We start from the raw sequence: 115,343 nt of genomic DNA, 5'->3' as shown, positions 1-115,343 counted from the left end.
AAAGATTTTGCGGCCGGCGTTATTTGTAACGCTGGGACACTTGGTATCCTGATCCCGCCAAGCATCGTGATGGTTGTTTATGCCTCTGCCACGGATGTGTCCGTTGGTCGGATGTTCCTTGCCGGTGTAATCCCAGGTCTTCTGGCTGGTTTCATGCTTATGGTGACGATCTATGTCATCGCGCGCATCAAGAACCTGCCAAAGGGTGAATGGCTTGGTTGGTCCGAGATTTTCTCAACCATCCTGACCGCGTCTTGGGGCTTGTTCCTGATGGTTGTCATCTTGGGCGGCATCTACGGAGGTGTGTTCACACCAACCGAAGCTGCGGCGATTGCATCTATCTATGCGTTCATCGTGTCGATCTTCATCTACCGTGACATGGGTCCACTTAAAGGGCGTCCTTGGCTGCAAAAAGACGAGGAAGATTCTGGCCTGTTGGGTATGCGAATTTGGGGTTTCACGCTGGTGACGCTGATCCTTTATGGCGTTGGCTGTTTCGTCATGGACCTCCCGATGTCGATCGCGCTTTGGGCGGCTGGGATTTTCCTTGTGGTTGCCCTGATCCTTGGTGCGTTGATGGCGCAGGCGGTGAAAGAGGGCTGGGAGATGCTTTTGGCCGTTGGCGCAGTGGCCGTGTTTGGTATTTTGCCGATGCTTGTCGCGCTCTGGAACGTATGGACATCCGACATTGGCGTGATCTTCCAGATCATTCAAAGTGTGATGGCCGTGATGTTGCTGTTGTTGCCACCTGCCGTGTTTGTTTTCGCGATGCTTCGGGCTGCGGAACGTCTGAACGTTTCGGGTGAAAGCTATGAACAGTCTGTCATGATCGGCGCAACTGCCATTCTGCGGTCCAACTTTGAGAACATCGTGATGGCCATTCCAGCACTTGTTCACAAAGACACCAAGCAGACCCTGCTTGAGGCCGGTAAGCTGACGATCATGTTGATGTTCATCATCGCCAACGCTTTGATCCTGAAGCATGTTCTGACGGATGAGCAAATCCCGCAGCACATCACAGAAGCCATGCTGGCCGCTGGATTGGGACCGATCACGTTCTTGATTATCGTCAACATCATCCTGTTGATCGGTGGCCAGTTTATGGAACCATCCGGCTTGATCGTGATTGTCGCACCATTGGTGTTCCCGATTGCCATTCAGCTTGGGATTGATCCGATCCATTTGGGCATCATCATGGTGGTAAACATGGAGATCGGGATGATCACACCTCCTGTTGGCCTCAACCTGTTTGTGACGTCCGGCGTGGCAAACATGTCGATGATGCGGGTCGTACGCGCTGCGCTGCCGTTCCTTGCGGTGTTGTTCGTGTTCCTAATCATGGTCACCTATATCCCGTGGCTGTCGACGGTCTTGCCAACGGCCTACATGGGACCAGAGATCATCACGAACTAAGCACATCGATCGAAACAGACTGGCGGCGCCCACCATGGTGCCGCCATTTCTTTTTGGATGTCTAAGGAACGCGTTTATTGGTTCTCGGTCTCGGTCTCGTGGTTAGGCAGAGCACTTCTTCGGCCGACAAACCATACACGTCGTTTGGACGCGTATCCCGCACTTTGGGGGTCCGTAGTATTGATCAATATGGGCTCTTTGCAGTCCTTCTCTGCACCTCGTTCAGATTTTTACGCTGAAGGTCCGCTTCTTCCTGAATTGACATCAAGTTTCTCACCTGCGGCGAAAGTCCGGTTACCGCCCATGCCGCGTTTCGCTGCGTAAGAAGCATAGGATAAGCAGCCATTGGGTAAAAAAGTCTCGAAAGTCCGTTTTGTCCGCTTAGCGGACCTCTAGCCTATCAAAATGCTGCGCACCTGCTCCAATGTCCGCTTTGGGGAAGCTGCGCCGCAGCGTCGAGAGCTTGCGCGAAAGGCAGCTATGGGCCGGTATTGCCGGAGCTAGGGAATGAATTCGGGGTCAGCAGAATGACAAGCTGCATCACATCTCGTATCAGAATATGGTTGATGTTAGTGGGATTGAAGCCGGATTATTCTATGACGATGTCAAACGACGATGAACTGCGCACACTTCAGCAAGACGTTCAGCGCTTGCTGGGGAGGTGCATGTTCCGGCTACAACAATATGAGCGGTTGATCAAAGCCATGTTGGCGGAACATAAGCTCTCGGGGCCGATGGATGCCTTGGAGCAAGCACGGTCCGCGCAGTTTGACCGCACAGCCACTAAGACGCTTGGTACCGTGGTCGGCGAACTACTTGGATCGTATGTTGTTGCTGGTGAAAACAGCTCCAACGACGAGGCGAAGACTAACTCCCCTGAGAACGTCAATTGGTTCGCGATGCAGATAAAGCTTGTCTTACCGGCCGCAGAGTTCGTCCAGGTCGAGAGTGAACTGAGAGAATTGGTGCGTCTGCGGAACAATCTGGTTCACCACTTTACCGATCAAAACGACATTTGGAGCTCGGATGGTTGCCGTGGCGCGCAAGAAAAATTGATCTCAGCATATACCCTCATTGACCGGCATTTTGGACAACTTAAGCAATGGGCTGACACAATGGTGAAAGCGCGGCAGGCGATGTCTGAGGTCTTGCAGTCAGAAGCGATCATCGACTTCTTCGACAACGGCAATTCCCCCGATGGAAAAGTAAATTGGGAGGCCTCTGACATCGTCAGCGCCTTGCGAGAAGCATTCTATGCGTTGGCTGTGGATGGGTGGGCATCTGTCACTGAGGCTGGGAGTTGGGTAGCCAAGCGGTACCCTGAGCAACTACCTGCCAAGTATGGATGCGGAAGTTGGCGGCAGGTCGTGCATGAGACACCCGTCTTAGAAATTCGGCGTCTGGAAAGGGATGGTCACCTCACACCTTGCTATCGGGAAAAGGTGAGCGTCGAGAAATCAAGTTGAATTACTTCGACTTCTATCGAGGCGCAGATGCATGTGAACGATCTTGTTGAAAGATCAATCCAGCGATCAGAATAGTGCGAGAACTTAGCGTTCCGGCGGGACGCGCCAATGTCCGCAATGATGGGCCGCTTTGCAGCATAAAATTGATTTGTTCACTGGCCGGTTTGGGCCGAACAAACTATTCCAAGTAGCTACCCAGCGTCAAACTGGACACAGCCTTCGGAAGCTGCGCCCACTCCTGTCAAGGGAGACCACCGTGACTGCACCTACTAAAGCTGAAATAATAGAACTCGTTAGTAAACGCTCCAGAAATCGGATCAAAGGCAGCGTACGGCTCGTTATGCCAGACACCGCAACGCTCTATGTGGATGAAACTGGAGCAATAGAGAGTGATCAGGTCGCTGACATTACTCTGACAGCCGACGTTCGAGTGTTCTACGACATAGCAATGGGTTCGAAGAGCCCTGCTAAGGCGTTCATGATGCGCCAGTTAAAAGTTGATGGAAATCCGATGAAGGCGCTCAAAATTGGAGAGGTTTTGAGCACCCAAGAATAGAATATCTGGTTTGGGGAAGCTGCGCTGAAGCTACTTACATCGATGCCAATGTCCGCTATGGGCCGGTTGCGAGCCTTAACTCAACATAGCCTCGATGTCTCGACGCAGATATAGCTGACCGAAGTTCTCTCCGTTTGGTCTAAACGGCATCACGCCCGTTGCCTTCAACTTTAGAAGAAGCGCGTTCCGCGGCTGACCGAATTCGTTCATCATAGTCGTGGTGGTAAGAAACCTTTGATGAGGTGAACGTTTTGCCATCACCGCGCGAGACGTCATGCCAACGACCAACAGTTTGCGAATGTAGCGATCACCCTTCTTCGTAAACTTGCCCAATCGTTCCTTTCCTCCGCTGGACTTGTTGAGAGGGGTTAGCTAGAGCCAAGCGGCAAGGTCACGACCTGTTCGGAACTGTTGGGCATCGCCGATGGTCGCAACAATCGCAGTTGCCGTGATTGGGCCAATGCCCGGCATGCGCATCAACCTGCGTGCATCAGAACTCGAAAGAGCGTGCTGCTGAATCATCTTGGATTATCCTGCAATACGTTCGTTCAATCCAATGAACTGATAGCACTGCATACCAAGCATGCCGTTGGCGATATCGGGCATGTCTGGTTGATCACCGTCGAGATGGCGCGTTGCAAAGGCAGTTACCGCCTCAACGCCTAAGGGTAAAATATGTCCGAATTCGCGCAGCAAATTACGGATCATATTGGCCAACTGTGTACGCTGCCTAACGGTGAGGTCGCGGGTGCGATGGATCGAGAGAACGGCCTGTTGGTCCTCCGTTTTGATTTCGACAAACCTCATCGTTGGCCGTCTGACAGCTTCGCAAATTGCCTCCGCATCAACCGCATCTGTCTTGCCGCGTTTAACATAAGGCTTAACGTAGTTTGCGGGCATCAACCTTACATCGTGACCGTGCTTGCGCAAAGTGCGTCCCCAGTGATGGGACGACCCACAGGCTTCTATACCGACTATGCAGGCGGATAAATTCTCGAAGAACGCGAGCAACTTTGCGCGTTTGATTGCCTTGTTAAAGATCACGCGACCGTTCTCAGAAATACCGTGAACTTGAAAAACATCCTTGGCCAAATCGAGGCCGACTGTCTTTACTGACATTGGGTGGCTCCTTTCCTAACAGTTGATAGTAACTGCATTGTGGCACATTCGATGCCGGTGGAGCAGGAGCCACCCACCTCATCCGTTTTGGGCCGTGAGCATCCGCTGACTGCGGGTGTCCGTTTGATGGATGCTGCAGAACAGCTGAAGTCTGCTTCGAGCCCAGTGTACATGATGCTGCAAAATGCTTGGGTGACCGGAACGCGACGAAAGCGGTAAGTTGTCGCGATGAAGACTGCACAATACTGCCATCAGTACCGATCTTAGGTCGTAGCGGTACAGCCCGTTTAACAGACGCATAAATGCGTTGGAAAACTCTAGCAATCAACGTCGATTATCGTGCCCACTTTGACCGATGCTGCAGCGTGCGCCAATGTTCGGTCTACGGAAAGCTCGAAACCATACCCAGAATGAATAGTCGGAGCGCGTTAACCTACTAAACCAGCTGTTTCTTCAATGCAGGCTTTAGCGCATGAAGTCACATCTTTGCCTCGGCACCGCCCGTAACCCACGTTTTTGCCTTTTCTCCCAGCGCTTGGAACTTTGCTGAGGCGTTGTCGATCTTGGCTTCCCATTCCGGGTTCGGCGCCTGACCGTCTGTCACTTTGAAAAAGGCTTGAAGCAGGCAGGCAATGGCAAACGGTTCGATTACCGCGACCTTCACGGCCCACGCGAACAGCAAAGCAAAAACCATACCACCAGCTGACCAAGCACCGGGCATGACGTAAACAATAGCCGCTGCCGGTGCCAACATTATAAGAAATACGATAATCGAGAGACCCCAAGTAAACAGCGTCAGCCATGCCGCGTTTTTCATCATGGGTTTGGCGTTTTGCCCATATAGAACCAATGCCTCTTTTGCCGAGGCATAAGGGTTTTCGGAGCGGGTGCGGATACCATGGGCCAAAATAACTTCATCAATCAAGCCAACCGCCAATCGCAAATAGGCCCGCACAATTGCCATGATTTTATCTAATCCAGGAATGGGCAAGATGGACAACAATCCCTGCACAAGCCCCGTGATCGCTTTGATTACCCCTTTGATCAACTGATCGACAGCAAACAAGACGGACGCCTCGCCGAAACGATCCGTGATGATGGTTTTAGCGTATGAGATTTGTCCCTTTCCTTTTGGCAATTCGCGCCCATCCAAAGCTTCGACCATAACTGCAATGTGACCTGCCTTGACGACGTAGAGGAGGTACTCACGCATCAGATAGATCACCCCAGCAGTTGCCCCGAGACCGATTGCGCCGCCCCAAGCTGTGGCGCTGACGCGAAAATCTTCGTCTCCGAAGCCACCAACGCCATAACCGATGCCAGCTCCTGTTCCTGTAACAAGAACATAGGCCATAGCGATGCCGAAATAGACGGCGATGCGGAATATCAGAAAGGGCGCCGTTTTGCGCATTAGGCCAAATGCCGTAGAAAAGTTGAAATCCCACATATGATTATCCTTACTTAAAAATGTTATTGGTTATTGGGCAGCACAGGGGTCTTCGCCGTATTGTTCTTGGTTATGTACGCTAATGTAACCTTGCGCGCCAACGGCACTGGCTTGGACCGATTCAGGGCCTGTCGCATAGACAATTAGGAAAGCGTTTTCGTAACAAATCCCTTGTTGCTCCTCTAAGACGACAGGAGTCCGATCCGTCATAAATAGATCAAATGCTGCTTGCGCCAGATCAGCGTCTTCGAGCTGGAAATCACAGTAAGAATTGTAAGACATGTCCGTGCGCCAAACATTCGCAGTGACAGTCACCGGTGCACCTTCGGTTCCAAGATAAGCGCTTCGTTCCGTCACGCTATTCCAAGAAATGTCAGGTCTTTGCCCTTCTGCCGCGTAGTCATGGGCGGTGGTCACAAGGACGCAGGCCTCCATCACTCCGGCAATGTTTTCCGCAGTTTCGAGGGCTGTTTGTGCATGAGACGTCGTGGCAAAACACACCAGGCTGGCGGCCATGGCCACAGGGCGCAGGATGTTGAAAATCGTCATGATTTGTCCAATCTAAATAGTGAGGTCGGTGGTGCTGAGCCTTAAAGTTCAGTTCATCCAAGCGGCTTGTGTGAATGTATAAGCGTCGCAATTCCCAAGTGGACCCATCGCAAAGGTCAAATGTTGGCGGTGATTGATAAGCGTGGGTGAGATCACCTGCACGCCCCACTGCAGAAATACGCCAGTGCCATCTTGGGTCATATCATGGCTGCCGAACCACGAATTTGTACCAATCTGCGTCCAATCAAGCTGTGGCGCCATTTGTTCGGGCGTGAAGTTGGGTCCGAAAATGCTACGGTTTCCGGATGTTTGCAGAGCAGCCATTTGCGTTTGAGCAGCGCTTTCAATCGCTGCAGAACAGCCCGAGAAAACCTGATCCTGAATTTCGATTATCCAAAATCCATCACGCGGCTGAATGCGCGCGGATTGCATGCTATCAGGTTCGGGCGTTAAGTCTTGGGTATCTTCCTCACCAACGTCAATGACCGAGGGCTCTTCTCCCTGGAGTTCACCATTGGAAGGCGTTGTCTCGAGATCGTCTTCGTCAAAGTCCATTTCGCTGTCATCGAGATTCACAATGGGCGGCGGGCCATCACCACCGTAGCGTTCATTCACGCCTTCTGGGGGTAAGTCGGTCCAGCTGACAGGCTTACCCCTTTCCAAAACAACCCCTCTAGCACCAGGCGGGCGCTCGCCTTCGATCAGCAGGTCAGCTTCTTGGATTGTTACGTCGCTCTCATGTTGAAGGACCCCTTCACCGTCAGGATCAACGACATAGACGTCTACTGTATCCGCAAAAACGGGGCTCGCGGTGAGCGCGGCAGTCAGAACTAGGTGCTTCATTGAGCGTCTCCGGTCAATTGGTTCAAAAGGGTATCAAGACGCTCTTCGTTCAGCCAAATGCCGACAGGTTTGAACGATAGGCTGCTTTGGATTAGCGCAATATCGGCCAAAAGTGCGGGGTCATCGGTTGTATCATGGCAAAACATGCCAGTGACCAATTCCGTACATGGTCCAAGATCCGCCATGCGTTGCGGTTGGTTCAGTGTGACGAAAAACGGACCGCTTGAGGTGTTGGTCGTCATATTGAACATCGGCATATCGCGTTCGATCTCTATTGGACGTTCTGCCCCCCAGCCCTCGGGCAGGTAAAAATCAACGGGGACGTCAGACATCGTCATTTCACAATGCTCGCCAACCGAGCAAAAGAACGCGACATCAAGGGCTAGATCCTCCCCCTCGGTCTCCGGTTTGAGAACCACAACGTTCGCGCGCGGGTGCCCCGTACCAAGCTGAATATTGGAAACACCATGCAGTGTGCCGGACTGAGCCGTAACCTGATAGTTCCCAGGCGTGCGTCCAAAATCGTCTAACAGATACCCGCTTGATACCGCCATTACGGCTGGAACCTCGGAATCCAAGAACTGAAGCGTCCACGTCACCGGATTTTGTAACCGCTCATTGCGTTCATCGACCGCGATAAGTTGTTGATCAACTGGGGTGGCATCGCGGGCGGTATCGGCGGCGGCGAGATCACCGGCCTTGATCAGCAGCACATTCGCAGTACCACCATCTTCGGTCGATATCTCAGTCGTCCAGCCCGCGCCTTCAGGGGTCATCGCGTAGTCTGTGCTGGCCCCATGTACTGCAATGGTCATACTCAGCCCCAGACCGCCATTTAACATCAATGTCGCGTCACCAAGGCCGCCCTTTGGGCCAAAACCCCAGCTTGGGTCGGCCTCAACCACGAGCCCACCGGTACCCGTCGGTTCACCTTCTGCGTGGTTCAGTTGGAAGCTAATGAGTGGAATGGTGCGTTGGCTGTTTTGCATGACCAACTGCCAATCACCATGCAATTCGCCGATGTCCAGCAGTGGAAATTCTTCGCCACCCATCGCATCCGCTTCTGTGCTCATGTCTTCTGTATCAAAGCCGATTGCACCATCCTGCGGCAAAGGCATACCAACAGCTATCTGGCCCAAGGCAGTCGTTTTTGATCCAAGGCTGTTTTCAAAATCAGAACTAAAAACAAGATCATATAATCCTGCTTCATCAGGAGCCGTCAGTTGAAAGCCATAATCTGTGGCCATCCCCTCTACGGTTGTCCGGCTGACCCGCTGACCTGCCTGCATGAATTGGAATCCGTCCCGGCGATTGCTTGAACCCGCCCAATACGCATCAAAAACTTCACCTACCTTAACCTCACGCGCGCCTTGCCATACAGGATCAATCGTTGCGGCAAAGCTGATCGGAATGCGCGCATATTCGGTGCCGTCTGTTGCAGTGGCGACCAATTCAAAGTCGCCCGGCGTTTCGGGTGATGGCACGCGCACGGCAGTATAGACGTTAGCATTAGGCGACACGCTTCCAGCGCGAATAGCGTCAGCTGGATCAGTGCTACCTGCAGGGTAAATGAACGCGCGATAGAAAGACGAGCGATCAATTCCAGTTGTATTGTTCAACAGAACAATATGCTCTTTGCCAGCATCCAAGATTGGTAACTGGCCGTCGCGCCAAATCACGTAGTCAGCTTGAACGCCTGAAACTTGTAGATCTATGAACTCCGTCTGATCAGTGATCTCCACAATACGTTCGCCAGATATGCCATCCCCTTCCACCCGCAACGTCACGGGACCAAAATCCAATTGAAGCGGCAAACCCGGAATGACAACGGTGTCGTCAGTTAGCGTCCCAAGCTCAACATCATTGCCATAAATTGTGACCTGCTCAGGCATTGCAAGAAGACTCCCATCCATGCGTACACGGATCGTCACTTCTTGGTAATCTTGTGCCGAGTCTACCACGGGTTGGGGCGCATTTGTCACCTGCACAACCCCGTCCATAGCATCAGCCAATTCGCCAGCGTCAGCGGCATCGAAGTACAGCCCGCCCGTGGCATCTGCCAAGCATTGAAGCTGCGCCTTGTCGCCTTCCGCGATGTCAAACCCAATTACATGGGTTGTGAAATCCAGACCAAGCGCCTCGAGTTCAGTGCCCACAGCACAAGGGTCTGCATTGCATGTCTCGACTCCGTCAGACAGTAACACGACGGTCGCAGCGTCTTCAGTATAACGCAAGATCTCGGCGGCTTGCCGGACTGCGTCAGACAATGGCGTTTTGCCAATGGGCGACAGGCCTGCGAGCAGTTCAGAGGCGTTAGAACCATCACCTGGTGTAGAAAGTGTTTCGATATCCGCGCAATTTCCACGCTCCCGGTGGCCATATACAATCAATCCTGTGCGTGTGCCGGTGGCCTCCCAGTCGCCCAGCAGCCCGTCAAATGCATTGCGGGCAATTTCAACCTTGGCGACGCCATCAACCTGCCCCCACATGGAACCGGACATATCGAACACCACCATTACGTCATTGTTCGTAGTCTGAGAGAAAAGTGGGGTCGCTGTAAAAAGCGAGACGATCAGTGGTGCTGCAATACGCATCGACTATCCTTGAAATCGTCTGAAGAATTGACACTTCGTTCAAAATTCGTTGCACTGGAACAATACGGCACACTTTCCACAAGGTAAGAGTTTCCTTAGTCATGGCTTTTGAGGTGAAATATTGTCCCTTATTAGATCCGTCGCGGATCAGTTAGAGAAGCAGTCGACGTACGCAGATACGTGGACATCTGCGGTATCGCACCTCCCACAGATGGGGTTGTCCAAAGTCGTTTTTTTGGACCTGAGCGCTCGAAAAGTTCCGTTAATTTTAAGCAATGGCGACGATGCTTGGACGCAGGAATATACGGAAGCTGTAAAAGCGGATCGTGATCCGTTTGCACGCAGTTGCTTGACCTGCCTATCGTCACAACCGACAGGTATCGGTCATTTTGAGCACCATCAGCACTTGCCGCAAGAAGCGTTGGATCAGATCGCCAAAGGTAGCGCCTCACTGAATATTTCGATGGGCATGTCCGTCACCCTTCTACCTGATGCGCAGGGTGCGGGCGTTGGGTTTAACTTGATGAACAAACTTACACTTGCTGAATTTGCCGAACTACGCATGGAGTTTGAAGACACTTGGCGTGCTTGGTGCCAACTGGTTTATGCTGGCCTGAATATGCCAAACGACGATGGGCCAGCCCTGACCGTGCGGGAACGCGATTGTCTCGCCTTCTTTGCCGATGGCATGCGCACGGCCCAAGTCGCCTATAAGTTAGGCCTCTCTGAGGGCACCGTGGAACTACATTTGCGCAACGCCCGAGGGCGGTTAAAGGCGAAAACCCGAGACCAAGCGGTCGCGCTCGCTGTTCGAGCTGGCTTGATCTAACAGTAAGGTCTTCTCTCCGTTGGTTTACGAGCAGGATGATGACCGCGAAGCAGGGCGACTAGCACTGAGATGACATCTTTAGACCTTACGACGTTAAGAAAGCGGTTATTGGTTGAGAATACCTCAAGGTCTGCTTTGTCCTGCGTAGCTGAGGTTCAGGTAAGCTAGACCGGTCGCGATCGCAGCGAATAGCTGCTTTGGTATCCATTTTTCACTTTGCGCATGCTTCCCCTTTTTCTGATTGTGCAATCGCATTTGAAAACCAGGGGGCAGTGATCGTGAGCGACGTTGTTTTCTTCACAAATCAACTAGAGTTCAGCGGCTGGATTGAAGGCCATCCTGAAGCCAGCGAAATCTGGGTGGGTTATAATAGAAAAAGCACCAACCGCGCGAGCCTGACATGGTCGGACTCCGTCGATGTTGCGCTTTGGTTTGGGTGGATCGATGGGGTGCGCAAATCCATTGATGATCAAAGCTATAAAATTCGTTTCACCCCGCGCAAGCTGAACAATGTTTGGAGCGCGGTTAACGTGACCAAGGTGCAGGGATTCATACCGCTAGGCTTGATGAAACCGGAGCGCTTGCATGTTTACAACAACCGCTCAGACGTGAAGGGCTACACTTCGGCTGATCGAAACATACCGCTGTCAGACGCGTTTGAAGCACGGGTGCGGGCAAATGATGCAGCATGGCAGTTCCTGAACAATCTGGCACCGTCTTACCGACGGGATTCGATTTGGTGGGTCATGAGCGCGAAGAAAGAGGAAACCCGTTTGCGCAGGCTCGAGGTCTTGATCTCATCCTCTGAAGAAGGGCTGAAAATTCCGTCAATGAGGAAAAAGTAGCCAGTCGACTAAGCGGCATTCGGCACGTCTGCATTGTGGCCTACCATCATGCCTTTCCTTTTGGTGGAACCTGACTATCCTTGCCAACTATGAGTATGAATAGACGCCATTTTATCGCCGCTGCTGCCACAATGAGCATCACGGCTTGTGTGGGCAATGCCCCAACCGCGCAACCCGTTAGCAGTGGAGGATTGCCCGCAGATTTGCGCCCCGTCGCAAACGCGGATTTCACGAGTTGGGTCGCGCGATTTAAGTCCCGAGCGACCAACGCTGGGATTTCATCGGCTACGTTTGATGCCGCCTTCGCGAACGCTGGCTATCTTCCGGGGGTGGTCACGCGGGACGGTTCGCAAATTCAGACGCGGCGCACATTGGAAGAATACCTTTCCATTGCTACGTCTGATGATCGCCTTAGCAAGGGGCGCGCAGCGCTGGCGCGTTACGGAAACACATTGAACGCAATTGAAGCCCGTTACGGTGTGGATGCGCACATCGTTGCGGCGATTTGGGGTATGGAAAGCCAATTCGGCGAAAAACGCGGCCTGATACCAGTGGTGTCTTCAACGGCGACGTTGGCGTTTGACGGGCGACGTGGGGATTTCTACGAATCCCAACTGGTCGCGGCGTTGCGCATTCTAGAACGTGGTGACACTACGCCTTCGCAGCTGACCGGAAGCTGGGCTGGCGCGATGGGGCACACTCAGTTTATTCCGACGTCTTATCAGTCTTTCGCAGTCGATTTTAATGGTGATGGACGCCGCGATATCTGGAACGATGATCCAGCGGATGCATTGGCGTCAACGGCCAGCTATCTGGAACGTAACGGCTGGCGATCTGGTTTGAAGTGGGGTGCCGAAACGGGCACTGGCGGCCCGGATGGGCGCACCATTCAACCGCAGGCAGGTGGCGTGAGGTTTACCGTGACGCGCAATTTCAATGTGATCAAAACCTACAACAACTCTGACCTGTATGCGCTTGGCGTTGGCCATTTAGCGGATCGTCTGGGTGGCGCTGGGCCGTTGCAAGGCAGCTTTCCACGTGATGCGAACGGTCTTTCGCGCGAAGACAGATTGGCAATTCAACGTGGTCTCGCGGCGCGCGGTTATGATGTTGGAACAATTGACGGGGTGATCGGTCGACTGACCGAAGCTGCGATCAGTGATTTCCAACAACGACAGGGGCTTGCTGTTACGGGTGTTGCCTCCGCTGAGGTGCTGTCGAACCTTCGGTAACGTGCTGTTGTTTTGCGTATCGGCCTTGTTGATGCGCAGATGCAAACTAAGCAGAGTTTGGAGTTACCATGAAGACTTGGGTGAATCGGGTGGCCGTGCTGGTCGCATCGCTTGTTGCGATTTCGGGCGGCATGGTTGCCTGCAATTCATTGCCGCAGCCTGTTAAAGCCCCACAGTCCGACACGTTGCGCGTAGCGACATACAATGTTCATTACATTTGGATGGGCCGCGAAACGGGCGACTGGTCGCTTGGCGATTGGGAACGGCGCAAGGAGCCGCTGCAAACGGCGTTTCGCAGTCTTGAGGCAGATGTTGTAGGCTTTCAGGAAATGGAAAGCTTTGGGCGCGGCATGGCGCCTGCGAACCTGACACTGGATTGGTTGCGCGACCAAAACCCAGACTACGCAGCGGCGGCTGTTGGCGACCCAGCGGAGTTCCCCAGCACGCAGCCGATTTTCTACCGCCAGGACCGTCTGGAATTGCGCGATCAAGGGTGGTTCTTTTTCAGCGAAACGCCTGATGTCATTTATTCGCGGACTTTTAACGGATCATGGCCGGCGTTCGCGTCTTGGGCTGAGTTCGAAGACCAGAACGGCAGTGTGTTTCGCGTCTATAACCTGCACACCGAATACCGCAGCATGTCGAACAAACAACTGTCCGCTGCACTGGTGGCCGAGCGTATCGCCGCGCCTGCGAACCAGATGCCTGTCTTTGTTATCGGTGATTTCAACGCGATCCGCGGGTCCACGACCTTGGGGATACTCGAAGACGTGGGCGTCACATTCTGGCCCTCGCAAGGCTCGTCATTCCATTTCAATCGTGGCCTGAACCTTTTTCCCGCAATCGACCACATTGGTGGGATCAACGGGGTTGAATCCGTGGGTGAGACGTTTTCGGTTAGGGGCCGTTTTGATGGTGAATGGCCAACGGACCACTATCCCGTTGTCGGGGATTTCACACTTCGTTAGCCCCAGATCAAATGGGTGACGTGATAGAAAATGGGCGCGGCAAAGATCACGCTATCTAGCTGGTCGGTGAACCCGCCTTGGCCGGGGATCAGGTGGGACCAGTCTTTGACGCCTCGGTCTGCTTTGATGGCGGCGAACACCAGATTGCCGAACATACCAGCCGTGGACGCAAGTGCCGCCATCGCCATCGCACCGCCGATCCCAAACGGGGTCATCCATGCGAGCAGCCCACCAATGATGGCCGCAGACACAACACCGCAGGCCATGCCTTCCCACGTCTTTGCAGACAGGTTGGGAATGATGCGGGTTTTGCCGATGCGACGGCCAAAGAAGAAATCCAACAGGTCGCCAAATTGAACGACCATGATGAGGAACGCGATGAGCAAAACACCGCGATCCGCTGGATATCCGGCGACGTCGATCATCAACAAGGCAGGGACATGGGACATGCAGAAAACGGCGATCATCAGTGCCCATTGGGTTTCCGCTACGCGAATTAAGAAGCGGTCGGGATTACCACGCAAAGCGGAAACGACGGGCAGTAACAAAAACGCATAGACGGGGATGAAAACCGTATAAAGCGCTTGCCAGTCGAGGCCGACGAACAGGTATTGCAGAGGCAGCACCACAAAAAAGCCGAGCGCGAGGGCGAGGTGGTCGGCCTGACGTTTGTTGGTTAGCGTCAGGAATTCGCGCAATGCGGCGAAGGACGCGAAGGCGAACAAAACGATGATGCCCACCTTTCCGGCGATCAGTGCTAGGGTGAACAGGATGACCATGCCCCACCAGCTACGCACGCGGGTCTTGAAGGTAACCACGACTGGGTTGTCCTCACCACTGCGCGCACTCAGGACCTCACCGATGAGCGTGAGCGCGAGCATGAGGCCGCAAACGGCGAAAAATAGTCCGAGAATATCAGAGCTGGTCGAGGTCATAACCGATCCTCTCGACTTGGCGCGAGATCGACGAGTGCAGTTGATGCACGTTCAAGAAAGGCGTCTTTTGTCTCATTGTCCTCGACGTGGATCGGCTCTCCGAAGGTGACGGTGCAGATCAGCGGGAGCGGGATGACCTCGCCCTTTGGCATGATCTCAGTCACATTGGCGATCCATGTCGGCACGAGGTCAACGTCAGGGCGGGCTTTGCCCATGTTGAACAGACCCGACTTAAACGGCAGCAACGGATCTTCCGTCATATTGCGGTTGCCTTCGGGGAAAATGATGAGGGACGAGCCGTCATCCAAGGCATCCAGAATGTTTTGCATGGGGTCATGGCTTTCATCGCGCGCTTCGGGGCGGCGGTCGACCAAGACGCAGTTAAAAACCTCGGGGCCGACAAAAGCCCGTAGTTTGTTTTTCAGCCAGTAGTCTGCGGCAGCAACAGGGCGCACGTCACGGCGAATGTTGGGGGGCATGCATGACCAGATCATTGGCATATCGGCGTTGCTGACATGATTGGCGTAATAGACCCGCTGTTTGTTGACCGGTTCAATCCCACGCCAATCCGCACGTACGGCCGTGATAAAGCGAGCAAACAAAGCAATGGCTTGGCCGACGATCTTGGCTGCAAATCTGCGGGGAAGGGACATGAGTGATTTCATTCCGGTGAGTTTGGCTGAGGATGGCAGGTTTGAAAAGGGGTGCGCCCCGCTACCCTTGGGACAGGGAAGGAGCGGGGCGCTTGCCGTGAGCGGCAACTGGGAAGGCTTTATGCGGCTTTGTCGTCTTCACCGCCGATGTAATCCGCCAAAAGACGTTCATTGCGGGCCTCTTCGACGCGGGTGATCCGGTCTTCTGAGAGGCGGTCATCAAAGCGCAGTTTCACGAAGTTCACCAAGGCGAGGGTCAGAAGAAGAATGCCGATCCCCCAGTAGCCTTTGGTGGCCATTGGCACGTCTGGTGACATGTATAGGGACAAGGCAAGCATGCCGTAGGCGATCACTACGCCGATGCCGTTAAAGAAAATGATCAGGCCGTTGTCAGATTTGTTAAAGTTACTCATGGTTCTATTCCTTCGATAAATTTCAGTGTGTTAAGCGGATTTCTTGGTTTTCAGACGGGCGAGGACGTCGTCCGCTGTGGTGCGTGTGGCGGGGCCAAAGCCCTGATCTGCCATGCGATCAGCAAGGGTTTCGTGGCCCAAGTCGCGATCGATTTCGCGCAGGATTTCAGACTGTTCAAACGGGTCATCTTTACCCATTACGCGACCAATCAGTTCCTCGGCTTCCTCAACATTCGAAGTGCGACCGATTGTCGAATTCAACTTGGACTGGATCGCCTGTTCACGGCGCACAGCGCGGGCTTGGATGGCGCCTTGTTTGAGATCAATGATGCGGCGGTGACCGGCCTCGATTGAGTTGCGCAGACGGATGACTTTTTGATCCAACCGATCACACGTTTCAGTGCGGATCGTCAGTTCGTTTTCCATTTGCGCAACCGCTTGTGCGGCTTCACCTGCCAGATCATCACGACCCTGATCCATTGCGTCTTGGGCACGGGTCATCATGTCTTTGATGCGGTTTTTAAGGGCATCGCGCTGGCGTTCTTCCGAGCGTTGACGCTGAATCAGCGAGGCGAGGGTGGCTTTCGCCGCCTTAAGGGATGTCTCGGCTTCGCGGATTTTCTGGTCGATCAATTCAATCGCAAAGGCATCGCGGACGCGGTCTTCGGAGCGTGCGTTGACCCCTGCAATGAGGGTTGAGAGTGTCTTGAACATATCGCTTCCTTTCATCTGTCGCGGTTCACTGTGTATCGTGAACGTTGTTCATGAGTTAGATTTAGCGATGCTGCTGGCTTCAATCAAGTAAAAACGTGAACAATGTTCAGGAAATTTGAGATGAAGAGGCTAAGTGGTTGAGAATCAACGAAATCATTCCATCTAATTGTGCGGCGGGAACGCCTGCTGAGGCCTCGTCCAATCCCAAAAGTACGATTCCATGCACGCTTGAGAACAATGCTTTGGTCAAAAGCGCGCGATTCTCTGCGCTGTGGTCGGGAAAGATGACGGATAGGGGCGCATCGATATAGGAAAACAGCTGTCCCATTTCCTGCAAATACCAATCCGGCGCGGTTTCACCGCTAGGGCGTTCCAGATCAAACAAAGCGCGCCAAGTGTTAAAGTTGGCAGCGGCAAAGTGGTGATAAGCGTGGGACATAACGATAAGCTGTTGCGTCGCATCTTGTGGTGCTTCGGCCAAAGATTCCGCAACAGCAGCGCCTAACCGTTTGAAAGTACGAGCGTTCACGGCCAGTACAAGGTCATTCAAATCGCCAAACACATTATAGATCGCGCCAAGCGCACAACCTGCGTCTTTGGCCAAGTCACGTGCACGAAGGTTTTTTAAACCGTCGGATGTGATCCGACGCTCGGCGTTTTCGATTAGGGTGTCGCGCAAAGCCGCGCGGCGCAATTCAACTTTTCCGGCCATAGTTATCCCTCTGAACTTGGTTCAAGACTACGGCCCAAGGGCAGGATTGCAAAGGGTGTGCAGCCCGTTTTCTTAGCAAGGTGAAAGCGAGGCGCGTAGGCTTCGTTCGGTTAAGCCTTAACGGGAGCACCGCCAGCAAACAGATTGCGGCCATGATAGCCAATCGGATCTTCCTGCATTTGCAGGTGCAAACCGTCATCGGTTAGCGGATGCGCGCGGGCGAGGGCTTCATCAACTTCAATGCCAAGGCCAGGCGTAGTTGGGACGTTCACATAGCCGTTCTCAATGGTGATCGAAGACTTGATCAGCGCGTCGTGGAACGGGGTTTCAATCGTCTCGCACATCAGGATGTTTGGAAGCGTCGCGGCAAGTTGTACGTTGGCGGCCCACTCAATCGGTCCTGCATAAAGGTGCGGCGCGACCTGCGCGTTGTAGACCTCGGCGAGTGTCGCGATCTTTTTGGTTTCCCAAATACCGCCAGAGCGACCAAGCGCAGGCTGTAAGATATTGGCGGCACCAGACCGCAGGATCGTCGCAAATTCGGCCTTTGTGGTCAGGCGCTCGCCAGTAGCGACTGGGATTTTGACAGCAGCGGCGACCTTGGCCATTTCCGCAACCGCGTCCGGTGGGATGGGCTCTTCGTACCAAAGCGGGCTGAACTTCTCGATGGCTTGACCCATGCGAATAGCGCCGCCAGTGGAAAACTGGCCATGGGTGCCAAACAACAGATCAGTGTTCGGGCCGACGGCATCGCGGATTTTCTGGCAGAACGCGACCGAGGTTTCGATGTCATGCATCGACGGCATATGTCCGGAACGGATGGTGTAGGGGCCGGCGGGGTCAAATTTTACTGCGGTATAGCCTTGTTCAACTAAGCTTACCGCAACCTCAGCGGCCATGTCCGCAGATGCCCAGAATTCTGGCAACGGATGCTGGGGTTGCGGGTACAGGTAGGTGTAGGCGCGGATTTTATCGTTCATCCGCCCACCGATAAGTGCATGAACGGGGCGGTCGCGGTCTTTGCCCAAGATGTCCCAACACGCGATTTCAAGGCCTGACCATGCGCCCATAACCGTCAAATCTGGGCGCTGTGTGAAGCCGCTAGAATAAACACGTCGAAACATGAGTTCGATGTTCTCTGGGTTTTCTTCCTGCATGTGGCGTTCAAACACGTCTTTGATCACGGCCTTCATGGCCTCGGGCCCAACAGATGAGGCGTAGCATTCGCCCCAGCCCACAACGCCTGTATCCGTTGTGACCTTTACCAAGATCCAATATCGCCCACCCCAGCCAGGAGCAGGAGGGGCAGTGATGATGATGTCGAGGTCTTGGAGTTTCATTTACAATCCCATCGCCGTAGCAAATGCCATTAACGCTTGATCAATGTATTCGATAATCTCGACAGACCCGAAAAAATACAAGTCTGGCGCTTCAAAATCATCCATGAAGATTTGAAGTTGAAGGCCGGTTTGTGCATTGAGAACAAAGTCACGTGTTTCGTCAACGGCCATGTTTTTCAATGCAGCGTCGATGGTTACAAGTGCGCTTGGGTCAATTGTGCCAGGGGCGAGCCCTTCAAGAAAGGGGCGCACATTTTCACTGTCAAAATTCATCGACGTTTCGGCAGAATGGCCAGCAACGAGCTGGGAAGGCTGCTTTGGCGCAGAGAACAGGTTTGCTAAAAAACGGATCATCTTTAGGCTTTCATTTTGGCGATGGCTTCTGGTCTAAAAGACGATGACATTGCGCTTGGCTGCACCGGTTTTAGTATCTTCAATTGCCTCGTTGATCTGCTCAAGTGACCACGTACCGGAAATGAGTTCGTCCAATTTGAGACGGCCCTGCTTATAAAGGTCCACGATCCAAGGGATGTCGCGCTTGATCACGACGTCACCCATCTTGGAACCGATCATGCCTTGGCCCGCTGCGGCGAAATTGGCGGCTTCATAGCTTGATGCTGCACCTGAGGCGGGCATGCCGACCATCACGATATTGCCGCCCTTGGCGAGGTAACGGGGGGCTTGGTCATAAACGGGGGCAACACCAACCGTTACCAGCACAGCGTCCGCACCGCGGCCGATCAGCTTTTTGGCTTCGCGCCATGGTGCTTCCGTGCTTGCGAGAACGGCGTCGGTTGCGCCGAATTCCTTTGCCACGTCTAGCTTAGACGGTTCCATATCTACGGCGACGATGCGGCGTGCGCCGGCGATTGCTGCGCCTTGGATCGCGTTGAGGCCAACACCACCCGCACCAATAACAACGACGTCTTGGCCCGGGCGTACCTTGGCGGCGTTCACAACGGCACCGATGCCAGTGATGACACCACAGGCGAGGAGGGACGCGGCTTCCATGCTGATCCCATCAGGAAGCGTCACGACTTGGGACGCGTCCACGACCACTTTTTCAGCGAAGCCACCGCAGGCCATCGCTTGATGCAGTTTGCCGCCTTCAGCGGTTTTGATCGGGCCATGATCGCCGTCATAACCTTCTTCGCAATTGGTCGGGCGGGCAGATGCGCAGCTTGGGCATGTGCCGCATGAACGGATCAGCGTGACAACGACCTTGTCGCCGAGGTTCACACCGTTGGTGTTCGGGCCGACAGCGGTGACCGTGCCCGCCGCTTCGTGGCCATAGACCGCCGGAAGTGAACCGCCCCAAATGCCATCGGCATAGGAAATATCGGAATGGCAGATCGCACAGGCGGCCAAGGTGACCTCAACTTCGCTGTCGATCGGTGATCGGATTTCAATGTCTTGAATGGTGAATGGTTGGCCGAACTCGTGGCAAACAGCGGCTTTGATTTGGGACATAAGGGACCTCGAGCAAAGGGGTTTGGTCGAGGTTGGTTGCAGCGTGCGCAGAGTTCAAGCGCGAAAGCGACTTGCAGTGTCGTTTAGGGTGCGGTTTGGCGAAGACGGCCTAAAAAAACAATCATGCACAAGATCATCAGGAGCGCAGAAAGGATGAAAGCCGCACCTGGAAAATACGGACCTGTTTCAGTTGTGAAGGCCCAGAACAGCTGCGTCATTACCAGAGGTGAGAAAATCATCGCCATGGATTTGGCTGACGAAATGACGCCCTGCAGTTCGCCTTGGCGATCATCACCAACGCGTTGCGAAATCAAACCCTGCAAAGCTGGTGTAACGACAGCGCCTAGAGACGTAAGTGGAACGAAAGCAAGCGCTATCCAACCGTTTGAGATCAGTGTCAGCATGACAAACGCAAGGAAGTTAAAGCCGATACCATAGATGATCGTGCCGCGTTCGCCCAGATGACGCAGTGCGATGCGGATAAGCCCGCCCTGAACAATCGCCATGCCGATGCCAAACAATGCAAGCGATGCGCCGACCATGCCGGGGGACCAGCCGTAGGCTTCTTTGGTGAAATAAGCCCATGTCGCAGGATAAACGATGAAGGCGAATTCATAGAGGAACACAAGAAAGATAAGGCGGCGCACGCCGTCGAGTTGGCCCAGTGCTTTGAAGGCGGCAAACGGATTGGCGCGGCGCAGCACGAAAGGACGACGCATTTTATCGGTGACCGTTTCCGGCAGAACGAAATACCCAAAGAGCAGGTTCAAAGCCCCAAGGAGCGCTGCCGCATAAAAGGGCGCGCGTGGGCCGAATTCGCCCAATAGGCCGCCAATGACCGGACCCAATACAAAGCCGAGGCCAAACGCCGCGCCAACCAGCCCGAAGTTCGCGGATTTTTCCTCGGGTTTTGAGATGTCTGCGATGAACGCCGTGGCGGTTGATTGTGTTGCAGCGGTGATCCCACCGATGACGCGGGTGAGGAAAAGCAACCAGATGGTGCCTGCAACCGCCATGACCAGATAGTCAATCGTCATAACCAGAAGCGAAATAAGCAGAACAGGGCGACGGCCGTATCGATCTGACAATGACCCGAGGATCGGGCCAAAGATAAACTGCATCACCGCAAACGTCGTCGCAAGGATACCACCCCAAAGGGCCGCATCGCCAATAGTGCCGCCGTTCACCTCGCCGATAAGGTCCGGCATCACAGGCAGGATCAGCCCGATGCCCATCGCATCGAGCGTCAAAGTAAGGAGAATAAATGTGAAGGCGCGTTTGCGCTGTGAGGCGTCCATATGGGTTACATAAGGTGAACTGATCAGTTCGGAAAGGCTATTTCTGCGTCAGACGTGGCCAATTGACGTGAGGAAGTCGCCAAGCTTGGCTGCGATATCATCAGCGTGGGTAACCGGAGCGACATGTCCAGCGCCACGAATTAGGTGGAACTGCGACCCCGGAACAAGGTCGGTGGTTTCGCGCACAAGATCTGGTGGCGTGGATTTGTCAAAGTTTCCACAAAGACCCAGCGTTGGTAGGCGCAAACCAGAAGTCGGGGTGTAAAAATCGGTTCCTGCTATGGCCTCGCAGGTGGCGGCAAACCCTTCTGCGTCTGCCTGTGTCAGCCATTCATCCAACATGGCACTGCTCTCGCGGGCGTTCCAACGCTCTAACATCTCAGGAATGATCGCGGGCATTCCGCCGTCACGAACGGTCTTGGCGCGGGTATGCCATGGTTCGGGTTGGCCGTGTTTGGCAGCGCTGCCAATCAGCGTCATGCCACGCGCAATGTCGAGGCGTTTGACGGCCAAGCCCTGCGCCACGAGTCCGCCAACGGACAAGCCAACAAAAACCACGTCACGCAGTTCGAGTGTATCACAAACCGCCTCTGCGTCAGAGATCAACGTACCCATGGAGTAAGGGCCGCTCGGCACGTCAGATTGACCATGACCCCGCAGATCATAGCGCACGCAGCAGTAGTTCGGCAGTTGGGCCACAACGCCATCCCAGACCTGATGATCAAGCCCCAGACAATGTGCAAAGACCAAAGTTGGCCCTGTGCCCTCAACTTTGGCAAACAGGGTCGCACCTTTGGCTTGGATTTTATGCGTCGTCATCGTCACCCATCACCATATGCGCGATGATCTGGCCGTGGTCAGATGCGAGTTTGTTGTAGGGCGCTTCTGCATGGGAGCCATCTGTGAGGTGGTCGTTTAGTACCGAGAAGTATTCCATTTCGCCGATCTTATCTTTGTCGTCAGGGTGGAAATGGTTCGACATATAAATTTGGTCGATGGATTCAAAATTGCCACCAAAGGCGGACGTATAAACCATATCGCGGGATGATTTGCGTACGAATAGCTTTTCAGCGGAATGCAGGCGCACACGATTGATGGCCTCGCGGATTTGCAGGTTTTCGGTCTTGGAATACCGGTCGCGACCAGTTTGCGCATCATGGCGCAGCATCCACGAGTAGTTTTTGAACGGAACCTCGCCAGAGATGATTTCAGAGGACACAGCATGTTCCCCATCGTTGAAGTCACCCAAAACCATGACGGGGTTCCCAGCCTCAAGCTCTGCGATGATTTCACGGCGCAGAACCCATGCTTCAGCCATGCGACGCAGGGCGGCACGGAGTGACCCCATCGCGCGGGCAGCGGCATCGTATTGCGTTAGGTCAGCGGCGGGCGGGAAGTCTGCCCCAGCAGGCGTGATAAGTTCGCCGAGTTTGGATTTCAGGTGGCAATTGAAGACAGTTACGACCTGCTCACCAACCGGAATACGCGCCTTTAGGATCGGGCGCGAAAGGCGGCTCAGGCGATAGTGACCTGCGTCGTCGTCACCATCAGAACCGCGCAACGCGGAGAACGGAATTTCGAGCGGTTCGGGGAGGTCCTGAATGACCTCCGGTGTGCCGACAAACCCAAAACGTGAAACGATCGCTAGGCCAGGGCGGCGCTTGCCCGCTTCGCCGGTGTCCGCCGTGTTAGGTGCAAAGGCCAGCCCGCCTGTGCCGTAGGGCGTGTAGGCGAGTTTGCGGAAAATGGCCTTGCGATGGTAGCGCTTGGACTTGTCTGGGATCGAGGCCGCGTTTGACGCCTGACCAAGGGCGTCGGCCTCTGCGATGACGTCCTTAAGGGCGTCTTCTTCGAAAATTTCCTGAAAGCCCACGATGTCAGCATCCATCGTCAGCAGTTGATCTGCCATCCAGTCTTGTTTCCACGCGTATTCTTCGGGCGTGTATTTTTGGAATTCGTAATATTCCTTATCCGCTCCGATGAGGTTTTTGACGTTGAAACTGGCGATGGTGAAACGGGTCATGTCGGGCGTCTTTCAGTTGAGGAGGGGAGCCTCCGGCGGGGATATTTAAGAAACAGAAGCAAACACAGGTTAGGTTAGCGTGTCGAGGGCCTGCGCGAATTGGGCTGGGTCGACGTTGCCGCCGGTGATCGTCACGATAACGGCATCGCCACTGATTTCATCTTTGCGATAGAGGGCTGCAGCAAGGGCAGCCGCGCCGCCGGGTTCAGCGACCAGTTTGAGGCGCAAGAATGCTTGTGCCATCGCTTGAAGTGCTTCTTTTTCGCTGATGACAAGGCCGGGCCCGCAAAGACGTTTCATGATCGGGAAGGTCAAATCGCCGGGTTGTTGGGTGATGATGGCATCGCAGATATTGCCGGACGTTTGATTGTTGCGTTCAATCCCACCAGAGCGAAGAGAACGTGCAACGTCGTCAAAGCCTTCGGGCTCGACAGGGCGAACGCGCAAGGTCGGGGCGTCTGCTTCGCACGCGAGCGCGATGCCGGACGTTAAACCACCACCGCCGCAGCAGACTAAAACATCGGCGTTCTCAATGCCAAGCGCATTCGCGTCTTGCGCAATCTCAAGGCCGCACGTGCCTTGGCCGGCGACGACCATCGGGTCATCAAATGGTTTAACGAGGGTGAGGTCGCGATCTTGCGCGATACGCGCGCCGATTTCGTCGCGGTCTTCCGTATCGCGATCATAAAGAACCACTTCAGCGCCGAGGGCCTTGGTGTTTTCGATTTTCAGCTGCGGTGCATCAGCTGGCATGATGATGACAGATGTTGTGCCATGTCGGGCAGCCGCCAGCGCGACGCCTTGTGCGTGGTTGCCGCTGGAATAGGCGATGACGCCTTTGGCGCGTTTTTCGGGATCCATAGCGCTGAGCGCAGACCAACCGCCACGGAATTTGAAGCTGCCGGTGTGCTGCAAACACTCGGGTTTGATAAACACTTTGCGGCCCGCGATTTTATCTAAGAACGGGGAAGACAGCAAAGGCGTGCGACGGGCGTGGCCGTCCAAGCGTTTGGCAGCAGCGCGGATCATATCGATGTTCATAGGGATAGGATCCAGTCGTTAAGAACGCCCAAGGATTCTGGTTCGTCCAAAAACGGGACGTGGCCACGGCCCAGAACGGTCGCGGCGTGTGCATCGGGGCGGCGGTTACGCATTTCTTCGAATGTGGTGGTGGATAGCAGGTCCGACGCATCGCCGCGCAGAATGGCCAAAGGCAAGCCGGCCATCGCGTCAAAAACGGGCCAGAGATCAGGGGCAAGGTTGGTGCTGGCGGCGAGCACAGTGTCGGCGAGCTTCGGGTCGTATTTGATGACAAGGCCGTCTGGTGTTTCGTCATAATGGGCAGCAACTTCTGCTAACCAACGATCCATCGGGACGCCCTTAAAGTGAGACCACGCCTTGGCGCGAAATGCGGCCGCGTCTTCGTGGGTTTTCTGAACGGGATTGCGGCCAATGTAGTCTTTGATCACGGACAGGCCCGCCGCTTCGATGTGGGGTCCAATGTCATTGAGGGCGACGCCCAAAAGCCGATCTTTGGCCGTTGCAGCGAGGACCATTCCGATAAGGCCACCACGTGACGTTCCAAGAATACCTGCTTTTTCGATGTTCAGATGATCGAGCAGCGCGATCGCATCCTGGGCTTCTTGGGGAATTGTGTAGCTTGCAGGATCCGCCCAATCAGACTGGCCGCGCCCACGGTAATCCATTCGGATAAGCCGACAATTCAGATGTGGGGCCACATGGTCAAAGTCCGCAGTGTTACGGGTTAACCCTGCAAGCGCCAGCACGGGCAAACCTTCGCCCGTGTCAGTGTAATAAAGTCGCGTGCTGTCCTGTGCCGTAAAGTGAGGCATCAGACCAAATCGGGAATTGTGCTAAGGTCTTTGAGCGTGCGGTGTGGTGCGGCCCAAAGGCGGTCTTGGGGTTTGTCCGCGCGGTTCACCCAAACGGTACCAAAACCATAACCGGCAGCGCCAGCCGCGTCCCAGCCGTTAGATGAGGCAAACAAAACTTCGGTTTGCGGCACATCAAAGCGGTCCCAAACCAGATCGTACACGTGGCGATGTGGTTTATAGATTTCGACCTCTTCGACGGACAAAACATCATCCAGATATTCGCCGATCCCAGCCGAGCGCACGGCGCTAACCAGCATATCGGGCGAGCCGTTGGACAAGATCGCGATGTTGACGTCCTTTTCCTTTAGCGCCTTCAACATGGCGGGAACTTCGGGGAACGCTGGCAGTTCTTTGTAAACCGAGAGCAATTTGGCGCGCAGGGCGTTGTCGTGCAAGCCGTTGTTATCCAAGGCCCAATCAAGTGCATCCTGGGTGACTTGCCAGAACGGAATGTGCTGGCCTGCAATCGCGCGTAGCCATGAATATTCCAGCTGCTTTGCACGCCAGTCCGCAGACAAAGTCCCCCAGACGGCGGCCAATTGCGATTGGCCCGGTTCTTTGGCGACGTTGCGCGCAGCAGCGTCCACATCAAACAGGGTTCCGTAGGCGTCAAAAATGCAGGTGGTGATTGTCATGGGCAACCTTTCTGTTGGGAACAGCTTGGCATGCAACTTCGGGCTTGGAAAGCCTCAAAGCCTGTAAGTGAGTGCTGCGCGGATAAGAGGGGCGAGTTCGTTCAGATTAGGCGGCGAATGGACGGGTAGGTGCACGGCGCGATTACCATCAAACGCCATGTTCGCTGGGGCGAGGGCGCGAAAGTCGCTCATCACGGTGGTCTGGCAATGGGTGAAGACCGCCGGATCCCCGGCCTTTGACAGTCCAAGCCGGATCGGAGTGGCGAGGTTGGTTTTCGGCGTCGCGTAGGATGGCTGCCCCCATTTCGTCGATTCTTCTATGCGCCCAATGGGCAGGGTTTCCCCGATTTCATAGATCATCGCACGCAGCGACATAAGCGTGTCATGCGCAGGCTGAGGGAAAGCCGCAAAAGCGTCGCGGACAGCAGGCGAGGCGAAAGGTTGGGTCATGCGGGTATGGTGCCGCGTTAAAGGCTGATTTGCAATCTTGGGGTGCGATTGTTAGGCAGCGCGCGAAATCACCCAATTCCAGACAGGACATATTATGAGCGAAGTTAAATCAGGCGACACGGTTGCCATTCACTACACCGGCACATTGGCAGACGGCACAACGTTTGATTCCAGCGATGGCCGTGACCCGTTGGAATTCATGGTTGGTTCGGGCCAGATCATCCCCGGTTTGGACAAAGCAATTCCAGGCATGAAAGTCGGCGACAAAAAGGTTGTCGAAATTCCATGTGAAGAAGCCTACGGCGCGATCAACCCTGAAAACCGCCAGTCCATCCCGCGTGAGCAAATCCCAGCGGACATTCCGCTAGAGATGGGGCTGACGTTGCAAATGCAATCCCCAGATGGGCAGCACGTGATGCCAGTGACTGTCGTTGAGCTGAACGACACTGAAGTTACGCTGGACGCGAACCACATGCTCGCAGGCAAGGATCTGACCTTCGCGATTGAGATGATTTCGATAAAGACAGCGTAAGCGATCTGAAGCGAATTGAATCGGGCCGCGCAGTGATTGCGCGGCCCGATTGCGTTTGCGGGACGTTTACAGCCCCAAGTCCTGCGCGACACGGTCAATGATCTGCGTGTGGGTCAATGACCGATCCGCGCCTTCTGGGTCTGTGCAAACTGGGTCGTCGTTTTCCTCAACCAAGATCGCGGCGCCCATTGGCTTGCACAGAGGTAGGGCCGTGAAGTGGAAGGCGGGTGCGATGTTCTTAACGCTGGCATCGGGTAACATCGCGGTAAGGCCACTGGTGTCGTAATCTGTCGCGACCAAGCGATCATCGCCAGCGCCAAGGCTGATCATGCTGACGTTGTCGACAAGGTCAGCGGTGTCGGACGCCTCAAGCCCCCATGTTAATCCGGGTTCCAGAGCGAAGACATGGGTGACTCGCGGGTCGGCGTAGGATGCGTTCCAATCGTCGGCAGATACGGACGCGAGGCCTGCGCCTGCTTCGAGCAAGTCGCTGCAATGGCTTGAGGCGTCACTGTAAACCTCACAATGGTTGAGATAGCCCGCATGGTTGCCCGTCATGCCGCCAAGGGACAACGCTGTCCAACCGCCATAGGAAAACCCCGCTGCCATCACGCGCGACATATCAACGTGGTCCTGCAACAGGGGCGTTGCAAGCGCCGCATCAAGGGCGACGCTTAGGTCTTGGGCGCGTGTCCAGTGATCCATGCCTTTGACGATATCAAAATCGCCCCATGTGGAATTAGGGTGGTTCACGGCGATAACGATGGCGCCACGATCAGCCAGTTCGGCAGCCATCCAAGTCAATGAGCGGATGTTGCCACCCATGCCGTGGCTTAGAAGGACCACAGGGTGGTCGCCTGCGCGAATGGGGGCTTCTTCGACCACCTCGACACCGATGAAAACGCCGTTCTCGGCCATCGTAAATGCACGCCCACCTGTCGCAGCAGGATAGTAGATCGCCCCAAGTACATCGCGCCCGTGGTGGGGGGCGTTGAAGGTTAGTGGGGTGTAACCTGGCATCTCAGAGGCGACGATCGGCTTTGGTGTGAGGCTAAAACCTGTTGTTGTAAGTGCCGCCGTGGCGACGGCAGCAGTGCCAAGGACGGCGGCGGTAATAAGGATAAGCGGGCGGTTCATGTCTGTTCTCCGTTTGTTGAAGTGATGAGCCGATTTGAGGGGGCGGGCACATTTTGCGCGACCTGAAATCGGTTTGAGGTCGCCAAGAACCGGTTTTAGGACCAAGTTGGCTGAAACAGTTTCACGCCGGAGAACGTGTAGATGCCCAGTTTGCCCATCCCATTGATCAGCTCGCTTGTGCTGGGGTTCCTGTTGTTGCGCATGTGGTTGGTTGATCGTCGCCACGGGCCGCTGGTTTTACTGCTGGCACTTTGCGCGGTGCAGGGAGTGATTATTTCGATGGCCCAGCACTATCGCGTTCCGGGGACGCTTGTGTTGCAGCCGATTATTGCAACGTTTGTTCCTGCGATGGCGTGGGTGGCGTTTCAAACGACGGCAGTTCGGAATTTTCAGCGGTCTGACTTGGTGCATATGGCGGGGCCGTTGCTGGCCGTTGGTGCGTTGGTGACGCAACCATACTTGCTCGACACGCTGATACCCGCCTTGTTCGTCGGGTATGGGATTGCCATTTTGTGGCGTAGCCTGAAGGGGGCAGATGCCTTGCCACGGTTGCGGTTGGATGCGGGTGATCTTCCGGGCCGGATTTGGACGATCATCGGAGTGGCGCTTATTGGGTCGGCGTTCACTGATGTTTTAATCGTCGCAGTCCAAATATTGGGGGCCGCGCATTTGCAGCCTTGGATCATCTCTATCTATTCCAGCGCAATGTTGCTGGTCATCGGCGCGTTGAGCCTTTCTGGGGCGCTAGAGAATGCCCCATCTGAAGAAGACGAAACTCCCGAACAAGAGATAACAGAACTCGACACACAAATCGTGGCGCGTTTGGATAAGTTGATGGCGGGTGAGCAGCTGTATTTAAACCCTGACCTGACTCTGTCACGCCTATCACGGCGTTTGATCATTCCGGTAAAACAGCTTTCGACGGCGATCAACAAAGTCACGGGTGAAAACGTATCGCGCTACATTAACGCTGCGCGGATCAAGGCGGCGCAGGATGCATTGGTTGCTGGTGAAAGCGTCACAAACGCGATGCTTGCGTCAGGCTTTAACACGAAGTCCAACTTCAACCGTGAATTTTTGCGGGTCGTTGGTGTCGCGCCAAGTGATTGGCGTAGCGGTCAGGCTTAGCCTACGAAACGGGTGATCGTGGCGATCCCACCCATAAACAGGGCTGCCGCGGTGAACAGCCACGCGCCTAAGCAAATCAGCGCACGTTTCTTGGACATCCGCCGGTACGGCGCACGCCCATCGCCGCCGCCAGTTTGCATAAGGTGTTGAACCGTCATGATGACCAGAAACACCAAGAAAAACGACTGCGACAGCAATGCCACCAACCCGATAAGAGCAGAGGTCGTCGCAAAGATGTAGAACGGTGCGCGGTCGTGGAAAACGGATGTGATCGACGCGGTAAGCTTGCCGCCATCCAGTGGCCAAATTGGCAAGAGATTGAAAAAGTTCAGGGCGCCCGAAATGCTCGCGAATGTCACAAGCGGATAGTAGGCCGCCGGAAACGTTGTAAGCGAAATCTGTGCCAATGCATAGGCCAACAACATCGGCGCAAGGCAGATCGCAGGGCCCATCAAGGTGATGAAAACGTCTTCTTCTTGGGTGTCGACGGGGCGATTTGAGATCGCATAGCCGCCAAGTAGCGGCACCAGTCGGAAGGATGCATCATGGTGGCCCGCCACACGAAACGCTGCGACGTGGCCGAATTCGTGGATCACAACGACAAGAATAATCGACAAGCCAAATACCGGCCCGAAAAACACAACGGCGAGGATCACTGCAAGCGCCGAGATGCCCAAGCCTTGTGGATCAAGCCCGATGATTGTTGTCTTCAGGGGCGACGTCCAGCCGCCGCGCAATGCGTAGATGGTGCCAAGGCACGCTGCGATAGCGCAGAATAGGAAAACAACAGGACTGATCACTGGATTAACCGAGATTTTCCAACGCCGGCATCATCATGACGTGCAAGCCGCTATCGACGTGAATGATTTCCCCAGTCGTACAAGCGCCCGCATCAGACGCCAGATAAACAGCCGTGCCACCCACCGCATCCAGTGTCGCGTTGTGGCGCATAGGTGCGTTTGCTTCGGCATATTTGAACGTACGACGAGCGCCTGCGATTGCCGCACCAGCGAGCGTTTTCATCGGCCCGGGGGAAATCGCGTTTACGCGGATTTGCTGTGGGCCGAGGTCGGCGGCCAGGTAGCGGGTCGCGGATTCCAGTGCCGCCTTAGCAACACCCATGACGTTATAATTCGGCGTGATGCGTTGGCTGCCTTCATAGGTCAGCGTCAGCAATGTGCCGCCGTCCGGCATGATCTCCGCCGCACGCTTCGCGATATCAATGAAACTGTAGCAACTGATCGCCATCGAGTTGGTGAAATTGGCGCGGGTTGTGTCAGATACACGGCCTGTCAGCTCGTTTTTGTCGGAATAGGCGATTGCGTGGACGACAAAATCAATCTTGCCCCATTTGTCTTTCAGCGTCTGGAAACAGGTATCAAGAGACGCATCATCCATCACGTCCGCTTCGACCAATGTGTCTGATCCAACGCTTTCGGCCAATGGGCCAACGCGCTTTAGCAGGCTTTCACCTTGGTATGAAAACGCAAGCTCTGCGCCGGCTTTGTGCATCGCCTCTGCGATACCCCAAGCGATGGAGCGGTTGTTGGCGACGCCCATAATGAGGCCGCGTTTTCCGTTCATGTCGATGGTCATGGCTTACCCTTTATACTTTGACAGCAACATAGAGCCATTCGTGCCCCCGAAGCCGAAGGAATTTGTCATGACCGTGTCGAGGCCTGCGTCGGCTTTGAATTCGGTCGCGATTTCGGATGGGTCGAGCGCTGGGTCCAGCGTTTCGACGTTGATGGACGGGATGATGTAATCGCCCTGTAGCGCCAGCAAGCAATAGACGGCTTCTTGCGCGCCCGTGGCGCCTTGGGAATGACCCGTCATGGATTTGGTGGATGAAATTGGGGGTGTGGAACCTTCGCCAAAGACACGGCGCACGGCTTCGACTTCGCCAACGTCACCAACTGGCGTGGATGTGCCGTGGGCGTTGATGTAGCTGACTTCGCGGCCTTCGGGCAGGGTTTTCAGTGCACCACGCATCGCACGTTCGCCGCCTTCACCGGACGGGGCAACCATATCAGCGCCGTCTGATGTGGCCGCAAAGCCCGTGACTTCGGCGTAGATTTTCGCGCCGCGTGCTAGGGCACCATCTAGGGATTCCAGAACCACCATCGCGCCGCCACCTGCAATGACAAACCCGTCGCGGTTTGCGTCAAAAGCGCGGGACGCTGTTTCGGGGGCATCGTTATACTTGGACGACATCGCACCCATCGCATCGAACAGGCAGGACAGCGTCCAGTCCAGTTCTTCACCGCCGCCGCCGAACATAATGTCCTGCGTGCCCAGCGCGATCTGCTGTGCGGCCATGCCGATGCAGTGCAAGGACGTGGAACAGGCCGACGTGATCGAAAAGTTCATGCCTTTGATCTTGTAGGCCGTGGCAAGGTTCGCTGATACGGTCGAAGACATTGTCTTTGGAACCGCAAACGGGCCGATGCGCTTGGTGGCGCCTGTGGTTTCAACAACCTTATGTGCCGCATACATCGCAGACGTGCTTGGTCCGCCAGAACCTGCAATTAGACCCGTCATCGGGTTCACAACGTCATCCTCGGTTAGGCCAGCATCTTCAATCGCTTGGCCCATGGCAATGTGTGCGTAAGCAGCACCAGGCCCCATGAAGCGCAGTGTGCGCTTGTCGACGTGTTCTTTGATGTCGATCTTGAGCGTACCCGCAACCTGAGAGCGGAACCCGTGTTCCTTCATTTCCTCAGACGCAACGATACCGGATTTACCAGCCCGCAAAGCTGCATCAACTTCGGCTACGTTGTTCCCGATAGGGGAAACGATACCCATTCCTGTTATGACGACACGACGCATGGCTGCTCCTTAGTAGTGTTTTCTTAGGTGTATGGGAGGAGGGGGAGCGGGGCAAGTGGGGGTTAAAGCAGTCTTTCAGAAGAGGTTAACCACATATCACATCAGAGGATCGCGCCAAATCCATATCGCAACAAACGTGCCACCGAAGACGGCTAGCCCCATGATCCCGTATCCCGCTAGGGCAGGGCCAACCGCGTCGGTCAGCCAGTTTAACGCTTCAGCGATCCAACGCATGACGCCACGATTGCCCCCCATGCTTTCACCAGATTGCATGCGGAACCCCACGTAAAAAATGAAACCGAATACCAAGCTCGACGCAATCAAAAGGGGACTTTTGTATTGTAGTTTTTCAAACATAGCGGTGTTGACCTCAACTCTCGCTCAACGCCACTTTCATATCCTTAACCTCATAGGCCAATTCGCCGTCTACTTCGACGATGCCGTCAGCAACGCCCATCGTCAGGCGGCGGGTTTGGATGGCTTTGGTGAAGTCAATTTTATACGTCAGCAGCTTGGCGTCAGGGCGCACCATAGCCTTGAGTTTGATCTCGCCAACACCCAGTGCATAGCCGCGACCTGTCCAGCCGCGCCAGCCGAGGTTGAAGCCGGTCAGCTGCCACAGACCATCTAGGCCAAGGCAGCCGGGCATGATCGGGTTGCCGGGGAAGTGGCAGTCAAAGAACCACAGGTCAGGCTTGATATCGAACTCAGCCAGAACGTGGCCTTTGCCATGCGCGCCGCCGTCACCTGAGATGTCTGTAATGCGATCCATCATCAGCATCGGTGGCTCAGGAAGCTGGGCGTTGCCTTCGCCAAACAGTTCGCCACGCGCGCATTTCAGAAGGTCTTCGCGGTCAAAACTTGATGGATATTCGCTCATGGTGCCTGTCTTCCCTGTGGAGTTGTACTTGGGAATGGTCCTAGCATCCCGCGTCGATTAAGGGCAAGGGTGGCGCCACGTAGGGCCGTGTGTATTGCGTAATTCGCATTAAAGATTGAATGCTTGCGGGTTTGTCCCATATTATAGGGTATCAAGACTTAGGACCGACATATGACGGACGTATCAACACATAGCGCGACAGATCGTGGGGCAATTTGGCTGGCAGGGGCAGGATTGCGCCCGACACGTCAACGTATGGCCTTGGCTGGATTGCTTGTTGGGGACGGCAAAGATCGCCATGTCACAGCAGAAAGCCTGTTTGATGCGGCGGCTGGGACCAAGGAAAAAGTGTCCCTCGCAACCGTCTACAACACTTTGCGCGCGTTTTGCGATGCGGGATTGTTGCGTGAAATTACCGTAGATGGGTCAAAATCCTATTTCGACACAAACATGTCGGACCACCCGCATTTCTATTGGGAAGACGAGAACCGTCTGTCGGATGCGCCAGCGGACCAATTGGAAATCGCACGGGTGCCGGATGCACCAATGGGTGCTGAAATTGCGTCTGTTGATGTTGTGATCCGGTTGCGCCGCAGCTGATTTAACCAGTTTCACATTTTTTTAAGGGTGCATGGTCCAAGATTGGGCATGTCTCATCACACCCCGCAATTTTGCCCCGCCCCAAACCAAAATTTTAGTCCAACATATGTCGCAATGACGTTTCGATTGGCGAATGCTAGCGACGATTTGCTCGTGCGTCAGGTGCGCCTGTTGCGCGATTGTGTGGCGTTGGCGCAGCAACGATGGGATTTTACAATTGATGCGGCGGTCGTTCTTCCGAACGAAATGCAGCTCTTGTGCTTGTTTCAGGATGCCAATTTTGGAACGCGCGGTGCGATTAAGCTGATTTGTTCGGCGTTTGAGCACCATTCGCCCAGGAACGAAACCAACGTTTGGGCGGCTGAGACAGAAGTGATCGAAATTTCGGGGGCAGTTGCGCCGCTTCGGCGCACCTTTGTCGAGGCAGCCCCTGTGCGCGCTGGGCTCGTGAAAGCCGCGGCTGATTGGCCCTATAGTTCCGCCCACAAAAGGACGGCTCAAGGGGACGAAATGGGAGTCGCGGTGGCTTAGTTGCCTTAGAACCACTGTCCAGGTTCGATCAATCCGAGATCCAGCAACTGCTGGCTGTGCCATTCAAACTGAGTTGAGTTGTGCCATTTGAAGGTGTCGATCTCAAACGTCGAGCCGGGATTGCGTTTGAGGGCTTTGGCCGTTCGGAACGAGCAGATCGCCGCTGTGATATTGTTGTGCCACGGGCACGCGTACGTGTTGTATTCGGGTTCATTGAAGGTGTGATCCGAATTAAACACCAAGCCCGGTTGGTTGCGAAAGATCGCGACGCGGTCGATGCGGCGGCGCGGCGCGGGGATGTGTTCTTCAAAGCGCCAACGTAAGCCACCGAAAAAGTCGAGTTGGCGGTCGAGGTCGTTGTTCCAACGGTCTTTACGGGCCAGCGCGTAGTACCCAGTTTTGTCCAAGTGCGCGTCATCAATGTTAACAGCATTGGTGTTCTGCCACAGATCGCCTGTGTACAGATCTACGACATAAGACAGGATCGTGTCGCGGCGTTCTTCGACGTTGAACGCAATCATTTCGCCGACAGTGCGGTGTTCAATAAACGGGAAGAACAGGAATTCGGCGTTGAAGCAGTAATAAATCCAGATGTCGCCCGTGGCAGCCATCACTGCATTTACCGCCGTTTCAAGCGCAGCGGTGGCGAGCATATTGTAGCTCACCCGCACGATATTTTTGGCTACATCATCGGCGACTTCAAATTCTGGCATCGCAAAGACGACTACATGCTTGAAGCCCGCGCCAAGGTGGTGGCGGATTGTGGCGTCTAATTCCACTTCGTCTTCCGCAAAAATGAGCGCGATCGGTCCCTTTTTAAGCAAGGGTGCGCCGTCTGCGATGAAGGCTTGAAGGGTGTCGTGATGGATCATTGTTATGCTCTGCCTGATTGCGGCCAATGTCAGGTAATTCGCACTTCATTGCAAGCGGGGTAGGGGTGCGCTAAATGCGGCCCTGATCCATTGAGAGGCCTCCCCATGTCTGACCCTAAAAAGCTGTTCATCAAAACCTACGGCTGCCAGATGAATGTTTATGATAGTGAACGCATGGCTGAAAGCCTTGGCGGGAAGGGCTACGTGACCACGGATAAGCCGGAAGATGCGGATATGATCCTGCTGAACACCTGCCATATTCGCGAAAAAGCGGCCGAAAAGATTTACTCAGAACTTGGACGCCTAAAAGGGTTCAAGACGGCAAACCCGGACTTGAAAATTGGCGTTGCGGGCTGCGTTGCGCAGGCTGAAGGCGCTGAAATCATGAAACGCCAGCCCATGGTCGATCTGGTTGTTGGTCCACAAAGCTACCACCGGCTGCCACAAATGGAAGACGCATTGGCCCGTGGCGAAACGGCGTTGGACACGGATTTCCCTGAAGACGATAAGTTCGAAACGCTCAAATCCCGCCCGAAGGCCAAACGCGGACCAACCGCGTTTTTGACTGTCCAAGAAGGCTGCGACAAGTTTTGCGCGTTCTGCGTGGTTCCATATACGCGTGGGGCCGAGGTTTCGCGCCCATCGGACCGCATCATCCGCGAAGCACAGGAGTTGGTTGAGGCAGGCGTGCGCGAAATCACCCTGCTTGGCCAAAACGTAAATGCGTATCACGGTCATGACGGTGGGCTTGCTGGCTTGATCTGGGAGCTGGACAAGGTTGACGGGCTGGAACGCATTCGTTTCACCACGTCCCATCCCAACGATATGGATGATGCCTTGATTGATGCGCATGGCACTTGTGACAAGTTGATGCCTTACTTGCATTTGCCGGTTCAGTCCGGTTCCGACAAAGTGCTTAAGGCGATGAACCGCAAGCACACGCGCGACCAGTATTTTAAATTGATCGAACGCATTCGGGCAGCGCGACCCGATTTGCTGCTGTCAGGCGACTTCATTGTCGGCTTCCCCGGCGAAACTGAGGCGGATTTTGAAGACACAATGGATTTGGTTCGCACAGTCGGCTACGGGCAGGCCTATTCATTCAAGTATTCTACACGCCCAGGCACGCCAGCAGCGGAGCGCGCGCAGGTTGAAGAAGACGTGAAATTGGATCGCTTGCATCGCCTTCAATCCCTGTTGAGCGAGCAGCAATATGACATCCAAAAATCTATGGTCGGGCGGACTGTTAAGGTGCTTTTCGAAAAGCACGGCCGGGAAACAGGGCAGATGATCGGTAAATCCGAGTACCTTCACGCGGTTTTTGCGGACACGACAGACGTTGCGATTGGTGACCTACGTGATGTTAGGGTTGTAAAGACTGAAAGAAACTCGCTTGGCGGCGAAATTGTTTAACGTCAAACCGGTCCTAGACGATGCTTAGTTAAGCTTCTGAAGACCGGGGCCGAATACTGTGACTTCTTGCAACAATCAGCCCAATTCACTTCTTTTGTAGCGCGTTTAGCTACAATATGTGGTGATTAGTTCTTCCAATATGTCTAAAATTTGTTATCCATTAGCAGATAATGTGACGTTACGACAATTGGGGGGCATCTTAGTCTTCCTTCGGTTTGACCGAAAACGGATTGGGCGGTGACAGAACTTAGTGAGAAGACAAGTAAAGCAGGGCGGGTGGGATCCCGACCGGCAACAGTCAGTGAAAGGGGTGTGTCATGCGACACTTAATTAGAACTTTGAAGCGCAGTTTAGCGGCCGTAGCCGCTATAAGCGTTTTGGCGACGCCAGCGTTCTCGCAACAAGCGGCGCGCGGCGAACAAGTAGGCCGTATTCAATGGGGTATCTGGATTGACCCTGATGGTTGTATGCACTGGATGGCCGATGGTGGCTTTGAGCAGTATCAAGTTAACCGTTTGAATCCAGAAACAGGTCGTCCTGTTTGTATGAAGATTGAAACCTGCTTTACGGGTGAAACAGATTCTATGTTCCACACGGATAGCCACCAGTTGACTGATTCAGCACGTCAGCGACTTCAGCAGGTGTTTAACCAAAATGGAGTTTCCGGCTACGCGGTCTATGGACACACAGACAGCCGTGCCTCCAACAGCTACAACCAGACCCTGTCAGAGCACCGCGCCCGCGCAGTTGCAAATGTAGGTCGCAGCGTTGGTGCTGTAATTGAGCGTGAAATCGGTTTTGGCGAAACGCGTCCGATTGCGTCTAACAACTCTGCGGCTGGCATGGCTCAAAACCGCCGCGTCGAAGTAATCTGTTACAGGTGGTAATGATGATCAATATTACAAAAGTTTCACTCGGTATGGCTGTGCTTAGCCTCTCTGCGTGTGGTGGGTTTGAAGGTACGCGTACCATACAAGGTCCAAATGATTACATCGCTGTAGCCGGCGACCTTGGTCGTGACTCTGATGGCCACCTTAATGACGTTGCAGGTATTGCTGTTACGCCAGACGGTTGTCAGGCATGGGTAATTGATGACGGCATCGAAGGCCGTGCATCCAACCGCCTTGATCCGGTGTCCGGTCTGCCAGTTTGTGTTGGTGAGCCTGGCGTCGTTTACGGCCCTTACGAAAGTGGCACACCTGGAATTGCAGACCGCGTTCCTGGTGAACCAGTTCCTGTGAGCGTACAGCAAGTACCAGTTCGTACAACGACTGGCCACTTCCATACGGTTCATCCGGTTTCCGAACCGCACCACTAGTACTGGAATTAGAGTTTGAAGAGGGCCGCAGCGAAATCTGCGGCCCTTTTTCGTTCTAGAATCGGCTTGCACGTTGGCGCTTGAGGCTGCACCATTGAAGAAACCTCAAACACCGGAGAGTTGATTGGCTACAACCACCAAAACCCCGACCGCTTACGAAATCGATGCAGCCCCTGAAGTGTTGGAATTTCCAGACAACTTCCTACTGATCGATCTTTGCGGGGAACATGATCGAAATTTGGCGGATGTCGAACAAAAGCTAGGCGTTCAAGTCGTTCGTCGGGGCAACCAGCTGTCCATTCACGGGGAACCTGACGCACAGAAAGAAGCGGCTGAGGTTCTTACATCCCTATACGAGCGCTTAGAGGCAGGCCGCGCCGTTGAACCTGCTGATATTGACCGTGAAGTGCGCATGGGCGTTTCCGAAAAGGGCACGGTGCCTGCAGTTGGTGACCAGATGGATCTTGGCGTGGGGGATCGCGTCGAAATCAAAACCCGCAAAAAGATGGTTGAGCCGCGCACTGAAGCGCAAAAAGCCTACGTGAAATCCTTGTTCAAAAATGAGCTGGCCTTTGGCATCGGTCCTGCAGGGACGGGCAAAACGTATCTTGCAGTCGCTGTTGGCGTAAACCTGTTTATTGGCGGGCACGTAGACAAGATCATTCTCAGCCGCCCTGCTGTCGAAGCGGGTGAAAAACTGGGGTATTTGCCTGGTGATATGAAGGACAAAGTCGATCCCTACATGCAGCCGCTTTATGACGCGCTGAATGACTTCCTGCCACAAAAGCAGGTAGAAAAGCTGATCGAAGAAAAGAAGATCGAAATCGCGCCTCTCGCTTTTATGCGCGGTCGAACACTGGCGCGTGCTTTCGTTGTTCTTGATGAGGCGCAGAACGCCACAACGATGCAGATGAAAATGTTCCTCACGCGACTTGGCGAAGGCTCTCGCATGGTGATCACAGGCGACCGCACCCAGATTGATCTGCCGCGCGGTGTAAGTTCTGGCTTGCGGGATGCTGAACGCCTTCTTGCGGGCATTTCAAAGATCGACTTCAATTACTTCACTTCAAAAGACGTGGTGCGCCATCCGCTCGTCGCCGCGATCATCGAAGCCTACGAAGCCGATGACCCCAAGTAGCCCCATTCTTTCTTACCTTTGCTTTTGTTTAATAAATATCCTGGGGGTGCGGGGGCTGGCCCCCGTTGTGCGTCCGTGACAGCACAAATTGACATCCTGATAGAAGACGACCGATGGGCCACACTTGAGCCTTTGGTCCAAATCGCATGTGATGCGGCGCTAGCGGGTATCGGCTTGGACCCGTCCGAATTTGAAATCAGTATTCTGGCCTGCGGTGACACCCGCATCGCGGCCCTCAATGCGGATTTTCGCGAAAAAGGGACGGCGACAAACGTGCTATCGTGGCCATCGGATGAACGCGGGGCGGAACAGGATGGCGACCAACCGATCCCGCCAAGTCTTCCGGTGGACAGCGAATTGGGCGATATCGCGATTTCATATGACACATGTGCGCGTGAAGCCGCCGAGGCTGGCAAACCGTTTGCCGACCATGTGACGCATTTAATCGTTCACGGAACCCTTCATTTGTTGGGATTTGACCATATGCGGGATAAAGATGCACAGTTAATGGAGGGTTTAGAGGCAGAAATCCTTGGTAAACTGGACATCTCTGACCCATATTCGTAAGGACAGCTTCTTGGTCGCACGCAAAGCGACCTATTTTGGATTTGGAGACAATGGGCGACACGAACGACGGACCATCTAGCGCGGCGCAAAGCGCGCAGTTAGACACAGAAGAACAGACGAGTGAGCGCGGCTTTTTTGGCCGCATTGTTGAGGCGCTCAGCCCTTCAGACACCCCCGAAGATATCGCGCCGGTCGCGGGCTATGCCCCGCAGCTAGAAACGCGAGGGATGATCAACCTGCGCCGCAAGCGCGTGGAAGATGTGATGATCCCAAAGGCCGACATCGTTGCCGTTCCGGTGACCATCAGCCGCGATGATCTGGTGCAAGTGTTCCGTGAAAAAGGGTTGACGCGTCTGCCTGTGTTTGATGGCACATTGGACACGCCAATTGGCTTTGTGAACCTCAAAGATTTTGCTTTGAAGTATGGCTTTAACGGTAAGTCAAAGTCATTCGATCTGCGTGAATTGGGACGTAACCTGTTGTTCGTTCCTCCCTCTATGCCGCTTGGTGTATTGCTGCAAAAAATGCAGGCTGAACGCATTCATATGGCGTTGGTCATCGATGAATACGGCGGCACCGACGGGCTCGTGACCATTGAGGACCTGCTTGAGCAAGTCGTTGGTGAGATTGAAGACGAGCATGACGCCGACGAGGATGCATTGTGGGTGCTGGAAAAGGCGGGCGTTTACATGGCGGAATCCAAGGCACCACTGGACGAATTCGAAGCCGAGATCGGTATGCCGTTAACGGAGCATCCAGAGATTGACGAAGAAGAAATCGACACGCTTGGTGGTCTTGTGTTCATGCTTGCAGGTCACGTTCCTGCACGTGGAGAGGTTATTCAGCATCCCGAAGGCCCTGTGTTCGAGGTCGTTGAGGCCGATCCAAGACGTATCAAGCGGCTGCGCGTTCGTTTGATCGGCGCGCCGGCAAGTGGCTAAGTTGCATCCAAGCGAGCTGCGGGGACGTTTCGCAGCATTGCCGCGCATGGCGCGTGGATTGGTTCCGCTGGGGCTGGGCGCATTGGCCGCGTTAGGCCATGAAGACTGGGGGATGCAGTTTGTCGCGGTTATGGTCGCGTTGGTACTGGCCCTTCTCATTGTTCCGTCGCACCGCCGCGCCGCCGCTTGGTTCGGTTGGTTCTTAGGGTTTGGATATTTTGCGTTAACGCTGCGTTGGTTGGTTGAACCGTTTTTGGTTGATCCGGTGCGCCACGGTTGGATGGCCCCTTTCGCGATCTTTTTTATGGCCGGTGGATTGGCGTTATTCTGGGCGTTGGCATTTTGGGCGACGCGTTGGATTGCCCATGAACGCATTTCGGTAATGTTGTGGTTGCCTGTAACACTTGCCGTCGTTGAATTGGCCCGTGGTCATTTCCTGAGCGGGTTTCCATGGGGACTGCTGTCTTACACACTGGTTGGCGGCGTTGGCGACATCTGGTTCGCTTGGGTTGGCCCCTACGGGACTAATTTATTGTTGTTCTTGCTGGCGGGGGGCGTTGCGTTTTGCTTGCACAAGGGATGGACGTTGGTCTGGCCCGCGCTGGTTGGTGTATTGTTCGCAACGCTTGGATTACACGCGCTGACCCCTAAATCCGCTGTGCCAAACTCGCAAAGTGTTGTCCGTATTGTTCAACCCAACGCGCCACAGCACCAGAAATGGGATCGCGAATGGATGCCGGTATTCTTTGATCGTGCGATTGAGTTGACCGGCGTTGGCGCGGCACCTGACGTCGTGATTTGGCCGGAAACATCTATACCTGCGCTGCTGGATTATGCTCAGCCGTGGATGGAACAAATGTCACTTGCTGCACGCGGCGCGCCTGTCGTGGCGGGCATTCAGCGGCGTGAAGGCGAAAACTACTTTAATTCCGCCATTCTGATCGACCAACCTGAGAGCGCCACAGCGATATCTGATAAGGCACATCTGGTGCCATTTGGTGAATACATCCCACTGGCGTGGCTGCTTGAACCCATTGGCCTTGGCACCTTGGTGGAACAGGTCGCTGGATTTTCGCCGGGGGTAGGGGACGGGTTGATGCAGATCGACGGGCTTGGTCTTGCGCGTGTGTTGATCTGTTATGAGGGTATCTTCCCCGAAGATATGCAGCGCGGAGAAGTGCGCCCTGATGTGCTATTGATCCTCACGAATGACGCTTGGTTCGGTAAGGGCGCTGGGCCGCGCCAACATTTGGTGCAAGCACAAGCACGCGCGATTGAGCAGGGGCTGCCAGTGGTACGGGCCGCCAATACTGGCATATCCGCGATAATTGACCCGTCGGGGAGGATCACAGACAGCCTGCCGCTGAACGAGGCGGGATATCTAGACGCAGCTGTTCCGCGCGCGATTGCGCCGACTTTATACGCTAAGATGGGTGACTGGCCGCTGTTTGTGTTGCTGAGCCTCTGCATGTTGGTCGGCATCGTGAGGCGCACCCCTATACTCATTGACGGGGATGGATCGCAGGTTTAGGCGGTACCGAAACCTAACCGTCCACAACGGCTTCCTGACGTGGATCTGAACCTAACTGGAGCACTCCCCATGGCACGTAACAATTATACTTTTACTTCGGAATCCGTTTCTGAAGGGCATCCTGACAAAGTCTGCGACCGCATTTCGGATGCGGTTCTTGATGCATTGCTTGTTGTCGAACCTGAAGCACGTGTCGCCGTTGAGACCTTTGCGACCACAAATCAGGTCGTCATTGGGGGCGAGATTGGTTTGTCTGATCCCGCAAAACTTGCGGCAATGATGGGTAACATCGACCAGATCGCACGAGATTGCATCAAAGACATCGGTTACGAGCAAGACAAATTCCATTGGAAGTACTGCAACGTCATGAACCTGCTGCACGAACAATCCGCGCATATCGCGCAGGGTGTTACGGGCGAAACTGGTGATGAAGGTGCAGGCGATCAAGGTATCATGTTTGGTTACGCGGTTGATGAAACACCTGAGCTGATGCCTGCACCGATCCACTATGCCCACGCGATCCTGCGCCGTTTGGCGGAAGTGCGTAAGAACGGGACTGAACCTACTCTTGGTCCGGACGCAAAGTCACAGCTTTCCGTGCGCTATGAAAATGGCAAGCCTGTCGGTGTGTCTTCCATCGTTCTGTCCACTCAGCATTTGGATGAAAACATGACCAGCGCCGATGTACGCGCCGTTGTTGAACCCTACATCCGCGAAGAACTTCCAGAGGGTTGGATCGATGCGGCAACGGAATGGCACGTGAACCCGACGGGCAAATTTGTCATTGGTGGGCCGGATGGCGATGCAGGATTGACGGGGCGCAAAATTATCGTGGATACATACGGCGGCGCCGCACCACATGGCGGCGGCGCGTTTTCCGGTAAAGATCCAACGAAGGTTGACCGTTCTGCAGCTTACGTCTCGCGCTATCTAGCTAAGAACGTTGTTGCGGCTGGTATGGCGACACGCTGTACAGTCCAATTGTCTTACGCCATTGGCGTCGCCCGCCCGTTGTCGATCTATGTCGACACCCACGGTACTGGTAACGTCGAAGCTGCTGCGATTGAGGCTGCGATTCCCAAGGTAATTGATCTGACGCCACGCGGAATCCGCACGCACTTGGACCTGAATAAGCCGATCTATCAGCGCACAGCGGCTTACGGCCACTTTGGCCGCGCACCTGAAGCGGATGGCGGTTTCTCATGGGAAGCAACGACCTTGGTCGATGCGCTCAAAAAAGCGGTTTAATTAGCTGTACATTGGGGCGGAACTGTTTCTGAACAGTGCCGCCCTTATTTTTTGGAAAAGGTGACACAACAATGAATAAATCAATTTCTTATTATTCCGCCCGATATGCATTTCTATATATTATCATTGCTGTGGTTCTTTATGCGGTTACGGCCGGCCTCTACAAATTTGCACCTGACATCGCGGAAACAGTTTTTTCTGGCGGTAATTCCTGGATGGGGATTTTTGCTGCAATCATGCCAACGCTTTTGGTGGCGCAGGCATTCTACAAACATGAAGGTCGCCAAACCACACGCGGTGAAGGGTGGTTGATGGCTTTGATTTTTGCGATCCTTGCACTTGTGCTAAGCGCTGTTGCTGTTTGGATTAGCCTGACGTTGCAGCCTTTGTCCCCTGCTGAAGTGACAGAACTGAAGTCTCTCTTTGGTGAGGGTCTAAATATTCTGGTGACGGTTGGCGCTGTATTTGGTGTTTTCCTTATACTGATCAACCGCCTGATGTTGTGGTCCGGCCTGCGTGGTGAGGCCAAGAAGGCCGAGCGATTGGCGGCTAAGCAAGCGCGTAAAGGTTGAGATTGCTGAGACGTGCGGTTAAAGGGCTGGCATGAGTAATCCGATCCGCCCACACCGCAACTTTTATGGCCGTCTTAAGGGCAAACACCTTAAAGACAGTCAAAAAGGTTACCTCGAAGAAGACCTCGCAGCGTTGTCGCCTGGCGCTGTTGATTGGAACGTGAACCCCGAACGCGAAAACCTTGATTTAGAAGTTTTGTTTGGCGGGAACGACACATGGCTTGAGGTCGGGTTTGGTGGCGGCGAGCATGTGATCCACCAAGCCGCTTCGAACCCAGACGTGGGCATCATCGGTTGCGAGCCCTACATCAATGGCGTGGCGATGCTGTTGGGTAAGGTGCGCCAAGCAAGCGTCGATAACCTGCGCATCTATCCCGGCGATGTGCGCGATATGTTTGATGTTCTGCCGGATGCGTCGATTTCCAAAGCATTCTTACTGTACCCAGACCCATGGCCCAAGGCGCGCCATCATCGTCGCCGTTTTGTAACGCCTGAGCACTTAGAACCATTGAGGCGTGTGTTGAAAACGGGTGCTGAGTTCCGTGTGGCGACTGATATTCCTGATTACGTGCGTCAAACGCTTGAAGAAGTTCCACCTGCGGGGTTTGAGCTTGTGACGCAGGGTGGCGACGCATGGGATGATTGGATTTCCACGCGCTATGAACAAAAAGCACTGCGCGAGGGCCGCACGCCGCACTATCTGACGTTCCGCAAGCTGTAACTTCAGGGGCCTCCGGCCGAGGTATTTTAGAACAAAAGAAGCTGGGGCGTGGACGTCTGTTGGCCTGCGGTTTATCAGGCATTAACAGATAAGAGGAAATCATATGTCGAGCCACGGCGCCCCTATTCCGATGACGTCCCGCAAGGGCGCTGCTTTGCGCGGTGAAGCGCATGTTCCTGGTGACAAATCGATTTCCCACAGGTCTTTGATTTTGGGCGCAATGGCCGTTGGCGAGACTAAAGTTACCGGACTGCTGGAAGGCCAAGACGTGCTCGACACTGGGCGCGCGATGGAAGCGTTCGGTGCTGAGGTTGTGAACCACGGTGGTGGTGAATGGTCCGTGCATGGCGTGGGTGTTGGCGGCTTCAGTGAGCCTGAGAATGTTATTGATTGTGGGAACTCTGGTACGGGTGTGCGTCTGATCATGGGCGCGATGGCGACCAGCGATATCGCCGTCACGTTCACTGGTGACGCGTCCCTGAACGGGCGCCCGATGGGCCGTGTGACTGATCCGTTGGCGTTGTTTGGAACACAATCCGTTGGCCGGACCGGTGGACGTTTGCCAATGACGATAGTTGGCGCGAAGAACCCTGTGCCTGTTCGCTATACCGTTCCGGTTCCGTCTGCGCAGGTGAAGTCTGCGGTGTTACTGGCTGGCCTGAATGCACCGGGCGAAACCGTCGTGATCGAGAAAGAAGCCACGCGGGACCACACGGAACGCATGTTGGTTGGTTTTGGCGCTGAACTGTCGGTTGAAGACACGGATGAGGGCCGCGTTATTACGCTGGTCGGGCAACCAGAACTGAAACCACAAACGATTATCGTTCCGCGTGATCCATCATCTGCAGCGTTTCCTGTTTGTGCGGCCTTGCTGGCCGAAGGGTCTGACGTGTTGGTGCCAAACATCGGATTGAACTCAACCCGCGCTGGCCTGTTCTACACGTTACAAGAAATGGGCGCGGATCTGACGTTCGAAAACATGCGTGAGGAGGGCGGTGAGCCCGTCGCCGATCTTCGTGCGAAGTATTCGCCTGATATGGTTGGCATTGACGTTCCACCGGCACGCGCGGCCTCTATGATTGACGAATACCCCGTGTTGTCTGTGGTTGCGGCCTTTGCCAAAGGGCAGACCGTGATGAAGGGCGTCAAGGAGCTGCGCGTCAAAGAAAGCGACCGTATTGATGCGATGGCCAAGGGGTTGCGTGCCGCTGGTGTTGAGGTCGATGAAGGGCCGGATTGGTGGACAGTGACGGGCCTTGGGTTTGGCAATGTTGAGGGCGGCATTACCGCTGAAAGTCGCTTGGATCACCGCATTGCGATGTCGTTCCTTGTGATGGGTTTGGCAACGAACAAACCGATGTCTGTGGATGACGGCGGCCCTATCGCGACGTCTTTCCCTATCTTTGAAGGGCTGATGGCAGACCTCGGAGCGAGCGTCACACGTTCGAACACCTGATGCGGCTTGGGCGCCAGATCACAGGGGTAGTGGCTTTGGTCAGCTATCTGTTGATGGGCGCGATGGTCTATATCACTGTGTTGCCGGGTGCGGATTGGCACTGGCCACCGGATTTTCACCTGCTGGGGTATGACGCGCAAAGCATTGCGCCGTTTACCGAGGCGATCAGTGAACAGGCACGCACGACCTATAGTGTTATTCTCAGCCGCATAGATCGAATTTTCATTGTGACACTGGCCCTTTGGATGGCGTTGTATGGTTGGCGCGGAAGCTGGGTTCGGTATTTCGTTGCGGGTCTTGCTGCCCTCTATGCCGCGATTGATCTGTCAGAAAACGTCGCGATTTACCGGTTCATGTTCATCGATGTTATGGAGCCGGCGATCATCGGGGTCGCGCACCATTTAACTATGGCAAAATTCGCGTCACTTTACCTGTGCGTTTTGGTGTTGATTGTACATCTGAGGAGAACAGCGTGAGTTTTACAGTTGCGATTGATGGACCTGCTGCGGCCGGTAAGGGAACCATTTCCAAGGCGGTTGCTGCGCATTTCGGGTTTGCGCATCTGGACACGGGGCTGCTGTACCGCGCGGTTGGCGCGAAGGTATTGCATGGCGCGGACCCGCTTGTCGCCGCGCAAACACTGGAAGCCGTTGATCTTGATGGCGATCACCTGCGTAGCCCTGAAGTTGCGCAAGCCGCAAGCAAAGTGGCTGTTGATCCAGATGTGCGGGCTGCATTGGTCGCGTTTCAACGCCAATTTGCGGCGCGCGATGACGGTGCGGTTTTGGACGGGCGCGATATTGGCACAGTGATTTGCCCGAATGCGGATGTGAAGCTGTTTGTCACAGCGAGTTCAGCAAAGCGCGCGCAACGTCGTTTGGATGAGTTGAACGCAAAAGGCATGGGGTTAGAGTTTGCCGAAGTCCTCGCCGATGTTGAAGCACGTGACAAACGCGACAGTGAACGTGCCACCGCCCCGCTGAAACCGGCAGATGATGCCGTGCTGCTAGATACGTCAGAATTGTCGGCTAAAGAGGCGATTGCGCAAGCGATTGCGATTGTACAGGCGGCGCGCGTTTAGATCAGAAATGCGTCCGATGATCGCTCAATTCGGGCGGGTCTAGGTGCGGAATTGCGTTGAAGGCGGACAAGAATGTGCCTTCTGGACGGATGCGGAACTTGTGTAGGGATGAGTTGAAGATCGGCAGGAGGATGTTCGCCATCTGCTGCGTGTCCAACCCCAAAGCCCCGCGCATGACCATTGAAATCACTCCGCCTGAAGTGACGCAAAGCACGCGCTTTCCGGGTTTTGCGGCCTCAGTCAGTGCGTCATTGATGCGGGTTTCAAAGGTTGCGAAAGATTCCACACCATTGATGGTCGCTTGTTCCCACGCGGCGAGGGTTTGCGGCATGTGGGTGACGAAATCTTCTGAGGTTTCAGGTGGATCGACGTCGTGGTGCACCTTCATGTCACGCACGAGCGCGAAGTATTCCATTTCATTAAGGCGCTCATCGAACAGTTCGGGGGCATAGCCCATACCGTCAGCGGTTTCACGGTGGCGGCGCATGGTACCGGACAAAACCAAATCGAACGGGTCTTCGTGGGCACGCATCCAGTTACCAAGTAGGGCTGCTTGGGTGTGGCCTAGGTCGGACAGGCGATCGTAGCCCTCCTCAGTCGTGGCACCTGAATTGGCTTGCCCGTGGCGGACCAAATACAGCTCGCCCATTATTGATCCTGCTGGTTCTGATCAGTGAGGTCGGCCCAAAGTGCCGCCGAACGATCCGCTTCACAAATCATGGCGTCCATGACCACGGCCCAACTGCCAATCTCACGGGCTTCTTCAGCGCAATCTTCGCGGTTGCGCGATTGCAGGTCAGCGGCGAATGCCGGGTCATCCTGGGCCGCCGCATCGACTTGTTCTGCCCAGAAGGTCGCGTTGATAAGGGAAATATCACCGCATTCGATCCAATTAATGCCGCACGAAATATCGGTGTTCAAAGGTACGACACCTTCGTCGATCATAATGTCAGATGCGATAGAGATGCAGTGATCCGCAGGTAGGGGTTCGTCCTCGGGGAGGTCCAGAACATTGGTCGCATCACACCCTGCATCTACAGCAATTTGTGCCGCAATAGCGGGCAGGCCTTCGTCTTCAAATGGAAGCGCACAGGTCGCAATGCTTTCGGGGAAGCAATTTTGCGTCGCCCAAGCCACAGCGCGTTTCAAAACGTAGGCATTCGCAATCGCACGGTCGCAGTTTTGCGCGAGGTCCGTTTCGTCCGGCGTTGCGGTGCAATTCGCAAAGGTCGCATCATAGTGAAACATGGACGGGCGTGGGGACCAGTCAGCGGCGGCGATTGTTGGCAGCAACAATAGAATTAGGGCAAGGCGAAACATGCGCGCACCATAGACAGGTTCTGCGCTGTGGCAATCGGTGCCTTGACGACGTCGCGTGATGTGGCATCGTCTGCCTATGAAAAACCTTAAGACATCCGCGGCAGACATGGTTGCCGCCGCCCGCGCCCGCATAGATGAAGTCGAAACGACTGACCTAATTGCGATGGTTGATGACCCGAATGTGGTCATCGTTGATATCCGCGATGTGCGCGAACGTGGACGCGGATATATTCCGGGCAGTGTTCATGCACCACGCGGAATGGTGGAATTCTGGGTTGATCCAGAAAGCCCCTATTTCAAAGAGGTGTTCGGGCAGGATAAACAGTACGTCTTCCATTGCGCATCTGGCTGGCGATCTGCGTTAACCGTAGCGACGTTGCAAGATATGGGGTTTGACGCCGCGCATCTGCGCGAGGGTTTCAGCACATGGGCAGAGCAGGGCGGACCGGTTGAACTGCCGGATGCAAAGCCTGATTGATGTGTGATAGGGCTGAGTTAACCCAACCGTGAGAGCGCCCTGATGTCCGAGCTAAAGATTCAATGCCCCAAATGTTCCAACGAAATTGAGCTGACCGAGCAACTTGCTGGCCCCATGCTTGCGGATCTACGGTCATCGTTCAATGACGAACTGGCTAAGCGGGAGGCACAGTCAGCTAAAGCAATTCAGGTGGCAACTGCACAGGCCAAAGAAGCAGGTCGGGCTTCGGCTGCGGAGGACCAAATCGCGCTGCAGGAGCGTGTAAAGGAACAGGACGTTAAACTGCGTGAGGCGCAGGCTGTTCAAGCGGCAGCGATGAAGCGTGAGCAAGAGCTGAAAGACAAAGAAGCCGAGCTTGAGCTGACGGTTCAAAAAATGATTGCAGCAGAGCGGGACGCTTTGGCTGAAAAGCTGTCCAAGGACGCCGAAGAAAAGGCCGCGCTTAAGGTCGCGGAACAAGCGCAGATGATCGACGGGATGAAAAAGCAGATCGAAGCGCTCAAGCAAAAGTCAGAGCAGGGGTCGATGCAGACCCAAGGCGAGGCGGCTGAGATCGTTCTTGAAGAAACGCTGGAGCGTGCTTTTCCGATGGACGGGTTTACGCCTGTTGCCAAGGGCGTCAGCGGAGCTGATGTACGCCAAGATGTCATGATGAATGGCACAGTGACTGGGCGCATCCTGTGGGAAAGCAAGCGCACAAAGAATTGGACGGCTGGCTGGTTGGCCAAGCTGCGCGATGACCAGCGTGCGTCTGGGTGTGAGGTCGCGGTGATTACGTCCGTGGCTTTGCCAGAAGGCGTCGATAGTTTCGGCATCGTTGATGGTATCTGGGTCTGCGCGCCGCGCTATGCGGTGCCGCTGGCGATGTCATTGCGCCAAGGGCTGATTGACGTTGCTGGGGCAAAGGGGCGCGCGATGGGGCAGGAGAGCAAGATGGAGATGATCTATGATTATCTAACCGGCACCCAGTTCAAGCAGCGCGTTGATGCCATCGTTGAGCGGTTCGAGGATATGCAGGAAAATCTGCGCAAAGAGCGGTTTTTCATGGAAAAGCAATGGGCAGCGCGGTCCAAGCAGATTGATGCTGTGATCGCGTCGACCATCGGTATGCATGGCGATTTACAAGGCATTGCTGGGCGATCCATGCCGGAGATCGCGAGCTTGGATGCTTTGGCGCTGGGCTATGACGACGATTAAACCCGCTTGAACGATCAGCGTTGTTAGCCTTCAAATCCCGCAGGGACTGCCGTTGGAGTGCGTTCGCCAAGGAAGTAGCGCGCCACGTCGGTGTAGTCGAATGCCAATGATATCAGGATGATGATGAGGGATAGGGACATAACCCAAGCCGCATACTTGGGGAGCAACCCGCTGCGCAGGCGGCTGATGAAATAGATCACCACAGGCGTGTAGAACAGCACGTGCGGCAGCCCGAGCAGTTTTACGTAGCCCATCTGTTCGTACATCCAAGATATGGTGACAAAGCTGAGAAGTCCCGCTGCGATACCCGCAAGTCCAGCCAGACGGCTTGGCTTCCAGATAAGAAGCACGACCGGAAGCCCCATGCTGCCAACCATCAAGATCGGGAGCCATATGTTAAGCCAAGCCGCTTGGTCAGCCATTGCTTCTTCTAGGGTCATGTGTGCGCTCCTATGTGTTCGTTAACGCTAGCGAGAGACGCAGACCCGATCAAGGGTCAGCGCTTTGGTCGAAACATGCTGAGTAAGATCGCATAATCGCGACGCGTTAAAGGCGGGCGAGGTTGGTTTCGATGTCATCTAACGTCGCAGCAATATCATACCCTTGGCGTTCCGCGGAGACGCGAAGCCCCAGAAAGTCAGATTGATATCGGCGGGCCAAATGTTCTGGCGCGTGTTGGCGGCTGATTTCGCCGGCGTCTTGCGCTTTCGCAAAGAGAACCGCAAAGCGCGTTTGCATTCCGTCGAGGTGGGCGTTGGCATATTCGGACAGAACGTTCCCTTGGGGGGAGACTTCTAGAATGGTTTTGACGAGCATGCAGGCACGCGCCGCGGCGGTTTCGTTTTCCAGAATAGAGCGCGGATAGGCTTGCAGTGCGCCGAGTGCGCCGTGCTGCTGTTCCAATTTGTCTAGCGTTGCACCGCCATCGGCAGCGTATTGATCCAAGGCAAGCTTATACAAAGCATCCTTAGAACCGAATGCTGCATAAAAACTTCCAGGCTTAAGGTTCAGAACATTTTCCAAATCTTTCAACGATGTGCCCGCCCAACCACGCTTCCAAAACACATCACGTGCGCGGCGGATCAGGTCGTCTCGATCATAGGATGGCTTGCGGGGCATGTTTTGGCGCGATCACGAAGTTGTTGAGTGGTTGCTCAATTATATACTTGAGTGATCGCTCAAGAAAGGCTAAATCCGGCCTATAACCTTAAAAACGGAGAATCCCCATGGTTACGTTTCCATCTCACGACATGACGTCAGCCCCAGAAGCTTCAAAGCCGCTACTGGAAAAATCCCAAGCGGCGTTTGGCCGTCTCCCTGGCTTGCACAAAGTATTGGCCGAAAGCCCGCAGGCCTTCGAGGGTTACCAAGTGCTCCATAAGCTTGCGACTGAAACTGATTTCAACGCGGATGAAATCACTGTCGTATGGCAGACGATCAACGTGGAAAACGAATGCCACTACTGTGTGCCAGCCCACACAGGTATCGCGAAGATGATGAAAGTCGATGATGCTTTGTCTGAAGCTTTGCGTTCAGAAGCACCATTGCCGACAGACAAGTTGAACACCCTTCGCAAGTTCACACTGCAAGTCGTTCGCCAGCGCGGCAACATCGAAGACGCGCAGTTCGAAGCTTTCTTCGCCGCGGGTTTCACGCAACGTTCCGCATTGGATGTTGTTCTTGTTGTGGCACAGAAGACCATGTCCAACTACGTCAACCACTTCGCCAAAACACCTGTGGATGAAGTGTTCCACCCACTGCTTTGGGAACGTGGCGACACGCCAGTTGAGTCTTAAGTATACTTCGTATGTTTACGGCAGAGAAAGGGGCACCGTGTGGTGCCCCTTTTTGGTTTAGAACAACCTATTGGGGTGGTGACTCTGTTTTGAATCATTAGATATAGTTTGCTGACATAGTAGGGCGCTTGAAGATGACGAATGAACCATGGGGCGAAGACCTGTTGAACGTTAAAGCGCGAGGCGAAACGTTTACGAACCTGATCAAGTCGATTGACGACAGCAAGATTATCTCGATTGAGGCGGGTTTCGAGCGGGGGAAGACACAACTCGGATTGCCCTTGCAGCGGATGACCGCTTTGAGCCCAAAGTACTCATTTTCTGCCTCGCCGCGAATGTCCGCTGTGCGAAAGCCCATTGATACATTTATGACTTGAAGTCACCTCTGTGCAACTTGCAAAATGCAACCAGAACCTCGCGAAAGGCGCGTGCTTTTTCCGAAGGCCATACATCCGGATGTCCTACCACCCAAATGTCTGAATAGGGTTGCGGCCGTAACACTGGCACATTTACAAGCCCAGAAGACGCTCTTCCAAGGAACATCGGCAGGCGAACGACGCCAAGCCCCGCTTGCGCCGCCCCGAGCATTGCAACCATATCGTCAAAGCGAAAACGCACCCGATTATTGGGGTACTCGTGGCTTACGCCATTGGGAACATTCGGGAAAGCATCGTAAACGATCCAATCAATCATCGCCATCGGGTCGGCCTGAATCTGCCTTGCTAAGCTAGGGCTCGCAAAGCTTGCATTTTCTTGTTTCAGAAGTCTAAGCCCCTTTAACGTATCACCGGGGTTTTGGCTGATGCGAATAGCCAAGTCAGCCTCAAGCCGAGTTAAGTCCAGAACATCATTGGTCGCGAGGACTCGCAGTTCGATCTGAGGATACTTTCGGTCAAATTCATCCAAAACAGGAGCGAGGAAGCTGGAAATGAGAAGCTGAGGCGCGGTAATTGTTAGATGGCCAGTCAGCTCAGTGTCGGCCCCTTGCAAATAGCGCCGTAAATCGAATTCAGAGGTTTCCATTTTTTCGGCATGAGAGGCGACGACACGTGCGGCCTCTGTCGGTCGATATCCGTCGGCCAAGCGTTCGAACAACAGATGATCCAACGTCGTCTCCGCTCGCCGAATACGACGGGCAACTGTCGTGTAGTTAATGTCCAGTGCTGCAGCTGCGCCTGCCAGCGTTTGGTGACGCACCAACATCAAAACGGTCCGCAAGTCATCCCAAGCCAAACTCATACAAGCTTTCTTGCATGGCCGTTGTGCATTTGCACGCGTTTTTGCATGTGGTGCGAGCTGATATGTCCGTAATGTGAACTAACTAAGGATATCACTATGATTTACGCTTACGCGAAATTGACCGTAACCAACCCACAGGCTTTGGCAAAGTACCGCGATGTCGCAGGCCCCGCGCTCGCGAAACATGGCGGCAAGGCAGAAAGTGCAGCCATGGAATTTACCGTGTTAGACGGGTCCCCTGACGCGCCTGATGTCGCAGCGCTTATAAGTTTCCCTGATAAGGCTGCTGCGATGGCTTGGGCAAATGACCCTGAGCTAGAAGATGTACACGTCTTGCGTCGTAGCGCTGGCGGTTCCGACATTCTCCTCCTAGGTTAAGAATGTCTAAAGCGGACTTTCGTATTTTAACTTCGGAGGTCCGTTTTGTCCGCATTACGGACATTGAACTAAAGCGGCGCATCGAGGTGATCGTCACAGAAACGATTTGAATTCTGCCCTTGTCGTGAGCCTGTTCACGGCCCTTGCAAACAACGCGTTTCCAGCCTATACGCGCGCCTGTTGATGGGTCGTAGAACGCACAACTTGAGCAGGGTCGGAGTTTCCGGCCCTCTTTTGTTGTTTTGGGACACCTCAGCGAAACATAAACCTTAAGTCCGGCGCACCCGCGACGCGCACGGCCAACACCGACCTAGGAAATAGACGCCACATGGCTCAGAACGTATCAATGGACGAGTTTGAAGCACTCTTGAACGAAAGCTTCGAAATCGACACACCGCAAGAAGGTAGTGTCGTAAAAGGCAAAGTCATCGCAATCGAAGCGGGACAAGCCATCATCGACGTAGGCTACAAGATGGAAGGCCGCGTTGACGTAAAAGAATTCGCAAACCCTGGCGAAGCCCCAGAAATCAATGTTGGCGACGAAGTCGAAGTGTTCCTTCGCTCTTCCGAAAACGCCCGCGGCGAAGCTGTTATCTCTCGTGAGATGGCGCGCCGTGAAGAAGCATGGGATCGCCTTGAAAAAGCATACGCAGACGAAGAGCGCGTTGAAGGCGCAATCTTTGGTCGCGTTAAAGGTGGCTTTACTGTTGATCTGGGCGGCGCAGTTGCGTTCTTGCCAGGTTCCCAAGTTGACGTACGTCCGGTACGCGACGCTGGCCCATTGATGGGTCTGAAGCAGCCGTTCCAAATCCTCAAGATGGACCGTCGTCGTGGCAACATCGTTGTGTCCCGTCGTGCAATCCTTGAAGAGTCCCGTGCAGAACAGCGCGCAGAAGTTATCGGCAACCTGACTGAAGGTCAGGAAGTTGACGGCGTGGTTAAGAACATCACTGAATACGGTGCGTTCGTTGACCTCGGCGGCGTAGACGGCTTGCTTCACGTGACAGACATGGCATGGCGCCGTGTGAACCACCCATCCGAGATCCTCACAATTGGTGAGACGATCAAGGTTCAGGTGATCAAGATCAACAAAGACACGCACCGCATCTCCCTCGGCATGAAGCAGCTGCAGGAAGATCCGTGGGATGCTGTTGCTGCCAAGTACGCTTTGGACACAACACACACTGGTCGCGTCACCAACATCACTGACTACGGCGCATTCGTTGAGCTGGAAGCCGGTGTTGAAGGTCTTGTGCACGTTTCTGAAATGTCTTGGACAAAGAAGAACGTACACCCAGGCAAGATCGTGTCTACTTCGCAAGAAGTTGAAGTCATGGTTCTGGAAATCGACGAATCTAAGCGTCGTGTTTCCCTTGGTCTTAAGCAAACACAGCGTAACCCATGGGAAGTGTTTGCAGAAACACACCCTGAGAACACCGAAGTTGAAGGCGAAGTTAAGAACATCACCGAATTCGGTCTGTTCATTGGCCTCGAAGGCGACATCGACGGCATGGTTCACCTGTCTGACCTGACATGGGAAGGCCGCGGCGAAGACGTCATCGGTGATTTCCGCAAAGGCGACATCGTGAACGCTAAGGTTACCGAAGTAGACGTTGAGAAAGAGCGCATCAGCCTCTCTATCAAAGCTATGGACGGTGACCCGTTCCAGGATGCAGTTGGCGGCGTTAAGCGCGGTACAATCGTAACTGTAGAAGTCACGAAGATCGAAGATGGCGGCATCGAAGTTGACTATGAAGGCGCGAAATCCTTCATCCGTCGTTCTGACCTGTCCCGTGACCGTGCCGAGCAGCGCCCTGAGCGTTTCGGCGTTGGTGACAAGATCGACGCACGTGTGACAAACATCGACGCGAAAACACGTCGTTTGGGTCTGTCCATCAAAGCGCGTGAGATTGCTGAAGAAAAAGAAGCAGTCGAACAGTTCGGGTCTTCTGACTCCGGCGCGTCCTTGGGTGATATCCTTGGCGCAGCTTTGAACAAGGACGACGAATAAGTCGATCTTGCGGTCAAATTTGACTGACTGAAAATTTGAAACCCCGCTGGCGCAAGCTGGCGGGGTTTTACTTTTCCGGTGGCTCCTTGGCTTCGAATCAGTAGTTTGAAGGACGTGTTCATCGCACGCGATTGCCGCAAGTGTCGGGTTTCATTTACTGTTTCAGCTTGGATTTGGTCTCAAAACAGCGCGAATGAGCCTTAAATCGCCATTTGAGGTTCTTCCGCGAATGGAATTTCCATCCTATAGTCGTTGGATAAGAGGTCATCGCGCCATGACCCGTGACGAAACCGATGGGGGAGAACATCAACATGATCCGTTCCGAATTGACCGATACGATCGCCGAACAGAATCCACACCTGTTTCAGCGAGACGTTGAAAAAATTGTTAATACAATTTTTGACCGCATTATTGACGCTATGGCAAACGGCGATCGCGTAGAACTTCGCGGCTTTGGTGCCTTTTCAGTTAAAAAGCGCGACGCACGCTTAGGCCGAAACCCGCGCACCGGCGAGGCTGTTCAGGTTGATGAAAAGCATGTTCCGTTTTTTAAGACCGGCAAGCTCTTGCGGGACCGGTTGAACGGGAAGTAAGCTGTTCCCATGAAATATATCAGATACACATTTTGGGCCGTCGTTGGGATCGCCTTGATAATCGTCGGCATGGCCAACCGTGACATCGTTACGTTGCGCGCAATGCCCGAAGCTTTGGCAAACCCACTGGGTATCTCGCCTGACATTCAGATGCCGCTGTTTATGGCGATCTTTATCGGTGTCGGCGTTGGCCTTTTGATCGGGTTCTTGTGGGAATGGGTGCGTGAGCATCGCCTGCGTTCGGATGCCCGTGCGACGGGTCGTGAACGTGATGCACTTAAGCGCGAAGTTGACAGCCTGAAGACTGAAAAGCACGAAGGCAAAGACGAGATCGTCGCGCTGCTTGATAAAGCCAGCTAACGGCCGATGCCGAGCAACATTCGCGTAAAGATTTGCGGGCTGCGGACAGCAGCTGACGTGGCAGCGGCGGCGTCCGCTGGTGCGACCTACGTTGGTTTCGTGTTCTTCGCCAAATCCCCGCGCAATGTTTCCATTGAAGACGCCAAAGCTTTAGCAATCGACGTGCCTTTGGGCGTGGCAAAGGTTGCATTGGTCGTGAATGCGGATGATGCGTTCCTGGATGCGCTTACCGCTGCCGTCCCATTGGATATGCTGCAACTTCACGGATCAGAAACACCAGAGCGCGTGGCCGAGGTAAAAGCGCGGTATGGCTTGCCTGTGATGAAGGCCATCGGCATTGCCGACGCCAGCGATCTGCCTGCGATTGATACCTATGCAGCGGTGGCCGATCAGCTGTTGATTGATGCCAAGCCGCCAAAAAACGCCGACCTGCCGGGGGGCAATGGTTTGGCCTTTGACTGGACGCTTCTTGCGGATCGCAAATATTGGACCATTCCTTGGATGCTGGCGGGCGGTTTGACACCTGACAACGTCGCTGAGGCCGTGAAACGCACAGGTACCACGCAAGTTGACGTGTCCAGCGGTGTTGAAGGGGCGGTTGGCGTCAAAGATGCAGGCCTAATCGCGTCGTTTGTTGCTGCTGCGAAGGCCTAGACGCTTTACGGCCCTCAATCGTCGCGATACATCTCGCGCCAGCCCAAGCAAATGGCCGGAGATGCGCAATGAACGACCTTTTCAATTCCTTCATGACTGGCCCTGACGAAAAGGGTCGTTTTGGCGATTTCGGCGGACGGTTTGTGTCCGAGACGTTGATGCCGCTGATCCTCGAGCTCGAGGAACAGTATGAGCACGCAAAGACAGACGAAACGTTCTGGGCTGAGATGAATGACCTGTGGACGCATTATGTGGGCCGCCCGTCTCCGCTGTATTACGCTGAACGCCTGACCGAACATTTGGGCGGCGCGAAGATTTATCTTAAGCGGGATGAGCTGAACCACACAGGCGCGCACAAGATCAACAATGTCCTGGGCCAGATCATTCTGGCACGCCGCATGGGTAAAACGCGGATCATTGCGGAAACTGGGGCAGGGCAGCACGGCGTCGCAACGGCAACGGTGTGTGCTAAATTTGGCTTGAAATGCGTTGTCTACATGGGCGCGCATGATGTTGAACGTCAGGCGCCTAACGTATTCCGCATGAAACTGCTTGGCGCTGAGGTTGTTCCCGTGACGTCCGGCCGTGGTACGTTGAAAGACGCAATGAACGACGCCTTGCGCGACTGGGTGACTAACGTGCGTGATACGTTTTATTGCATCGGTACTGTGGCTGGGCCGCATCCGTACCCTGCGATGGTGCGTGATTTTCAGGCCATCATCGGCAAAGAAACCAAAGAACAGATGCAGGCCGCCGAAGGTCGCCTGCCTGATACATTGATCGCCGCTATTGGTGGCGGGTCCAACGCGATGGGTCTGTTCTTCCCGTTCCTTGACGACAAAGAGGTCAACATCATTGGCGTTGAGGCCGGTGGTAAAGGCGTGAACGCCAAAATGGAGCATTGTGCGTCTCTAACGGGTGGTCGCCCGGGCGTTCTGCACGGCAACCGCACCTATCTATTGCAGGATGATGATGGTCAGATATTGGAAGGCCACTCGATTTCAGCGGGTCTCGATTATCCGGGCATCGGCCCTGAGCATTCATGGCTGCACGAAATTGGCCGCGCCGAATACGTCGCCATCACGGATGTTGAAGCACTTGAAGCGTTCCAGCTGTCCTGTGCAATGGAAGGCATCATTCCCGCGCTTGAGCCATCCCACGCCTTGGCACACGTCATGAAGATTGCACCGACCCTGCCAAAGGATCACCTGTTGGTCATGAATATGTGTGGGCGCGGCGACAAAGATATCTTCACCGTGGCCAAGGCACTTGGCTTGGACATGTCTAGCGGGGCTTAACGCGACATAAAAGGAAACGACGATGAAACGAATGGCTGCATTGGTTTTTCCGGGGTTTCAGACGCTCGATTTCTTTGGTCCGATTGAGCTGCTTGCAGGCTTCAGGGATGAGATTGAGCTTGTGACAGTGGCAAAGTCCACTGATCCTATCGTCAGTCGTCACGGGCAACGTCTTTGTGTTGACGCGGCCCTGTCTGACGGCACGGATTTTGACGTGTTGTTGGTCCCTGGCGGGGACTCCGCACTGACCGAAGCCATCGACGAGGAAACACTTGGGTGGATCAGGAACGTGTCCGCGCGGGCAGAGGTCGTTTTGGCCGTTTGCACGGGTACGATTGTTCTGGGCATGTCGGGTGTTCTGGATGGCAAACGCGCGACAACCAACAAACTTGATTTCAACGCAACGATTGGGCTCGCGCCCGCTGTGGATTGGGTCAAGTCCGCGCGTTGGGTCGAAGATGGGAAATACTTCACCTCGTCTGGCGTCTCAGCAGGCATGGATGCCGCCCTTGCCGTAGCAGCAAAGATGTTTGGGCAAGATAAGGCTCGCGAAATGGCGGACGGATCCGAATATATCTGGAATAGCGATCCGGCGGACGATCCGTTTGCGTATCAGGTCGACGGGGACTGAACGCCTAGCCCATCAGCTGCGGACGCATTGCTTGATAGATCACGGCCGTCGCGACATTGGCGAGGTTAAGTGATCGCACAAGCGGGCTGAGCATAGGTAAGTGGAATACGCGGTCGTCATTGCCGTCTAGAATTGATCTTGGCAGGCCAGCGCTTTCGCACCCAAATACAAGATAGGCGTCTTGTTGGTAGTCGGGCTCGTACAGGCTGTGTTCGCCGTCTTCCTCGAAGAAATACATGCTGTCGCGTGGTGGTTTGCGTTCTGCTATGAAGGTTTCCCAATCGTCGTATTCGCTTAGGGTGACGTGTTTCCAATAGTCGGTTCCGGCACGTTTCACGGCCTTTTCGTCCAGTGAAAATCCGTAGGGTTTGATCAGGATAAGTTCCAGTTCCAGCGCGACACAGGTGCGCCCGATGGCCCCTGTGTTGTAGGGGATTTCGGGGGTAACGAGGACGATTTTTAAACGTGGTTTAGACATTGGCGGCATGTTTCTGCAAAACATCGAGCGGCACGATCTCAAGCGCGCGCTGATGGGTTGCAGCCAGGTTGACCTTCGGTGCGCAACCTTCATCGGCGGCTTGCAGGAACCGTGCGGCACACAGGCACCAGCCGTCACCGTCCTTCAGTCCAGCGAACCCATATTCAAGGCGCGGCGTGGACAGGTCGTTGCCGACGTATTTGGAAAAGGCGAGGAATTCAGCCGTCATCACGGCACAAACGGTGTGGCTGCCTTCATCCGCGGCGCAGGTGTCACAGGCGCCGTTGCGGAAGTATCCCGTCACAGGATCCATTGAGCACGTTTGCAAGGCATCGCCCAGCACGTTGAGAGAAGGGTCTTTTTCCATCAGTCCAAGCTTTCTGCGATCAGGCGGAACATATCGACGTTGCTATCGTCAACGCCTGCGTTGCGGAACCCTCTGTCGGCACCGTTAACAGCGATTACAACGCCGCGTGGACGGTCAATGTAGATGTATTGTCCGTAGATGCCGCGGGCCATGAATTGCCCCTCCGTCGCGCCGATTGGCACCCACCATTGATATCCATAACCGTATTGATCGGGTGTTGTATTGGCGCTGGGGGCGGTGCTTTCAATGATCCATTCTTCAGACACGATGCGCGTGCCAAAGGAAATGCCGCCATTGGCGACCATATGCCCAAATAGCGCGTAATCATGGGTGGTAAGGTTTAACCCACCAAGAACAAAAGCAACGCCGTATCCATCCGTCAGGTAGTAAGGCTCAGCCGTTGGGCCAAGCGGTGCGATGACCTTTTCGCTGAGCAGATCGGGAATGGAGCGCCCCGTCGCGCCACGGATCACCATGCCGATGATATGCGTGTCGATAGAGACATACTGCCATTGCGCGCCAGCAGGGGCGAAAGTGGCATCCATGCCTTCAGCGAAACCGTCCATCGATTGACCCAGCGCCAAGACGCGGCCCATTTTGTTGATGTCGCTCCAGAAATCCAAATAGTCTTCGTCGAATTCCACGCCGGATGACATCTGCAACACATCGCGGATGGATGCGCCGTCATAGGCCGTGCCCACAAGCGATGGCGCGTATTGCGTGACGGGGGCGTCCAGATCAGGGATGGTGCCGTCCTCGTGTAAAACGCCCATAAGAACGGAAAGGAACGACTTGGCCACCGACCAGCTGATGCGGCGGGATGAGGCTGGGTCAGTTTCGCCCTCAGATGTTAGCGGATAGCCTTCATACCGGATGACGCCGTTTTGCAGCACGACGATGCCCGTGACAGCGCGGTCATCTGCCCACGTGCTATATCCAGCTGGCATGTCCATCGTTGCGCCACTTGTCAGCTCGTTTGAGGTCGCGGTGCCCGTCGTGACGGGAATGTTTTCAAACATCGTGTCCATCTGGGTGAAGTTCGCGACGATGCGGTCTTCGCTGAATAGCGAATTCACCGCCATCAAACGCCCAAGCTTTTCGCGCTGAAAGACAGCGACGATAGCGATCAGAAGTGCGCTCAGTAAAACACCGCGCAGTAGCCATTTCAGAAAAGTTTTCATATCGGGCTCTCGATTGTTTGCGGGGGGCTTGGTCGCGTACGTTGTGGGGCTATCACCGGAATTTATCAGCGAGTTTTTGTAGTGTGCTTCGTGTATCTTCTGGGGCGACTTCTGGCGCGGGTTCGGTTGGCTTTTGCGCCGACTTCCCCTTAGTTCCGGTCGACGGGCGCGGCGGGTTTACGCGCAATGCAACGGCGTTGAGGAACTTTGGTCCCTCGTCATCTGCCAAATACGCTGCCCCGTCCGAGATGCCACGTAGCACATCGTCTAACCAGTTTTGGTCGGCCTTGGCAAAGTCACTGAGCACATAACCAGAAACGCGGTCCTTATGACCCGGATGCCCGACGCCAAGGCGCACGCGATCATAGTGTGGGCTGATATGTTGATGAATCGAACGCAGCCCGTTGTGACCGGCATGCCCGCCGCCAGACTTCAGGCGTACCTTTGCTGGCGCGAGGTCAAGTTCATCGTGGAAGACGACAATGTCGGTGCTGTCGAGTTTGTAAAACCGCATGGCTTCACCCACCGACTGGCCTGACAAGTTCATGAAGGTTTCGGGCTTCAAAAGCAGGACTTTATCGCGCCCGAGACGCCCTTCGGTGATTTGTCCCTGAAATTTGGAACGCCAAGGCGCAAAGCCGTGATCCGAAGCAATCTGATCAAGTGCCATAAAGCCAATGTTATGACGGTTCTGTGCGTATTTCGCACCGGGATTTCCAAGGCCAACAAAGAGTTTCATAAGGTCTCTATATCGCTCATTGCTGGTCAGTCCTAGCCCGCCAATTTGCATAAAATTGCGCTAAATTGCACACCGCGCGGTAACCTCTTGTTCAACAGTTTTCTGCAGAAAACATCTGAATAGAAGGTGTGCCAATGTCCCAAAGTCCCTCCAAAGCCTCCGTTTTGGCGCCCAAATTGTTTTCTGGGGGTGATGACGTCATAGCGAGCTCTTTGTCGTTTATAAGAAGTCACCTAGATATGGATGTCGCCTATATTTCCGAGTTCGTTGGTGATGAGGTGATTTACAGAGATGTTTGCGCGCCAGGTTACGAGCAGAGCATTAAAGTGGGTGCCAGAGCGCCACTTATTGAAAGCTATTGCCACTACGTCGTGAGCGGGCAATTGCCAGAGTTGATACCGGATACGGATCTGGAACCGCTCACTGCGACCCTTGCTGTGACACGGGATTTCCCAATACGCAGCTACGTCGGTGTCCCAATCCTGCGTTCAGACGGTTCGATCTATGGGATGTTTTGCAGCTTTGGTAAATTTGCGCGTCCAACACTGAACAGTCGTGACCTTGAAGTCGCGCGCGCATTTGCGTCGCTTGCATCGGATCAATTGAAAACGAAGATAAGTTTTGCTTCTGCGGCACATCAAAAATTGAGTGCGATTGAAGATGTCCTCGAAGCGCAGTTGTTCGATATTGCGTTGCAACCGATCCTGCGTCTCAAAGATCAGGGTACTGCAGGATACGAGGCACTATGCAGATTCTCACCGCAACCTTACCGGCCACCGAACCAATGGTTTGATGACGCTGCAGAGGTGGGGTTACAGGTGGCGTTGGAATTGTTCGTCATTGAAGTGGCGCTCAAGATATTACCGAAACTGCCGACGTCTTGCTATTTGGCCGTCAACACGTCACCCGCGACCTTGGCCACTGGAAAACTGTTAAAGCTGATTGAAGCGGCCGATGGCGAGCGAATCGTCGTCGAGATTACAGAACACGACGCGATTGACGATCTGGATGTGTTGCTGATGGAAATTGACAATCTGCGCGACCTCGGCGCACGGATTGCTGTTGATGATGCAGGGGCAGGGTATTCGGGTTTACAGCAAATCATTCGATTGCGCCCGGACGTCATCAAGCTGGACATGTCGCTTACCCAAGATGTTGATAAAGACCTCGCGCGTCGCGCATTGGCATCGGCGATGGTGCAGTTTGCAAGAGATACGAACGCCCATGTTGTCGCAGAAGGCATTGAAACTGAGGCAGAGATGCGAACCCTAAAGAACCTTGGTGTCGAGTTGGGGCAGGGGTATCACCTTGGGCGTCCGGCACCTTCCGGTGAAGTGCTAAAGCTCGTGCGGTCCGCATAAGTTGGCCGCCTAACACCGGTTGTGCCGAAACAAAAAAGGCGCACCAAACGGCGCGCCCTTTAAATTCAATAAGATCGAAGACTTATTCTTCGGAAGCTTCTGTTGTCGCCGGAACTTCGTCCGCTGCAACTTCTTCGCCAGCTTCGTCTTCTTCGTCGTCAGCAGATGTCAGGGCAGCAGGTGCCTGCAGGTTCGCAATAACGAAGTCACGATCGATTGTTGGCTTTGCGCCCTCAGGCAGCGTGATGTTGGAAATCGTGATGGTGTCGCCGATTTCAAGACCAGTCAGATCAACTGTGAGGATCTCAGGAATGTCACCAGCAGTTACGAGCAATTCAACTTCGTTACGAACCGGAACCAAGATGCCGCCTTGCTTGATAGCTGGGCATTCTTCTTCGTTGATGAATTCAACGCCGATGAACAGGTTGATCTTCGTTGTGCGCTTCAAACGCATGAAGTCGAGGTGCGTCGGCAAATCTTTGACAATGTGACGCTGAACATTACGGCAGATTACGCGAACGTCTTCTTGGCCTTCAACTTTCAGGTTGAAAAGCGTGGACAAGAAACGGCCAGCTTTCAGCTTTTTGAACAAAACGTTGAACGGAACGTTGATCGCGATTGGGTCTTCACCACCACCGTAAACAACGCCTGGTACGAGGCCGTCGCGACGTGCTTGACGCGCAGCGCCTTTGCCTGTGTCAGTGCGGAGTGTTGCTTCGAAATCTGGAACTTGGCCAGCCATGTTAGTATCCTTTCAATTCGCGCGTCGCCCAATTCTGCTGGCGACCCACTTTTCCATGTCAGGAACCTAAATGGCTCCCAGTGAAGTCGCGCGTATAGGGCACGAATCCCTTTTTGGAAAGACGTTTTTACGACTTGGAGTTGCTAGGCCCACTTGCCCGAGAAATCTTCGGGGACCAGCAAAATATCCTTGTCGACATTGGTGATGTCGCGGTGGCCGCAAAGCGCCATTGTCAGGTCCAGTTCCTTGTGGATGACTTCGAGCGCTTTGGTCACGCCCGCTTCGCCCATTGCACCCAATCCGTTGACGAAAGCGCGCCCGATATAGGTGCCCTTTGCGCCAAGCGCGATGGCTTTCAACACGTCCTGACCAGATCGAATGCCGCTGTCGAAATGCACATCAATGCGATCCCCAACGGCATCCACGATCTGTTCCAGCATGCGGATGGAGGACAATGCGCCATCCAATTGACGGCCGCCGTGGTTGGAGACAATGATCGCGTCAGCGCCCAAATCAGCGGCCTTTTTCGCGTCTCCAACGTCAAGAATTCCTTTTAGAATAACAGGACCGTCCCACATTTTCATCAACTGAGCGACACGATCCCAATCCAGTGATTGATCAAACGCATCTGCCGTCCAATCCGCGAGAGAAGACGGGTCGCTGACACCTTTCGCATGGCCAACAATGTTGCCAAAGAAACGGCGTTTTGTTTGCAGCATTTGCAGCCCCCACGTCCATTTCGTCGCGAGATCGATCATCGTTGGAATGGTGAACTTTGGCGGCGCTGTTAGCCCGTTCTTGAGGTCCTTGTGCCGCTGACCAAGGATTTGCAGATCAAGGGTGATAACAATGGCGGAACATTTCGCGGCCTTCGCGCGATCAAAAAGGCGCTTCATGAAATCATCGTCTTTGATCGTGTAGACCTGAAACCAGAACGGCTTGTTTGTGTTCTCGGCGACGTCCTCGATGGAGCAAATCGACATGGTCGACAAGGTAAACGGAACGCCGAATTTCTCGGCGGCTTTGGCGGCCTTAATTTCACCGTCGGCGCACTGCATCCCTGTTAGCCCAACAGGGGCGAGGGCGACGGGCATCGACACGTCTTGACCGATCATCTGGCTGGCAGTTGTACGATCCGCCATATCTACGGCAACCCGCTGACGAAGCCTGATTTTATCGAAGTCGGATGTGTTTTCGCGAAACGTCTGTTCCGTCCATGACCCGCTTTCGGCGTAATCATAAAACATCTTAGGAGTGCGGCGTTTGTGAAGGCGCTTCAGGTCGTCGATGGAGGTGATGACAGGCATATCGCGTACTTTCGGCTGAATTGGTTTGGATTTTTTACCAATTTACCCAATTCGGCGCAAATGTACAGCGTGCCAAAGCACTTGTTTGAAGGAATAGTTTAGAAACGTCTTAGGTCGCTTGCCGGCTCAGGCGGAATGCGCACCGTCTGCGAGTGTTTTGACGAAGGCCAGAACCTTTTCGACGGGTTCACCTGCGGCGATTTTTTCAACAATCGCAGACCCGACGACCGTGCCGTCTGCAACGCCTGCAATGTCTTTCGCGGTGTCCGGCGTGCGGACGCCAAAACCAACAATGACAGGAAGATCGGTGGACGCTTTGATGCGCGCAACTTCTGGTGCAACGTCGCTAGCTTGTGCGGCCGCCGCCCCAGTCGTACCTGTCACAGATACATAATAGACAAAGCCAGATGTGTTCTGAAGGACCTTAGGAAGGCGCTTTTCATCCGTCGTTGGCGTGGCAAGGCGGATGAAGTTAAGTCTGGCAGCTTGGGCTGGAATGCACAGCTCTTCGTCTTCTTCGGGTGGTAAATCAACGATGATCAACCCATCGATTCCGGCGGCCTTTGCTTGTTCTAGAAACGTATCGACACCGCGTGAATAGATCGGGTTGTAATACCCCATCATAACAATCGGCGTCGTGTCATCGGTTTTGCGCAGTTCAGCGGCGATAGACAGCGTTTGATCAAGGGTCATGCCGCCATCAAGGGCGCGTTGGCCAGCCAGCTGAATGGTGGATCCATCCGCCATCGGATCCGTGAAGGGCAGGCCAAGTTCGATAACGTCGACACCTGCGCCGGGCAAACCTTTGACGATTTCAAGCGATGTCGCATAGTCAGGATCACCTGCCATCACATAGGCAACGAACGCCTTTTTATTGGCGGCGCGAAGCTCAGCGAATTTGGCGTCAATACGTGTCATCGGAGTGTCCTTTTTAGCGGTCTTTGCGGTTTGGCGCAGGAGAGGGCGAAAATCAATGCCCCAAATGCTTGCGGGCGGGCCTCTTGCGGCCTAGAAGCCAACAAACATTAAGCAGGAGTGGCGTCATGGGTTTTAAAATGGGTATCGTAGGCATGCCAAACGTGGGTAAATCCACGTTGTTTAACGCGTTGACGCGTACTGCTGCGGCACAAGCCGCAAACTTTCCGTTCTGCACAATTGAGCCGAATGTGGGCGAAGTCGCCGTGCCGGATGCGCGCCTTGATAAACTGGCCGAGATTGCGAGTTCAAAGTCGATTATCCCAACACGGATGACATTCGTCGATATTGCGGGCCTCGTGAAGGGGGCGTCTAAGGGCGAAGGTCTGGGCAACCAGTTCCTTGCCAACATTCGCGAAACAGACGCAATCGCCCATGTGCTGCGCTGTTTTGAAGACGGTGACGTGACCCATGTTGACGGCCGTGTTGATCCCGTTGCGGATGCCGAAACAATCGAAACCGAGTTGATGCTGGCCGATCTGGAAAGCATTGAGAAGCGTTTGCAGAACCTCGTTCGCAAGGTGAAGGGGGGCGACAAAGACGCCGCCCAACAAGTGCGTTTGCTGGAAGAAGCGAAGGCGTCCTTGGAAAATGGCAAGCCTGCACGCGTTATCGAAGTTGATGAAGATGACCTGAAGGCCTGGAATATGCTGCAGCTTTTGACAACGAAGCCCGTTTTGTACGTGTGTAACGTTGGCGAGTCTGAAGCGTCTGACGGGAATGCGCATTCTGCTGCCGTCGCTGCGATGGCGTCCGCTCAGGGCAATTCCCATGTTATTATTTCCGCGCAGATCGAAGAAGAGATCAGCCAACTTGAAGACGACGAAGCCGTTATGTTCCTTGAGGAAATGGGCTTGAAAGAGGCTGGTTTGGACCGTCTTATCAAAGCGGGTTACGAGCTGCTGCACCTTGAGACGTATTTCACGGTAGGCCCGAAAGAAGCCCGTGCATGGACGGTTCCTGCGGAAACCAAAGCCCCGCAAGCGGCTGGCGTCATTCACGGTGATTTCGAAAAAGGTTTCATCCGCGCCGAAACGATTGCCTACGAGGATTTCGTGACTTTGGGTGGCGAGCAACCGGCAAAAGAAGCGGGTAAAATGCGTGCTGAAGGCAAAGGATACGTCGTCAAAGACGGCGATGTTCTGCACTTCTTGTTCAACACATAAAAAATTGGCGACGGCATTTGAGGTGCCGTCGCCGAGTTCGCGATCTTTCGATCACGAGGCCTGGGCCAAGCGGAGTAGGTGAGTGGTGTCTTGGGCCAGAATAGGTTTAGCGGTGATAGCAAGTAGCGCTAGGTAACCGCTGAATTGAGTTTCGAGGTCTAACATCGAGTGTGTTTTTACCGTTAGCGATGATTAAAAAACGTATTGCCATAGGGACAAACAAGCACAAAGCGTAGATCGCAGTGGTTGCCCAAATGCCCTCTGAAGAATGCAAGTGGGTAGATGAAACGAAGTTCGCTAAAATAAGGGATCCAAGCAGAGTCGGATTGGATCGGGCGTACTTGCGTTCCCGCGGGCTGTGTTCTGTCGTGCTCATCGCGATCTCTCCTTTTCGGCGTCTCTGCTTGAACCGTAACTTTTACCTAACGTAAGGCAACCTCGACGGTTGCGATCACGTGGTTGCAAATTTGCGCGCCGTATTTCCCACAGAAATTTCGACCGAATGGTACGCTAAGTCATAAGGACAACCGCTCCTGCTGAAATCTGCAAGAACTTGATAACGGGCTTTTGGGGCAGGGTTCTAGATATGCTAACGGGTAGCGTCCTAGCTATCCTTAAGGGTAGATCGCATAGCCTTTTGAGACGCGCCCTACTCTTCCTAGCGCAGGTACTAGGCTTTTGGTTGGGGTACGAACTGGTCAAGAAGAACAAACTTTTGACGTGGGGACGCAGTAGGAGTGATGATCAAAGACTGGAACAATTTGCGGTATCTTCTGGCCCTATACGAAGGCGGAACGATGAAACGCGCCGCTGAGCTACTTGATACGTCGAGTTCAACCGTTTCTCGACATGTGCGATCTCTTTCCGAGGATTGCCAAGAGATGCTTGCAAAACAAACCAAAGGCGAAGCTTGGACAATTACGCCGAAAGGCTTGAAGCTCGTCAAAATGGCTACCGACCTTAGCTTTAATTTTTCAAATCTCGACACGTCGGATCAAGAAGAACAGGTAACGCGTGTTGCAATCACGTCCTTAGATTTCGTTTTGACGTATTATCTCGCTCCAAACCTTCCGCAACTTTTGAATGAAGTTCCCAACATAGAAGTGTCATTGCTGAGTTCGGATAGGCGACTAAGTTTGGCATTTAATGAGGCGGATATTGCTTTGCGTTTTGGCCGCCCATGTGAAGGGCAACTGGTTGCAAAACGGATTTGCAGCATGCCTATGCGGGTGTGGAAACCCAAAGGTCGCGACGCGACGGACTGGGTTGGGATGAGCGAAGATTTAGATTGGACGCCGGACATGGAAATGGGCCGTGCTGTCTTTGGGCGCGATCCGATTGTCCGGACTTCCTCTTATGCGGCGGCGAAACGCACAGCATGTTCGTTAGGGCTGGGAACGATTGGTCCAGATGTCATCATGGGAGCAGGAGAGACTTTCGCTGCAGATCCGTCACAAACCGTCGAACGCGAGGTTTGGAGCGTGATCCATGAAAGCAGACGGATGGATAAGACGTTGGACAAAGTAAAAGAATGGCTGGATCATGTGTTTGATACCGTCGTTGATTAGGTGTCGCCGATGATGGCGAACAAGCCCAAACAAAAATTCAAATGGCCTATGAAGTTTTAGTGTTGCGGTGCCCCGCTGTGCGCATTAGACGGATCAGCGGAGACGTGGCCGAGTGGTCGAAGGCGCTCCCCTGCTAAGGGAGTAGGCGGTAACCCGTCTCGAGGGTTCGAATCCCTTCGTCTCCGCCACTATACCATTTTCGCTAGTTTGATTGGGTCGCCCTGGGCGGCCCTTTTGCTTGTTTTGTTGGGCGACACTCGAAAAGCGGGTCTTCTTGAGTTTTCTTCGGTTACGCTTGAATTTGTTTCCCGAGTGGTGCGAAAACTGTTGTTTTTGAATGGCTTACTCTAGCCAGCTGAGAAGGGGTGGGGCAAAACTCTGAACTGAGTGACATAGGGGCGGCAGCTGGCTTTTTGAGGGCTGATCTATCAAGCGTGCATCGTTTGTTTGTGTGATCGTCAAGTGGGGTTGGAATAAGAAGAGTGGGACACGTTGCATCGAATTAAATTTGAGAGGAGCAGACATTGCTCCGACAAACCATGCCCGCGACTAAGAGCTTGGTCATCGCCGGATGGCCGAGCAGGAGTGTAACCCACATTTCGGTGCCCCGCGAGAAACCCCACCCTTCGGTCCAGAGTGTTCGTTCACAAGGGCATTGCAGTTCTGCACGGCAACCTGCCACGCGGATGTCCATTGTACCTGCGTCAATCCAAGCGATCAGCATGCGGGATTGAAAGATCAATTAGCTCTGCCACCGACCCGATTTCCATTTTTTCAAGAATTCGCGCACGATGATGGTCTACAGTTCTCGGGCTTATTTTCAGTTCCCTCCCTATTTCTTTACTCGCAGTGCTGGACGGATTGGCGATCATGAAATTGGCGACTTCTCTCTCCCGAAGCGTTAACTTGGCAAATCGCTGCAGCGCGGAATTGCGGTGATAGTCCTCCGCTCTTTTTTCTCTGTCAGCTAAAATTGCCGTATTGATACAGTCAACAAGGGCGCCTTGCCGAAAAGGCTTCTCCAGGAAATCGACGGCCCCAGCTTTCATTGCTTGGACGGTTTCAGGGACCCCGCCATGACCAGAAATAAAGATTATTGGTATACTGATTTGCCTCTCCGCGAGGACTTGTTGCAGTTTCAGACCATCCATTTGAGGTAGACCGTAATCCAAGACCAAGCAGCCGGGTTGCGACGGATCGTATACGTCGAGAAAGTCGAACGCGGCTTCAAACGTCATAACCTTGAAACCACGCGTGATGAGAGCCCGGGACAGACTTGTTCGTACCTTAACATCGTCATCAATTAGGAAAACTGTCGAAACGTTAGAAGCGGTGTCTATCATGGGAGGTTATCTCGGTCCGGTGGTTGGCGAATTCTACGGGGCTTCACATGGGATTGTAAAATGGAACTGATGTGACGGCGCATCGTACCAGAGGTTACCGCCACCTGCCTCAACGATCGTCCGTGAGATTGAAAGGCCCAAACCCAGACCGTCAGGTTTGCTAGTCTTAAACTCTTTGAATAACGTGATTTCGGCATCAACTCCTGGGCCGGAATCTTGCACACTGGCCTCAATCAAATCGTCAAGTTGCAACGCGACAAACTTGATTTTCCGAGTAGGGCAATCTGCCATAACAATTGCATCGATCGCGTTGCGGAAAAGGTTAATCAGAACTTGAGCGATTTGAACGCGGTTGCCAAACGCCGGGCGCAGATCAGATATTTGCGTTTCGATAGTGACGCCGCCGCCTTCCAATTCTTGACGAAGAAGGCGTTGGGTTTGTTCCACGAGTTCTTTGAAATCAAATGGCTGTGCATGGCCATTGTCTTTACGCATAAAGCTTCGCAAAGCGCGAATGATGTCGCCACCTTGGTGGGCCTGTTCGTCAATCTCAGTTAGAATTGAGACCAGCTCCTTGTTCGGTGCAGGGTCCATTTTGGCGACAGAAAGCGCCGTATCTAGATTTTGCGATATTGCAGTCAGTGGTTGACTGAGTTCATGGGCTAGGCCGGTCGCCATTTGGCCCATCGTGTTCACGCGGGTCACGTGTGACAGTTCACGGTTGAGGTCCTGCAGCTTCTCATCCAAACGCCGCCTTTGTGCAATTTCATCGATCAGCGTTGCATTCGCCAAGCTGAGTTCTTTGTAAGTACGGGGCAGTGGCGCATCGGTAGAAACCTCTCCTTGGGATACCAATGACGTACGAACGGCGAAGGCCCGAACCGGTTTCAGAATGAGTTCCGCGAGGATCAAACCAGCAATCGCAGTTACAATCGAAATGACTGCAGCGATCCAGATATTCCTGGAGAGGTTGTCCCGGATGCCTTGGATAAAATCGTTTTCGGGGGCGAAGACGGCGATATTCCACGGCAGGTCAATATAGGGAATTGGCAACAACAGAGTCATGAATTGGTCGCCAGAGAATTCAAACTCGGATCGCACCGATTGGTTCGACGATGAAACACTGCCGTCAAATCCGGCAAAAGCTGCTCGCACGATAGGGTCACTGAAATCGTCGACGCCAATGAACCCGATCGTTCCGTCATCGTTTCGCGTGCTTATCCGTGCTGGATCAGGATGGGCGATGACGCGACCATCATCGCTGAGGATGAAGGCAGCTCCTGAATCACCAATTGTGAGATCAGAAAGGAAAAGAGAGATGTCGGCGATATTGAGGTCAATTCCCACAACTCCATGCAGTGCGCCTTCGGAGCTTTGTATCGGCGCGGCCACAGTAATTCCGGGTTGCTGGGACGAAAAGAATATATAGGGATCAGTCCAAATCCGCGATCCAAGTTGGCGTGCCTCAATATACCATGGGCGCTCCCGAGCATTGAAGGTATCGCTGGGGTCAAAATGGCGTTCGACGATCGCAAATTCCTCATCACGCCAAATGTACTCGGTTGTACGTTGTCCGTCCTCGACGACGATGGATTTGGTGCGATACGGCCCCGGGCCATCGCTGTTCATAACGTAAATGAAATTGCCGTCTTCATCGCCGTAGTAGATCCCTGCTAGCTGAGCTTCGGTGCGCAGCAGCTGAAAGAAGTATTGCTCCATCAATTCCGGCGATGTCGTTGAAACAAGGCCGTTGTTCAACATGCGGCGGGCTTGTTCAGTAATCTCGGTTGCCGGTTCGAGAAACCGTTTGGTGTGTTCAGCCGCGTTTGCACCTACCTCATCCATCAAACCGCGCGCATGTTCCAGCATGGCGCGCTCTGAGGACACGTAAGACGTGGACACAACGATAATGATCGCGATGAATTGCAGCCCCGCAAGGCTCAACGCGAGAACAAATCCGAGTGAATACCTCATGGGTGAATTGTGTTCTCTTCTTGGACGCAGATCAAGTCATAGTCCCAGATCAACCGTCACCGCATCAATTGCTGCCGTCAGTTTTAGAACGATCTCTCCCAAATGATCCGTCGTCGAAATAAACGGAGGGGCAAGTAATACATGATCTCCGTGGACCCCATCAACGGTCCCGCCCATCGGGTAGCAAATCAGACCATTGGCAAAAGCAGCCTTCTTGAGCTTTGCGTTAAACTTCAACGCTGGGTCTAAGCACTCTTTTGTCTCGCGGTCCTTTACAAATTCGATGCCGACAAACAATCCACGTCCGCGGATATCGCCGACGTTGGGATGTTTGCCTAACGAATAGCGCAACATTCCCATTAGCAGCTCACCTTTTGCAGTAACGCCGTCCACCACCCCCGATGTGAGCTTGTCCACCACAGCTAGCCCCGCCGCGCAGGCTGTCGGATGTCCGACATAAGTATGACCGTGTTGAAAAAAACCGCTGCCCTGCAGGATTACTTCATAGATTTCCGCCGTACACAGCGTCGCTCCAATAGGTTGATATCCCGCGCCCAATCCCTTTGCTATGGTGCAAATATCAGGGCTGATGTCGTCCTGTTCACAAGCAAATAGTGTGCCCGTACGCCCCATCCCGCACATGACTTCATCAAGGATCAACAAGACGCCATACTGATCGCAAATTTCGCGGATACGTTTGAAATACCCCTCCGCCGCAGGCACCGCTCCTAAGGTCGCACCAACAACCGGTTCTGCCACAAAAGCCATAACCTGATCCGCACCAAGACGCAGAATTTCTGCTTCCAACTCATTGGCCATGCGCAGGCCAAAATCAGCCTCGTTCTCTCCGTCAAGCTGCTCGCGGTAAGCGTAGCAAGGCGCGATATGGCTGACATCCATCAACAGGGGCGCAAACGGCGCACGGCGCCATTCATTGCCCCCGACAGCCAGCGCACCCAATGTATTTCCATGATAACTCTGGCGCCGGGCAATGATCTTGGAGCGCTTAGGTTGACCTAATTCAACATAGTACTGACGCGCCAGCTTTAACGCCGCTTCGACCGCCTCTGATCCACCTGACACGAAATAAACCCGCTCCAGCCCTTTCGGTGCATGTTCGGTTAATTTATCGGCGAGTTTCTCTGCCGGCCGAGATGTCAGAAAACTCGTGTGAGCAAACGCCATCGTATCCAGTTGCTCCTTGATCGCATGGATCACATCCGTGTCGCTGTGACCAAGGCAAGAGACCGCCGCCCCCCCGGACCCGTCGATATATTGCTTACCATCCGTGTCCGTTAGATAGACGCCTGTTCCAGAAAAACCCATTGGGGGTAGAGACTTAGCGTTGCGAGGGAAAACATGACTCATAAGCAGACTCCGTTTTGGTTTGGTTAGATTTACTCCTGTGTCCCCGTTTCGGGATATAGGTAGTCACGCGCATAGACAGGTTTCGCCCCCACTGAGAAAGTCGAGGGACAAGCAGGAATCTCCTGCATTGCTGCACTGGGGCGGAACAACAAGACGGGCAACGGCACCACGCCAATGTCCGCAATAACCCGTCCCAAAACAAATTTAGTTCTTGGGAGAACGTCAATGATCCGAATGAAAATCTCAACTTTTGCCGCTGTTGCGGTCGCTGCTACAATGTCAGCGCCTACCGTCATGGCCGAAGAGTTCATCACAATTGGTACCGGTGGTGTTACCGGTGTCTATTACCCAACTGGTGGCGCGATTTGCCGTCTGGTTAACCAAGGCCGCCGTGACCACGGTGTACGCTGTTCCGTCGAATCTACAGGCGGTTCCGTCTACAACATCAACACAATCCGCGAAGGCGAATTGGAATTCGGTGTTGCTCAGTCCGACTGGCAGTACCACGCATATAACGGCACATCTCGCTTCGAAGAGTCCGGTGCATTTGAAGGCCTTCGCGCTGTTTTCTCAGTTCACCCAGAGCCGTTTACTGTTGTGGCGCGCGCCGACAGTGGCATCACAAGCTTCGCAGATCTTCAAGGTAAGCGTGTTAACATCGGCAACCCAGGGTCCGGTCAACGCGGCACGATGGAAGTTCTGATGGAAGCCCTCGGTTGGACAACAGACGACTTCGCACTAGCAACAGAACTGAAAGCATCCGAGCAGTCTGCAGCCCTTTGCGACAACCAGATCGATGCGATGGTTTACACTGTTGGCCACCCATCCGGCTCTATCTCCGAAGCTACCACAGCATGTGATTCCGTGCTGGTTGAAGTGTCCGGTGACGTTGTCGCCCAGCTGATCGAGGAAAACTCTTTCTACCGTTCAGCGACGATTCCGGGCGGCATGTACCGCGGTAACGACGAAGACGTTATGACATTTGGTGTTGGTGCGACATTCGTAAGCTCCGCCGATGTGTCCGAAGACGTGGTCTACACATTGGTTAAGTCCGTGTTCGACAACATCGACGACTTCCGCGGTCTGCACCCAGCTTTCGCGAATTTGGAACCAGCTGACATGGCATCTGCCGGCCTGTCCGCTCCGCTGCACGACGGCGCTGCCAAGTACTACGAAGAAGCTGGCCTGATCGAATAATCACCACTCACTTAAGAACAAAACTGGGGCCGGTCCATCCGGCCCCGGAACACCAAACACGATCAGCCGGAAACCGGCGACAGGGGGACTTATGACGACTGCAGAAAATCGCGCGCTAAGCGAAGAAGAACTTCAGGAACTCGTCGCTGCAAGTGATAGTGGTGCCAGAAGCCCAACCGGCGCTGTTGGCAAAATGATCGCAATTACAGCGCTGCTCTGGTCGAGTTTTCAAGTGCTTCTTGCGTCTCCAATTGGTCCTTATATTTTGCCAGGGGACTTGATCAATAACTCGCGTCAAATCCACCTCGCTTTTGCTATTTTCCTGTCAGCAATGGCCTATCCATTGTTCAAAAACAGCCCCCGCGACAGCATTCCTTGGTACGATTGGATCCTAGGACTAGGTGGCGCGTTCCTCGCGCTCTACGGCTACTTTTTCTATGATAAAATCGTTGGGAATGGCGGGCTTGCGGATCACTCGGATTCCTACTTCGCACTCGCTGGTCTGATTTTCCTATTCATCGCTGCCTATCGGACACTGGGACCGGTCATGGTGCTCTTGGCTGTTGTTTTCCTTGGGTACGTCTTCTTTGGTTCGTCAGAAATTGTTCCCGATCAGATCCGTTGGGCCGGTGCATCATTGCGCAAAGCTATGAGCCACATGTGGATTACCTCTGAGGGCGTGTTCGGTATCGCTCTTGGGGTCTCGACCCGATTTGTATTCCTCTTTGTTTTGTTCGGTGCGCTTTTGGACAAAGCAGGCGCTGGCAACTACTTCATCAAGATGGCCTTTGGTGCCTTGGGTCACCTGCGTGGCGGTCCAGCTAAAGCAGCCGTTGTTGGGTCTGCCGCGACGGGCCTGATTTCCGGTTCTTCCATCGCGAACGTTGTGACGACTGGTACTTTCACAATCCCACTCATGAAACGCGTTGGGTTCAGCGCTGAAAAAGCCGGTTCGGTTGAAGTTGCGTCCTCTGTAAACGGCCAGATCATGCCACCGGTTATGGGGGCTGCGGCCTTCTTGATGGTGGAATATGTGGGTATTTCCTACGTTGAGGTCATCACGCACGCGTTCCTGCCAGCGATCATCAGCTACATCGCTCTGGTCTACATCGTTCACCTTGAAGCGGTGAAAAACAACATGCCAACCATCGGCAACAAAGCTGTCAACATGTTCAACACAGTGCTGGGGATGTTCGGCTTCTTCGCTGGCTTCGCACTGCTGTGCTATGCCACTCAGTATCCGGTTGCCGCGATCGTATCACTCTTCCCAGAAGGGTCTGGTCTAATTTTGGCTATCCTGCTTGGTCTGGTATATGTCGGCTTGATCTACCTTGCGTCCAAAGTCGAAGATCTGGAACCGGATGACCCGAATGCAAAGGTTGTGGAGCTTCCCGACCTTGCACAAATTTATAAATCAGGCCTGTACTACCTGCTCCCAATCATTGTTTTGGTCTACTTCCTGATGATCGAACGCAAATCCCCTGGCTTGTCGGCATTTTGGGCAACCTTCATGTTGTTCGGCATCTTGCTGACTCAAAAGTCGCTCAAGGCGTTCTTCCGTGGCGAAGATAATCCAATCAGTCGTCTTAAAGATGGTCTGTTTGACCTAATTGACGGCATGATCGACGGCGCTCGCAATATGATCGGCATTGGTCTTGCGACTGCAACAGCGGGTATCATCGTTGGCACTGTGTCCTTGACGGGCATCGGTCAAGTGATGGCGGATTTCGTGGAATTCCTTTCCGGAGGCAACTTGATCCTGATGCTGATCTTCGTGGCAATCTTGTCGCTGATCCTCGGCATGGGCCTCCCTACGACGGCAAACTACATCGTGGTTTCATCCTTGATGGTCGCCGTTGTGGTCGAACTAGGTGCACAGTCAGGATTGGTTGTCCCACTAATCGCTGTGCACCTGTTCGTCTTCTACTTTGGGATCATGGCCGACGTTACGCCCCCGGTTGGGTTGGCCAGTTTCGCGGCCGCTGCCGTTTCTGGTGGCGACGCAATCCGCACGGGCTTTACCGCATTCTTCTACAGCCTACGGACTGTGGCACTGCCCTTCGTGTTCATCTTCAACACAGATCTGCTGCTAATTGATGTAACCGTGACCCAAGGTATAATTGTCTTCATCACTGCGACCATCGGTATTTTGGTATTCACGGCGGCGACGATGAATTGGTTCCTGACCAAGAACCGCATCTGGGAAACAGTTGCGTTATTGGTGATTGCATTCGCGCTATTCCGCCCAGGGTTCTTCATGAACCAGATTCAACCGCCGTTCGAAGAGATCGAGCCAGCTGCATTCTCGCAGGCCTTGGCCGACGCTGAACCCGGTAGCACATTGCGAACAATCATCTCGGGGCCTGACTTTGACACGTTCGAAAGAAAGGACGTAACCGTGCCTTTGACTGTGCCAGATGTCGAAGGGGCTGACGCCCGTCTTGACGCTCTTGGGATCATTCTGGTTCCAGACGGTGACGCACAGAATATGGACGAACCAGGTTTCGGTACGGAACTGTCTGACGCGCTTTCATCATTTGACTTCTACGGTGACGAACCAGTCGCAATCAGCTCCGTGCAGGTCGCGTCCAATCAGATGCCGAAAGAACTCATCTGGATCCCAGCCCTCCTGCTCCTTGCTTTGATCGCATTCCTGCAAAAGAGTAGAGCGCCAGCACCCACCCTACGCGAAGGAGAAGTAGCATGATCAAGACAGTACTTTGCGCAATCGACATCAACCGTCCTAAAGACGAAGCCCCGGTCCTCAAAGAAGCCAAGAAACTGGCCGATCTTGATGGGGCGCAGTTAGATGTTATTACGGTTGTCCCTGATTTCGGAGCAAACGTTGTTAGCGCCTATTTCAAAGACCATGACGTTAAATCCGCGCAGGACGGCGCTGCCAAACTCCTCAATGAAATGGTCGGTGATGTGATTGGCGCAGTGGCGAACCAGGACGTTCGCCACTTGGTCGCAATCGGAAGCGTCTACGAGGAAGTGCTGAAGGCTGCTAAACTCTCCGATGCCGGCCTGATCGTCATCGGGGCGCACCGAGCTGATTTCAAAGACTACCTGCTCGGACCAAATGCGGCACGTGTCGTGCGACACTCAGGGTGTTCTGTATATGTTGTGAGATAGTTGGAACGTGCTGCGAATGTGCCAATTGGCCGTTGCACTGCTGAGTGCCGCGTTTCCACGCGACTGCTAAGTAAGTCAACTTTCGGGCTAAAACGGTCTCGGTCTCAGACTTACCCGGCACTCTTTCCGGCAGCTCTCCCAGAGAATATGCAACCACCCAAGAACGTACCCTCCAGCGAATTGTAGCCGTGATAACCGCCGCCACCGAAACCTGCCGCTTCGCCTGCTGCATATAGACCAGGGATGGCATTGCCTGCGGCATCAATCGCTTGGCTGTTCAGGTCGGTTTGCAAGCCGCCCAGCGTTTTGCGGGTGATCAGGTTAAGGCGAACGGCGATCAGCGGGCCATTGTCTGGGTCAAGGAACCGATGCGGTTTGGCGGTGCGGATGAGCCTGTCACCACGATAATGGCGGGCCGCTTGGATGGCGGTGATTTGCGGGTCTTTAGAGAACGGGTTGTCGACTTGGGCGTCGCGGGCTTCGATCTGGGTGCGCAAGTGTGCCTCGTCAATCAGGGCATCGTCAGTTAGCTCGTTCATGCCTTTCACAAGGTCGGTCAAGTTGTCCGCAACGATGAAATCCGCGCCGTGTTCCTTGAAAGCCTCGACCGGACCGGTTGCGTTTTTACCCATTAGGATGCGTTCTGTGAGAACCTTCGACCATTTGGCCGATGTGAGGTCGGGGTTTTGTTCGGAGCCTGAGAGCGCGAATTCCTTTTTGATGACCTTTTGAGTCAACACGAACCAGCTGTAGTCAAATCCGGTATCAAGGATCGCTTTGAAGCTGCCGTTGGTGTCGAAACCAGGCATGGTAGGGGGCGCAAAGCGGTTGCCGTTTGCGTTGAACCACATGGACGACGGGCCAGGTAGAATGCGGATGCCGTGGGCGGGCCAGATTGGGTCCCAGTTTTTGACACCCTCGGTATAGAACCACAGACGGTCGAAGTTGATGACGTGGCCGCCTGCGTCCTCGGTGATGCCGATCATGCGGCCGTCCACATGGGCAGGTACGCCAGAGAGCATGTTGTTCGGTGCCGGGCCGAGACGTTCTGTTGGCCAGACTTTGCGGATCAGATCAAAGTTGCCACCGATACCACCAGAGGCGACAATCACGGCGTCTGCGTCTACGCGGAATTCGCCTGTTGCGTCGCGATTGGTTTGTGCGCCTTGCACTGCATCATCGGGGGCAAGAGTTGTGCCGGACACGCCAACGGCTGCGCCGTTTAGCATTTCAAGCCGGTCGACTTGGTGGCGATGGAGATAGGTGATGCGACCGGCATCGCTGTGTTCGTTACAACGCCGGATAAAATGCTCCAGAACGCCGAGGCCTGTCCCCCAAGTGACGTGAAAACGAGGTACGGAGTTGCCGTGGCCCATGGCGTCGGACCCACCGCGTTCAGCCCAGCCTACAACAGGGAACCAGCGTAGGCCCATGTCGTGCAACCACGGACGCATTTCACCTGCTGCAAAGTCGAGGTACTTTTCGGCCCACTGGCGCGGGTAGTCGTCTTCGGGACGGTCGAATTGCGCCGATCCCATCCAATCGTTGAGGGCCAGTTCGTGGCTATCTTTGATACCCATGAGGCGCTGTTCAGGTGTGTCGACCATGAACAAGCCGCCAAGCGACCAATGGGCCTGACCACCTAGATTTTGTTGGCCTTCTTGATCAACGATCACGACCTTTTTGCCGCGATCTCCAAGTTCAGCGGCGGCAGTAAGCCCAGCAAGGCCTCCACCTACAACAACGACGTCTGTTTTCATGAATTACGGCTCCGTAACCAAAGAACAAAAGGAATGGCGGTGATGTACATGATCACGCCGTATAGGGCGGATGGCAGCCCGATGGTCGGGATGCCATTGGTAGCGCCCACAATCAGCGGCGCGAGGGTGATGCCAAGGCTGCCGTTTTGAATGCCGACCTCGATTGAGATGGTTTTACGTTCGCGCCATGTGAGGCCCAGTGCCGTTGCGATCAGAAGCCCGCCGATCATCGTGCTGAGGTTCAAAGTCAGTAATGCGGGGCCAAGGGTGCCTGCGTTGGTGGTGAGCAGTGACCAATTGGACGCGATGGCCGCTATGATAATGAGGACGAAGAGTACCGAGGCGAGTTTGATGAGGGTCGGTTCAATGCGGTCCGCCAATGGTGTCGCTAAATTGCGCAGGACCATTCCCAAGATCACCGGCAACATGGTCAGCAAGAACATCGCCAAAGCAAGCGAGGTCACAGAAACATCTGGCGCGGCTTCGCCCATGTAATGGGCCACGGCCCAACTAATGAGGACTGGCACGGTGAGGATCGAGACCAGCGACATCAGCGCCGTAAGGGAGACGGACAGCGCAACGTCGCCACCCGCAAGGCGCGACACTACGTTGGAAGTGACCCCACCGGGACAGAGCGCGATAAGCATCACACCAGCGGCGATGGCCCCTGTAAGACCAAAAAACGAGATGATGAGAAAGGCCATTACGGGCAAAAGCACGAGTTGACAGACAGCGCCAATAGCAAACACCCATCCGCGTTCGGCGACGCGTCGGAAATCGGCTATAGTGAGGCCGATCCCAAGGCTGAACATGATGATCGCCAGCGACAACGGCAGCACGACGTTTATCAGAATATCCATTTGTCCCCTCCCAAGGCCATAAGGCGTGCAAGCCAACACAAGGGCGGGGGCGTTTCAAGGGTACGCGTGTTGTGACGGTACGTTAAGAGTTGGAAGTTAGCCATCCGTGCCGCTGCAGCGAACGTCGGCTGCGAGTTCACGCCGAAAAAAACCAACAAGTCCGCCTTTCGTTTCTTTGCGCGTTGTTCGGCTAAATAAGTGGTGCGGGCATGGCTTTGCTGGTTAGGCAGGGAAGGATAGGACCTCTCAAAACTTGCAAAAATTGCGACGGCGTGCAACAATCACCGTCTATAAAAAGTCCCGTTTTTCTGGGGAAAGCCTTGGCTTTTCGGATATTTAGACCGAATTCTTACCGGCACTCTAATTTGATAACGACGTCATGATTGGAACGATTTTTTACTCTGCCAGTTTCGTCATGACCCAATTTTTCCGGGGGGAAATCTGATGACTGTATTGAAGTATTTAAAACCATGGAAAGCTGCACCAATCTTGATAGCGCTTTCGTTTGCGACACCTATGTTTGGTGAAAGCACAACGCGTGCGCGGATTCCGGATGGTGCGTCGCTTGCAGACCCGACTGCGCTGCTTCGGATGTTTTCGGGTCGCACGGTTGATTGGGGCGGCGGGTCGGCGGCGTTCTGGGCGGCGGATGGCACGTTTCGCGCTGTAAATCCGTCAGAGCAAAGTATTGGGTATGGAACTTGGGCCGTCACCACCGCCAGCCGGATGTGTTATGATGGTACGTGGGCTTGGCGGCAGGATTTTACGATTCAAACCCGCGAAGTTAAGGTTTGCACCCGCTATATGATTGATGCGCAAGGTCAGGTTTGGTCCACGACTGAAGGCATGGGCGGACCGTGGTTTCCGTTTTATGATGACAACCTTAATTCAGGCGATTTCGTAACCCCGAGCTTCGAAGCGACAGCCTCGACACTGGGCTTGATGCGCAGTCCGGCTGGTGGGTAACCGTGTGTATGCCGGCGCGGATGTTTGCGCCGGCAGTTATTAAATTACTGTTCCCTGAAAGCGCGGTTCATGCTGTCTGTGATCGGCTTGATCAAATACTGAAAGAATGTCCGCGCTTCTGTTTGGATCATGATTTCAGCGGGCATACCTGGGGCAGGAGCAAACCCCCGCACGCGGTCTAGCTGTTCGGGTGTAACAGAAACCCGCGCGATGTAGACTTCTTGTGGTACTTCCTGACGTCGATCTAGGATCGCATCCGCGGAGACATAGTAAACCTCTCCTTCTAGAATTGGCGTTGTTCTGGCGTTTAGGCCCGTCAAACGAACGGTCGCCATCTGTCCTTGTTGCACAACGTCAACTTCGGTGCGTGGTACGCTGACCTCGATGATCAATGGTTCACCCGTCGGGAGAATTTCGGCAATTGCTTTGCCGGATTCAATGACACCACCCGCCGTGTGATAATGCAGGGTGACAACAGTGCCGGAAACCGGTGCCACCACCTCTGAGCGTTCAAGGACGTTTTCGGCGCGGCGGGCTTGTTCGCGCACACTTTCCAGTTCGGATTGCACCAGCTGCAATTCATCCAAAGCGACGCTTTGGCGCTCGCTAACAGTTTGTTCAATCTGCGCACCGTAACGGTTTTTCACTTCGGCGATTTCATCGACCTCAGCCGTTAGTCGCCCAACTTGTCCTTCGGCCTCGGCGATCGCGCGTCTTAGGGTGTTCACCTCTGAGCGGCGGATTAGGCCACGATCTAGAAGAACTTGTTTGGCCTCCAAATCCTCATTCAAAATCTCAAGCTGGGTGTTTGTTGCGGTCAGCTGAAAGTCGTAACCTGACGCACGCACCGAAAGGGCTTCGATGCTTTGTTCAAGCAAGCCAACGTCGTTGCGTAACTGGCGTACGGCTGCGTCAAACGTAACTGTTTGGCCGTCCAGCATTGAGGCCACACCGAAATCTGATCGCAGCTCTTCGATGTGAGGCGGAAAGACGAGACGGGTTTCGCCCGCGTATTCGGCCAGTATTCGCGTTTCCATGGCCTCAAGTCGGATTTGACGTAGGAACAGTTCGCGTTCCGTTGCTAGGGCGGATGTTTCATCCAGCAACAAAATAGGCTGGCCTGCGACGACAGTATCGCCCTCGGCCACGAGGATTTCGTTGATGATTCCGCCTTCCAAGTGTTGCACGATTTTGTTGCTGCCAGTCGCCACGAAGCTGCCTTGTGCAATAACGGCCGCTGCTAGTGGGGCTTTCAATGCCCATACTCCGAAACCACCAAATGCGATGACAAAAAGCAGCAAGCCAAAGACAATGTGCCGCGAGACCGAGCGTGGCACTTCGGAATACCATTCAAGTGTTGTCGGGGCGGGAACTGTAAGAGCGTTAGACATTTGGTTGACCTCCTGCGCCGCCATTTGCCGGTGGAAGTGAGCCGCCACCAGGTTTCGTACGTTGTGCAAGTTGGGCAAGCACTTGCTGGCGGAACCCGAACGTTGCGATATTGCCGTCGGCCATCACCATGATCTTGTCGACCACGCTAAGAAGCGAAGGTTTTTGTGTGATGACGACAACTGTGATGCCGTTTTCGCCCGCGTGGCGAATGGCGTTTGCAAGGGCCTGATCACCAGCTGTGTCGAGGTTCGAGTTCGGTTCGTCCAGTACAAGAAGGCGTGGGTTCCCGAAAAAGGCACGCGCAAGCGCGATGCGTTGCTTTTGTCCACCTGACAGTGGTGAACCATCTGCCTGAACAATCGTTTCGTACCCATGGGGCAGGGTCGCGATCATGTCGTGGACATCCGCGAGAAGGGCTGCGCGGTGGACGTCTTCGTCGCGGGCACCAGCGCGCATCCGCGCGATGTTGGCTTTGATGGATCCAGGGAACAGTTGCACGTCTTGGGGCAAGTAGCCGATGTTTTCACCAAGCTGACGGGTATCCCAATTGCGCAGGTCCATCAGATCAAGGCGCACGTTGCCGGACGTCGGAAGGATTGACCCGACAAGCATCTTACCAAGGGTGGTTTTACCTGCACCTGAGTTGCCAATCACAGCAAGGGATTCACCGGGGTTTAGGCCAAAAGTCAGCCCGTTAAGAATGACCTGTTTGGTGCCCTGTGGCACGTACAGCAGGCGTTCAACATTCAAACGGCCTTCGGGATTTGGCAGCACGAGTTTCTCGAAAATTTGCACTGAATTATGCATTAAAGAACGAACCCGCCCATAGGCGGACCGTGAAATACTGTAGGCATTCCACCCCTCAATCGCGCCTTCAATCGGGGCCAATGCACGACCTGCAATGATGGATGCGGCGATCACCATGCCGCCAGTAATCTCGCCCTGAATGGCGAGGAACGCGCCCCAGCCAAGCATCGCGATTTGGGTAAGTAGGCGTGCGGCACGTGAAACGGCGGCCCATGCGATGTTGCGATCTTGGGCTTTGACTTGCGACTTTAAACTGTCAGCGGTGTCTTTTCCCCAAAGGGCAACGGCCTCTGGAACCATCGCCAAGGCGTTGATGATCTGGCTGTTACGGGACATGGAATCCAAATGCATGTTCGCTTTGCTTTGGGCCATGTTCGCGTCGGCAAAGGGTTTTGCGGTGACTTTTTGGTTGATCATCGCGATCACCATCAACAAGAGCGCGGTGGTGATAACGATCATTCCCAGATGCGGGTGAACCAAAAAAATCGCGAAAATAAACAAAGGCGCGAACGGTACGTCCAAGAAGGAAATCAATGTGCCGGACGTTAGAAATCCGCGCAATTGCTGTAAATCACCTAGCGTTTGGTATTGTCGCCCGTTGTCGTGCAGGGACGCATGGGCCGCGGCACTTAGAACCGGCGCGCCAAGACGCACGGCGACTTCAACGGCAGTTCGCATCAGAATAAACCGCCGCACCGCGTCAAAGATCGCCTGCAATACGACCGCGCCAACGATCACAGCAGTCAGCATCACAAGCGTATCGAGGGACCGGCTGGTTAGAACACGATCAGAAATCTGAAAAAGGTATATCGGGATCGCCAGAACAAGCAGATTTGTGGCGCACGTCAGCAGCATTACGAAGCTCAGGTTGCGCTTAACGACGCGCGTTCCAGCGTTGAGCTGTTGAACGAATTGGTCAGGGGCGGCGCGTTTGTGAAAGTCGGACGAACCGCCGCCACCACCACCGCCACCACCATTGCCGCCATCGGTTGGGGTAGGGGGCTTGCCGCCTGCATCTTTCTTGCGGATCGGGCCCGTGTCGCCCTCAATCAGGTCACCACCCAGCCCTTTGGCGGGGGCGGATTCGGAAACACGTTTGCTTTCAAACACTGGCGCCGCTTCCGCATGAACGCGGTCTTCTGACGTAAGCGCGAGTGGGGGAAGTTTTGCATCGGTTGCGGTTTTCGCTTCCTGCGCCTTTAGCAAGGCTTTGGCAAAGCTCTTGGTTTCGGTAACGGTCATCTACGGTAATATCCTATTAAGCCAACATCGATTGCATCACGTCGGATGACGCGGTGCTTTCAGATGCGGTTGCTACAATTGCGGTGTCTTCTGGCGCGACGTCAGGGCCCATCATGTCGTCAGCGAGGAAAGCCACGGCCTCGTTTGCGAGGGCTGGCATTGCAACGCCCAACGGGTCTGCGTCCGTGTCGATCAGATTGGCCTGATAAAGCAGGGCATCATCATAGACGTCACCGTTTACGGCGACTTGTGAATCGACGCCGAATTCGTTGATGGTCGCCGCGTTTATGGTTGCGTTTGAACCCGTGGTGACGGACGCGGTTGCGCCTGTCGTGGTCTCAAGGTTCTCCAGCGCGAGGTGCACTTGATCGGAGTCTCCCAATACATTGGTTTGCTCAATCCAGTTCACCGTTGTCAGGTCGCCTTCGATGTAGAGAACACGCAGAATTTCAGTGCCCTCAAAAACGCTGTCATGGGCGACGTTTTCATCAATATCGACGCCGCCGTTCGCAAAATTCGCGCTCGCGGAGGCGAAGTTGTCTTGCATCTCGCTGTAGCTGTCCACGCCGACGGAATTGATCGTTGCGGAATTGAACAAAAGGTTATCGCTGCCGCTTATGCCAACAGGAATATCGCCGCTAACTGTCACGGTATCATTGTCCATCAGAACATTGGTTTGGCTGATCCAATTGACGGAAATCATGCTGCCGCCGATCATGATCAGATCGTAACCATAGCCCAATTCCGCCAAATCGGTGAGATTGATAACCGTGTTGTCGCCCATGCCAATATAGGTGTTGGTGCTTCCAAAGATCAGCTCAGCGCTGTCGTCATCGGTCACAAAACTGTACTGATTTATCTGGTTGATCGCGATGAGGTCGCCGTCAATCCGTGTGACTGCCCAATTGGACGGTAACGCTAGATCTTCAGCTTCCCCGGCGACCTCTTCACCCTCCTCGGGCACCGGAGTGGTGACAGTGGCCGTAAGGGTGGCGGCGTTCATCGCAGTTGATGCGATGAGTTCGCCGAAGGTTCCGTAATCATGATCAACAAGGACGTTGACCTGTGAAATGATGTTGAGGTTTACGACGTCGCCCATGACAGAAAAAACCGGGGCGTCGAGCCAGGAAGAATTAATGATGACTTCGTTGACGAGCAGATTTGCACCCGTCACAACCTCGTGCCCATCGTCGATGTCGACGAGGTCAGTGTTACTGTAGCCGGGTGCGAGGCTTTCGAACGGATCGGGCCAATCGTAACCGTCATCTTCGTCATCCGTCGGTTCAACGGTATCGACCTCATCTTCGGCAGCCATAAACGCCGGCATCAGATCATCAAGCGTTGGAATTTCTTCGACGGCTTCACCGTTGATGTGGAGGCCGACTGCTTCGGCGTCGTGAAGAATCTTAGCTGAAACGCCGGAAAGGGTTGAACCTTCTGCAGTCGACATTTTGTCGTGCAGCGTGATGGCATCTGCGGTTGCGTTCTCACCGGGTAAGATCATCTCGGAATTTACAGGCGCTGCGATTGCCACCGCGATGGATTGATATGTCTGCAACTGCGTCAAAAATTCGGACGGGTCGGTGAAAACAGTTTCACCGTCGCCAAGCAGGATCATGTCGTTGTCGGTTAGGTAGGCATCTTGAAAGGAGATGACCACGACACTTGAAGGTGGTTCAAGCGTAAACGTGATGCGGCCTTCTGCGGAAGTCGCGAAGAATGGAAAATCGTGATTGGGCCCTGAAACAATCGGTGGAAGTTTCAGGATCGGGTAGTTCGCGCCCGAAAAGAACGGGCTGCTAATATCAGTGGTCGGATCAACCTGCGAACCTTCGGCATAACGCAATCCGGGGGTGAAACCCTCCAGCGTGTACTTGGCTTTGAACTCGATCCCCATCGCTTCTAGGGGGTCGTTTTCTGGGTCCGCTGCTGCGAGCGCTTTGAATTTGTCAAAGGCGTCGCGCATCCGTTCTTCTTCCAAGGTCGTGTGAAATATACCGACCATGTGGGCGACCATTTCGGTCATTTTATCCATTAACATCGCAGCCTCGCTTTGAGTTAATATTGGCGCTCGCCTCGAATAGTTTTTTATTGTTAGTGCGCAAAAAAATATGCGTCTGTGTTCTGAAAATTATTAAATCGAATAGTCTGAAATGGGTCTGGGCCCGGATTGCTCCGGACCCAGAAGGATTATTCTAACGCCTATGCGCCGTCGCCATCGTCGCCGATGTAGCTAGAGCTGAACGAGCCGCCGACAACTGTCATATCGACAGTGTTACCGAGCACGTTTGCACCCTGAACGATGGTCTGGTTGAACGCAGATGTATCGATCTGCGAAGCAGCAGAAGCAAAGCTCTCACCAGTGACATAACCGTCGTCACCGTTGTTTGAGCCCCACATGCCAGCGTTTCCGCCGTCACCGCCACCGCCAGCAAAAGCGTCACCGCTTGCGCCGCCAGTACCGCCGCCAGCTTGGACGCCGCCAACCTGAGCTTGGCCACCGAATGCGTTACCAGTGTCACCGCCCCAAGCGTGTCCGCCATAGCCGTCACCACCAGCACCAGCCGTCGCAGTGTTCATGCCACCGTTACCAGCTGTTGCATTCCAAGCGCCGGATGCTGCACCAGCGTCGCCGCCGTTGCCGCCAGTAGCGTCACCAGATCCAGCCATTCCAGCGCCCATACCTGTAGCGCCAGACGACGCGTCTGCATCACCTGCGTTACCGCTTGTGCCAGTTCCAGTGCCTACACCGGTTCCAGTTGCATCCGCATCGGCATCCGCATCAGCAGAACCATCGTCGTCCTTGCCTTTACCGTGGCCACCTTTGAACGGGCTCCAGCCGCCGGATCCACCTGCATCTGCATCCGCATCGGCATCCGCATGTGCGCCACCAAGACCAAGGCCGATTCCGCCGGCATCACCGGAGTCTCCGCCATCAGCGTTCGCATCGGACAGTGCTGCACCAAGGCCGAGACCTGCAGCTACAGATCCAGCGTTTCCGGCTTCTCCGCCAGTTGCGCCTGCACCAGAGGATGCGCCGCCAAGACCGACACCAAGACCGACTGCAGTGGCATCACCACCGTCGTCACCTTCGCCACCAGCTGCTTTGGCTTTTCCACCGTCACCGGATGTTCCACCGCCCGCTGCTGCATGGCCACCGAAGCCCATGCCACCAAGTGCTGATCCGCCAGTTGCGTAAGCTTCGCCGTCGCCCTTGCCACCATCTGCTCCCGCAGAGATGCCATCGTCAGCTTTTGCGTGACCACCTGAAGAGGTGTTGGTCTGCTGCAGGTTGCCGCTGTTTGACACGTGATCGAGTGTGTCGTTGTCAGTCAGCTTGTTGGACTGAGCGTTCACAGTCGCAGAGTCGTTGCCAGCACCGTTCAGAGCATCGTTAAGGATGTCTTCGAGGTTCATGTCATCGCCTGGGCTGTAGTTAATGCCACCCTCGGCCATGATGATGTCACCTGTCGAAGAGTGGCTCAGGTCGACGTCAGCAAAGTCGTTGTCGTCTGGCATGTACCCATCGAAATCCAGATCGATATCAACATCGACATCAACGTCAGTATCTGAAGCGTTTGAGTTTGAGTTATGGTTACCGTTGAGGTTTCCGTTCAGGTTACCGTTTCCGTTCAGGTTCCCGTTACCGTTCGAGCTGGCATTCGCATTGGAGTTGCCGTTCCCGTTTTCATTACCGTTTCCGTTACCGTTCAGGTTTCCGTTACCATTCAGGTTACCGTTGCCGTTGCCGTTCATATTCCCGTTGTCGTTATCGTTTTCGCTAGAGGAATGCTGGGATTGGCCTTGACCTTGAAGCTGAGCCTGAAGCTCTGCTTGCGCCTGAAGTTGCGCCTGATCCTGATCTTGGTCCTGATCTTGGTTACCGTTGCCGCCCATAGGGGGCATCATGAAATTTCTATTGCTAGACATTGTTGTATCTCCGTAAAATTACACCTACGGGATCGTCACTCTATCTAAGACGACCAACGTGCAGATGATGTTTTGGTTTGAAGTTCAATTTGGGAACGTCGGACGATGACTCGATCCAAGGTTCACCCAGTATGTGACTGTCTGTTTGTTTTCGTTCGCGGGCCCCCCAAGGTCTAATTTCCAACGTCAGGTGGCAGCGAGGTGATTCGGGCTAATTCGCCCCCTAGTTGCAACCTTCGCCAACTCCGAATGCGGTGTCGGCCATCACGCAAATTCGTGACTGCCCTAGGTTGGTTCGATCAAAGGCGATCGGGAAGCTGGACAATGTGTTAATGATCTTGGCGCAGGGTAGGGCGTTGATTTTTGGGCGTTAAATCGCAGAAGGTTAACAAAAGGTTTAGATCGCGGATCAATTTATCCACAGTCCCTTAGGTTATCTGGTCGGTGATAAACTTGAGTTTTTGCAAACGGTTACAAAAAATTCATTCGGCAAATGCTTTGGATTAGGGTAAGTTACCCCCACGTAAAGCTTTAGATCAGGCCGACGACATTATTGATCGTTCTGATTATTTTCGACTTCGTGATTTGCTGTTTTGGCAAATTATCAGGCTTCCGACGGGTTATTTTACCCAATTCTTGGAAGCTTCGTTCACTGTCTGAGGGCAGTTTGAGTACTAGTGTAGGACGCGCAATGTGGGACTTAACCCGCACTGTGTTGATCCGTTGTTTGTTGATCGGAACAGGTTTCCGGTTTGGAGACGCCGTAATTTAATCGGTGGGATGGGACTGAAGTATTTAACGGGTGACGATATGAAACATGATGAGATTTTGAATTCCAAATCTGCAACGGGCGTGTTTGTGGGAGACGCGCTTGGCTTTTCGGATACGATGCTTTCGATCGCGGAAACCGAGTTTCCTTGCATGGCTTGCTTGCGAACAGCACAGGTGAACGATCTGCTTTTGTTGGGTAAGGAACGCGCCGATGCGGTGCGGCTTATCGCAGTGGACGAAGCGATGATTGGCAAATTGACAGCCGTTCTGCCGCAACTGCTTGAAGCGTTTCCTTTTGCGAGCATTGTCTTGGCGTATCGACGTCGGAGTGTTGCACGGAATTTCCTGGCTGAAATCTACGTTAACCCGTCATGGGGTAAGATAGGATTTCTTCCGATGAATTTGAACGTGGATGGTTGGTTGTCCGTTTTACGTCTTATTACGTCGGGCGAATGTTATGTCCCGTCAGAACTGATGATCCCCAAAACACCCACACCTGTTGCAGCTGATCAAACGATCACTGAACCGCAACAAGACGAAAAGGTGGACCTGCTGGATGATGTCAAGCTGACAACACGGGAGCTGCAGGTTCTAAAATCAGCGGCGAGCGGGATGCAAAACAAGAACATCGCTGATGAATTGCAGCTGTCCCAACATACTGTGAAGCTGCACATGCATCACATCATTGCCAAGCTGGGCGTGCACAACCGAACGGAAGCCGCGAATTGGTATCATGGCCACAAGCTGTCGTCATGAAGCGTGCCGTTGTCGATATCAGTAAGCGGGATGGCGCCGTCGATTTTGACGCGTTTCTGCTGCTGATCGGCAAGCTCAACTATTCTTGGACAAACACGGAAAGCCTGTTGATCCATTTGATCGCAGGGCTTTCGGATATGGATAAGGAAATCGCGACCGTCGTTTTCCTTACCTTGAACACCACACGCGCGCGGATCGACATGGTTGAACGGCTTTCAAAATTGGACCGCGTAGACAAAGTTGAACGCGAGCGCGTGTTGGAATTAACCGGACGAATTCAACGCCAGTCCGCGCTACGTAACCGCTATAACCATTGTATTTACGCCTTCGATAACGAAGGTGAAAACCCTCGCTCTATTCTGATGCGCATCGCGGATCGCAAAGACAAACTCATGATGGGGCAAGTAAATGACCTTGATGCGGCCGCCGCCGAAGCGGTCAAAGCTGCAATCGCTGAATTGAGGTCAATCAATCGCGATATCTGGAAAACCGTGAGCGATTTCAATTATCCCGACTGACCCAAGCCAAACAATGCTATCCTTATTGTTAGCTTACCCCAATCCCCCCTTCGTCCTACGGTTTACATAGATTTTAACGCGCCTTGGGGCTGATTTTATTGCCCTGGTGCCTTGGGATGTTCGCATATTTAGCGGTCAGTCATCCTTCAAACGAGGCAACATTTTTGACAAGGCCTATTGTTTCGGGGGGAACAGTGGTGACGATATTTACAACGGATTTTTACCAACAAAAGTGTGGTGACGAAAAGCGTATCCTCGTGGCTGGCGGTGCCGGGTTTCTTGGCGGGCACCTGTGCGAGACGCTTCTTGAAGATGGGCACTGGGTTGTGTGTGTCGACAACTTTCTGACGGGCCGTCTTTGTAATGTTGAGAAGCTTTTTAGCCACCCTCGATTCACGCTCGTTAGTCATGATATCGTCGACGAGCTGCCCGAGATCGGGGCTGTTGATCAGATCTACAATTTGGCTTGCGCGGCTTCTCCGCCAAAGTATCAAGAGAACCCACTACATACGTTCAAGACCAATGTTTACGGCGCGATGAATTTGCTTGATCTAGCTGAGCGTTGGGGCGCGACAATTCTACAGTCATCCACGTCTGAAGTGTACGGCGACCCAGATATCAGTCCGCAGCCCGAAGGATACCACGGCAACGTCAACACAGTTGGGCCACGGTCATGTTATGATGAAGGTAAGCGCGCCGTTGAGACGCTGTTTTATGAATATCACCAGCAACGGGGCGTCAGCACCCGGATCGCGCGGATATTCAACACCTATGGCCCGCGTATGTCGCCAAGCGACGGTAGGGTCGTTTCCAACTTTGTCGTTCAAGCATTGGCGGGGGCTGACGTCACAGTTTACGGCGACGGCAGCCAGACACGTTCGTTTTGCTATCTGAGCGATATGATTTGCGGCTTGATGGCCTTGATGAATGCAACCGACGCAGTGTGCGAACCGGTCAATCTTGGCAATCCAACCGAATTCACAGTCCTACAGTTGGCCGAAACAGTGATTGAAACGCTAACCTCGACCTCAAAGCTTCGCTTCGTGGAATTGCCACAGGACGACCCCAAACAGCGCAAACCAAACATCACCCGCGCGAATGAGGTTTTGGGCTGGGCGCCGCGTGTGACGCTCGCTGAAGGTCTTGCGCAAACAATCCCATATTTTGCAATGGAGGCGGGCTTGGTTCCTCAAGCGTCGATGGCGGCAGAGTGACATCTAAGGGGTCCATATGTTTGACTGGCGGGGCGGGCTACATCGGTAGCCATGCGTGTCTTGCCTTGGCGGCGCGTGGGATCAAACCGCTGACCATCGACAACCTGTCCACGGGATCACGTGATGCCGTTCGTTGGGGGTCGCTCGTTAATCTGGATCTTCGCGATACGGAACGGGTTACCGATGCTTTGATCAAACACAACGTCGATACAGTGCTGCATTTTGCGGCCTCCGCCTATGTGGGCGAGTCTGTCACAGATCCTTTGAAATACTATGACAACAACGTCGGTGGGATGCTGTCCCTTCTCACCGCCTGCGCAGCTGCTGGAGTTAAAACGTTTGTCCTGTCCAGCAGCTGTGCGACTTATGGCATTCCCGATCAAATCCCTGTCGATGAAACCACGCCGCAACGCCCCATCAATCCGTATGGGATGACCAAACTGATGTGTGAGCAGATGCTGATGGACGTCGCGCCACAGACTGACATGGCATACGGCATCTTGCGGTATTTCAATGTCGCAGGAGCGGACGTTAGTGGCACTTTGCGGGAAAACCATGATCCCGAAACCCATCTCATTCCGCTTACGATATTCGCGGCCATTGGACGAACCCCGCTGCTGAAACTGTTCGGCGGTGACTATGACACGCCGGACGGCAGCTGCATTCGCGACTACGTTCATGTGTCCGACCTTGCTCATGGGCATATCTTGGCGTTCGAGCACCTTCGCGCAAATGGTGGGAACCTTACCGTTAATCTGGGCAGCGGGCAGGGTGCGTCTAACTTTGAAATTGTCGAAATGGTTGAGAAGGTCACAGGATGTAATGTGCCTGTTGAGGTTGCCCGACGTCGTATTGGTGATCCGCCCGTGTTGGTGGCAGATGCATCACTTGCACGCGAAATGCTTGGATTCGTGCCGCAGCGATCTGACCTTACGACAATCGTGACGGATGCGGTTCGCAGCATGGGAATGGAGGCCGCCCATGCGATTTCTGCCTAAACCTTCCGCAAACCAATCCCAATTCCGCGAGGCCGTCCTTACGGGGCGCACCCGCGTGAAATACCGCGTATTTGTTACTGTCTGGCTCGTTGCGGCGGGTTTCTTTTGGGCGTGGTGGTTGCGACCAGAACATAACATCGGCTTGGCGCGATATGTGTTGGTCAGCGCATGCCTGTTCTGGGTGTTCTTCCTCCAAATCTATTTCATCGCGATGTTCATGCGTGCGCAACAGGTTGCGAAATCCGCGAAAGATCTCGTTGCACCACGTGTCGCGATGGTCGTGACCAAAGCCCCTGCAGAGCCCTTTTACGTGGTGCGCGAAACGCTTCTGGCGATGCTTGCGCAGGATGTAAAACATGACACTTGGTTGGCGGACGAAGACCCGCAGCCCGAAACGATTGCATGGTGCGAAGCGAATCGTATCAAGATTTCGACACGCAAAGGCGTAGACGAATACCACCAACCAAATTGGCCACGTCGCACGCGTTGCAAAGAAGGTAACCTTGCGTATTTCTATGACCACTACGGGTATGAGGGTTATGATTTTGTTGCTCAACTGGATGCGGACCATGTCCCGCAGCCAGGTTACCTGTGCGAAATTTTGCGGCCATTTTCTGACCCGTCGATTGGGTACGTCAGTGCGCCAAGCATTTGCTCACAAAACGCAAACATCAGTTGGGCCGCGCGGACACGTTTGCACGCCGAGGCTATGTTTCACGGGGTGTTGCAGGCGGGGTATTCTAACGGATGGGCGCCCATGTGCATCGGGTCACACTACGCCGTACGCACACAAGCACTTCGCGAGATTGGAGGACTCGGGCCAGAGCTGGCCGAAGATCATTCAACCTCGATGCTGATGAACGCAGGCGGCTGGCGCGGCATGCACGCGATGGACGCGATTGCGATTGGGCAGGGGCCCGCCAACCTAGCGGATCTGGTCACGCAAGAATTTCAATGGTCGCGTAGCCTCGTGACGCTATTGTTGGCGCATACGCCACGCTACTTTCGTGCGCTGCCTGCGCGCCAAAAATTCCAATTCGTTTTCTCGCAACTTTGGTACCCGATCTTTGCCGTTTTCATGGCTGTTATGTTCGCGCTGCCGATTGTTGCGTTGCTATTCGACGTCCGCTTTGTCGGGGTGACTTACCCAGCTTTTATCGCACATGTATTGCCGTCTATCGCTGTGCTTGTCTGGCTTGCCTATCTCATTCGGGCCGACGGGTTTTTTAGACCCTTTGATGCCAAAGTGCTTGGCTGGGAAAAGGCGTTGTTCGCGGCATTGCAATGGCCGTGGGTGCTGTGGGGCTGTTTGATGGCAACTTGGGATAAACTGTCGGGTAAGTTTGTCGACTTCCGCGTGACACCCAAGGGCGAGGCTGCATCGTCGGTGGTGTCGTGGTCAGTGCTGCTGCCGTATTTCGCGTTGGCGCTTGGGTCTTTGGTGCCAGTGTTGCTTGCGACCAATGTTCAGGACGCTGCTGGGTTCTACATCTTTGCGCTGATCAACGCTGTCATCTACACCAGCTTGTTCGCGATCATCATTGTCAATCATCTGCGCGAAAACCCAAGCAGGCAGTACCAGCTTAGTAAGCACGCTTTGGCGCAATTCGCGGCCGTTGCCGTGCTTGGCGGTGCGATTGGCTATGGCTTGGTCATGCAGGGGCGTGATGCGGCGATCGCGTTGGCGACGACGAGCGGCGACCTACAATTCTTGCAGTCCGGCTACGTGGTGGCTGGTGCTGGGCAGGGCAATTACGGGAACCTGCACGTTTCTTACAATTCAAATTGGTTTTCGGACCTTTTACAAACCCGAAATAGAGGAGGGGAATAAGATGTCATTCACTAATCATAAACAACCTATGAACGCGGCGGCACTTGTTGCCGCTCTTATGGCCGGATCAACGGCCGTTGCGCAATCTCTGCCACCGGGGGACATTCCATTTGGGGTGTTTGATCCAGGTGGCGACTATAGCGATGTCCAAGGCGTTGCGATCGAACACCTGTTCCTGCCTTGGGAAGATGTTTTCCTGCCCAGCCTTGCGGAAGCGGAAACCTATACCTCCGCGCGTGATCGCGCGCTTTTGGTGACGATTGAGCCGTGGACATGGACACGTGATGAACGCAATTCTCCGTCGGTTTTACAAAACGGCATTGCGTCAGGTGCATACGATGAAACGATGGATACGGTTTGCTCCGCGCTCAGCGCGCTTGATCGCCCGCTTACGATCCGGTGGGCACAAGAAATGGACGACGAAAGTGGTCAGTTCATTTGGGCTGGGTGGGAACCGCAAGACTACGTCTATGCGTATAAGCGCATGATCGATGTGTGCCGAAACGCGGCACCAGATGCTGCGTTCATGTGGTCCCCGTTAGGGTTCGAAAACATGGCCGATTTCTACCCAGGCGATGATTACGTCGATGTCGTCGGGCTGTCTGTCTTCAGTCTTGGCCCGTGGGAAGAGCAAGTGTTGGGTGAGAAGCAATCTTTCGATGACATCTTCGCGCCGCGCTACGAACGCGCGCTTGCGTTCGAAAAACCCATCATGGTGGCCGAGCTTGGTTTTGTTGGGGACGCTGAGCATATGGCGATGTGGGAGGCGGATGTACGTAGCAAAGCCGCGCTTTATCCGGAACTCGACGCGGTTGTGTATTTCAACCAGCAAGAGGTCTATCCATGGCCGAACGACTTCGGTTTACCAGATTGGCGTCGCACGCAGCAGGGGCTGAACTGATGTATTTCCTAACATCGCCGCAAACTAGGCGGCAAATCGCCATCTAAAAGGCCAGCACTGCAAAAACACCTATCGTATTGAGTTCGCGTTGCTTCTTGGCAGGGGCGACGAACACACGCGTTCATCCAATCGGCTTTTGAGTCACGTTCACAGGTTTTGAAATCCCGCTGGCTTGACCGTTTAGGGGTTTTTAAGGCATTTCTTCAAATATTGACGAGGGTTGCGGACTTCAAATGTGACCCCGATTTGAGGAGAACGCAGTGACGAATTTTATTGAACGGCCTTCGGGCCGACTGTTCGCAATTGGGCTTGCCGGCATTTTCAGCCTGACACTTTCGACATCACCAACGATGCTTGCTGCACAAACGGCAAATACCGCGACGACCACGGGCAGCGGGACATATGTTTGCACGCCTGCAGGTTTCGGTAATCCATCACGGTGCTATCGCCGTTAACCGGATCATGCCCGCCAGATTACAGGCGGGCATCAGATCAATTGTTTTCGCCAGATACAAGAACCGTCCCCTCAAGACCCAATGGATCTGATGGTAGGACAGGTGCCTGACCTTCGGCGTCAAACGTCATTCCTTCAACATTCCAGCCGTGCCCAGTCGCAACTTGCACACGCATCCAGCTGAGCGCGTAGTTGCGACGTGCGTCCGCGAGGGCCATGCGGTTGCTGGCGTTAATGCGTTCTGCGTCTAAGACATCCGTAAGGGTCGCTTCGCCGAGGCGATAAGACTCTCGTGACAGACGCAGTACGGATCGGGATGCTGTCGCGGCCCGCTCAAGATGTTGAATTTGGCGGTTCCAGTTCCGGCACAGCGTAAGCGCGACTTGGACTTCCTCAACTGCGATAAGAACACCATTCCGCCAGTCCAGTTCAGAACTGCGTGCAGCGGATTGCGCGATCTGTTGGCGGGCACGCAAAAAACCGCGGTTCAAAACCGGAAGGCTAAGGAGTGGGCCAAAAGACCAACCGTCTGCTGTGCCAGCTGCGATCGTTCCGCTTAGTTGGACCGATGGGTATAACTGAGCTTCAGCGACGCCAATTTGTGCTGTCGCTGCCGCGAGGTTTCTTTCCATAACGCGCAAATCTGGTCGGTTACGCAGCAAATCTGCGGGCAAACCTACGTTGGTAAAGCCATGCGGGTGCGGTTGGGGTGCGCCCGATTGCATTTGTTCCAATAGGGGGGATGCGGGTTCGGCGAGTAAGGTTGCGATGTGGAAAACATTCACCTCAAAGTTCGCCACGAAGACCGGCAGCGGTGCCTGCGCGGACGCAAGAAGGGAGCGCGCTTGTTGAACTTCGAGTTCGGTCGCCTCTTCAACGGAGCGCCGCTCGTTCACAATTGCCAGCGTTTGTCTGCGGCTTGCGATGGTTTGACGCGTGATTGCAGCGGCTTCTTGATTGTAGCGCGCTTGAATATAGCTGTTTGTCAGATCCGCGAGGTAAGCAAGGCGGATCGTCCCAACATCAAGCTGGGCAGCTTCTAGGTTCGCGATTGAACGTTCCTGTTCGCGCGCGAAACCGCCAAATAAGTCAATAACATAACCGGCATTTATTGCGAGGTTGTTGGTTGTGTCGGAACCGCTGCTGTCACCTCGTTGCTGGACAGCTGCAGGAAGCGCGCCGTTGGATTGTGCGTTTGTGCCTGTCTGCCCTAACCGTGCGTTTGCCGCTGTGATCCGTTCCAACGCCGAGCGCACGTTAAGGTTTTGTTGCGCACCGCGTGAGACTAACTCATTCAAAATAGGGTCATTCAAGCGCTGCCACCACGGGTCAGCGTTTGCATTTGATAAAGTGCTGTCGCCGCCTAACATGAACGTTGGTGTCACGTCCATTGTTGGGACTTCGTAATTTGGTCCGACCACTGAGCAACCTACTAATACAACGATGCTGCCAGCGGATAAAATAATCCTGATCATCTGTTCTGCCTGCTAAAAACTGCATTTTTCTTATATAATTGCTGCAATTTGCGAAAAACATTGTGGCAGAATTGGGGCAGAACTGTCGTTTTTGGGAAGGCGATGCATTCTGAAGACACCTAGGGTTGTGTGACTTAACCGGATTATTACATCTGCCGGCCACTCATTGGGACCACTGTGACCCAGTGTGAGCGATTTAATTTTTACGATTTGGCTTGCACGGGGCGCCCGTCGTGTTGATGTACGTTTTGAGAGAATTGAAAGGGTTGGAAAAATGGACAACGCGCGTAACTTTTACATTGATGGCAAATGGGTCGCTCCGATTGCTGGAACTGATTTTGATGTGATCGACCCGTCGACCGAGGAGGCCACTTCTGTGATCTCTTTGGGTGGTCAGGCTGACACCGATGCTGCCGTTGCCGCTGCGAAGGCTGCGTTCCCGAAATGGCGCATGTCCTCCAAAGCCGAGCGCCTTGAGTTGATGGAAAGCATTCTTGAGATTTACATGCGCCGTTCCGATGAGATGGGCGAAGTCATCAGCCGTGAAATGGGTGCGCCAATTGATATGTCCAAGGTGCAGCAATCCGGCACCGGTTCGTATCACCTCAACGCGTTTATCCAAGCGCTGAAGGAATTTGAATTCGAAGGCCCGCTGCGCGCTGGCGACGAAAGCACGCATATCATTCACGAACCGATTGGTGTCTGTGCACTGATCACGCCGTGGAACTGGCCGATGAACCAGATCACGCTAAAGGTAATCCCTGCGTTGGCAACGGGCTGTACGATGGTGTTGAAACCGTCCGAACAATCCCCGCTGTCCGCGACCCTGTTCAGCGAAATTATGCATGAGGCCGGTGTTCCTGCTGGCGTGTACAACATGCTGAACGGCGACGGTGTTGGCGTTGGTAGCCAGCTGTCTGTTCATAAAGACGTCGACATGGTTAGCTTCACGGGGTCTACTCGCGCGGGGCAAGCGATCACGATTGCCGCAGCTCCAACTGTCAAACGTGTTAGCCTTGAGCTGGGCGGGAAGGGCGCGAACATTGTGTTTGCAGATGCCGATCCAAAGGCCGTTCAACAAGGCATTGCACGTTGTTTCAATAACACGGGCCAGTCCTGTAACGCGCCGACGCGCATGCTGGTTGAACGCTCTCGTTACGATGAAGCTGTTGAGCAAGCGGTCGCAGCGGCGAACGCAACAAAGGTCAATCCAGCTGCGAACGAAGGGCAGCACATTGGTCCGCTCGTTTCCGAGATGCAGTTCAACAAAGTGCAGGACCTGATCCAAAAAGGCATCGATGAGGGTGCGAACCTTGTTGCCGGTGGCGTTGGCCGCCCTGAGGGTTTGAACCGCGGGTTCTTTGTGAAGCCGACTGTTTTTGCAGACTGCAACAACGACATGAACATTATGCGCGAAGAGGTCTTCGGGCCTGTCTTGTCCATGATGCCGTTCGACACCGAAGAAGAGGCGATCGCTATTGCCAATGACACGGATTACGGTTTGACCAACTACATTCAAACAACTGATGCAGAAAAAGGCCGCCGTGTCGCACGCGAAATGCGTACCGGTATGGTTGATATGAATGGTAAAGGCCGTGGGTCCGGTTCTCCGTTTGGGGGCATGAAGCAGTCCGGAAATGGACGCGAAGGCGGCAAGTGGGGCTTGGACGAATTCGTTGAGGTCCGCGCTATCGGCGGCTGGCCTGTCGAATAATCGATTCTAAGACAGCAAAACGAAATGATCCGGCCTTCCTAACGGGAGGCCGGATTTTTCTTGCCCGACTCAGCGTTTCAGAATTACGTTCGCCCAAAGGGCCAGCGATGGCGTCGCTTCATTTCAAATTGCGCCCTTCATTTGTCCTGAACGCCGGGATCTTGCTTTGTCGCATTGCGCGCAGGGGAAGGTTTCGGCCCTCCTCGCAAAGCTTAGGTTTTTATCGCGAAGGAGTCCTTTCATGGATCGCCCACAGCACTATCGTTTTCACCAAGGGGACAAGGTCCTGCCGTTCGCGGACGCTGAGTATGAAACCCGCCTTACCAAGCTGCGCAACAGCATGGCTGACTTGGGTGTGGATGCCTGCGTATTCACGTCGATGCACAACATCGCCTACTATTCCGGCTTTCTGTATTGTGCGTTCGGGCGGCCATATGCGCTTGTCGTGACGGCAACTGATAACGTCACAATGTCGGCTGGGATTGACGCAGCACAACCGTTCCGCCGTGGGTATGGCGATAACATCACTTACACCGATTGGCAGCGAAACAACTACTGGCGTGCCATTCAATCCGTGGCCGGATCTGGCAAGGATATTGGATATGAGGGCGACCATCTAAGCCTTGCGCAAAAGGCGCTTATGGACGAATTTCTGACGCCCAAGTCGTCAATGGACATCGCCCCGACAACGATGAAGCAGCGGATGCACAAATCGGCAGCCGAGATTGACTTGATCCGCGCGGGTGCAAATGTGGCTGATGTCGGTGGCTATGCCATCAAAGACGCGATCAAGGTTGGCGTGCGTGAGATTGACGTTGCGATGGCAGGGCGCGATGCGATGGAGCTTGAGATCGCCAAGCGCTTTCCTGATGCGGAATACCGCGACACGTGGGTTTGGTTTCAATCGGGCATCAACACAGACGGGGCGCATAACCCTGTCACATCCCGTAAACTTGAGCGTGGGGATATCCTCAGCCTCAATACATTCCCGATGATTTCTGGCTATTACACTGCACTCGAGCGCACCATGTTTGTCGGCGAAGTCGACGACGCGAGCCTGAAGATATGGGAAGCAAACGTCGCGGCCCATGAGTATGGCATGTCGCTGTTGGTTCCCGGTGCGAGCTGCAGCGAGATAACGCATAAGATTAACGATTTTTTCGCTGAACGTGATTTGTTGCAGTACCGCACATTCGGTTACGGTCACTCGTTTGGCGTGCTGTCCCACTATTACGGGCGCGAAGCGGGGCTTGAGTTGCGCGAAGATATCGACACGGTTCTTGAGCCGGGCATGGTGATCTCGATGGAGCCGATGCTGACGATAGGCGACGGAAATCTAGGCGCTGGCGGCTACCGTGAACATGATATCCTTGTGATCAATAAGGACGGCAACGAGAACATCACGGGCTATCCATATGGACCCGATTTCAACGTGGTCGGCTAAAATGAAAGAATCTAGGGTGTACGGCCATCTGGACGTACATCCGCACAAATTGCGGGCAACGCGCCAAATCGCAGCCAAAATCGTCGTCAAATTGGTAAATTGCGCGCCATTTGACTTCGAATACTTGGTTGTATTCCGCGCACTAGTCTATCAGGCTGGTAGCCGACAGTGAAATATCACGTCGCGCACATGCGCACCGGTCCGAAGGGGGAAACGGCAAAAATGGTAGATACTCAATCGGCATTTGTTGCTTTCGAGCGGGTTCAGAAGAGCTATGACGGTGAAGTTCTCGTCGTGAAGGACCTGAATCTTTCAATGCCGAAGGGCGAGTTTCTGACGATGCTTGGGCCATCTGGATCCGGCAAAACGACCTGCCTTATGATGCTCGCTGGGTTTGAAACTGCCACGCACGGCGATATCCTGCTAGACGGTGTCTCAATTAACAACATCCCACCGCATAAGCGCGGCATCGGCATGGTGTTCCAGAACTACGCGTTGTTCCCGCATATGTCGGTTGCCGAAAACCTGTCCTTCCCGCTTGAGGTCCGCAAGATCGGTAAGTCCGAGCGTGAGGAAAAAGTCATGCGCGCGCTGGGCATGGTTCAGATGCAAGATTTCGCTGGCCGTCGTCCGGCACAGCTTTCCGGTGGTCAGCAACAGCGCATCGCGCTTGCACGTGCGTTGGTGTTTGAACCTGAGCTGGTGCTGATGGATGAACCGCTTGGAGCGCTCGACAAACAGTTGCGCGAAACGTTGCAGTTCGAAATTACCAACCTCGCGCATGAGCTGGGGATCACCACGGTTTACGTGACCCACGACCAAACAGAAGCCCTGACAATGTCAGACCGTGTTGCCGTGTTCGATGACGGTCGTATTCAACAGCTCGCGCCGCCAGATCAGCTTTATGAGCAGCCCGAAAACAGCTTCGTTGCGCAGTTCATTGGTGAGAACAACACGCTGGAAGGCGTGGTGACCAAAATCAAAGGCGACACTTGCGAAGTGAAGCTCGACAGTGGTGACATTATCGATGCGGTTCCGGTGAACGTGTCCGAGGTCGGTGAGCGCACACGCGTTTCTATTCGCCCTGAGCGCGTTGAGTTCAACCGTGAGCGCCTGCACGCTGATGCCCACACACTGAAAGCCGAAGTGCTTGAGTTCATCTACATGGGCGATATTTTCCGTACACGACTGCGCGTTGCTGGAACGGATGAGTTCGTGATCAAGACACGTAATGCGCCTGACCAAAAACGCCTGAAACCCGGCGAGATGATCGAAATCGGGTGGATGGCAGAAGATTGCCGAGCGCTGGACGCGTAATCGTTCAACGTTCGATCAAACAGCATGGCCGTTGCCCGGATGGTCACGCTGAAACGTATAAAACCGGGCGTTTCAATGGGAGACTTCAATGAAAACGACTATGAAACTGATGGCCACAACATGCCTGACGCTGTCTGCGACTCTCGCAGTTGCTGACGGTCACATGGCCGATGAAATGACAATCGTTAGCTGGGGCGGCGCATACTCCGCATCACAACAGAACGCGTATCACACGCCCTACGCTGAGATGACTGGCGTAAACATCATCAACGATGAATCCTCTGCTGAAGCAGTCGCGAAACTTCGTGCGATGAACGAAGCTGGCAACGTCACTTGGGACGTGGTTGACGTGGTTGCATCCGATGCGATCCGTCTTTGCGACGAAGGCCTTGCACTGGAAATCGACGCGGATGAGCAGCTCGCAGACGGCGACGATGGTTCCACCGCTTCCGAAGACTTTGGCGACCTGTTGGTTTCCGACTGCTTCATCCCACAGATCGTATACTCCACGACTGTTGGCTTCCGCACAGACCTCGTTGGTGACACAGCTCCAACGGACATCTGCGCAATTTTCGACACAGAAACATACCCAGGTATGCGTTCCCTCGAAAAGCGACCAATCAACAACATGGAATGGGCTCTGCTGTGTGACGGCGTAGCGAAAGACGACGTGTACGATGTTCTGGAAACAGAAGAAGGCCAGGCACAGGCATTTGCCAAGCTCGACACCATCAAAGACAGCGTTATCTGGTGGTCCGCTGGTGCTGACACGCCACAGCTTTTGGCGGACGGCGAAGTCGTCATGGGTTCCACATACAACGGTCGTTTGTTTGCTCTGATCGAAGAGCAGGACCAGCCGGTTGCAATGCTCTGGGACGCGCAAGTGTTTGACCTTGACGGTTGGATCATTCCAACAGGCCTGTCCCCTGAGCGTGAAGCACGCGCGCTGGACTACGTCCGTTTCGCGACTGACACACAGCGTCTTGCAGACCAAGCCAAGTACATCAGCTACGGTCCTGCACGTGCATCTTCCGCACCGCTCGTAGGTCAGCATGCTGAACTGGGTATCGACATGGCACCACACATGCCAACAGACCCAGCGAACGCGACAAACACGTTCCTGTACAACTATGAATGGTGGGCTGACTACCGTGACGATCTGGACGCGAAATTCCAGGTCTGGTTGTCCCAGTAACCGATTGAACTGGAAGGGCGGGCCGCTTGGCTCGCCCTTTCGACCAAACGACCACCGAAAGTAGGATGCCGCGCATGGCCAAGGGATACATCATCGGGCACATCACTGTGACCAACGAGGAAGCATACAAAGAGTATGTGAAACTCGACACGCCGATGTTTGAAGCCGCTGGCGCACGCATTCTGATCCGCGGTGGAGAAGCCGAAAACGCGGAAGGGCCGCAATATTCGCGCCACGTCGTTTTCGAATTCGACAGCTATCAAGCTGCTCAAGATTTTTACCATTCGCCTGCGTATCAAGATGTTCTCAAGATCCGCCATGCCAATGCTGACAGTATGATCGTCCTTGTGGAGGGATACGAATGACTGATGCAACATCAGGCCCAGTTTTGGCAGCAGATGGACGACCGCTAAAGGCGTCCCTGAACCGCGCGTTGCGCCGCCAGAAGCTCCGCGCGTTGATGCTGATCGCTCCGCTGCTGATTTTCATTTTGGTGTCTTTCGTGATGCCGATCGCCGATATGTTGTTCCGATCTGTTGAGAACCAGATCGTCTCTGAAACATTGCCCCGCACCGCGACATTGCTTCCCGATTGGGATGGTGAAGGCGCGCCGGATGATATCGTGTTCGAAGCATTGGCCCGTGATCTGGCCGTTGCCGTTGAAGCAAAGGCGCACACCCGGCTTGGAAGCCGTTTGAACTATGAGCAAACGGGGATTTCGTCACTGTTTCGTAAGACGGGTCGTGGCGTTGATGAAATCGGCGAAACGCCGCAGGACATCCTTGAAGATACAAACGATATTTGGGGAGAGCGCGATACGTTTGGCATGCTGATCGGTACGCCCGATTGGATTGACGCGATCAATGAGTGGGACGGCCAAGATGCGCTGACCCGCGAAGCCGCGCCAACGTTCGATGCAAACGGAGACTTTGCCAGTGCTTTCCCAGGTACGACTTCGCTTTATGCGTCCTATGTCGCGCAAACCATCAGCGAGGATGACAATCCGCTCGGTGAAAGACCGTGGCCCATTCTGTTTCACGTCCTCGCACAGGAATTGCCTGATGGTTCGCTTGACGCAGGCGCGTCGGATGGGCGTTCGCAGATCCTGAACGAAGCAGCGGGTGCATTGGCTGGAGTCACATTGGATGACCCGAAAGCGATGTTCCTCGATATTGATGAGGACTGGGGCGACGCTGATGTTTGGACGACGATCCAAACCTATGCACCTGCCTACACCAACGGTTACTTTCTGAACTCGATCGACATGCAAAAGGGCCTCGATGGCCCTGAATGGCGCCCAGAAAATGAACAGATCTATATCGTATTGTTCATTCGTACCATGATCATGTCGCTGTCGATCATGGGCATGTGTGTGCTGCTGGGATATCCGATTGCGTGGTTGCTGGCGAACCTGCCGGATCGCAAAGCCAACATGCTGATGATCCTTGTGTTGCTTCCGTTTTGGACGTCGCTTCTGGTGCGTACCTCCGCTTGGAAAGTGCTGCTGCAACAGCAGGGTGTGATCAACGATACGCTGGTTTGGTATCATTCTACGGCTGTCGGTAAGTTCCTCGATCCGGTGTTCAACACGCTATTGAACGCGTTTTACGCGATCGCGAATGCGCTCACATGGGTGTGGAACCTATTCAACAATATCTGGGGCGGTGCGGATGCGATCTATTTCGCATGGGCAGCCCAAGGTTTTGAGCGTTTGGCGCTGATCAACAATCAAACTGGTACGGTCATCGCGATGACGCATATCCTTTTGCCGTTCATGATTTTGCCACTGTATTCCGTGATGAAAACAATCCCGCCTAGCTACCTTCGCGCCGCGAAGTCACTTGGCGCGACGAACTGGACTGCCTTTTGGCGGGTTTATTTCCCGCAGTCTGTTCCGGGCATTGGCGCGGGCTGTATCCTCGTGTTCATCTTGTCGATTGGTTACTACATCACGCCTGAACTGGTTGGCGGCACCAAGGGTGTCTTCATCTCAAACCGGATTGCCTACCATATTTCCAGCTCTCTGAACTGGGGTCTGGCTGCGGCGCTGGGCACAATTCTGCTGGCGGTCGTGATGATGCTTTACTGGATGTACGATAAGATCGTCGGCATCGATAACGTGAAATTGGGGGGCTAATCTGATGTCTTCATTGCCACCATACGCAACACGCGGCCAACGCATTTGGCACTACAGTTTCCGTATCATTTGCGGGTTGATCTTTTTCTTTCTGATCGCCCCGATCTTGGTCATCATCCCGCTGTCGTTCAACGCGCAGGACTTTTTCACGTTCACGCCGGAAATGTTGGCGTTTGACCCAGATGGGTATTCGACCAAACACTACGAAGACTTTTTCACGAATTCCGATTGGCAATTGGCACTGAAAAACTCCCTCAAGATCGCACCAGTGGCGACGATCCTATCGGTGTCTTTGGGGACGTTGGCCGCCATTGGTCTAAGCCAATCCCACGTGCCGTTTCGCCGTGCGATCATGGCGATCCTGATTTCGCCGATGATCGTTCCATTGATTATTTCCGCGACGGGCATGTATTTCTTCTACTCCAACCCCTACATCCCCACGCCGTTCGGCAAAATCGAACTGCCGTTTACCTTGACAGGGACGTATTGGGGCGTGGTTCTGGCGCACGCAGCGCTGGGCATCCCGTTCGTGATTATCACCGTAACGGCGACGCTTGTCGGGTTTGACCAATCGCTGACGCGTGCCGCGGCCAACATGGGTGCGAACCCTGTTACGACGTTCTTCAAGGTGCAAATGCCGCTCATCCTGCCGGGTGTTGTGTCAGGTGGATTGTTCGCCTTCATCACGTCATTTGATGAAGTCGTGGTGGTGCTATTCGTCGGGTCAGCGGGACAAAAGACATTGCCCTGGCAAATGTTCACGGGCCTTCGCGAACAGATCAGCCCGACCATTCTGGCCGTTGCTACGATCTTAATTGCAGTGTCGGTTCTGCTGCTGTTCACAATCGAAGTGCTGCGGCGACGTTCGGAACGATTGCGCGGGATGTCCCCCAGCTAACGACGTTTAATAGTCTCGTTCAAAGAAGATACCGACGCTGGTTTCACCATCGGACGCAACCGATCCGCGTGCGGTGAAGTTCTGATCGATATCGATATTGATGTTGATCTCGGAAGTGCCGTTCGAGCCAACGGTGACATCCGTATAAACGTTGTCCGAGATATACTTTCCCGCGCGCACGGCCGCTGTTCCGTCGTCGTTTGTCACGAAGTCCAAGTCATCAAGATCAAGCCCGTCACGCAGATTGCCGACGATCCCGCCATTAGTGCCACCCGTGCCCGCCAGCGTTGCCACAGCAGAGGCCAATTGCACGGCTTGCAGTGGGCTGATGGACGACAGATCGCGCCCAAACAACAGCTGCGACAGAACCTCGTCCTGCGGTAGTTCAGGCGTGCTTTCAAAAGTCACATTAATGTCGTCGGCAGGGCCTTCAACGATGATGCTGACCACGGTGCCCGTTGCAGCCTCGGTCGTTGCGACTAACCGCAGGTAAGGCGAAAAATCCCCTTGAAGCTGCGCGTACCCCTCATCGAGATCAAAGCGCTGGCCTAAGATGCTGAGGCGCCCGCGAACAAGGTCTAATCGACCAATAGGGACGAGATTGTTAAGGCTCCCTGTTAGGCGCAACTCGCCGCCAAGTTCGGCATCCAGCCCACGACCGCGAACGAAAATACGCGATGGGGCTCGGATAAGCAGATTGATCGGAAAGTCGGGGCCAGAAGCGGTTTCCTGCTCGGAGGTTGTCGCGGTACCAACGCCGGCACGTGCAAGGGTTTGTTGAACGTCCAGTCGTGGGCCAAGGTGCGTGACCTCTGGCAGGCTGCCCAACGCGCTCACGCCCGTGGACGGCACCTGAACCTCAGTAGCGCCGATGTCGATGGTTCCGGCGATTTCAGCGCCTCCCGTTAGCGGGCCATTTACGGTTACCTGCCCAGTTGCCGTTGTTCGATACAAGGTTGGATCACGCAAGACGATGTCGTTGAGTTGCGCGTTGAGGGCGGCTTGATAGGGTGGTTCAAGGTCGACAGGGCCAGATAGCGCCAGCGTGCCGCCGTCGGGATGAACCGCAGACAGATCAAGGCGCGCGGTTCCACCCGCCAGCTGTATGGTGCCGTTCAGGTCTTCGATCGCTTGGCGCAGGTTGGGTGCAGCAAGGCGTGTGTCAGAGATCGTGACGGGGCCGCGCACGGATGAAAGGGCGGCGGGGCCGTTCACGGTTAGATCAAACCGGGCCAGACCGTTGATCTGACGTGGGTCGATGTACACATTTGCGAGCGCAAGCGGTGCGGAGCCTGTGACGTTCAAATCTAGCTGACCATCGTTAGAGACACGGCCCGTTGTTCGTGCCGAAGTGCCAACGGGACCAGTTGCATCACCAGTTACATTCCAGCCCGCTGCATCTTGGTTTGCGGAAATTTCCGCAACTAATGGACCAGAGAAATCAGAAACCAGAAGGGCAATATCGCGCAACCGAACAGATAGGCTGGCAGTGGTGTCGCTTCCGGACGTCGCGACCGCCCCGTTTGCTGTCAGGTTTGGAAACACGACATCAAGGGCATCAACGCGCAGGCGGCGTGCCTCGGATAGGCTGACGTTTGCGGACACGCGACCCAGCCCGGCCAAAACAGGATCAAGCGTCGTCGGTCCAACGCGTAGGTCTTGTGTGCGGGCCGCAACGTCTGCGTTCAGCACACCAGTTGTTGTCGTGTAATCGCCGTCCATTTCCAGCGACAAGCCGCCGCCGATGCGTTGCCCAATGATGTTGCCATAGGCGCTGAGGTTATCGACCGAAAGGGTCGCATCGGTTTGTAAAACATACCCGCCGTCAAGTGGCGACGCCGTACCGGTGGCTGATGCGTTTACACGTGGCGCTGCAAGGTTTGCGTCCAGCGCAATCACACCTTCAGCATCGGTTTGCAGATCAGCGCGCAGCGTTGCAGGGCCCGAAAGTTCAGGCGTTACGATGTTCAGGTCTGCAATCTGTGCGACGAAATTGGCAGTTGCGGATTGCGCTGTAATCTCAGCTTCGCCAGACGCCTCAACCGCTTCGTTGCGAATGTGAATGTCGCTTAACCGTGTGCCCTCGGTGTCGCGCGCCACTTGAAAGGCCAGCGTTCCTTCGCCCGCCAAAAGCGGATCGACTTGGGGCATGCCAACCGCGAGGTCATTTGTTTGCGCTGCAATGTCTATGTCGAAAATACCGTCAAATGGCTGCGATGTGCCTGAAAGCTCAACCGCGCCGCTACCGGACAAATCTACGTCGATCAGCGCCGCGAAACGGCTAAAGTCATCCGCCGTCACGGAAAGCTCGGCACGGGTTTGGAACCGATCGTCAGGGCCGTTTATGTAGGCCAACCCAAACGCTTGAATTCCCGCTCCATCAAGCGTGAGTTCACGCACCACAAAAGGGCCGTCAGACAATCGCCCGACATCCAGCGTACCTTCGATATCTGTTCCAATCGCCTCGCTTAAGGCCGCATCATCAAGTGCGAGGCCTCGCGCGGCATAGTTCAGGTCCGCAGAAAAACGACCGCGCGATCCGTCGATGCTTGGGGAAATTACACCGCCACCTGAAAGTGCAAGTGCGTCAACAGAAACGCCGGTTCGTGTCAGCGATGTGATATCGAATGCGCCTGTCCACGCGTCGCCGTCGGCCTCATCATATTGCACATTCAGTGACATTCCGCTGACCTCTATCGGGTCGCCCGCGATTGGCAGCAAAACTCGGGTGGTGTCACCGGACCCAAGCCGACCACGCAGATCTATCGTCTGAGGCCAGCCTTGCGCGTCGATGCTTGCGGAACCGCGCAACACGATCTGATCGGCAGAGACGATCAGATTGGAAAGATGCACGCCGCCTTCGCTGGGGGCGGCTCCTTGGACGCGAAGGCTCGTCTCGGGGCCAAAGAAAGGGTCATACTGGTCGGCCAGCATTGGGCGCAAATCACCGTTTAACGCAATGTTGAAATCTTGGTCCGCGCTATCCGTTGGGCGGGATAACGCGACGGTTCCGGTCACACGATCCACGCCGTCTGTCGCCAGCGCAATGTCACCTGTAAAGTTTTCAAGCGGCGCATCACCGACGATTTCTAGACGAACAGCGGGGCGGTCAGGCAGGCTAAGCAGGCGCGCTGCGATTCCGTTTTGACCCTCATGCGCTAATAGGTTCAGGGTCAGTTGACGTGTGGTGTTTTCAAAGGAAGCATCTACGGAAATGTTGCCTGTTTTGCCGTCAGTTCGTTCTAATGTGAAGTCGGCGTTTCCAGCGCCATTCCCCAGTTCCAAAGACCCTTCGAATTGCGCCGTGATGGGTTCGCCCAGTAATGCTTCTGGCAGTACAATTTCATCCGCTGACACGGTGCCAAGATCGATGGACACAGGTAATTCAGGCAAGCTGAAAGGCGTGGCTTGTGCGTCTGACAAGTCGGTCGTGCTGTCATTTGAGGCAGGAACGCGGATCAATTCGATGCGCTCGGCACTCAAGGTTTCGACCTCAACGCGGCCCGACAAAAGCGCGGACCGGTTCCACGCAATCGTCAGCCCATCAAGGCGCAGCCAAATCCCATCAGGATCGGCAATTGTAATAGCATCCGCTGTCGCCTCAGAACTGAGCGCACCCTCGAAATTGTCCAAGCGGACGATCATGTCGTCGTTTGAAATGGTGTCTTCGATGAGACCCGTAATATAGTCGCGGTCTTCTTCGGTGGTCTGCGAATAAGCGCAGCCCGCCCAAACAACCAATACTAAGCCAAGGACGATCCGCATCAGAATGCCTGCCCGATGCCGATATAGACTTCCAACCGCTCACCAGCGCTATCACCCGAAGTTGGCGTCGCAAGGTCAAGGCGGATAGGACCGATGCCCGTATTGTAGCGTAGACCTAGCCCCGCACCTGAATGCCAATCACCGTTTTCAAATGGGATGTCGTCCGCACCGATAAATCCGGTGTCGACAAAGCCAACGACGCCGATGGTGTCCGTGACATCAACGCGTGCTTCTAGTTGCGCACCAAAGAAGGACGTTCCGCCGATTTCGTTGCCACCACCAAGATCAACCGCAAGCGATTGGTAAGGCTGCCCCCGGACAGTGCCGCCGCCACCGGAGAAAAACAGATAACTTGCAGGGACGCTCGCGGCATCTGCGCCGACGATCGAACCTATCTGACTGCGAAACGCCAGCGTCACGCCGTCGTTTTCACCAAAGCTGCGATAGACGCGGCCGTCACCGATAATCCGAAACCCGCTGTCGGTGCCATTCAGCCCAACAAATGGGGAAACAAGAAGGTTGGCGTAATATCCGCTGTTCGGGTCGAGTGCGTCATCGCGGCGATCAATGGTTCCTTCAATCGGTGCATAGATAAGGTTGTAGGTACGATCACCCAGTGAATCTGAAATTTCCCCCACCGTATAGCCTAAGCCAAATTCGAGCGTCACATCATCGTGGATGCGGCGGATAATACCGGCTTCAATGCTTGCATCACGCTGGAAGAACGAAGGTTCGTCCAATTGTTCGGCGTAGGCGTTTGTGTAGAAATCTGTGTCTTGGCGAAATGTTGCAGGCCGTAAGAACGTGGCCCCGAGCGCGTAGTCAATTCCGCCCGTACTGCCCGTAAGCCCTGTGATCTCCCCATCAACGCGAAACCGTTCAGCCCCGCCCAATAGGTTTCGATGCAACCAGAAGCCGGACAGTGTCAGACCGGAAACTGTGGAATATTCAATCCCCGCCCCAACGCGACGGGGTGTCTGCTCAACCACTGACAGGGTCAACGGCAACGTGGTGCCTTCGGCGGTATCCCCTTCGATAATCGCGGCAGAGCTGAACGCACCGGTGCGGCGCAGGTTGGTTTCGGCACGCGTGATCATCGCTGGGTCAAACGTACCAGCTGGCAGACCTGCAATGGCAAGCACCCGCTCCGTGCGTACGGCCTCGTTTCCGGAGACTGTGACGTTCCCAAACGTCAGCTCAGGACCGGGATCAACGATGACCGATACATTTAGCTGCTCATCAGGGTGGCGTGCGGTGATGCTCTGTCCTGTGACGTCCGCCAAAGGATGCCCAACATCGCGCCATCCGCTGACAGCGGCACTGGCGGCATCACTGATGTCAGCCGTGCGGGCGACGTTTCCTGTACTAAAGGCCTCGGGCAATTGTGTGCCGCTTGCCAGTGGTGCGATGTCGGCGCGTCCGAACGTAAATTGCGGACCCGTAGATACGGAAAGCACAACAGTGGACACGGAATTTCGCGGTATCAGTGGGTCGATCTGTGAGGCCTCGACCCCATCGACAAGAATAGAAATTGTTCCGCCGAAATATCCTTCGGAATACAAACCCGTTAAAAGGCGGCGATAGTCAGCGCGTGCGGCAGCGATATAGTCCTGCGGTGCGACGGCCCCATCGCGCGACAGGGCTAGGCTTAACGATGCCGCCGTTAGGGACGTGCGCAAATCATCGCTGGCATTTGGCGCATCCAAACGCACTTCTTGGGCCCCTAGGACGTTAGGGGCCAAACACGCTGTCAGCGCCAATGTTGTGATCAGATTGCGCATGTTACCCGCTCTACACTCGTCTTTTGTCCTTCATACCCGAGGCCGAAGCGCAACGAAACGGCAAAGCCCCTTTAAGCGTGCTTCTGCCGATCACATTTTCTGGTATTTTTTGCGCAGTAGGGGCAGGGTGCGCAGATGGGATATTTGATTGATAATCTGCAATACGCCAATTGGTCTGAAAAGGTCTTTCGCCAGATGCGCGAAGGTGGCGTTGATGCGGTTCATGTGACGATTACCTATCACGAGAGTTTTCGTGAAATGGTGCTGCAACTCGAGGCTTGGAACCGTCGTTTCGAACAGTTCCCTGATTTGATCATGCGTGGGACAGTTGCTGCAGATGTAGCGACCGCACGCGCGACAGGGCGCACCGCGATTTTCTTTGGTTTCCAGAACCCTAGCCCGATTGAGGATGACATCGGCCTGATTGAAATCGTGCACCAACTTGGTGTCCGCTTTATGCAATTGACCTATAATAACCAGTCCCTGCTCGCTACGGGTTGTTATGAAGACTATGACGCTGGCTTAACCCGATTTGGCAAACAAGCCATCGCCGAGATGAACCGCGTCGGACTTGTCGTTGATATGAGCCATTCAGGGGATCGCTCAACCTTGGAAGCGATCGACGCGTCTTCGCGGCCGATTGCGATCACGCATGCGAATCCAAGTTGGTGGCATCCCGCGTTGCGCAATTTCGATGATGACGTGTTCAAACCGCTTGTCGCACGTGGTGGCATGATGGGGTTCTCTGTCTATCCGCATCATTTGAAGGATGGTTCTGCCTGCACGTTGGAAAGCTTCTGCGAAATGGTGGCCGAAGCCGCGTCGCGATACGGGGCGGAAAACCTCGGGATTGGAACGGACCTTTGCCAAGATCAGCCTGACAGCATCGTGGAATGGATGCGCGTTGGTCGATGGTCCAAGGCGATGGATTACGGCGAAGGATCAGCTGATGCGCCGGGCTTCCCAGCAATGCCAAGCTGGTTTGGCGACAATCGCGACTTCGGAAACATCCGTGATGGATTAGGTGCTGTTGGCATGTCCGATGCTGAGGTTGATGGTGTCATGGGCGACAACTGGTTCCGCTTCTACGATGAGAATTTTGGTCCCGACAATTCCTAAGCTTTGCGGGCGTTTTCGTACGCCATGTCGTCGGATTTAGATATTGACTGGTGAACGGTCTCTGGCAGTGTGTTTGCATGCTGGACACCAACGCACGCCCACCCCAGATGCCACTGCGCCCACCAAGTGAGGTGATGCGCCTGCGCCGTATGGGGGCGTCTTTTCCGACAAGGTTGTCGTTTCTGCGGGTATTATTGCGCCGATTGTCTGCTGAAAATACAATTGTCATACGCCCTGTTTGGGAGATGGACGCGGGCGGGTTTGGCCACGCGGTTTATTCATTGACCTTCGGCGGTCATGTCTATTCGCTTGTCGCAGTGTCGACGGATTTACCCGCGGATCAACGCACCGACCGTGTGATCGCAACGGCATGGGACACGGCGTATGTGCTGTATGACGGCGTGCCGGATGCAGGTGAAATTGCGCGGATCGTGGAAACTGCCCCGAAACAAGAAGCCGCGCGATTTACGGCGCGTGATCTGGTTCTAAGTCGCGCAAATAAGTCCGTTCGCCTGTTTGCTCATACGGTTGAAAGGCTGCGCGCAGGTCAGCAACCAGATGAAACGCTTGTGCGCGACACAGGGTATTTGATGCGAACCACCGCCGTCTACGGGAACGGAAAGTTCGGCATCGCGGATCGCGCTGACTTTGCCGAACGCGACGGTATGGGGGGATCGTTTGCGGCTGAAATGCTGGCGGTTTGGCTGATCCGCGGGTTTACCCATGATTTGGTGGAACACGTGGGTGGTGCGAAACTTGCACCGCATTTGAAGAGGCACCTAGGGATCGGAAATTCTACAGGTCTAGGAATGGCACCGTTTCTTGTATCACATCCGATGCTTTTGAACGCGTGGATTACAGCACGCGAAACGGCGCTGGCCCGTGTGCGAGCGGTTGAAGGGTTGAACGCCGAACAAATTGATACGCTTTACGCACTGGTGATCCGCGCCGCACAGCATTTGGCGGAATGGCAGGTGCCTGACGCAATCGGTCAGGTGCGAATTGATCGAATGCGCAGCGAATGGCCTAAGGTTGCAGCGATGATGACGCCGGATTTGATGACGTCGCACCAGCCGCTTGAACAGCTTTGGCAAGCGACGAGGGATTTCTCGGTGGATACACAAGAATGCCTCGCCGCGTTGTTGATTGAGCCGTTTGGCGACTTGGTGGATGATCTGGTTGACGCAATGGCGACCGAACGTCGTGTGACTTTGGATGCAGGCATGACCTGCGCTGAAGTTGACGCATTGATTGCGCGAGACTGGGCGTGGGCGCATTGCGATTATGATGCGCCTGATGCCTGTCATCAGTTTTGGTATGTCTCTGAGGCGAAGGCCGAACCGCGCCTTGGCCTACGCCATGAAGAACAGGGTGCTGAGCTTGAAAGCCCGCTTGATATTGCGCGCCAAGTCGCATGTTTGGCGCGTGATTTGCCTGAAGATGGAACCGTTGCTGAGTTCCTTTCGCTCCATCCCGAGCACCGCGCCGCTATGCGCCGCGTTCAGTCGTTGGATGGTGCTCCGTTTGCGGAAATAAGGGACAACCTAATCGCGGACACCTGTCTGCCGATAGACATGTTACGCTGTAAGCTCGCGTTTTTTGGTGCCGCGAAATTTGACCCAAAATCAGACCGTTGGACGCGGATCACCTTGTGCCAAGGTGCACCGTTGCACGATGAATTGAGTGACGCCGATGATTGGTGGCTTCCGGTGTTTGCATCATGAGTGACGCACAAGAAAAATCCGCCAATGAGATCGAAGCACTGGTATTGAAAGCCGCCCGCGGCGGTGGTTTGCCACTTGGTTTGGCCGAAGACTTGGCAATGGCGGCTGCGTATTTGGACCTTGATAAACTTACGGCCTGTCCCTGTTCAAATGGTGGCGCTGCGTTTGCAATCCCCCAAGCATTGGATGCCGTCACCGCAAGCAATGGGCCTGTCACCGTTGAAGCCGACGCTGCATTGATCGCAGCATATGCCACCCGCGCCGAGGTTCATTACGGTAAAACGCTCGTGTGGGACGCGACATCTAATGGCGCCACGTTCCATCGGTTCGAAGAACGCGCGACTGCTGATCATGCACCGCTTGGTCGCCGGATAATCCCGCCGGACTTATCCACGCATTTGCATGATCTTGCTGTAAAAACCCACGTTCCCGAAACCGAAAGCTCGCGTGCTGGTGGGGCAGGGGCCGGACTTACCGATAACGACTAGGCGAACGGGTCTTCAGGATAACCCACTTGCGCGAGGTATAATCCTTGCGGAGGGCATACGGGCCCGCAACGGTTTCTGTCTTTTGCTTCTAACGCCGCAGTCACGTCATCGGGGGTCCACGATCCGGCACCGACAC

At 54.3% G+C, this 115,343-nt stretch carries 111 protein-coding genes, 1 tRNA gene, 1 pseudogene and 1 riboswitch (2 of these 114 running past the window's edge); of the genes and pseudogenes, 60 read left to right on the top strand and 53 right to left on the bottom strand.

Translation table 11 applies throughout. The annotated features are described in order from the left end of the window. From OSB_RS12305 to OSB_RS12295, 3 genes are all read left to right on the top strand, one after another. A protein-coding gene (locus tag OSB_RS12305) for a TRAP transporter large permease (RefSeq protein ID WP_049834604.1) crosses the window boundary here: on the top strand, positions 1-1,413 show its 3' portion. It extends 399 nt beyond the left edge of the window; 1,413 of the gene's 1,812 nt are visible here — the last part of the coding sequence; its start codon lies off the left edge, out of view; its stop codon occupies positions 1,411-1,413. Positions 1,414-2,009: 596 nt separating this feature from the next. Further along, positions 2,010-2,879 (top strand): OST-HTH/LOTUS domain-containing protein, encoded by an 870-nt coding sequence (locus OSB_RS12300; protein WP_234967387.1) that lies wholly within the window; start codon positions 2,010-2,012, stop codon positions 2,877-2,879. A gap of 256 nt (positions 2,880-3,135) precedes the next feature. Further along, positions 3,136-3,435: an SCP2 sterol-binding domain-containing protein gene (locus OSB_RS12295; protein WP_143831263.1), complete on the top strand. Its 300-nt coding sequence runs from the start codon at positions 3,136-3,138 to the stop codon at positions 3,433-3,435. Positions 3,436-3,510: 75 nt separating this feature from the next. Here OSB_RS12295 and OSB_RS16865 read toward each other — a convergent pair. The 6 genes and pseudogenes from OSB_RS16865 to OSB_RS12270 form a co-directional block, all read right to left on the bottom strand. Continuing rightward, a pseudogene (locus OSB_RS16865) lies at positions 3,511-3,912 on the bottom strand (transposase). Between the two features lie 51 nt (positions 3,913-3,963). After that, the gene (locus OSB_RS12290) at positions 3,964-4,554 is read right to left on the bottom strand and encodes an IS110 family RNA-guided transposase (RefSeq protein ID WP_234967386.1); all 591 of its coding nucleotides are present in this window, start codon (positions 4,552-4,554) and stop codon (positions 3,964-3,966) included. 478 nt (positions 4,555-5,032) lie between these two features. Beyond that, entirely contained in the window at positions 5,033-6,001 is a 969-nt protein-coding gene (locus OSB_RS12285; RefSeq protein WP_049835279.1) for a hypothetical protein, read from the bottom strand. A gap of 30 nt (positions 6,002-6,031) precedes the next feature. Then, on the bottom strand, positions 6,032-6,550 hold the full coding sequence (locus OSB_RS12280; RefSeq protein ID WP_049835278.1) for a hypothetical protein: 519 nt from the start codon (positions 6,548-6,550) through the stop codon (positions 6,032-6,034). Between the two features lie 48 nt (positions 6,551-6,598). After that, on the bottom strand, positions 6,599-7,393 hold the full coding sequence (locus OSB_RS12275; RefSeq protein ID WP_049835277.1) for a hypothetical protein: 795 nt from the start codon (positions 7,391-7,393) through the stop codon (positions 6,599-6,601). Further along, entirely contained in the window at positions 7,390-9,987 is a 2,598-nt protein-coding gene (locus OSB_RS12270; RefSeq protein WP_049835276.1) for a vWA domain-containing protein, read from the bottom strand. Before OSB_RS12270 ends, OSB_RS12275 begins: the two co-directional genes overlap by 4 nt. Before the next feature lie 121 nt (positions 9,988-10,108). Here OSB_RS12270 and OSB_RS12265 point away from each other — a divergent pair, with 121 nt between their 5' ends. The 4 genes from OSB_RS12265 to OSB_RS12250 all read left to right on the top strand — a co-directional run bounded on the left by OSB_RS12265 (position 10,109) and on the right by OSB_RS12250 (position 13,861). Beyond that, positions 10,109-10,816 (top strand): response regulator transcription factor, encoded by a 708-nt coding sequence (locus OSB_RS12265; protein WP_143831261.1) that lies wholly within the window; start codon positions 10,109-10,111, stop codon positions 10,814-10,816. 278 nt (positions 10,817-11,094) lie between these two features. Then, the gene (locus OSB_RS12260; protein WP_049836154.1) at positions 11,095-11,661 is read left to right on the top strand and encodes a YdeI/OmpD-associated family protein; all 567 of its coding nucleotides are present in this window, start codon (positions 11,095-11,097) and stop codon (positions 11,659-11,661) included. 89 nt (positions 11,662-11,750) lie between these two features. Continuing rightward, on the top strand, positions 11,751-12,893 hold the full coding sequence (locus OSB_RS12255) for a lytic murein transglycosylase (protein ID WP_049835274.1): 1,143 nt from the start codon (positions 11,751-11,753) through the stop codon (positions 12,891-12,893). 68 nt (positions 12,894-12,961) lie between these two features. After that, a complete protein-coding gene (locus OSB_RS12250) occupies positions 12,962-13,861 on the top strand; it encodes an endonuclease/exonuclease/phosphatase family protein (protein ID WP_049835273.1) in 900 nt (299 codons plus the stop codon). Here OSB_RS12250 and OSB_RS12245 read toward each other — a convergent pair. The 15 genes from OSB_RS12245 to OSB_RS12175 all read right to left on the bottom strand — a co-directional run bounded on the left by OSB_RS12245 (position 13,858) and on the right by OSB_RS12175 (position 26,399). Then, positions 13,858-14,796: a phosphatidate cytidylyltransferase gene (locus OSB_RS12245; protein ID WP_049835272.1), complete on the bottom strand. Its 939-nt coding sequence runs from the start codon at positions 14,794-14,796 to the stop codon at positions 13,858-13,860. The two genes, OSB_RS12250 and OSB_RS12245, sit on opposite strands and share 4 nt — an antisense overlap. Next, a complete protein-coding gene (locus OSB_RS12240; RefSeq protein ID WP_049835271.1) occupies positions 14,793-15,449 on the bottom strand; it encodes a lysophospholipid acyltransferase family protein in 657 nt (218 codons plus the stop codon). Before OSB_RS12240 ends, OSB_RS12245 begins: the two co-directional genes overlap by 4 nt. A 119-nt stretch (positions 15,450-15,568) precedes the next feature. Then, positions 15,569-15,862: a hypothetical protein gene (locus tag OSB_RS12235; RefSeq protein WP_049835270.1), complete on the bottom strand. Its 294-nt coding sequence runs from the start codon at positions 15,860-15,862 to the stop codon at positions 15,569-15,571. A 30-nt stretch (positions 15,863-15,892) separates the two neighbouring features. Further along, positions 15,893-16,576, bottom strand: coding sequence for a PspA/IM30 family protein (locus OSB_RS12230; RefSeq protein ID WP_049835269.1), 684 nt, complete (start codon positions 16,574-16,576; stop codon positions 15,893-15,895). Positions 16,577-16,682: 106 nt separating this feature from the next. Continuing rightward, positions 16,683-17,288 (bottom strand): TetR/AcrR family transcriptional regulator, encoded by a 606-nt coding sequence (locus OSB_RS12225; RefSeq protein ID WP_049835268.1) that lies wholly within the window; start codon positions 17,286-17,288, stop codon positions 16,683-16,685. 110 nt (positions 17,289-17,398) lie between these two features. Continuing rightward, positions 17,399-18,628 carry a mandelate racemase/muconate lactonizing enzyme family protein gene (locus OSB_RS12220; RefSeq protein ID WP_049835267.1) on the bottom strand — a complete coding sequence of 410 codons (1,230 nt, stop codon included), beginning with the start codon at positions 18,626-18,628 and terminating at the stop codon, positions 17,399-17,401. Next, positions 18,629-18,982: a hypothetical protein gene (locus tag OSB_RS12215; protein WP_049835266.1), complete on the bottom strand. Its 354-nt coding sequence runs from the start codon at positions 18,980-18,982 to the stop codon at positions 18,629-18,631. Between the two features lie 33 nt (positions 18,983-19,015). Next, entirely contained in the window at positions 19,016-20,098 is a 1,083-nt protein-coding gene (locus OSB_RS12210; RefSeq protein ID WP_049835265.1) for a zinc-binding dehydrogenase, read from the bottom strand. Positions 20,099-20,181: 83 nt separating this feature from the next. Beyond that, the gene (locus OSB_RS12205) at positions 20,182-21,396 is read right to left on the bottom strand and encodes a TCR/Tet family MFS transporter (RefSeq protein WP_049835264.1); all 1,215 of its coding nucleotides are present in this window, start codon (positions 21,394-21,396) and stop codon (positions 20,182-20,184) included. 48 nt (positions 21,397-21,444) lie between these two features. After that, positions 21,445-22,215, bottom strand: a complete 771-nt coding sequence (locus OSB_RS12200) for an alpha/beta fold hydrolase (RefSeq protein ID WP_049835263.1) — start codon at positions 22,213-22,215, stop codon at positions 21,445-21,447. After that, complete coding sequence (locus tag OSB_RS12195) at positions 22,202-23,419, bottom strand: endonuclease/exonuclease/phosphatase family protein (RefSeq protein WP_049835262.1); 1,218 nt, start codon at positions 23,417-23,419, stop codon at positions 22,202-22,204. The genes OSB_RS12200 and OSB_RS12195 overlap by 14 nt, the downstream gene beginning before the upstream one ends. A gap of 69 nt (positions 23,420-23,488) precedes the next feature. Then, the gene (locus OSB_RS12190; protein WP_049835261.1) at positions 23,489-24,460 is read right to left on the bottom strand and encodes a threonine ammonia-lyase; all 972 of its coding nucleotides are present in this window, start codon (positions 24,458-24,460) and stop codon (positions 23,489-23,491) included. Next, on the bottom strand, positions 24,457-25,272 hold the full coding sequence (locus OSB_RS12185) for an alpha/beta fold hydrolase (RefSeq protein WP_049835260.1): 816 nt from the start codon (positions 25,270-25,272) through the stop codon (positions 24,457-24,459). Before OSB_RS12185 ends, OSB_RS12190 begins: the two co-directional genes overlap by 4 nt. After that, positions 25,272-25,949 (bottom strand): haloacid dehalogenase type II, encoded by a 678-nt coding sequence (locus OSB_RS12180; protein WP_049835259.1) that lies wholly within the window; start codon positions 25,947-25,949, stop codon positions 25,272-25,274. Before OSB_RS12180 ends, OSB_RS12185 begins: the two co-directional genes overlap by 1 nt. A gap of 54 nt (positions 25,950-26,003) precedes the next feature. Further along, a complete protein-coding gene (locus OSB_RS12175; protein ID WP_049835258.1) occupies positions 26,004-26,399 on the bottom strand; it encodes a DUF1801 domain-containing protein in 396 nt (131 codons plus the stop codon). A gap of 94 nt (positions 26,400-26,493) precedes the next feature. Between OSB_RS12175 and OSB_RS12170 the strand changes: the two genes are divergently transcribed. Further along, positions 26,494-26,931 (top strand): FKBP-type peptidyl-prolyl cis-trans isomerase, encoded by a 438-nt coding sequence (locus tag OSB_RS12170; protein ID WP_049835257.1) that lies wholly within the window; start codon positions 26,494-26,496, stop codon positions 26,929-26,931. 66 nt (positions 26,932-26,997) lie between these two features. Here the strand turns inward: OSB_RS12170 and OSB_RS12165 are convergent, their stop codons facing one another. Further along, entirely contained in the window at positions 26,998-28,068 is a 1,071-nt protein-coding gene (locus OSB_RS12165; protein WP_049835256.1) for an alpha/beta hydrolase family protein, read from the bottom strand. A 141-nt stretch (positions 28,069-28,209) separates the two neighbouring features. Here OSB_RS12165 and OSB_RS12160 point away from each other — a divergent pair, with 141 nt between their 5' ends. Beyond that, on the top strand, positions 28,210-29,196 hold the full coding sequence (locus OSB_RS12160; protein ID WP_049835255.1) for a helix-turn-helix domain-containing protein: 987 nt from the start codon (positions 28,210-28,212) through the stop codon (positions 29,194-29,196). Here the strand turns inward: OSB_RS12160 and OSB_RS12155 are convergent. The 5 genes from OSB_RS12155 to fabA form a co-directional block, all read right to left on the bottom strand. After that, positions 29,193-29,996: a metalloprotease gene (locus OSB_RS12155; protein ID WP_234967385.1), complete on the bottom strand. Its 804-nt coding sequence runs from the start codon at positions 29,994-29,996 to the stop codon at positions 29,193-29,195. The two genes, OSB_RS12160 and OSB_RS12155, sit on opposite strands and share 4 nt — an antisense overlap. A 4-nt stretch (positions 29,997-30,000) precedes the next feature. Next, positions 30,001-30,792, bottom strand: coding sequence for an enoyl-ACP reductase FabI (locus OSB_RS12150; RefSeq protein WP_049835254.1), 792 nt, complete (start codon positions 30,790-30,792; stop codon positions 30,001-30,003). A gap of 3 nt (positions 30,793-30,795) precedes the next feature. Next, a complete protein-coding gene (locus OSB_RS12145) occupies positions 30,796-32,025 on the bottom strand; it encodes a beta-ketoacyl synthase N-terminal-like domain-containing protein (protein WP_049835253.1) in 1,230 nt (409 codons plus the stop codon). Positions 32,026-32,121: 96 nt separating this feature from the next. Further along, on the bottom strand, positions 32,122-32,298 hold the full coding sequence (locus OSB_RS16715) for a hypothetical protein (RefSeq protein WP_158454120.1): 177 nt from the start codon (positions 32,296-32,298) through the stop codon (positions 32,122-32,124). 97 nt (positions 32,299-32,395) lie between these two features. Next, positions 32,396-32,905 carry a bifunctional 3-hydroxydecanoyl-ACP dehydratase/trans-2-decenoyl-ACP isomerase gene (gene fabA, locus OSB_RS12135; RefSeq protein WP_049835251.1) on the bottom strand — a complete coding sequence of 170 codons (510 nt, stop codon included), beginning with the start codon at positions 32,903-32,905 and terminating at the stop codon, positions 32,396-32,398. Between the two features lie 171 nt (positions 32,906-33,076). Here fabA and irr point away from each other — a divergent pair, with 171 nt between their 5' ends. Both irr and OSB_RS12125 read left to right on the top strand, forming a co-directional pair. After that, on the top strand, positions 33,077-33,505 hold the full coding sequence (irr, locus tag OSB_RS12130) for a Fur family transcriptional regulator Irr (protein ID WP_049835250.1): 429 nt from the start codon (positions 33,077-33,079) through the stop codon (positions 33,503-33,505). Positions 33,506-33,619: 114 nt separating this feature from the next. Next, complete coding sequence (locus tag OSB_RS12125) at positions 33,620-34,036, top strand: hypothetical protein (protein ID WP_244882130.1); 417 nt, start codon at positions 33,620-33,622, stop codon at positions 34,034-34,036. A 5-nt stretch (positions 34,037-34,041) separates the two neighbouring features. On the opposite strand, the gene OSB_RS12120 is transcribed toward OSB_RS12125, so the two are convergent. After that, entirely contained in the window at positions 34,042-34,905 is an 864-nt protein-coding gene (locus OSB_RS12120; RefSeq protein WP_049836151.1) for a hypothetical protein, read from the bottom strand. Between the two features lie 108 nt (positions 34,906-35,013). On the opposite strand from OSB_RS12120, the gene miaB reads away from it, so the two are divergent. The 13 genes from miaB (at position 35,014) to cmk (ending at position 46,894) form a co-directional block, all read left to right on the top strand. Then, entirely contained in the window at positions 35,014-36,321 is a 1,308-nt protein-coding gene (gene miaB, locus OSB_RS12115) for a tRNA (N6-isopentenyl adenosine(37)-C2)-methylthiotransferase MiaB (RefSeq protein ID WP_049835249.1), read from the top strand. 317 nt (positions 36,322-36,638) lie between these two features. Next, positions 36,639-37,208, top strand: a complete 570-nt coding sequence (locus tag OSB_RS12110) for an OmpA family protein (RefSeq protein WP_074202234.1) — start codon at positions 36,639-36,641, stop codon at positions 37,206-37,208. Between the two features lie 2 nt (positions 37,209-37,210). After that, positions 37,211-37,639, top strand: coding sequence for a hypothetical protein (locus OSB_RS12105; protein WP_049835248.1), 429 nt, complete (start codon positions 37,211-37,213; stop codon positions 37,637-37,639). A 124-nt stretch (positions 37,640-37,763) separates the two neighbouring features. Beyond that, a complete protein-coding gene (locus tag OSB_RS12100) occupies positions 37,764-38,777 on the top strand; it encodes a PhoH family protein (protein ID WP_049835247.1) in 1,014 nt (337 codons plus the stop codon). Positions 38,778-38,852: 75 nt separating this feature from the next. Next, the gene (gene ybeY, locus OSB_RS12095) at positions 38,853-39,344 is read left to right on the top strand and encodes an rRNA maturation RNase YbeY (RefSeq protein WP_234967384.1); all 492 of its coding nucleotides are present in this window, start codon (positions 38,853-38,855) and stop codon (positions 39,342-39,344) included. Between the two features lie 50 nt (positions 39,345-39,394). Next, entirely contained in the window at positions 39,395-40,285 is an 891-nt protein-coding gene (locus OSB_RS12090; protein WP_049835246.1) for a hemolysin family protein, read from the top strand. Then, complete coding sequence (gene lnt / locus OSB_RS12085) at positions 40,278-41,816, top strand: apolipoprotein N-acyltransferase (protein ID WP_234967383.1); 1,539 nt, start codon at positions 40,278-40,280, stop codon at positions 41,814-41,816. Before OSB_RS12090 ends, lnt begins: the two co-directional genes overlap by 8 nt. Before the next feature lie 15 nt (positions 41,817-41,831). Then, positions 41,832-41,879, top strand: a riboswitch (SAM-SAH riboswitch). 6 nt (positions 41,880-41,885) lie between these two features. Then, a complete protein-coding gene (gene metK, locus OSB_RS12080) occupies positions 41,886-43,064 on the top strand; it encodes a methionine adenosyltransferase (protein ID WP_049835245.1) in 1,179 nt (392 codons plus the stop codon). Between the two features lie 71 nt (positions 43,065-43,135). Further along, on the top strand, positions 43,136-43,636 hold the full coding sequence (locus OSB_RS12075) for an ABZJ_00895 family protein (RefSeq protein ID WP_049835244.1): 501 nt from the start codon (positions 43,136-43,138) through the stop codon (positions 43,634-43,636). 31 nt (positions 43,637-43,667) lie between these two features. Further along, positions 43,668-44,357, top strand: coding sequence for a tRNA (guanine(46)-N(7))-methyltransferase TrmB (gene trmB / locus OSB_RS12070; protein ID WP_049835243.1), 690 nt, complete (start codon positions 43,668-43,670; stop codon positions 44,355-44,357). A gap of 103 nt (positions 44,358-44,460) precedes the next feature. Then, the gene (gene aroA, locus OSB_RS12065) at positions 44,461-45,813 is read left to right on the top strand and encodes a 3-phosphoshikimate 1-carboxyvinyltransferase (RefSeq protein WP_049835242.1); all 1,353 of its coding nucleotides are present in this window, start codon (positions 44,461-44,463) and stop codon (positions 45,811-45,813) included. Continuing rightward, positions 45,813-46,289, top strand: coding sequence for a hypothetical protein (locus OSB_RS12060; RefSeq protein ID WP_049835241.1), 477 nt, complete (start codon positions 45,813-45,815; stop codon positions 46,287-46,289). Before aroA ends, OSB_RS12060 begins: the two co-directional genes overlap by 1 nt. Beyond that, the gene (gene cmk / locus OSB_RS12055) at positions 46,286-46,894 is read left to right on the top strand and encodes a (d)CMP kinase (RefSeq protein ID WP_049835240.1); all 609 of its coding nucleotides are present in this window, start codon (positions 46,286-46,288) and stop codon (positions 46,892-46,894) included. Before OSB_RS12060 ends, cmk begins: the two co-directional genes overlap by 4 nt. Position 46,895: 1 nt before the next feature. Here the strand turns inward: cmk and OSB_RS12050 are convergent, their stop codons facing one another. Together OSB_RS12050 and OSB_RS12045 are read right to left on the bottom strand one after the other, a co-directional pair. Then, a complete protein-coding gene (locus tag OSB_RS12050; RefSeq protein WP_049835239.1) occupies positions 46,896-47,543 on the bottom strand; it encodes a histidine phosphatase family protein in 648 nt (215 codons plus the stop codon). After that, complete coding sequence (locus tag OSB_RS12045) at positions 47,543-48,214, bottom strand: hypothetical protein (protein ID WP_049835238.1); 672 nt, start codon at positions 48,212-48,214, stop codon at positions 47,543-47,545. The genes OSB_RS12050 and OSB_RS12045 overlap by 1 nt, the downstream gene beginning before the upstream one ends. Before the next feature lie 76 nt (positions 48,215-48,290). Between OSB_RS12045 and OSB_RS12040 the strand changes: the two genes are divergently transcribed. Both OSB_RS12040 and OSB_RS12035 read left to right on the top strand, forming a co-directional pair. Next, complete coding sequence (locus OSB_RS12040; RefSeq protein ID WP_049836147.1) at positions 48,291-48,692, top strand: rhodanese-like domain-containing protein; 402 nt, start codon at positions 48,291-48,293, stop codon at positions 48,690-48,692. A 42-nt stretch (positions 48,693-48,734) separates the two neighbouring features. Beyond that, positions 48,735-49,889 carry a DUF2130 domain-containing protein gene (locus OSB_RS12035; RefSeq protein ID WP_049835237.1) on the top strand — a complete coding sequence of 385 codons (1,155 nt, stop codon included), beginning with the start codon at positions 48,735-48,737 and terminating at the stop codon, positions 49,887-49,889. Between the two features lie 23 nt (positions 49,890-49,912). Here the strand turns inward: OSB_RS12035 and OSB_RS12030 are convergent, their stop codons facing one another. Both OSB_RS12030 and OSB_RS12025 read right to left on the bottom strand, forming a co-directional pair. Beyond that, positions 49,913-50,329, bottom strand: a complete 417-nt coding sequence (locus OSB_RS12030; RefSeq protein WP_049835236.1) for a hypothetical protein — start codon at positions 50,327-50,329, stop codon at positions 49,913-49,915. A gap of 106 nt (positions 50,330-50,435) precedes the next feature. Continuing rightward, positions 50,436-51,008, bottom strand: a complete 573-nt coding sequence (locus OSB_RS12025; protein ID WP_049835235.1) for a TetR/AcrR family transcriptional regulator — start codon at positions 51,006-51,008, stop codon at positions 50,436-50,438. A gap of 107 nt (positions 51,009-51,115) precedes the next feature. On the opposite strand from OSB_RS12025, the gene OSB_RS12020 reads away from it, so the two are divergent. Together OSB_RS12020 and OSB_RS12015 are read left to right on the top strand one after the other, a co-directional pair. Then, complete coding sequence (locus tag OSB_RS12020; RefSeq protein WP_049835234.1) at positions 51,116-51,685, top strand: carboxymuconolactone decarboxylase family protein; 570 nt, start codon at positions 51,116-51,118, stop codon at positions 51,683-51,685. 134 nt (positions 51,686-51,819) lie between these two features. Next, on the top strand, positions 51,820-52,062 hold the full coding sequence (locus tag OSB_RS12015) for a hypothetical protein (protein ID WP_049835233.1): 243 nt from the start codon (positions 51,820-51,822) through the stop codon (positions 52,060-52,062). On the opposite strand, the gene OSB_RS12010 is transcribed toward OSB_RS12015, so the two are convergent. Then, positions 52,052-52,924 (bottom strand): LysR family transcriptional regulator, encoded by an 873-nt coding sequence (locus tag OSB_RS12010; protein ID WP_049835232.1) that lies wholly within the window; start codon positions 52,922-52,924, stop codon positions 52,052-52,054. The genes OSB_RS12015 and OSB_RS12010 overlap by 11 nt on opposite strands. Before the next feature lie 96 nt (positions 52,925-53,020). Here OSB_RS12010 and OSB_RS12005 point away from each other — a divergent pair, with 96 nt between their 5' ends. The 7 genes from OSB_RS12005 (at position 53,021) to OSB_RS11975 (ending at position 58,849) form a co-directional block, all read left to right on the top strand. Continuing rightward, positions 53,021-53,302, top strand: coding sequence for a DUF1330 domain-containing protein (locus tag OSB_RS12005; RefSeq protein WP_049835231.1), 282 nt, complete (start codon positions 53,021-53,023; stop codon positions 53,300-53,302). Between the two features lie 328 nt (positions 53,303-53,630). Next, positions 53,631-55,313, top strand: a complete 1,683-nt coding sequence (gene rpsA / locus OSB_RS12000; protein WP_074202233.1) for a 30S ribosomal protein S1 — start codon at positions 53,631-53,633, stop codon at positions 55,311-55,313. Between the two features lie 311 nt (positions 55,314-55,624). Continuing rightward, positions 55,625-55,906, top strand: coding sequence for an integration host factor subunit beta (gene ihfB / locus OSB_RS11995; RefSeq protein WP_049836146.1), 282 nt, complete (start codon positions 55,625-55,627; stop codon positions 55,904-55,906). A gap of 9 nt (positions 55,907-55,915) precedes the next feature. Continuing rightward, positions 55,916-56,266: a LapA family protein gene (locus tag OSB_RS11990; protein ID WP_049835229.1), complete on the top strand. Its 351-nt coding sequence runs from the start codon at positions 55,916-55,918 to the stop codon at positions 56,264-56,266. Positions 56,267-56,272: 6 nt separating this feature from the next. Next, positions 56,273-56,920: a phosphoribosylanthranilate isomerase gene (locus OSB_RS11985; RefSeq protein WP_049835228.1), complete on the top strand. Its 648-nt coding sequence runs from the start codon at positions 56,273-56,275 to the stop codon at positions 56,918-56,920. A gap of 68 nt (positions 56,921-56,988) precedes the next feature. Next, entirely contained in the window at positions 56,989-58,218 is a 1,230-nt protein-coding gene (gene trpB, locus OSB_RS11980; protein ID WP_049835227.1) for a tryptophan synthase subunit beta, read from the top strand. A gap of 22 nt (positions 58,219-58,240) precedes the next feature. Continuing rightward, the gene (locus OSB_RS11975; protein ID WP_049835226.1) at positions 58,241-58,849 is read left to right on the top strand and encodes a DJ-1/PfpI family protein; all 609 of its coding nucleotides are present in this window, start codon (positions 58,241-58,243) and stop codon (positions 58,847-58,849) included. 4 nt (positions 58,850-58,853) lie between these two features. On the opposite strand, the gene OSB_RS11970 is transcribed toward OSB_RS11975, so the two are convergent. The 4 genes from OSB_RS11970 to pth are packed head-to-tail and all read right to left on the bottom strand — an operon-like array spanning position 58,854 to position 61,614. Next, positions 58,854-59,327 (bottom strand): tRNA (cytidine(34)-2'-O)-methyltransferase, encoded by a 474-nt coding sequence (locus tag OSB_RS11970; RefSeq protein ID WP_049835225.1) that lies wholly within the window; start codon positions 59,325-59,327, stop codon positions 58,854-58,856. Beyond that, complete coding sequence (locus OSB_RS11965) at positions 59,320-59,694, bottom strand: DUF2237 family protein (protein WP_049835224.1); 375 nt, start codon at positions 59,692-59,694, stop codon at positions 59,320-59,322. Before OSB_RS11965 ends, OSB_RS11970 begins: the two co-directional genes overlap by 8 nt. Then, a complete protein-coding gene (locus OSB_RS11960) occupies positions 59,694-60,875 on the bottom strand; it encodes a serine hydrolase domain-containing protein (RefSeq protein ID WP_049835223.1) in 1,182 nt (393 codons plus the stop codon). Before OSB_RS11960 ends, OSB_RS11965 begins: the two co-directional genes overlap by 1 nt. Positions 60,876-60,927: 52 nt before the next feature. Continuing rightward, positions 60,928-61,614, bottom strand: coding sequence for an aminoacyl-tRNA hydrolase (gene pth, locus OSB_RS11955; protein WP_049835222.1), 687 nt, complete (start codon positions 61,612-61,614; stop codon positions 60,928-60,930). Positions 61,615-61,748: 134 nt separating this feature from the next. Here pth and OSB_RS11950 point away from each other — a divergent pair, with 134 nt between their 5' ends. Then, a complete protein-coding gene (locus OSB_RS11950) occupies positions 61,749-62,975 on the top strand; it encodes a sensor domain-containing phosphodiesterase (RefSeq protein WP_049835221.1) in 1,227 nt (408 codons plus the stop codon). Positions 62,976-63,057: 82 nt separating this feature from the next. Here OSB_RS11950 and OSB_RS11945 read toward each other — a convergent pair whose 3' ends face one another. The 3 genes from OSB_RS11945 to trpA form a co-directional block, all read right to left on the bottom strand. Next, a complete protein-coding gene (locus tag OSB_RS11945; protein WP_049835220.1) occupies positions 63,058-63,717 on the bottom strand; it encodes a 50S ribosomal protein L25/general stress protein Ctc in 660 nt (219 codons plus the stop codon). Positions 63,718-63,860: 143 nt separating this feature from the next. Continuing rightward, positions 63,861-65,024 carry an alpha-hydroxy acid oxidase gene (locus OSB_RS11940; protein WP_049835219.1) on the bottom strand — a complete coding sequence of 388 codons (1,164 nt, stop codon included), beginning with the start codon at positions 65,022-65,024 and terminating at the stop codon, positions 63,861-63,863. Positions 65,025-65,150: 126 nt separating this feature from the next. Next, positions 65,151-65,942: a tryptophan synthase subunit alpha gene (trpA, locus tag OSB_RS11935; protein ID WP_049835218.1), complete on the bottom strand. Its 792-nt coding sequence runs from the start codon at positions 65,940-65,942 to the stop codon at positions 65,151-65,153. Positions 65,943-66,067: 125 nt separating this feature from the next. Here trpA and ychF point away from each other — a divergent pair, with 125 nt between their 5' ends. The 3 genes from ychF (at position 66,068) to OSB_RS11920 (ending at position 68,921) form a co-directional block, all read left to right on the top strand. Then, positions 66,068-67,165 carry a redox-regulated ATPase YchF gene (ychF, locus tag OSB_RS11930; RefSeq protein WP_049835217.1) on the top strand — a complete coding sequence of 366 codons (1,098 nt, stop codon included), beginning with the start codon at positions 66,068-66,070 and terminating at the stop codon, positions 67,163-67,165. A gap of 740 nt (positions 67,166-67,905) precedes the next feature. After that, on the top strand, positions 67,906-68,733 hold the full coding sequence (locus tag OSB_RS11925; protein ID WP_049835216.1) for a LysR family transcriptional regulator: 828 nt from the start codon (positions 67,906-67,908) through the stop codon (positions 68,731-68,733). Positions 68,734-68,831: 98 nt separating this feature from the next. Beyond that, positions 68,832-68,921 (top strand) — tRNA-Ser (locus OSB_RS11920). Between the two features lie 516 nt (positions 68,922-69,437). On the opposite strand, the gene OSB_RS11915 is transcribed toward OSB_RS11920, so the two are convergent. From OSB_RS11915 to OSB_RS11905, 3 genes are read right to left on the bottom strand one after another with little or no spacing between them, the layout of a single operon-like run. Next, the gene (locus OSB_RS11915) at positions 69,438-70,076 is read right to left on the bottom strand and encodes a response regulator transcription factor (RefSeq protein WP_049835215.1); all 639 of its coding nucleotides are present in this window, start codon (positions 70,074-70,076) and stop codon (positions 69,438-69,440) included. 33 nt (positions 70,077-70,109) lie between these two features. Beyond that, a complete protein-coding gene (locus OSB_RS11910; protein ID WP_049835214.1) occupies positions 70,110-72,050 on the bottom strand; it encodes a sensor histidine kinase in 1,941 nt (646 codons plus the stop codon). Positions 72,051-72,086: 36 nt separating this feature from the next. Further along, complete coding sequence (locus tag OSB_RS11905; RefSeq protein ID WP_049835213.1) at positions 72,087-73,418, bottom strand: aspartate aminotransferase family protein; 1,332 nt, start codon at positions 73,416-73,418, stop codon at positions 72,087-72,089. 234 nt (positions 73,419-73,652) lie between these two features. Here OSB_RS11905 and OSB_RS11900 point away from each other — a divergent pair, with 234 nt between their 5' ends. From OSB_RS11900 to OSB_RS11890, 3 genes are all read left to right on the top strand, one after another. Next, positions 73,653-74,615 (top strand): TAXI family TRAP transporter solute-binding subunit, encoded by a 963-nt coding sequence (locus OSB_RS11900; RefSeq protein WP_049836145.1) that lies wholly within the window; start codon positions 73,653-73,655, stop codon positions 74,613-74,615. Between the two features lie 91 nt (positions 74,616-74,706). Next, positions 74,707-77,322 carry a TRAP transporter permease gene (locus OSB_RS11895; protein ID WP_049835212.1) on the top strand — a complete coding sequence of 872 codons (2,616 nt, stop codon included), beginning with the start codon at positions 74,707-74,709 and terminating at the stop codon, positions 77,320-77,322. Then, complete coding sequence (locus tag OSB_RS11890; RefSeq protein WP_049835211.1) at positions 77,319-77,750, top strand: universal stress protein; 432 nt, start codon at positions 77,319-77,321, stop codon at positions 77,748-77,750. The genes OSB_RS11895 and OSB_RS11890 overlap by 4 nt, the downstream gene beginning before the upstream one ends. A 110-nt stretch (positions 77,751-77,860) precedes the next feature. Here OSB_RS11890 and OSB_RS11885 read toward each other — a convergent pair whose 3' ends face one another. Both OSB_RS11885 and OSB_RS11880 read right to left on the bottom strand, forming a co-directional pair. After that, entirely contained in the window at positions 77,861-79,510 is a 1,650-nt protein-coding gene (locus OSB_RS11885; protein ID WP_049835210.1) for an FAD-binding dehydrogenase, read from the bottom strand. Then, complete coding sequence (locus tag OSB_RS11880; RefSeq protein WP_049835209.1) at positions 79,507-80,370, bottom strand: bile acid:sodium symporter family protein; 864 nt, start codon at positions 80,368-80,370, stop codon at positions 79,507-79,509. Before OSB_RS11880 ends, OSB_RS11885 begins: the two co-directional genes overlap by 4 nt. Positions 80,371-80,814: 444 nt before the next feature. Here OSB_RS11880 and OSB_RS11875 point away from each other — a divergent pair, with 444 nt between their 5' ends. Beyond that, on the top strand, positions 80,815-81,336 hold the full coding sequence (locus tag OSB_RS11875) for a DUF995 domain-containing protein (protein WP_049835208.1): 522 nt from the start codon (positions 80,815-80,817) through the stop codon (positions 81,334-81,336). Positions 81,337-81,380: 44 nt separating this feature from the next. Here the strand turns inward: OSB_RS11875 and OSB_RS11870 are convergent, their stop codons facing one another. The 4 genes from OSB_RS11870 to OSB_RS11855 all read right to left on the bottom strand — a co-directional run bounded on the left by OSB_RS11870 (position 81,381) and on the right by OSB_RS11855 (position 88,707). Next, positions 81,381-82,727 carry an HlyD family type I secretion periplasmic adaptor subunit gene (locus OSB_RS11870; RefSeq protein WP_049835207.1) on the bottom strand — a complete coding sequence of 449 codons (1,347 nt, stop codon included), beginning with the start codon at positions 82,725-82,727 and terminating at the stop codon, positions 81,381-81,383. Continuing rightward, positions 82,720-84,777 (bottom strand): type I secretion system permease/ATPase, encoded by a 2,058-nt coding sequence (locus OSB_RS11865; protein WP_082166463.1) that lies wholly within the window; start codon positions 84,775-84,777, stop codon positions 82,720-82,722. The genes OSB_RS11870 and OSB_RS11865 overlap by 8 nt, the downstream gene beginning before the upstream one ends. A gap of 16 nt (positions 84,778-84,793) precedes the next feature. Continuing rightward, a complete protein-coding gene (locus OSB_RS11860; protein WP_234967381.1) occupies positions 84,794-86,812 on the bottom strand; it encodes a type I secretion protein ATPase in 2,019 nt (672 codons plus the stop codon). Between the two features lie 167 nt (positions 86,813-86,979). After that, entirely contained in the window at positions 86,980-88,707 is a 1,728-nt protein-coding gene (locus OSB_RS11855) for a hypothetical protein (protein ID WP_049835205.1), read from the bottom strand. Between the two features lie 810 nt (positions 88,708-89,517). Here OSB_RS11855 and OSB_RS11850 point away from each other — a divergent pair. The 7 genes from OSB_RS11850 (at position 89,518) to OSB_RS11820 (ending at position 96,151) form a co-directional block, all read left to right on the top strand. Next, positions 89,518-90,234, top strand: coding sequence for a helix-turn-helix transcriptional regulator (locus OSB_RS11850; protein WP_234967380.1), 717 nt, complete (start codon positions 89,518-89,520; stop codon positions 90,232-90,234). After that, on the top strand, positions 90,231-90,752 hold the full coding sequence (locus OSB_RS11845; protein WP_049835203.1) for a hypothetical protein: 522 nt from the start codon (positions 90,231-90,233) through the stop codon (positions 90,750-90,752). Before OSB_RS11850 ends, OSB_RS11845 begins: the two co-directional genes overlap by 4 nt. A 197-nt stretch (positions 90,753-90,949) precedes the next feature. Then, positions 90,950-91,966, top strand: a complete 1,017-nt coding sequence (locus tag OSB_RS11840) for a UDP-glucuronic acid decarboxylase family protein (protein WP_234967379.1) — start codon at positions 90,950-90,952, stop codon at positions 91,964-91,966. Beyond that, on the top strand, positions 91,963-92,964 hold the full coding sequence (gene galE, locus OSB_RS11835; RefSeq protein ID WP_049835202.1) for a UDP-glucose 4-epimerase GalE: 1,002 nt from the start codon (positions 91,963-91,965) through the stop codon (positions 92,962-92,964). The genes OSB_RS11840 and galE overlap by 4 nt, the downstream gene beginning before the upstream one ends. After that, complete coding sequence (locus tag OSB_RS11830; RefSeq protein WP_049835201.1) at positions 92,948-94,795, top strand: glycosyltransferase family 2 protein; 1,848 nt, start codon at positions 92,948-92,950, stop codon at positions 94,793-94,795. Before galE ends, OSB_RS11830 begins: the two co-directional genes overlap by 17 nt. 1 nt (position 94,796) lies before the next feature. Next, positions 94,797-95,696 (top strand): glycoside hydrolase family 26 protein, encoded by a 900-nt coding sequence (locus OSB_RS11825; protein ID WP_049835200.1) that lies wholly within the window; start codon positions 94,797-94,799, stop codon positions 95,694-95,696. Between the two features lie 260 nt (positions 95,697-95,956). Continuing rightward, positions 95,957-96,151, top strand: a complete 195-nt coding sequence (locus OSB_RS11820) for a hypothetical protein (protein WP_049835199.1) — start codon at positions 95,957-95,959, stop codon at positions 96,149-96,151. A 37-nt stretch (positions 96,152-96,188) separates the two neighbouring features. Here the strand turns inward: OSB_RS11820 and OSB_RS11815 are convergent, their stop codons facing one another. Then, a complete protein-coding gene (locus OSB_RS11815) occupies positions 96,189-97,625 on the bottom strand; it encodes an efflux transporter outer membrane subunit (RefSeq protein WP_074202230.1) in 1,437 nt (478 codons plus the stop codon). Between the two features lie 274 nt (positions 97,626-97,899). Here OSB_RS11815 and OSB_RS11810 point away from each other — a divergent pair, with 274 nt between their 5' ends. The 7 genes from OSB_RS11810 to OSB_RS11780 all read left to right on the top strand — a co-directional run bounded on the left by OSB_RS11810 (position 97,900) and on the right by OSB_RS11780 (position 106,330). Then, positions 97,900-99,339 (top strand): aldehyde dehydrogenase family protein, encoded by a 1,440-nt coding sequence (locus tag OSB_RS11810; RefSeq protein WP_049835197.1) that lies wholly within the window; start codon positions 97,900-97,902, stop codon positions 99,337-99,339. A gap of 241 nt (positions 99,340-99,580) precedes the next feature. Continuing rightward, positions 99,581-100,783 carry an aminopeptidase P family protein gene (locus OSB_RS11805; RefSeq protein WP_049835196.1) on the top strand — a complete coding sequence of 401 codons (1,203 nt, stop codon included), beginning with the start codon at positions 99,581-99,583 and terminating at the stop codon, positions 100,781-100,783. Between the two features lie 222 nt (positions 100,784-101,005). Further along, a complete protein-coding gene (locus tag OSB_RS11800; protein ID WP_049836142.1) occupies positions 101,006-102,100 on the top strand; it encodes an ABC transporter ATP-binding protein in 1,095 nt (364 codons plus the stop codon). Between the two features lie 88 nt (positions 102,101-102,188). After that, a complete protein-coding gene (locus OSB_RS11795; RefSeq protein ID WP_049835195.1) occupies positions 102,189-103,295 on the top strand; it encodes an extracellular solute-binding protein in 1,107 nt (368 codons plus the stop codon). Positions 103,296-103,369: 74 nt separating this feature from the next. Continuing rightward, the gene (locus OSB_RS11790; protein WP_049835194.1) at positions 103,370-103,660 is read left to right on the top strand and encodes a DUF1330 domain-containing protein; all 291 of its coding nucleotides are present in this window, start codon (positions 103,370-103,372) and stop codon (positions 103,658-103,660) included. Next, a complete protein-coding gene (locus OSB_RS11785) occupies positions 103,657-105,432 on the top strand; it encodes an ABC transporter permease (protein ID WP_049835193.1) in 1,776 nt (591 codons plus the stop codon). Before OSB_RS11790 ends, OSB_RS11785 begins: the two co-directional genes overlap by 4 nt. Positions 105,433-105,436: 4 nt before the next feature. Continuing rightward, a complete protein-coding gene (locus tag OSB_RS11780) occupies positions 105,437-106,330 on the top strand; it encodes an ABC transporter permease (protein WP_049835192.1) in 894 nt (297 codons plus the stop codon). Positions 106,331-106,336: 6 nt separating this feature from the next. Here the strand turns inward: OSB_RS11780 and OSB_RS11775 are convergent, their stop codons facing one another. Together OSB_RS11775 and OSB_RS11770 are read right to left on the bottom strand one after the other, a co-directional pair. Next, on the bottom strand, positions 106,337-110,095 hold the full coding sequence (locus OSB_RS11775; protein ID WP_049835191.1) for a translocation/assembly module TamB domain-containing protein: 3,759 nt from the start codon (positions 110,093-110,095) through the stop codon (positions 106,337-106,339). Continuing rightward, a complete protein-coding gene (locus OSB_RS11770; RefSeq protein WP_049835190.1) occupies positions 110,095-111,876 on the bottom strand; it encodes an autotransporter assembly complex protein TamA in 1,782 nt (593 codons plus the stop codon). Before OSB_RS11770 ends, OSB_RS11775 begins: the two co-directional genes overlap by 1 nt. A 135-nt stretch (positions 111,877-112,011) precedes the next feature. Between OSB_RS11770 and OSB_RS11765 the strand changes: the two genes are divergently transcribed. The 3 genes from OSB_RS11765 (at position 112,012) to OSB_RS11755 (ending at position 115,207) form a co-directional block, all read left to right on the top strand. Then, complete coding sequence (locus tag OSB_RS11765) at positions 112,012-112,995, top strand: membrane dipeptidase (RefSeq protein WP_049835189.1); 984 nt, start codon at positions 112,012-112,014, stop codon at positions 112,993-112,995. Positions 112,996-113,072: 77 nt separating this feature from the next. Further along, the gene (locus OSB_RS11760; RefSeq protein ID WP_049835188.1) at positions 113,073-114,719 is read left to right on the top strand and encodes a hypothetical protein; all 1,647 of its coding nucleotides are present in this window, start codon (positions 113,073-113,075) and stop codon (positions 114,717-114,719) included. Then, positions 114,716-115,207, top strand: a complete 492-nt coding sequence (locus tag OSB_RS11755) for a DUF3726 domain-containing protein (protein ID WP_049835187.1) — start codon at positions 114,716-114,718, stop codon at positions 115,205-115,207. The genes OSB_RS11760 and OSB_RS11755 overlap by 4 nt, the downstream gene beginning before the upstream one ends. On the opposite strand, the gene truA is transcribed toward OSB_RS11755, so the two are convergent. Continuing rightward, a protein-coding gene (gene truA / locus OSB_RS11750; protein WP_049835186.1) for a tRNA pseudouridine(38-40) synthase TruA crosses the window boundary here: on the bottom strand, positions 115,204-115,343 show its 3' portion. It continues 631 nt past the right edge of the window; 140 of the gene's 771 nt are visible here — the last part of the coding sequence; the start codon falls outside the window, past its right edge — the gene reads right to left on this strand; it ends in the stop codon at positions 115,204-115,206. The two genes, OSB_RS11755 and truA, sit on opposite strands and share 4 nt — an antisense overlap.

It is taken from the genome of Octadecabacter temperatus (genome assembly GCF_001187845.1).
GTDB classification, from domain to species: Bacteria; Pseudomonadota; Alphaproteobacteria; order Rhodobacterales; family Rhodobacteraceae; genus Octadecabacter; species Octadecabacter temperatus.
This window is presented reverse-complemented; position numbering and strand designations above follow the sequence as displayed.

Bases quoted from the DNA above. Each gene is read 5' to 3' on its own strand.
- OSB_RS12300 (WP_234967387.1), top strand. From the start codon at position 2,010: ATGACGATGTCAAACGACGATGAACTGCGCACACTTCAGCAAGACGTT.
- OSB_RS12290 (WP_234967386.1), bottom strand. From the start codon at position 4,554: ATGTCAGTAAAGACAGTCGGCCTCGATTTGGCCAAGGATGTTTTTCAA.
- OSB_RS12285 (WP_049835279.1), bottom strand. From the start codon at position 6,001: ATGTGGGATTTCAACTTTTCTACGGCATTTGGCCTAATGCGCAAAACG.
- OSB_RS12280 (WP_049835278.1), bottom strand. From the start codon at position 6,550: ATGACGATTTTCAACATCCTGCGCCCTGTGGCCATGGCCGCCAGCCTG.
- OSB_RS12275 (WP_049835277.1), bottom strand. From the start codon at position 7,393: ATGAAGCACCTAGTTCTGACTGCCGCGCTCACCGCGAGCCCCGTTTTT.
- OSB_RS12270 (WP_049835276.1), bottom strand. From the start codon at position 9,987: ATGCGTATTGCAGCACCACTGATCGTCTCGCTTTTTACAGCGACCCCA.
- OSB_RS12255 (WP_049835274.1), top strand. From the start codon at position 11,751: ATGAGTATGAATAGACGCCATTTTATCGCCGCTGCTGCCACAATGAGC.
- OSB_RS12250 (WP_049835273.1), top strand. From the start codon at position 12,962: ATGAAGACTTGGGTGAATCGGGTGGCCGTGCTGGTCGCATCGCTTGTT.
- OSB_RS12245 (WP_049835272.1), bottom strand. From the start codon at position 14,796: ATGACCTCGACCAGCTCTGATATTCTCGGACTATTTTTCGCCGTTTGC.
- OSB_RS12240 (WP_049835271.1), bottom strand. From the start codon at position 15,449: ATGTCCCTTCCCCGCAGATTTGCAGCCAAGATCGTCGGCCAAGCCATT.
- OSB_RS12235 (WP_049835270.1), bottom strand. From the start codon at position 15,862: ATGAGTAACTTTAACAAATCTGACAACGGCCTGATCATTTTCTTTAAC.
- OSB_RS12230 (WP_049835269.1), bottom strand. From the start codon at position 16,576: ATGTTCAAGACACTCTCAACCCTCATTGCAGGGGTCAACGCACGCTCC.
- OSB_RS12225 (WP_049835268.1), bottom strand. From the start codon at position 17,288: ATGGCCGGAAAAGTTGAATTGCGCCGCGCGGCTTTGCGCGACACCCTA.
- OSB_RS12220 (WP_049835267.1), bottom strand. From the start codon at position 18,628: ATGAAACTCCAAGACCTCGACATCATCATCACTGCCCCTCCTGCTCCT.
- OSB_RS12215 (WP_049835266.1), bottom strand. From the start codon at position 18,982: ATGATCCGTTTTTTAGCAAACCTGTTCTCTGCGCCAAAGCAGCCTTCC.
- OSB_RS12210 (WP_049835265.1), bottom strand. From the start codon at position 20,098: ATGTCCCAAATCAAAGCCGCTGTTTGCCACGAGTTCGGCCAACCATTC.
- OSB_RS12205 (WP_049835264.1), bottom strand. From the start codon at position 21,396: ATGGACGCCTCACAGCGCAAACGCGCCTTCACATTTATTCTCCTTACT.
- OSB_RS12200 (WP_049835263.1), bottom strand. From the start codon at position 22,215: ATGACGACGCATAAAATCCAAGCCAAAGGTGCGACCCTGTTTGCCAAA.
- OSB_RS12195 (WP_049835262.1), bottom strand. From the start codon at position 23,419: ATGACCCGTTTCACCATCGCCAGTTTCAACGTCAAAAACCTCATCGGA.
- OSB_RS12190 (WP_049835261.1), bottom strand. From the start codon at position 24,460: ATGAACATCGATATGATCCGCGCTGCTGCCAAACGCTTGGACGGCCAC.
- OSB_RS12185 (WP_049835260.1), bottom strand. From the start codon at position 25,272: ATGCCTCACTTTACGGCACAGGACAGCACGCGACTTTATTACACTGAC.
- OSB_RS12180 (WP_049835259.1), bottom strand. From the start codon at position 25,949: ATGACAATCACCACCTGCATTTTTGACGCCTACGGAACCCTGTTTGAT.
- OSB_RS12175 (WP_049835258.1), bottom strand. From the start codon at position 26,399: ATGACCCAACCTTTCGCCTCGCCTGCTGTCCGCGACGCTTTTGCGGCT.
- OSB_RS12170 (WP_049835257.1), top strand. From the start codon at position 26,494: ATGAGCGAAGTTAAATCAGGCGACACGGTTGCCATTCACTACACCGGC.
- OSB_RS12165 (WP_049835256.1), bottom strand. From the start codon at position 28,068: ATGAACCGCCCGCTTATCCTTATTACCGCCGCCGTCCTTGGCACTGCT.
- OSB_RS12160 (WP_049835255.1), top strand. From the start codon at position 28,210: ATGCCCAGTTTGCCCATCCCATTGATCAGCTCGCTTGTGCTGGGGTTC.
- OSB_RS12150 (WP_049835254.1), bottom strand. From the start codon at position 30,792: ATGACCATCGACATGAACGGAAAACGCGGCCTCATTATGGGCGTCGCC.
- OSB_RS12145 (WP_049835253.1), bottom strand. From the start codon at position 32,025: ATGCGTCGTGTCGTCATAACAGGAATGGGTATCGTTTCCCCTATCGGG.
- OSB_RS16715 (WP_158454120.1), bottom strand. From the start codon at position 32,298: ATGCAATCTGGTGAAAGCATGGGGGGCAATCGTGGCGTCATGCGTTGG.
- fabA (WP_049835251.1), bottom strand. From the start codon at position 32,905: ATGAGCGAATATCCATCAAGTTTTGACCGCGAAGACCTTCTGAAATGC.
- irr (WP_049835250.1), top strand. From the start codon at position 33,077: ATGACGGACGTATCAACACATAGCGCGACAGATCGTGGGGCAATTTGG.
- OSB_RS12125 (WP_244882130.1), top strand. From the start codon at position 33,620: ATGACGTTTCGATTGGCGAATGCTAGCGACGATTTGCTCGTGCGTCAG.
- miaB (WP_049835249.1), top strand. From the start codon at position 35,014: ATGTCTGACCCTAAAAAGCTGTTCATCAAAACCTACGGCTGCCAGATG.
- OSB_RS12110 (WP_074202234.1), top strand. From the start codon at position 36,639: ATGCGACACTTAATTAGAACTTTGAAGCGCAGTTTAGCGGCCGTAGCC.
- OSB_RS12105 (WP_049835248.1), top strand. From the start codon at position 37,211: ATGATCAATATTACAAAAGTTTCACTCGGTATGGCTGTGCTTAGCCTC.
- OSB_RS12090 (WP_049835246.1), top strand. From the start codon at position 39,395: ATGGGCGACACGAACGACGGACCATCTAGCGCGGCGCAAAGCGCGCAG.
- metK (WP_049835245.1), top strand. From the start codon at position 41,886: ATGGCACGTAACAATTATACTTTTACTTCGGAATCCGTTTCTGAAGGG.
- OSB_RS12075 (WP_049835244.1), top strand. From the start codon at position 43,136: ATGAATAAATCAATTTCTTATTATTCCGCCCGATATGCATTTCTATAT.
- trmB (WP_049835243.1), top strand. From the start codon at position 43,668: ATGAGTAATCCGATCCGCCCACACCGCAACTTTTATGGCCGTCTTAAG.
- aroA (WP_049835242.1), top strand. From the start codon at position 44,461: ATGTCGAGCCACGGCGCCCCTATTCCGATGACGTCCCGCAAGGGCGCT.
- OSB_RS12060 (WP_049835241.1), top strand. From the start codon at position 45,813: ATGCGGCTTGGGCGCCAGATCACAGGGGTAGTGGCTTTGGTCAGCTAT.
- OSB_RS12050 (WP_049835239.1), bottom strand. From the start codon at position 47,543: ATGGGCGAGCTGTATTTGGTCCGCCACGGGCAAGCCAATTCAGGTGCC.
- OSB_RS12045 (WP_049835238.1), bottom strand. From the start codon at position 48,214: ATGTTTCGCCTTGCCCTAATTCTATTGTTGCTGCCAACAATCGCCGCC.
- OSB_RS12040 (WP_049836147.1), top strand. From the start codon at position 48,291: ATGAAAAACCTTAAGACATCCGCGGCAGACATGGTTGCCGCCGCCCGC.
- OSB_RS12035 (WP_049835237.1), top strand. From the start codon at position 48,735: ATGTCCGAGCTAAAGATTCAATGCCCCAAATGTTCCAACGAAATTGAG.
- OSB_RS12030 (WP_049835236.1), bottom strand. From the start codon at position 50,329: ATGACCCTAGAAGAAGCAATGGCTGACCAAGCGGCTTGGCTTAACATA.
- OSB_RS12025 (WP_049835235.1), bottom strand. From the start codon at position 51,008: ATGCCCCGCAAGCCATCCTATGATCGAGACGACCTGATCCGCCGCGCA.
- OSB_RS12020 (WP_049835234.1), top strand. From the start codon at position 51,116: ATGGTTACGTTTCCATCTCACGACATGACGTCAGCCCCAGAAGCTTCA.
- OSB_RS12015 (WP_049835233.1), top strand. From the start codon at position 51,820: ATGACGAATGAACCATGGGGCGAAGACCTGTTGAACGTTAAAGCGCGA.
- OSB_RS12010 (WP_049835232.1), bottom strand. From the start codon at position 52,924: ATGAGTTTGGCTTGGGATGACTTGCGGACCGTTTTGATGTTGGTGCGT.
- OSB_RS12005 (WP_049835231.1), top strand. From the start codon at position 53,021: ATGATTTACGCTTACGCGAAATTGACCGTAACCAACCCACAGGCTTTG.
- rpsA (WP_074202233.1), top strand. From the start codon at position 53,631: ATGGCTCAGAACGTATCAATGGACGAGTTTGAAGCACTCTTGAACGAA.
- ihfB (WP_049836146.1), top strand. From the start codon at position 55,625: ATGATCCGTTCCGAATTGACCGATACGATCGCCGAACAGAATCCACAC.
- OSB_RS11990 (WP_049835229.1), top strand. From the start codon at position 55,916: ATGAAATATATCAGATACACATTTTGGGCCGTCGTTGGGATCGCCTTG.
- OSB_RS11985 (WP_049835228.1), top strand. From the start codon at position 56,273: ATGCCGAGCAACATTCGCGTAAAGATTTGCGGGCTGCGGACAGCAGCT.
- trpB (WP_049835227.1), top strand. From the start codon at position 56,989: ATGAACGACCTTTTCAATTCCTTCATGACTGGCCCTGACGAAAAGGGT.
- OSB_RS11975 (WP_049835226.1), top strand. From the start codon at position 58,241: ATGAAACGAATGGCTGCATTGGTTTTTCCGGGGTTTCAGACGCTCGAT.
- OSB_RS11970 (WP_049835225.1), bottom strand. From the start codon at position 59,327: ATGTCTAAACCACGTTTAAAAATCGTCCTCGTTACCCCCGAAATCCCC.
- OSB_RS11965 (WP_049835224.1), bottom strand. From the start codon at position 59,694: ATGGAAAAAGACCCTTCTCTCAACGTGCTGGGCGATGCCTTGCAAACG.
- OSB_RS11960 (WP_049835223.1), bottom strand. From the start codon at position 60,875: ATGAAAACTTTTCTGAAATGGCTACTGCGCGGTGTTTTACTGAGCGCA.
- pth (WP_049835222.1), bottom strand. From the start codon at position 61,614: ATGAAACTCTTTGTTGGCCTTGGAAATCCCGGTGCGAAATACGCACAG.
- OSB_RS11950 (WP_049835221.1), top strand. From the start codon at position 61,749: ATGTCCCAAAGTCCCTCCAAAGCCTCCGTTTTGGCGCCCAAATTGTTT.
- OSB_RS11945 (WP_049835220.1), bottom strand. From the start codon at position 63,717: ATGGCTGGCCAAGTTCCAGATTTCGAAGCAACACTCCGCACTGACACA.
- OSB_RS11940 (WP_049835219.1), bottom strand. From the start codon at position 65,024: ATGCCTGTCATCACCTCCATCGACGACCTGAAGCGCCTTCACAAACGC.
- trpA (WP_049835218.1), bottom strand. From the start codon at position 65,942: ATGACACGTATTGACGCCAAATTCGCTGAGCTTCGCGCCGCCAATAAA.
- ychF (WP_049835217.1), top strand. From the start codon at position 66,068: ATGGGTTTTAAAATGGGTATCGTAGGCATGCCAAACGTGGGTAAATCC.
- OSB_RS11925 (WP_049835216.1), top strand. From the start codon at position 67,906: ATGATCAAAGACTGGAACAATTTGCGGTATCTTCTGGCCCTATACGAA.
- OSB_RS11915 (WP_049835215.1), bottom strand. From the start codon at position 70,076: ATGATAGACACCGCTTCTAACGTTTCGACAGTTTTCCTAATTGATGAC.
- OSB_RS11910 (WP_049835214.1), bottom strand. From the start codon at position 72,050: ATGAGGTATTCACTCGGATTTGTTCTCGCGTTGAGCCTTGCGGGGCTG.
- OSB_RS11905 (WP_049835213.1), bottom strand. From the start codon at position 73,418: ATGAGTCATGTTTTCCCTCGCAACGCTAAGTCTCTACCCCCAATGGGT.
- OSB_RS11900 (WP_049836145.1), top strand. From the start codon at position 73,653: ATGAAAATCTCAACTTTTGCCGCTGTTGCGGTCGCTGCTACAATGTCA.
- OSB_RS11895 (WP_049835212.1), top strand. From the start codon at position 74,707: ATGACGACTGCAGAAAATCGCGCGCTAAGCGAAGAAGAACTTCAGGAA.
- OSB_RS11890 (WP_049835211.1), top strand. From the start codon at position 77,319: ATGATCAAGACAGTACTTTGCGCAATCGACATCAACCGTCCTAAAGAC.
- OSB_RS11885 (WP_049835210.1), bottom strand. From the start codon at position 79,510: ATGAAAACAGACGTCGTTGTTGTAGGTGGAGGCCTTGCTGGGCTTACT.
- OSB_RS11880 (WP_049835209.1), bottom strand. From the start codon at position 80,370: ATGGATATTCTGATAAACGTCGTGCTGCCGTTGTCGCTGGCGATCATC.
- OSB_RS11875 (WP_049835208.1), top strand. From the start codon at position 80,815: ATGACTGTATTGAAGTATTTAAAACCATGGAAAGCTGCACCAATCTTG.
- OSB_RS11870 (WP_049835207.1), bottom strand. From the start codon at position 82,727: ATGTCTAACGCTCTTACAGTTCCCGCCCCGACAACACTTGAATGGTAT.
- OSB_RS11865 (WP_082166463.1), bottom strand. From the start codon at position 84,777: ATGACCGTTACCGAAACCAAGAGCTTTGCCAAAGCCTTGCTAAAGGCG.
- OSB_RS11860 (WP_234967381.1), bottom strand. From the start codon at position 86,812: ATGGATAAAATGACCGAAATGGTCGCCCACATGGTCGGTATATTTCAC.
- OSB_RS11855 (WP_049835205.1), bottom strand. From the start codon at position 88,707: ATGTCTAGCAATAGAAATTTCATGATGCCCCCTATGGGCGGCAACGGT.
- OSB_RS11850 (WP_234967380.1), top strand. From the start codon at position 89,518: ATGAAACATGATGAGATTTTGAATTCCAAATCTGCAACGGGCGTGTTT.
- OSB_RS11845 (WP_049835203.1), top strand. From the start codon at position 90,231: ATGAAGCGTGCCGTTGTCGATATCAGTAAGCGGGATGGCGCCGTCGAT.
- OSB_RS11830 (WP_049835201.1), top strand. From the start codon at position 92,948: ATGCGATTTCTGCCTAAACCTTCCGCAAACCAATCCCAATTCCGCGAG.
- OSB_RS11825 (WP_049835200.1), top strand. From the start codon at position 94,797: ATGTCATTCACTAATCATAAACAACCTATGAACGCGGCGGCACTTGTT.
- OSB_RS11815 (WP_074202230.1), bottom strand. From the start codon at position 97,625: ATGATCAGGATTATTTTATCCGCTGGCAGCATCGTTGTATTAGTAGGT.
- OSB_RS11810 (WP_049835197.1), top strand. From the start codon at position 97,900: ATGGACAACGCGCGTAACTTTTACATTGATGGCAAATGGGTCGCTCCG.
- OSB_RS11805 (WP_049835196.1), top strand. From the start codon at position 99,581: ATGGATCGCCCACAGCACTATCGTTTTCACCAAGGGGACAAGGTCCTG.
- OSB_RS11800 (WP_049836142.1), top strand. From the start codon at position 101,006: ATGGTAGATACTCAATCGGCATTTGTTGCTTTCGAGCGGGTTCAGAAG.
- OSB_RS11795 (WP_049835195.1), top strand. From the start codon at position 102,189: ATGAAAACGACTATGAAACTGATGGCCACAACATGCCTGACGCTGTCT.
- OSB_RS11790 (WP_049835194.1), top strand. From the start codon at position 103,370: ATGGCCAAGGGATACATCATCGGGCACATCACTGTGACCAACGAGGAA.
- OSB_RS11785 (WP_049835193.1), top strand. From the start codon at position 103,657: ATGACTGATGCAACATCAGGCCCAGTTTTGGCAGCAGATGGACGACCG.
- OSB_RS11780 (WP_049835192.1), top strand. From the start codon at position 105,437: ATGTCTTCATTGCCACCATACGCAACACGCGGCCAACGCATTTGGCAC.
- OSB_RS11775 (WP_049835191.1), bottom strand. From the start codon at position 110,095: ATGCGGATCGTCCTTGGCTTAGTATTGGTTGTTTGGGCGGGCTGCGCT.
- OSB_RS11770 (WP_049835190.1), bottom strand. From the start codon at position 111,876: ATGCGCAATCTGATCACAACATTGGCGCTGACAGCGTGTTTGGCCCCT.
- OSB_RS11765 (WP_049835189.1), top strand. From the start codon at position 112,012: ATGGGATATTTGATTGATAATCTGCAATACGCCAATTGGTCTGAAAAG.
- OSB_RS11760 (WP_049835188.1), top strand. From the start codon at position 113,073: ATGCTGGACACCAACGCACGCCCACCCCAGATGCCACTGCGCCCACCA.
- OSB_RS11755 (WP_049835187.1), top strand. From the start codon at position 114,716: ATGAGTGACGCACAAGAAAAATCCGCCAATGAGATCGAAGCACTGGTA.